At 64.4% G+C, this 115,343-nt stretch carries 102 protein-coding genes and 1 tRNA gene (2 of these 103 running past the window's edge); 68 read left to right on the top strand and 35 right to left on the bottom strand.

The genetic code is table 11. The features are described from left to right. Positions 1–289, top strand: partial view of a flagellin gene (locus V6Z91_RS05560; protein ID WP_338767703.1) — the final stretch only. 521 nt of this gene lie to the left of the window's left edge; only the last 289 of its 810 coding nucleotides appear in the window; its start codon lies off the left edge, out of view; it ends in the stop codon at positions 287–289. Positions 290–299: 10 nt separating this feature from the next. On the opposite strand, the gene V6Z91_RS05555 is transcribed toward V6Z91_RS05560, so the two are convergent. Further along, on the bottom strand, positions 300–1,349 hold the full coding sequence (locus V6Z91_RS05555) for an alpha/beta hydrolase family protein (protein WP_338767701.1): 1,050 nt from the start codon (positions 1,347–1,349) through the stop codon (positions 300–302). A gap of 297 nt (positions 1,350–1,646) precedes the next feature. Between V6Z91_RS05555 and V6Z91_RS05550 the strand changes: the two genes are divergently transcribed. The 22 genes from V6Z91_RS05550 to V6Z91_RS05445 all read left to right on the top strand — a co-directional run bounded on the left by V6Z91_RS05550 (position 1,647) and on the right by V6Z91_RS05445 (position 23,537). Then, on the top strand, positions 1,647–2,654 hold the full coding sequence (locus tag V6Z91_RS05550) for a TraB/GumN family protein (protein WP_338767699.1): 1,008 nt from the start codon (positions 1,647–1,649) through the stop codon (positions 2,652–2,654). Between the two features lie 409 nt (positions 2,655–3,063). Continuing rightward, positions 3,064–5,220 (top strand): type VI secretion system tip protein TssI/VgrG, encoded by a 2,157-nt coding sequence (gene tssI / locus V6Z91_RS05545; RefSeq protein WP_338767696.1) that lies wholly within the window; start codon positions 3,064–3,066, stop codon positions 5,218–5,220. Beyond that, positions 5,195–6,652, top strand: a complete 1,458-nt coding sequence (locus V6Z91_RS05540) for a DUF2169 domain-containing protein (protein WP_338767693.1) — start codon at positions 5,195–5,197, stop codon at positions 6,650–6,652. Before tssI ends, V6Z91_RS05540 begins: the two co-directional genes overlap by 26 nt. Positions 6,653–6,667: 15 nt before the next feature. After that, positions 6,668–11,719, top strand: a complete 5,052-nt coding sequence (locus V6Z91_RS05535; protein ID WP_338767691.1) for a PAAR-like domain-containing protein — start codon at positions 6,668–6,670, stop codon at positions 11,717–11,719. A 33-nt stretch (positions 11,720–11,752) separates the two neighbouring features. Continuing rightward, on the top strand, positions 11,753–12,415 hold the full coding sequence (locus V6Z91_RS05530; protein ID WP_338767689.1) for a hypothetical protein: 663 nt from the start codon (positions 11,753–11,755) through the stop codon (positions 12,413–12,415). Between the two features lie 291 nt (positions 12,416–12,706). Next, positions 12,707–13,015 carry a hypothetical protein gene (locus V6Z91_RS05525; RefSeq protein ID WP_338767687.1) on the top strand — a complete coding sequence of 103 codons (309 nt, stop codon included), beginning with the start codon at positions 12,707–12,709 and terminating at the stop codon, positions 13,013–13,015. 315 nt (positions 13,016–13,330) lie between these two features. Continuing rightward, the gene (locus tag V6Z91_RS05520; RefSeq protein WP_338767685.1) at positions 13,331–13,732 is read left to right on the top strand and encodes a hypothetical protein; all 402 of its coding nucleotides are present in this window, start codon (positions 13,331–13,333) and stop codon (positions 13,730–13,732) included. An 88-nt stretch (positions 13,733–13,820) separates the two neighbouring features. Next, on the top strand, positions 13,821–14,393 hold the full coding sequence (locus V6Z91_RS05515) for a DUF1629 domain-containing protein (RefSeq protein WP_338771745.1): 573 nt from the start codon (positions 13,821–13,823) through the stop codon (positions 14,391–14,393). 75 nt (positions 14,394–14,468) lie between these two features. Next, positions 14,469–15,101 (top strand): hypothetical protein, encoded by a 633-nt coding sequence (locus V6Z91_RS05510; RefSeq protein ID WP_338767683.1) that lies wholly within the window; start codon positions 14,469–14,471, stop codon positions 15,099–15,101. 174 nt (positions 15,102–15,275) lie between these two features. Further along, entirely contained in the window at positions 15,276–15,596 is a 321-nt protein-coding gene (locus V6Z91_RS05505; RefSeq protein WP_338767681.1) for a hypothetical protein, read from the top strand. A gap of 88 nt (positions 15,597–15,684) precedes the next feature. After that, positions 15,685–16,014, top strand: a complete 330-nt coding sequence (locus tag V6Z91_RS05500) for a hypothetical protein (RefSeq protein ID WP_338767678.1) — start codon at positions 15,685–15,687, stop codon at positions 16,012–16,014. A gap of 206 nt (positions 16,015–16,220) precedes the next feature. Beyond that, complete coding sequence (locus V6Z91_RS05495) at positions 16,221–16,556, top strand: hypothetical protein (protein WP_338767675.1); 336 nt, start codon at positions 16,221–16,223, stop codon at positions 16,554–16,556. A 489-nt stretch (positions 16,557–17,045) separates the two neighbouring features. Continuing rightward, a complete protein-coding gene (locus V6Z91_RS05490; RefSeq protein ID WP_338767672.1) occupies positions 17,046–17,459 on the top strand; it encodes a hypothetical protein in 414 nt (137 codons plus the stop codon). A gap of 480 nt (positions 17,460–17,939) precedes the next feature. Then, a complete protein-coding gene (locus V6Z91_RS05485) occupies positions 17,940–18,329 on the top strand; it encodes an Imm10 family immunity protein (RefSeq protein WP_338767669.1) in 390 nt (129 codons plus the stop codon). Between the two features lie 58 nt (positions 18,330–18,387). Then, positions 18,388–18,891: a hypothetical protein gene (locus tag V6Z91_RS05480; RefSeq protein WP_338767666.1), complete on the top strand. Its 504-nt coding sequence runs from the start codon at positions 18,388–18,390 to the stop codon at positions 18,889–18,891. A gap of 79 nt (positions 18,892–18,970) precedes the next feature. After that, entirely contained in the window at positions 18,971–19,267 is a 297-nt protein-coding gene (locus V6Z91_RS05475) for a hypothetical protein (protein ID WP_338767663.1), read from the top strand. A 97-nt stretch (positions 19,268–19,364) separates the two neighbouring features. Continuing rightward, positions 19,365–19,438 (top strand) — tRNA-Gly (locus tag V6Z91_RS05470). Positions 19,439–19,511: 73 nt separating this feature from the next. Beyond that, entirely contained in the window at positions 19,512–19,853 is a 342-nt protein-coding gene (locus tag V6Z91_RS05465; protein ID WP_338767660.1) for a hypothetical protein, read from the top strand. A gap of 88 nt (positions 19,854–19,941) precedes the next feature. Further along, entirely contained in the window at positions 19,942–21,954 is a 2,013-nt protein-coding gene (locus tag V6Z91_RS05460; protein WP_338767657.1) for a TonB-dependent receptor, read from the top strand. Positions 21,955–22,075: 121 nt separating this feature from the next. Then, on the top strand, positions 22,076–22,855 hold the full coding sequence (locus V6Z91_RS05455) for a DUF2971 domain-containing protein (protein ID WP_338767654.1): 780 nt from the start codon (positions 22,076–22,078) through the stop codon (positions 22,853–22,855). A 95-nt stretch (positions 22,856–22,950) separates the two neighbouring features. Beyond that, positions 22,951–23,133, top strand: a complete 183-nt coding sequence (locus V6Z91_RS05450) for a DUF3606 domain-containing protein (RefSeq protein ID WP_338767652.1) — start codon at positions 22,951–22,953, stop codon at positions 23,131–23,133. Between the two features lie 95 nt (positions 23,134–23,228). Then, positions 23,229–23,537, top strand: a complete 309-nt coding sequence (locus V6Z91_RS05445) for a hypothetical protein (protein ID WP_338767650.1) — start codon at positions 23,229–23,231, stop codon at positions 23,535–23,537. On the opposite strand, the gene V6Z91_RS05440 is transcribed toward V6Z91_RS05445, so the two are convergent. Together V6Z91_RS05440 and V6Z91_RS05435 are read right to left on the bottom strand one after the other, a co-directional pair. Beyond that, on the bottom strand, positions 23,501–24,004 hold the full coding sequence (locus V6Z91_RS05440; RefSeq protein ID WP_338767648.1) for a hypothetical protein: 504 nt from the start codon (positions 24,002–24,004) through the stop codon (positions 23,501–23,503). The genes V6Z91_RS05445 and V6Z91_RS05440 overlap by 37 nt on opposite strands. 29 nt (positions 24,005–24,033) lie before the next feature. Further along, complete coding sequence (locus tag V6Z91_RS05435) at positions 24,034–25,215, bottom strand: ATP-binding protein (protein ID WP_338767645.1); 1,182 nt, start codon at positions 25,213–25,215, stop codon at positions 24,034–24,036. Between the two features lie 142 nt (positions 25,216–25,357). Here V6Z91_RS05435 and trmB point away from each other — a divergent pair, with 142 nt between their 5' ends. Next, entirely contained in the window at positions 25,358–26,038 is a 681-nt protein-coding gene (gene trmB, locus V6Z91_RS05430) for a tRNA (guanosine(46)-N7)-methyltransferase TrmB (protein ID WP_338771743.1), read from the top strand. Positions 26,039–26,041: 3 nt separating this feature from the next. Here the strand turns inward: trmB and V6Z91_RS05425 are convergent, their stop codons facing one another. Beyond that, positions 26,042–26,947 (bottom strand): EamA family transporter, encoded by a 906-nt coding sequence (locus V6Z91_RS05425; RefSeq protein ID WP_338767642.1) that lies wholly within the window; start codon positions 26,945–26,947, stop codon positions 26,042–26,044. A gap of 306 nt (positions 26,948–27,253) precedes the next feature. Here V6Z91_RS05425 and V6Z91_RS05420 point away from each other — a divergent pair, with 306 nt between their 5' ends. Then, positions 27,254–28,120, top strand: coding sequence for an AraC family transcriptional regulator (locus V6Z91_RS05420; protein ID WP_338771742.1), 867 nt, complete (start codon positions 27,254–27,256; stop codon positions 28,118–28,120). A gap of 117 nt (positions 28,121–28,237) precedes the next feature. On the opposite strand, the gene recQ is transcribed toward V6Z91_RS05420, so the two are convergent. Both recQ and V6Z91_RS05410 read right to left on the bottom strand, forming a co-directional pair. Beyond that, a complete protein-coding gene (gene recQ, locus V6Z91_RS05415; protein WP_338767640.1) occupies positions 28,238–30,058 on the bottom strand; it encodes a DNA helicase RecQ in 1,821 nt (606 codons plus the stop codon). 44 nt (positions 30,059–30,102) lie between these two features. Further along, a complete protein-coding gene (locus V6Z91_RS05410) occupies positions 30,103–30,936 on the bottom strand; it encodes an undecaprenyl-diphosphate phosphatase (RefSeq protein WP_338767638.1) in 834 nt (277 codons plus the stop codon). Between the two features lie 247 nt (positions 30,937–31,183). Here V6Z91_RS05410 and V6Z91_RS05405 point away from each other — a divergent pair, with 247 nt between their 5' ends. The 5 genes from V6Z91_RS05405 (at position 31,184) to V6Z91_RS05385 (ending at position 38,094) form a co-directional block, all read left to right on the top strand. After that, positions 31,184–31,528 carry a hypothetical protein gene (locus V6Z91_RS05405; protein ID WP_338767636.1) on the top strand — a complete coding sequence of 115 codons (345 nt, stop codon included), beginning with the start codon at positions 31,184–31,186 and terminating at the stop codon, positions 31,526–31,528. A gap of 144 nt (positions 31,529–31,672) precedes the next feature. After that, positions 31,673–33,493 carry a glycoside hydrolase family 2 TIM barrel-domain containing protein gene (locus tag V6Z91_RS05400; protein WP_338767634.1) on the top strand — a complete coding sequence of 607 codons (1,821 nt, stop codon included), beginning with the start codon at positions 31,673–31,675 and terminating at the stop codon, positions 33,491–33,493. 10 nt (positions 33,494–33,503) lie between these two features. Continuing rightward, a complete protein-coding gene (locus tag V6Z91_RS05395; protein WP_338767633.1) occupies positions 33,504–35,720 on the top strand; it encodes a glycoside hydrolase family 3 N-terminal domain-containing protein in 2,217 nt (738 codons plus the stop codon). A gap of 8 nt (positions 35,721–35,728) precedes the next feature. Continuing rightward, the gene (gudD, locus tag V6Z91_RS05390) at positions 35,729–37,057 is read left to right on the top strand and encodes a glucarate dehydratase (protein WP_338767631.1); all 1,329 of its coding nucleotides are present in this window, start codon (positions 35,729–35,731) and stop codon (positions 37,055–37,057) included. Beyond that, positions 37,057–38,094, top strand: a complete 1,038-nt coding sequence (locus V6Z91_RS05385; protein WP_338767629.1) for a LacI family DNA-binding transcriptional regulator — start codon at positions 37,057–37,059, stop codon at positions 38,092–38,094. Before gudD ends, V6Z91_RS05385 begins: the two co-directional genes overlap by 1 nt. On the opposite strand, the gene V6Z91_RS05380 is transcribed toward V6Z91_RS05385, so the two are convergent. Together V6Z91_RS05380 and V6Z91_RS05375 are read right to left on the bottom strand one after the other, a co-directional pair. Then, positions 38,091–38,351, bottom strand: a complete 261-nt coding sequence (locus V6Z91_RS05380) for a YkgJ family cysteine cluster protein (protein WP_338767627.1) — start codon at positions 38,349–38,351, stop codon at positions 38,091–38,093. The genes V6Z91_RS05385 and V6Z91_RS05380 overlap by 4 nt on opposite strands. Positions 38,352–38,395: 44 nt before the next feature. After that, the gene (locus tag V6Z91_RS05375; protein WP_338767625.1) at positions 38,396–39,616 is read right to left on the bottom strand and encodes a DUF445 domain-containing protein; all 1,221 of its coding nucleotides are present in this window, start codon (positions 39,614–39,616) and stop codon (positions 38,396–38,398) included. A gap of 141 nt (positions 39,617–39,757) precedes the next feature. On the opposite strand from V6Z91_RS05375, the gene V6Z91_RS05370 reads away from it, so the two are divergent. From V6Z91_RS05370 to V6Z91_RS05350, 5 genes are all read left to right on the top strand, one after another. Next, the gene (locus V6Z91_RS05370) at positions 39,758–39,979 is read left to right on the top strand and encodes a hypothetical protein (protein ID WP_338767623.1); all 222 of its coding nucleotides are present in this window, start codon (positions 39,758–39,760) and stop codon (positions 39,977–39,979) included. Positions 39,980–40,055: 76 nt separating this feature from the next. Next, positions 40,056–40,685 (top strand): TetR/AcrR family transcriptional regulator, encoded by a 630-nt coding sequence (locus V6Z91_RS05365; RefSeq protein ID WP_338767621.1) that lies wholly within the window; start codon positions 40,056–40,058, stop codon positions 40,683–40,685. Between the two features lie 161 nt (positions 40,686–40,846). Continuing rightward, a complete protein-coding gene (locus V6Z91_RS05360) occupies positions 40,847–41,500 on the top strand; it encodes a protein-L-isoaspartate O-methyltransferase (protein WP_338767618.1) in 654 nt (217 codons plus the stop codon). Between the two features lie 10 nt (positions 41,501–41,510). Then, positions 41,511–41,834: a rhodanese-like domain-containing protein gene (locus V6Z91_RS05355; RefSeq protein WP_338767615.1), complete on the top strand. Its 324-nt coding sequence runs from the start codon at positions 41,511–41,513 to the stop codon at positions 41,832–41,834. A 71-nt stretch (positions 41,835–41,905) separates the two neighbouring features. Next, entirely contained in the window at positions 41,906–43,216 is a 1,311-nt protein-coding gene (locus tag V6Z91_RS05350; protein WP_338767613.1) for a TolC family outer membrane protein, read from the top strand. A 275-nt stretch (positions 43,217–43,491) separates the two neighbouring features. Here the strand turns inward: V6Z91_RS05350 and gloA are convergent, their stop codons facing one another. The 4 genes from gloA to V6Z91_RS05330 all read right to left on the bottom strand — a co-directional run bounded on the left by gloA (position 43,492) and on the right by V6Z91_RS05330 (position 46,652). Further along, positions 43,492–43,902: a lactoylglutathione lyase gene (gene gloA, locus V6Z91_RS05345; protein ID WP_338767611.1), complete on the bottom strand. Its 411-nt coding sequence runs from the start codon at positions 43,900–43,902 to the stop codon at positions 43,492–43,494. A gap of 77 nt (positions 43,903–43,979) precedes the next feature. After that, positions 43,980–44,924 (bottom strand): hypothetical protein, encoded by a 945-nt coding sequence (locus V6Z91_RS05340; RefSeq protein ID WP_338767608.1) that lies wholly within the window; start codon positions 44,922–44,924, stop codon positions 43,980–43,982. A 70-nt stretch (positions 44,925–44,994) separates the two neighbouring features. After that, positions 44,995–46,323 (bottom strand): sorbosone dehydrogenase family protein, encoded by a 1,329-nt coding sequence (locus tag V6Z91_RS05335; protein ID WP_338767606.1) that lies wholly within the window; start codon positions 46,321–46,323, stop codon positions 44,995–44,997. 26 nt (positions 46,324–46,349) lie between these two features. Next, a complete protein-coding gene (locus V6Z91_RS05330; RefSeq protein WP_338767604.1) occupies positions 46,350–46,652 on the bottom strand; it encodes a hypothetical protein in 303 nt (100 codons plus the stop codon). Between the two features lie 163 nt (positions 46,653–46,815). Here V6Z91_RS05330 and V6Z91_RS05325 point away from each other — a divergent pair, with 163 nt between their 5' ends. From V6Z91_RS05325 to recN, 3 genes are all read left to right on the top strand, one after another. After that, a complete protein-coding gene (locus V6Z91_RS05325; RefSeq protein WP_338767601.1) occupies positions 46,816–47,712 on the top strand; it encodes a DUF3667 domain-containing protein in 897 nt (298 codons plus the stop codon). A gap of 204 nt (positions 47,713–47,916) precedes the next feature. Further along, on the top strand, positions 47,917–48,816 hold the full coding sequence (locus V6Z91_RS05320) for an NAD kinase (RefSeq protein WP_338767598.1): 900 nt from the start codon (positions 47,917–47,919) through the stop codon (positions 48,814–48,816). Between the two features lie 24 nt (positions 48,817–48,840). Beyond that, positions 48,841–50,487: a DNA repair protein RecN gene (gene recN, locus V6Z91_RS05315; RefSeq protein ID WP_338767595.1), complete on the top strand. Its 1,647-nt coding sequence runs from the start codon at positions 48,841–48,843 to the stop codon at positions 50,485–50,487. A gap of 47 nt (positions 50,488–50,534) precedes the next feature. Here recN and V6Z91_RS05310 read toward each other — a convergent pair whose 3' ends face one another. From V6Z91_RS05310 to V6Z91_RS05290, 5 genes are read right to left on the bottom strand one after another with little or no spacing between them, the layout of a single operon-like run. Then, complete coding sequence (locus V6Z91_RS05310) at positions 50,535–51,680, bottom strand: cupin domain-containing protein (RefSeq protein WP_338767593.1); 1,146 nt, start codon at positions 51,678–51,680, stop codon at positions 50,535–50,537. A 52-nt stretch (positions 51,681–51,732) separates the two neighbouring features. Further along, positions 51,733–52,305, bottom strand: a complete 573-nt coding sequence (locus V6Z91_RS05305) for a hypothetical protein (protein WP_338767591.1) — start codon at positions 52,303–52,305, stop codon at positions 51,733–51,735. Between the two features lie 50 nt (positions 52,306–52,355). Next, a complete protein-coding gene (locus tag V6Z91_RS05300) occupies positions 52,356–53,150 on the bottom strand; it encodes a hypothetical protein (RefSeq protein WP_338767589.1) in 795 nt (264 codons plus the stop codon). 14 nt (positions 53,151–53,164) lie between these two features. Further along, positions 53,165–54,499, bottom strand: coding sequence for an HlyD family type I secretion periplasmic adaptor subunit (locus V6Z91_RS05295; RefSeq protein WP_338767587.1), 1,335 nt, complete (start codon positions 54,497–54,499; stop codon positions 53,165–53,167). Then, on the bottom strand, positions 54,492–56,645 hold the full coding sequence (locus V6Z91_RS05290; protein WP_338767583.1) for a peptidase domain-containing ABC transporter: 2,154 nt from the start codon (positions 56,643–56,645) through the stop codon (positions 54,492–54,494). The genes V6Z91_RS05295 and V6Z91_RS05290 overlap by 8 nt, the downstream gene beginning before the upstream one ends. A gap of 246 nt (positions 56,646–56,891) precedes the next feature. Between V6Z91_RS05290 and hemH the strand changes: the two genes are divergently transcribed. From hemH to V6Z91_RS05200, 18 genes are all read left to right on the top strand, one after another. Further along, complete coding sequence (gene hemH, locus V6Z91_RS05285; RefSeq protein ID WP_338767580.1) at positions 56,892–58,001, top strand: ferrochelatase; 1,110 nt, start codon at positions 56,892–56,894, stop codon at positions 57,999–58,001. A 236-nt stretch (positions 58,002–58,237) separates the two neighbouring features. Next, positions 58,238–58,792 (top strand): nucleotide exchange factor GrpE, encoded by a 555-nt coding sequence (grpE, locus tag V6Z91_RS05280; protein WP_338767578.1) that lies wholly within the window; start codon positions 58,238–58,240, stop codon positions 58,790–58,792. Positions 58,793–58,888: 96 nt separating this feature from the next. After that, positions 58,889–60,853, top strand: a complete 1,965-nt coding sequence (gene dnaK / locus V6Z91_RS05275) for a molecular chaperone DnaK (protein WP_338767575.1) — start codon at positions 58,889–58,891, stop codon at positions 60,851–60,853. 234 nt (positions 60,854–61,087) lie between these two features. Beyond that, a complete protein-coding gene (dnaJ, locus tag V6Z91_RS05270; RefSeq protein ID WP_338767573.1) occupies positions 61,088–62,206 on the top strand; it encodes a molecular chaperone DnaJ in 1,119 nt (372 codons plus the stop codon). Between the two features lie 249 nt (positions 62,207–62,455). Continuing rightward, positions 62,456–63,121, top strand: a complete 666-nt coding sequence (gene can, locus V6Z91_RS05265) for a carbonate dehydratase (protein WP_338767571.1) — start codon at positions 62,456–62,458, stop codon at positions 63,119–63,121. A 268-nt stretch (positions 63,122–63,389) separates the two neighbouring features. Continuing rightward, the gene (locus V6Z91_RS05260; RefSeq protein WP_338767568.1) at positions 63,390–64,619 is read left to right on the top strand and encodes a putative DNA modification/repair radical SAM protein; all 1,230 of its coding nucleotides are present in this window, start codon (positions 63,390–63,392) and stop codon (positions 64,617–64,619) included. After that, complete coding sequence (locus V6Z91_RS05255; protein ID WP_338767565.1) at positions 64,616–66,112, top strand: UdgX family uracil-DNA binding protein; 1,497 nt, start codon at positions 64,616–64,618, stop codon at positions 66,110–66,112. Before V6Z91_RS05260 ends, V6Z91_RS05255 begins: the two co-directional genes overlap by 4 nt. Positions 66,113–66,252: 140 nt before the next feature. Continuing rightward, positions 66,253–67,167: a TauD/TfdA family dioxygenase gene (locus tag V6Z91_RS05250; RefSeq protein ID WP_338767563.1), complete on the top strand. Its 915-nt coding sequence runs from the start codon at positions 66,253–66,255 to the stop codon at positions 67,165–67,167. Between the two features lie 168 nt (positions 67,168–67,335). Next, complete coding sequence (locus V6Z91_RS05245; RefSeq protein WP_338767560.1) at positions 67,336–68,331, top strand: ABC transporter substrate-binding protein; 996 nt, start codon at positions 67,336–67,338, stop codon at positions 68,329–68,331. A gap of 1 nt (position 68,332) precedes the next feature. Then, entirely contained in the window at positions 68,333–69,169 is an 837-nt protein-coding gene (locus V6Z91_RS05240) for an ABC transporter ATP-binding protein (protein WP_338767557.1), read from the top strand. Beyond that, on the top strand, positions 69,166–70,041 hold the full coding sequence (locus tag V6Z91_RS05235; protein WP_338767554.1) for an ABC transporter permease: 876 nt from the start codon (positions 69,166–69,168) through the stop codon (positions 70,039–70,041). The genes V6Z91_RS05240 and V6Z91_RS05235 overlap by 4 nt, the downstream gene beginning before the upstream one ends. 91 nt (positions 70,042–70,132) lie before the next feature. Beyond that, on the top strand, positions 70,133–70,732 hold the full coding sequence (locus V6Z91_RS05230) for an ANTAR domain-containing protein (protein WP_338767551.1): 600 nt from the start codon (positions 70,133–70,135) through the stop codon (positions 70,730–70,732). Further along, complete coding sequence (locus tag V6Z91_RS05225; RefSeq protein ID WP_338767548.1) at positions 70,732–71,916, top strand: CmpA/NrtA family ABC transporter substrate-binding protein; 1,185 nt, start codon at positions 70,732–70,734, stop codon at positions 71,914–71,916. The genes V6Z91_RS05230 and V6Z91_RS05225 overlap by 1 nt, the downstream gene beginning before the upstream one ends. Positions 71,917–72,290: 374 nt before the next feature. Then, positions 72,291–73,604, top strand: coding sequence for an MFS transporter (locus V6Z91_RS05220; RefSeq protein WP_338767545.1), 1,314 nt, complete (start codon positions 72,291–72,293; stop codon positions 73,602–73,604). Positions 73,605–73,636: 32 nt separating this feature from the next. Further along, positions 73,637–76,162 (top strand): nitrite reductase large subunit NirB, encoded by a 2,526-nt coding sequence (nirB, locus tag V6Z91_RS05215; RefSeq protein WP_338767542.1) that lies wholly within the window; start codon positions 73,637–73,639, stop codon positions 76,160–76,162. A gap of 28 nt (positions 76,163–76,190) precedes the next feature. Further along, the gene (gene nirD, locus V6Z91_RS05210) at positions 76,191–76,541 is read left to right on the top strand and encodes a nitrite reductase small subunit NirD (RefSeq protein WP_338767540.1); all 351 of its coding nucleotides are present in this window, start codon (positions 76,191–76,193) and stop codon (positions 76,539–76,541) included. A 43-nt stretch (positions 76,542–76,584) separates the two neighbouring features. Continuing rightward, positions 76,585–77,769 (top strand): FAD-dependent oxidoreductase, encoded by a 1,185-nt coding sequence (locus V6Z91_RS05205; RefSeq protein ID WP_338771739.1) that lies wholly within the window; start codon positions 76,585–76,587, stop codon positions 77,767–77,769. A 19-nt stretch (positions 77,770–77,788) separates the two neighbouring features. Beyond that, positions 77,789–80,476 (top strand): molybdopterin-dependent oxidoreductase, encoded by a 2,688-nt coding sequence (locus tag V6Z91_RS05200; protein ID WP_338767538.1) that lies wholly within the window; start codon positions 77,789–77,791, stop codon positions 80,474–80,476. 16 nt (positions 80,477–80,492) lie between these two features. Here the strand turns inward: V6Z91_RS05200 and ugpC are convergent, their stop codons facing one another. From ugpC to V6Z91_RS05175, 5 genes are all read right to left on the bottom strand, one after another. Next, positions 80,493–81,650 carry a sn-glycerol-3-phosphate ABC transporter ATP-binding protein UgpC gene (gene ugpC, locus V6Z91_RS05195; protein WP_338767536.1) on the bottom strand — a complete coding sequence of 386 codons (1,158 nt, stop codon included), beginning with the start codon at positions 81,648–81,650 and terminating at the stop codon, positions 80,493–80,495. Between the two features lie 33 nt (positions 81,651–81,683). Continuing rightward, positions 81,684–82,529, bottom strand: coding sequence for a carbohydrate ABC transporter permease (locus V6Z91_RS05190; RefSeq protein ID WP_338771736.1), 846 nt, complete (start codon positions 82,527–82,529; stop codon positions 81,684–81,686). Between the two features lie 22 nt (positions 82,530–82,551). Further along, positions 82,552–83,520, bottom strand: a complete 969-nt coding sequence (locus V6Z91_RS05185) for a sugar ABC transporter permease (RefSeq protein WP_338767534.1) — start codon at positions 83,518–83,520, stop codon at positions 82,552–82,554. A gap of 72 nt (positions 83,521–83,592) precedes the next feature. After that, positions 83,593–84,852 carry an ABC transporter substrate-binding protein gene (locus tag V6Z91_RS05180; RefSeq protein WP_338767532.1) on the bottom strand — a complete coding sequence of 420 codons (1,260 nt, stop codon included), beginning with the start codon at positions 84,850–84,852 and terminating at the stop codon, positions 83,593–83,595. A 58-nt stretch (positions 84,853–84,910) separates the two neighbouring features. Continuing rightward, entirely contained in the window at positions 84,911–86,179 is a 1,269-nt protein-coding gene (locus V6Z91_RS05175; RefSeq protein WP_338767529.1) for a carbohydrate porin, read from the bottom strand. Between the two features lie 351 nt (positions 86,180–86,530). On the opposite strand from V6Z91_RS05175, the gene V6Z91_RS05170 reads away from it, so the two are divergent. From V6Z91_RS05170 to V6Z91_RS05140, 7 genes are all read left to right on the top strand, one after another. Then, positions 86,531–87,799 carry an ABC transporter substrate-binding protein gene (locus V6Z91_RS05170; protein ID WP_338767526.1) on the top strand — a complete coding sequence of 423 codons (1,269 nt, stop codon included), beginning with the start codon at positions 86,531–86,533 and terminating at the stop codon, positions 87,797–87,799. Positions 87,800–87,817: 18 nt separating this feature from the next. After that, entirely contained in the window at positions 87,818–88,525 is a 708-nt protein-coding gene (locus tag V6Z91_RS05165) for a response regulator transcription factor (protein ID WP_338767523.1), read from the top strand. Then, a complete protein-coding gene (locus V6Z91_RS05160; protein ID WP_338767521.1) occupies positions 88,518–89,993 on the top strand; it encodes an ATP-binding protein in 1,476 nt (491 codons plus the stop codon). Before V6Z91_RS05165 ends, V6Z91_RS05160 begins: the two co-directional genes overlap by 8 nt. An 83-nt stretch (positions 89,994–90,076) precedes the next feature. Then, positions 90,077–90,481 (top strand): type II TA system antitoxin MqsA family protein, encoded by a 405-nt coding sequence (locus V6Z91_RS05155; protein ID WP_338767518.1) that lies wholly within the window; start codon positions 90,077–90,079, stop codon positions 90,479–90,481. A gap of 117 nt (positions 90,482–90,598) precedes the next feature. After that, complete coding sequence (locus tag V6Z91_RS05150; protein ID WP_338767515.1) at positions 90,599–91,363, top strand: gamma-glutamyl-gamma-aminobutyrate hydrolase family protein; 765 nt, start codon at positions 90,599–90,601, stop codon at positions 91,361–91,363. Between the two features lie 108 nt (positions 91,364–91,471). Then, the gene (locus V6Z91_RS05145) at positions 91,472–92,842 is read left to right on the top strand and encodes a glutamine synthetase family protein (protein ID WP_338767513.1); all 1,371 of its coding nucleotides are present in this window, start codon (positions 91,472–91,474) and stop codon (positions 92,840–92,842) included. A 127-nt stretch (positions 92,843–92,969) separates the two neighbouring features. After that, positions 92,970–94,379: an aspartate aminotransferase family protein gene (locus tag V6Z91_RS05140; RefSeq protein WP_338767510.1), complete on the top strand. Its 1,410-nt coding sequence runs from the start codon at positions 92,970–92,972 to the stop codon at positions 94,377–94,379. A 31-nt stretch (positions 94,380–94,410) separates the two neighbouring features. On the opposite strand, the gene V6Z91_RS05135 is transcribed toward V6Z91_RS05140, so the two are convergent. Both V6Z91_RS05135 and V6Z91_RS05130 read right to left on the bottom strand, forming a co-directional pair. Then, entirely contained in the window at positions 94,411–95,874 is a 1,464-nt protein-coding gene (locus V6Z91_RS05135) for a sodium:solute symporter family protein (protein ID WP_338767507.1), read from the bottom strand. 191 nt (positions 95,875–96,065) lie between these two features. After that, a complete protein-coding gene (locus V6Z91_RS05130; RefSeq protein ID WP_338771735.1) occupies positions 96,066–97,568 on the bottom strand; it encodes a catalase in 1,503 nt (500 codons plus the stop codon). 186 nt (positions 97,569–97,754) lie between these two features. Between V6Z91_RS05130 and V6Z91_RS05125 the strand changes: the two genes are divergently transcribed. Further along, the gene (locus V6Z91_RS05125) at positions 97,755–99,242 is read left to right on the top strand and encodes an aldehyde dehydrogenase (protein WP_338767504.1); all 1,488 of its coding nucleotides are present in this window, start codon (positions 97,755–97,757) and stop codon (positions 99,240–99,242) included. Between the two features lie 173 nt (positions 99,243–99,415). Here V6Z91_RS05125 and V6Z91_RS05120 read toward each other — a convergent pair whose 3' ends face one another. Further along, a complete protein-coding gene (locus tag V6Z91_RS05120) occupies positions 99,416–99,859 on the bottom strand; it encodes a MarR family transcriptional regulator (protein ID WP_338767502.1) in 444 nt (147 codons plus the stop codon). Positions 99,860–99,942: 83 nt separating this feature from the next. Here V6Z91_RS05120 and V6Z91_RS05115 point away from each other — a divergent pair, with 83 nt between their 5' ends. Beyond that, positions 99,943–100,884, top strand: a complete 942-nt coding sequence (locus tag V6Z91_RS05115) for a zinc-binding alcohol dehydrogenase family protein (RefSeq protein ID WP_338767500.1) — start codon at positions 99,943–99,945, stop codon at positions 100,882–100,884. A gap of 232 nt (positions 100,885–101,116) precedes the next feature. Here the strand turns inward: V6Z91_RS05115 and panB are convergent, their stop codons facing one another. The 6 genes from panB to hda all read right to left on the bottom strand — a co-directional run bounded on the left by panB (position 101,117) and on the right by hda (position 105,740). Further along, positions 101,117–101,992: a 3-methyl-2-oxobutanoate hydroxymethyltransferase gene (gene panB, locus V6Z91_RS05110; RefSeq protein WP_338767497.1), complete on the bottom strand. Its 876-nt coding sequence runs from the start codon at positions 101,990–101,992 to the stop codon at positions 101,117–101,119. Positions 101,993–102,074: 82 nt separating this feature from the next. Continuing rightward, positions 102,075–102,422 carry a DMT family protein gene (locus V6Z91_RS05105; RefSeq protein ID WP_338767494.1) on the bottom strand — a complete coding sequence of 116 codons (348 nt, stop codon included), beginning with the start codon at positions 102,420–102,422 and terminating at the stop codon, positions 102,075–102,077. Beyond that, positions 102,423–102,899, bottom strand: a complete 477-nt coding sequence (folK, locus tag V6Z91_RS05100; RefSeq protein WP_338771733.1) for a 2-amino-4-hydroxy-6-hydroxymethyldihydropteridine diphosphokinase — start codon at positions 102,897–102,899, stop codon at positions 102,423–102,425. Further along, positions 102,896–104,401, bottom strand: a complete 1,506-nt coding sequence (pcnB, locus tag V6Z91_RS05095) for a polynucleotide adenylyltransferase PcnB (protein WP_338767491.1) — start codon at positions 104,399–104,401, stop codon at positions 102,896–102,898. Before pcnB ends, folK begins: the two co-directional genes overlap by 4 nt. Beyond that, positions 104,394–105,062: an HAD family hydrolase gene (locus V6Z91_RS05090; protein WP_338767489.1), complete on the bottom strand. Its 669-nt coding sequence runs from the start codon at positions 105,060–105,062 to the stop codon at positions 104,394–104,396. Before V6Z91_RS05090 ends, pcnB begins: the two co-directional genes overlap by 8 nt. Positions 105,063–105,074: 12 nt before the next feature. After that, positions 105,075–105,740, bottom strand: coding sequence for a DnaA regulatory inactivator Hda (gene hda / locus V6Z91_RS05085; protein WP_338767488.1), 666 nt, complete (start codon positions 105,738–105,740; stop codon positions 105,075–105,077). Between the two features lie 269 nt (positions 105,741–106,009). On the opposite strand from hda, the gene purM reads away from it, so the two are divergent. Then, the gene (gene purM, locus V6Z91_RS05080; protein WP_338767486.1) at positions 106,010–107,053 is read left to right on the top strand and encodes a phosphoribosylformylglycinamidine cyclo-ligase; all 1,044 of its coding nucleotides are present in this window, start codon (positions 106,010–106,012) and stop codon (positions 107,051–107,053) included. A gap of 72 nt (positions 107,054–107,125) precedes the next feature. Here the strand turns inward: purM and V6Z91_RS05075 are convergent, their stop codons facing one another. Next, on the bottom strand, positions 107,126–108,340 hold the full coding sequence (locus V6Z91_RS05075) for a 6-phosphofructokinase (protein WP_338767484.1): 1,215 nt from the start codon (positions 108,338–108,340) through the stop codon (positions 107,126–107,128). 144 nt (positions 108,341–108,484) lie between these two features. Between V6Z91_RS05075 and V6Z91_RS05070 the strand changes: the two genes are divergently transcribed. Both V6Z91_RS05070 and V6Z91_RS05065 read left to right on the top strand, forming a co-directional pair. Next, on the top strand, positions 108,485–110,791 hold the full coding sequence (locus V6Z91_RS05070) for a penicillin acylase family protein (RefSeq protein ID WP_338767481.1): 2,307 nt from the start codon (positions 108,485–108,487) through the stop codon (positions 110,789–110,791). Positions 110,792–110,835: 44 nt separating this feature from the next. After that, complete coding sequence (locus tag V6Z91_RS05065) at positions 110,836–111,594, top strand: PEP-CTERM sorting domain-containing protein (RefSeq protein ID WP_338767479.1); 759 nt, start codon at positions 110,836–110,838, stop codon at positions 111,592–111,594. A 90-nt stretch (positions 111,595–111,684) separates the two neighbouring features. On the opposite strand, the gene V6Z91_RS05060 is transcribed toward V6Z91_RS05065, so the two are convergent. The 3 genes from V6Z91_RS05060 to V6Z91_RS05050 all read right to left on the bottom strand — a co-directional run. Further along, positions 111,685–113,679 carry a prolyl oligopeptidase family serine peptidase gene (locus V6Z91_RS05060; RefSeq protein WP_338767476.1) on the bottom strand — a complete coding sequence of 665 codons (1,995 nt, stop codon included), beginning with the start codon at positions 113,677–113,679 and terminating at the stop codon, positions 111,685–111,687. A 94-nt stretch (positions 113,680–113,773) separates the two neighbouring features. Further along, a complete protein-coding gene (locus tag V6Z91_RS05055; RefSeq protein ID WP_338767474.1) occupies positions 113,774–114,430 on the bottom strand; it encodes a hypothetical protein in 657 nt (218 codons plus the stop codon). A gap of 79 nt (positions 114,431–114,509) precedes the next feature. Beyond that, a protein-coding gene (locus V6Z91_RS05050) for a sodium:solute symporter family protein (protein WP_338767472.1) crosses the window boundary here: on the bottom strand, positions 114,510–115,343 show its end. 1,218 nt of this gene lie beyond the right edge of the window; only the last 834 of its 2,052 coding nucleotides appear in the window; its start codon lies off the right edge, out of view; it ends in the stop codon at positions 114,510–114,512.

Raw genomic sequence — 115,343 nt, 5'->3', positions numbered from 1 at the left:
CAGCCATGCCGGTGCCACGGCCGCGCTGGAGTACATCGACAAGAAGCTCGAATTCCTGAACCAGCAGCGGGCGAAATTGGGGGCGATGCAGAACCGCCTCGGTTACGCCCACGACAATGCCATGATGGCGTCCGAAAACCTGGCCGCGGCCCGCTCGCGCATCATGGATACCGACTACGCCGCCGAAGCATCGAAGCTGACGCGTGCCCAGATTCTTCAGCAGGCCGGCTTCGCCATGCTGGCCCAGGCGAACTCGATGCCGAAGATGATCCTTCAGCTGCTGCGCTGAAAGCTTGCCATCAGCGCCTGAACTGCCGGTCGAGCCAGTCGTAGGCGTAGTCCTGCGCCTCCTTCGGGAACTCGTGCCCGCCCGGCCGCACGATGGCTTCGAACTTGTCCCCCGCGCCGTAGGCCTGCCACACGCGCGCCATCTTCGCGTACGCCGCGCGCACCGAGGCGACCGGGAACAGCTTGTCCGCCTCGCCGGCGAAGAACAGCGTGGGCTTGGGCGCGGCCAGGCTGGCCACGTCCGGGTGATCGAGGTAGCGCAGCAGCCCCGGATGCAGCATCTGGAAGGCCGACGAGCCGCGCAGCTGGTTGCTGCCCGGGACCATCAAGCCTTCCGTCGTCGCCATCCAGTTCGAGGCGATGACGGCCGTGATCGCGTCTGACAGCGCCCCGACCTGCCATGCGCGGAAGGCGCCCATCGAGAAGCCCAGCGCCGCGACACGCTTCGTGTCGACTTCCGGCAACGATGCGAGGAACTCCGCGGCGCGCGCATCCTCGAGCGCCATGTTGCCGGCCATCGAGCTGCCCAGGTTGAAGAAGTTCGACGCCAGCGCCTGCTGCTGCTCCCCCGTCAGCGGGCCGCGGTCGCCCCAGCCCACGGCGTCCGCGCACAGCACCACGTAACCGCGCGCGGCCAGCGCATCGCCAGGCCAGCGGCCGGAGAAGTGCTTGTCGGCCCATGCCTTCGCGGAAGCGTGCTTCGCCGCGTCCGTCGCTCCGAAAGGCTCGATCATCTTTTCCTTGCCGATGTCGAACTTGCCGCCATGGTCGTGCAGCATCAGCGTCGCGGGATGCCTGCCCGCCGCCTTCGGCACCAGCAGCAGCGTGCGCACACGGCTCGTGCCGGTCAGGTTGAACACGACCTGGCGTGCCACATAGCTGCCGCGGTCTTCCTCGGCCATCACCTCCGGCTTGAAGGGTGTCTTGTCGGGCTGCTGCAGCGTCGCTTCCCACACCTTGGCGCGGCCCTTCTCGCGCCAGGCTTTCAGGTCCTTCACCTCGGGCGACCATGCCATCGGGTAGGTCATCTTCGTCTTCAACGCGGGCGCGAAGATGGGCATATTGTGTTCGACGCCGGGAGTTTCGTAATTCTGGGCGTGGGCGCAGACGCTTGCAGCCAGCAACAGTGCTGCGGAAATTCGGTGAAGGATCATCTGATTTGCGAGAAGCGAATGAATTGTCGGGTGCCTGCGCATTTTGCCATGCCGCACCCCCAACGCCTCCTCAAATATGCTTTCAATCACCGCCATGACGCAGCGGCCGGAATCTTTATCTTTTCTTCATTCTTTTGCAATATGATGACCTGCGCCGCCGGTCCGCCAGAGATCGCGCCCATTCCAATAACAGCAGGAGTCCAGATGTTCCGTCGCCTTATCCCCGCGCTGTACTTGTCCCTGATCGCCACCCAGGCGCTTGCCCAGAGCGACATCCCCGTTGAAACCCCTGTCGAAAACCCCGAAGCCGCGCCGGAGCAGATCCTCGTGGTCGGCCAGCGGCCCGGCCCTGGCCTGTGGAAGGTCACGAAGGACGATCACGTGCTGTGGGTCTTCGGCACCTATGCCCCGCTGCCGAAGAATATGGAATGGCGCTCCCAGAAGGTGGAGTCCATCGTCGCGAAATCGCAGGAAGTGATCACCGAGCCCTCCGCCCAGCTGGGCATGGGCTGGTTCCGCAGCCTCACCGTGCTGCCGTTCATGATCGGCGTGGAGAATAACCCGGACGGCAAGGTATTGAGCGACCTGCTGCCACCGGGAACCCATGCCCGCTGGCTGGCGCTGCGCAAGCGATACCTGAAGGACGACGACGATTTCGAACGCAAGCGTCCGCTGTTCGCGGCCGGCACCTTGACGGACAAGGCCATGGCCGCCGCCGGCCTGTCGAAGCGCCTCCATCTGGATGAAAAGATCACCGAGATCGCCAGGCAGAACAAGGTGAAAGTCACGTCCACCAAGGTCGACATGGAACTGGACAGCCCCATCAAGACAGTCAGGGAATTCAAGAAAACGCCGCTGGAAGACGTCGCCTGCTTCACGAAAACGATCGAGCGCCTGGAAACCGACCTGGATGCCTTGCGTGCCCGGGCCAACGCCTGGGCGAAAGGCGACATCGAGGGCATCCGCGCGCTCGATTTCTCCGAGCAGGAATCGGCCTGCCTGAACGCGATACAGAACAGCAAGATCATGCAGGAACGGGGCTTCGGCGGTATCGACACGAAGATGCGCGCGGCCTGGATCGGTGCCGCCGAGAAGGCATTGGCCAGCAACAAGACCACGTTCGCCCTGCTGCACCTGAAGCATATCCTCGCCAAGGATGGCTATCTGGCCGAGCTGCAGGCGAAGGGATACAGCGTCGAACAGCCGGAATGACAGGGCCCCGGCATTTAGAGCGCCTGACAAAACCCCCATGGCTGCGTTGCAGCGTCTCGCCGTACAGGTGTACTGTCTTCGACGTCGCGCCTTGCCCTGCGGGTTTGTTAGGCGCTCTTAATTGTGCCGTCTGTTTCTGGGAGTCATAAATATTTTCCAGATTTTATCTTTATCGATGATTTTAATGGCTTGCATTTTGCTAGCAATATCTCGCGGGTGAATCGAGGCTGATAAGCAATATGCTGCCGATTAAATAGAACTCATCCAGGCGGTATTTTCCGGTGTTATCTTGTTTATAATGTGGCCTGGCTCAAGCGTTGCTTGACTCAGGCCACTTGCATATCGAACGTATTCACGCGGGCGCGCGTCCCGAATGGGCGACTCACGCCGCGCCGCCACACGGACACTCATGACACAGATGGACACGATAGCCACCGCCGGCTTCCAGTTATTGAGCAAGCTGCGCCAGCATAATCGCCTGCTGCGCCTGAATTTCCCCAACGAGGACGGCCCGGAAGCGCTCATGCTGGCCAACCGTCTCGACGCCAGCGAAGGCCTATCGCGCGATTTCCGCTTCGTGGTGGAGGTGGTGTCGAACGATGCCGATATCGCCCTGAAGGATGTGCAGGGCAAGATGGTGACCGTCGAGCTCGTGCGCGAGGACGGCAGCATCCGCTACTTCAACGGCTACGTGTTCGAGTTCCAGCGTGACGGCAGCGATGGCGCCCTGGTGTTCTACCGGATGGTGCTGGCTCCATGGCTGGCCTACCTCCGCCTGCGCCGCGACAACTACCTGTTCCACGACAAGACGGTGCGCGAACAGACGGAGGAAATCTTCGCCGACTACCAGGTGGCCACCGCCGAGCTGCGGATCAATGGCGACGATCCGGCCATCACGTTCGCCTGCCAGTACGACGAATCCGACTACAACTACCTGCACCGCCGCTGGGAGCAGCTGGGCTGGCATTACCGCTATGAGCACAATGCCGACGGCCATACGCTGATCCTCTCGGACGATTCCGTGCAATCGCCGGTCATCGAAGGCGCGCGGCCGGACATTCCGTTCCAGGGCGAAGCGGGCAGCATGGAAGACGACGGCCTGCAGAAATGGATGGCAGTGCGCCGCCTCGTGCCCGCCAGCGTGGCGCTGTCGAGCTACGACTTCAAGAAGCCGCGCCCCGCCGTCGTCGATGTCCCTTCGATCAACGAGCAGGGCGACGTGCTGCGCATTGAGACCTATGCATATGCGGGCGCGTACGGTTTCAAGAACAACGATGACGGCGAGTCCCAGGCGCGCATCCGCTCCGAGGAAATCGAGGCGAGCGGCAAGTACTTCGAAGGCTACGGCAACGACCGCACGGCGCAGCCGGGCCGCCGGTTTACCCTCAGCGGCCACTTCGATGGCGGCGCGGGGGAAGACCTGGATTTCCTCATCGTCGACGCGCACCATACCGCCAGCAACAACCTCCAGGACGGCTCCGATGCGGCGTCCCATTACGCCAATCGCATCACCTGCAGCCGCAACAAGGTGCCATGGCGCCCGGGCCGCGGCTTCAACAGCACGGAAACGAAGGTGTACGGCCTGCAGACGGCCATCGTGGTCGGCCCGAGCGGAGAAGAAATCTTCACCGACGAGTATGGCCGCGTGCGCGTGCAGTTCCACTGGGACCGGGCCGGCCAGTCCGACGACCGCAGCTCGACCTGGATTCGCGTGGCCACCGCGTGGGCCGGTGCCAACTTCGGCATGACGTCGATCCCGCGCATCGGCTCCGAAGTGATCGTTCAATTCCTCGACGGGAATCCGGACCGGCCGATCATCACCGGCATGGTTCCGAATGCGGACACGATGCCGCCCTGGCCGCTGCCGGCCAACAAGACGCAAAGTGGCATCCTCTCGCGCTCGACGCCGGGCGGCGCGTACGAGAACGCCAACGCCATCCGCTTCGAGGACAAGAAGGGCGCGGAGCAGCTCTGGCTGCACGCGGAAAAAGACCAGTTGACCGAAGTGGAGCACGATGAGGACAAGTGGGTGGGCAACGACCGCCGCAAGACCATCGACCGCGACGAGAACAGTCATATCAAGCGCGACCGCACGGAGCAGGTCGGGCAGAACGAGAAGATCACGATCGGCGCCAACCGCACCGAGAACGTGGGCGGCAATGAAACGATCAGCATCGGCAAGAACCGCACCGAAGACGTGGGCGCCGAGGAGAACGTGAGCATCGGCGGCAGCCGGCACGTGGTGATCGGCAAGGTCAAGACGGAAACGGTGGCGCTGGCCAAGATGCTGACGATCGGCGGCGCCTACCAGACGAGCGTGGGCGGCGCCATGAACACCACCGTCGCCCTCATGCAGGCCGAGGAAGTGGGCCTGTCCAAGACCGTCATGGTCGGCCAGAAGATTTCGTTTACGGCGGGGGACGAATTCCGGATCGAGGTCGGCGACAGCACCTTCGTGATGCGCAAGGATGGCCGCATCGAGATATCGGGCAAGGAAATCATCCTGCGCGGCTCGAAGAAGGTCGAGGTGCACGGCGACGATGTCGACATCAACCCGCAAGGCTGACATGGGCGTACTGCCGGAAATCCCGTCCCTGCGGTTCAGGAACGACACGCCGTTCGACGCGTTGCACTTCGATACGCTGGACCAGCACGACGTGCCGTTCCACGTCATCGTCGCCAAGACCGGCTACCGGTTCGGCCCGTGCGACAACGATGGACTGGCCGCGCTCGTGCCGCTCGACCCGCCCGCGCCGCTGTACCAGCAGGACCACCATTACGACGACGACATCGAGCGCAGCGTGCGCGCCGAAAGCGATCTCGCGCCTTACAAGCCGCGCTGCGACGTGATCGTCGTCGGCGACGCGCATGCGCCGGGCGGGCGCGCGGCGGCCGTCTTCCCGGTCGCCCTGCGGGTGCAATATCCTGACCAGCCGGCCCCCGTGCCTGAGCCGCCGCGCCCGCTCAATCCCTTCCTGCCGGTGTCGCAGGAAGCCCAGGAGCGCTGGCGCGTCGAAGTGGAACAGGCTGCGAAGCACATGGTGCCGGGCCGGCGGATCATCGACAAGGTGCTGCATGTGACCGGCAACCGCGAATTGCAGCGACGCGCCGGGATGCTGCGCATGCTGCCGTGGAAGCTGACGGAGCCAGAGCCGATCCTGCGCGTGCCAGTGCGCTACGAATACGCACAGGGCGGGGAGGTGATTGTCGCCCGGGACAGCGCGGTGGCCGAACGGGTGCCGGCGGATGCGCGTCTGGGCGAGGATCAGCTGGCGCAATACGGCGACCTGGCTGCTGCGCCGATCGCGCACGACGCTTGCCAGGCCAACCCTGCCGGCAAAGGTCATGCTCCCGCGTGGTACCTGGACGCCACCCGGCCGGCGAGCCTGCCGGCACCGCAGATCGAGTATCCGCATGCGCCAATCACCGCCGACCTGTTCCGCGCGTGCAGCCGTGGCAAGGCCGAGCTGGTGCCGGCCGGCTTCGGCTACCTGGGGCGGGCATGGCTGCCGCGCAGGGAGTACGTCGGCACGGTGGACGGCAAGGCATCCTATGGCCCCGACGACGTGCCGCGCCTGCCTCCCGATTTCGACTTCGCCTACTGGAATGGCGCACCAAAGGACCAGCAGTGCGACCACCTGGACGGCAAGGAGCGCTTCATCCTGGTCAATCTGATGCCGCACGATGCGCCGGCCGTGCGCACCGATGCCGGCGGCAACAGCGTGCTGGCGTTCGGCTTGCCGCAACAAGCGCTGTTCGTGCTGGCGGCGGGCGACGACGGGACCGTGGCCGCCACGCCGCTAGCCATCGACACGGTGCTGATCGATACCCTGGCGGGAACGGTGGAACTGACCTGGCGCCTCTGCATCGTGGCCGACGGCCAGTTCACCGACGCACGCCTGCTGCATGCCACCACGCCCGAGCAGCTGCGCCGCCTGGAGCTCCTGAACGACCCGGACAACACCGTTGACGACGCGCCGCAAGGCGTCCCCGCCTGATTCCCACTGACCGACATGGCCAACGAAACAGTCACGAAATCGAAGCGCTTCTACTGCGTCAGCATGGTTCCCGACATCTGCAAGACCCCGGTGGGCAGCAGCGTCGTACCGATCCCCTACACGATCACCGGCGAATTCGCCGACGCGCAATCGGTATCCTCGAACGTGAAGACGCACGGCGAGCCGGTGCTCCTGCACGGCCGCAGCTTCATCCCGGCCGTGAAGGGCGACGAGCGCGGCACAGTGGGCGGCATCAAGAGCGGCACCAACCTGAAGAAGGTGGAAACGCAGGGGAACAGCTCCACGAAGGGCGCCAACGGCGCGCAGACGGTGCAGGAATCGCGCCTCGTGTGGATGAACAACCGCAACACCATCGGCCGCATCTACGAGCGCGGCGTGAAGCCGCCGCGCAGCCGCCTGCAAAAGCTCGGCGACATGATCGCCGAGGGCGCGAAGGACGCTGCGCAGTATTACAAGGACAATGTGTCGGCCGACATGCACGAGCTGGGACAGGATGCGATGGATGTCGGCGGCAAGGTGGCCGTAGGCAGCACGGTGGCCATGGCCGCGGGCGGAGTCATGGTCGCTACCGGCGTCGGCGCCGCACCGGGCGCCGTGGTGGTGGCCGGCGGCACCATCGGCCGTACTGCCGGTGGCGTGGCGACAGGGGCCGGCTATGCGACCGATGCCACGGCTACGTTGCTGGACAACGCGGCCGACATGGTCTTGACGGGCAAGATGCCCGACGTGGCAGGCGCGCTGGGCGACATGGCCTGGAGCGCTGCCGAGAACATCGGCCTGAACAAGCTGGGTGGGGCGGGCGGCTGGTTGAAGGGACTGCTCAAAGGCCGCAAGGGCGTGCCGGGCAAGACGCCGAAGCCGCCGGCCAGGCCGCCCGCCAAGGCAGGCAACGACAAGGATGGCCACGACGGCGGCAAGATCAAGCAGGACAAGCCGCCGAAGAACGACAAGCCATCCGATTGCTGCCCGAAGGATGGCGCACCGGGCGGCAAGAGCGTCAAAAGCGCGCACCCGGTGCACTTCGGCACCGGCGAGGAAATCCTGCCGCAGACCGACTTCGTGCTGGACGGCCCCACGCCGCTGGACTGGACCCGCGTCTACCGCTCGGGTTCCGAGACGGAAGACTGGGGCCTGCTGGGCGCCCGCTGGGCCACGCCCTATACGAGTTCGATCTCCGTTTGCGCACAAGGCACGGTCTACCATGAAGCGAGCGGCCGCGCGCTGCGCCTGCCCGCGCTGGCGCCGGGCGAGCAGCACGACCACCGCGGCGAAGGCTTCATCCTGCGCCGCGACAGCGAAGCGCGGTTCACGCTGATCTGGCGCGACGGCAGCACGGACACCTTCGATGCCGGCCCGGACGGCTGGCTGCCGCACGGCTACGATGGCGTGAACGCCATGAAAAAGCCGGGCGACCCGGTGCGCACCCGCCGCTTCTATCTCGCCCGCCGTGCGGAACGCGACGGCACCGGCATCACCATCGAGCGGCACCACGACGCCCGCCCCGGCGAAGTACTGCTGCGCGTGCGCACCGACGACGGCCTGACGATCGAAGCCCTGCGCGACGCCTGGCTGCCCGCCGAACTGGAAGAAGACCGGCCCTCCGCGCCACGCATCGGCCAGGTCGACCAGGTACTGCCGGACGGCACGCGCATCTGCCACGCCCGCTACCGCTACGAGGCGGACGCGCCGGCGCCGGCCGATGCCGTACCCGGCACCTTCGACGCCCTGCCGCGCCGCTGCGACCTCGTCGAACAAACCACCATCGCCGGGCAGTCGCGTACCTACGGCTACGAGCACCACCTGCTGGTGCGCTACACCACATATTCCGGCTTCGCGCACGGCCTGCACTGGGTAAGCCTCGCCTTCCTGCGCGAGCGCTGGGCCGGCATCGCGCTGGACGACGCGGCGCTGATCGCCCGCAACCCGATCGGCATCCACAACAGCTACCAGGCGCGCGCCGTGCGCACCACGACGGCGGACGGCCGCAACGAAGTGGCCATCGCCTACCTCGACGAGGACACCACGCGCGTGACCGAGCCGGACGGCGGCTTGCTCGAATACACATTCGATGCCAACTGGCTGGCGACCAAGGTGCGCCGCATCGGCTCCGACGGCAGCCCGCGCTCGCTGGGCCGCCGCGCATGGGACCGCGACGGCATGCTGCTGGCCGACATCGACGCCGACGGCGCCGAAACCCGCTACGCCTACGATGCCGCCGGCAACCTCGTCACCGTCACCGACGCGCAGGGCCACGTCACGCGGATCGACTACGACAGCGCCAATCTGCCGGTCACGGTGACGGACGCGCTGGGCCACGCCACGCACAGCCGCTACGACGGCGCCGGCCGCCTGGTTGAGCGCACCGACGCGCTGGGCCGCCGCACGGGGTATGCGTACGACGACAAGGGCCGCCTGGTCACGGTGACCGATGCGAAGGGCGGCACGAAACGCCTGGGCTACGATGACGCGGGCCGGCTGGCCTCGTACACCGACTGCTCCGGCTTTACGTCGAGCTACCGCTATGACGCCGCCAACCGCGTGGCCGAGCAGGTGGACGCGATGGGCAACGTCACCGCCTATCGCTACGACATCGTCGGCCGCGTCGTGGAGATCATCCAGCCCGACGGCACGACGGAGCGCTTCGACTACGATGCCGACAGCAACCTGCTGGCGCACACCGACGCCAAGGGCCAGCGCATGCGCTACCGCTACGACGGGCACGGGCTGCTGGTCGAGCGCATCGATGCGAAGGAACAGCGGCTGGGCTACCGGTACGACAAGGCGCTGCGCGTGACGGAGCTCATCAACGGCAACGACGAATCGTACTTCTTCAGCTACGATGCCGAAGGCCGCCTGACCAGCGAGACGGGCTTCGACGGCAAGGTGACGAAGTACGTCTACAGCGCCGCCGGGCACCTGGTCGCCACGGAAAGCGCCGGCGTGCGCGCCGACTTCGCCCGCGATCCGCTGGGCCGCCTGCTGGCGAAGAGCACCACCGACGGCGCCGTGCGCTACGCCTACGATCCGCTGGGCCGCCTGATCGCCACGTCCACGCGCGAAGCCAAGAACCGCTTCCTATATGACGCCGTGGGCCAACTGATCGACGAACGCATGGCGTACTCCCCCGGACCGCCACCGCTGCCCGGCCAGGAGGTCGAGCCCATTGCGGCGTTCGCGATGACGCACGCCTACGATGAACTGGGCAACCGCATCCAGACGATCATGCCGAACGGCCGCCGCATCGACATCCTGCGCTACGGCAGCGGCCACTGGCACGGCACGCTGTGGAATGGCAAAACGATCGTGGACCTGGAGCGCGATCACCTGCACCGCGAAGTCGTGCGCGAGCTGGGTAGCGGCAGCGAACGCCTCACCGAGCGGCGCAGCTACGATCCGCAATCGCGGCTGTCCAGCTTCACACTCGAGCGTGGCCGTGAACGCCTGCGCGAACGGCACTACGAATACGACCTTTTCGGCAATCTGGTGCACATCGATGACAAGGTGCGCGGGAGCATCCGCTACACCTACGATCCGCTGGGGCAACTGCTGTCGGCCGTGCAGCCGGGGTTGACGGAGACGTTCGCATTCGACCCGGCCGGTAACCTGCTCGATCCGGAGACCGCTGCTGCCCCGATCGATACGCGCCAGGTGCTGCGTGAGCTCGATGAGCAGCCAACCGCTGGCACGCGACCCCCGCGCATCGCGAAGGTGACGCATAACCTGCTGCGGCAGTACATGGGCTATGCCTATGAGTACGATGTGCAGGGCAATACGGTGGTCAAGCGGCCGAAGATTGCCACGGTCGCGAACGAGGAAGGGGTGCTCACGTTCTCTTACGATTCTGAGAACCGGATGACGATGGCGGTGCGGACGTTTGCCACTTCACGGATCGTTGCGCGGTACAGCTACGATGCATTCGGGCGGCGGATTGCCAAGCGGGTCGATGAGCAGCGGTGGGCGGAGGGGGAGGAGCCACCGGCGATTGGGCAGGCGCATACGGGCAAGCTAACGCTGTTCGTGTGGGATGGCGATGTGATGGTGCAGGAGATTGTTGAGGACAAGACGGTCACCTATTTGTATGAGCCGGAGAGTTTTGTACCGATGGCAAAGGTTGAGTCGGCAGACAATTGTCACGTTACCCCTAAGCCTCAGTTATATTTCTTATCCAATTTGCAACCGGTGAAACACGCACGAATGTCACTCGGCGAAACATTCGTGGCGGAAAGTGGTAACAACTTCGCAGCTGAGTATCGAGATAAAAGTCAATATCAACGAATAGAGCACAACAAAACCTTCGCTGCCGAAAGAATATTCCATTATCAGTGTGATCATCTGGGTACGCCGCTTGAGTTAATGGATGCACAAGGTTCAGTTATCTGGGCGGCACAATACCGTTCATGGGGAAGTTTGTGCTGGCGTGGTGGTAATATGCCGTCCCATTCTCAGCCGCTCCGATTCCAAGGGCAATACCACGATGACGAGACAAATCTTTTTTATAATCGAAACAGGTTTTATGACCCGGACTGCGGTCGATTCGTAACGCAGGATCCAATTGGCTTGGTCGGAGGAGTGAATTCTTATACTTATAGTCCTAATCCGGTCGTATGGACAGATCCGTTGGGACTGAATGCTGATAGGCTGAGACGTAATCTTAGAAGGGCGGGGAGACCAGTTCCTCCGGAAAAGACGCCACACCATATCGTGCAGGAAAACTGCGAGAAAAATCTTCATGTGCAGGGGGCACGTAGGATCCTGCAACTTGAAGAAATCGATATAGATAGTGCTTCAAATGGGGCACGTCTTTGGGGTACTAACCCGTCACAAGAGGCAAAGGGAAACCATCCAGGTAAGACCGCAGCAATTGCACAAGGGAACCGTCACTCAGGTGCGCACGTTCACAGTGATCTCAATGACAAACTGATATACCAGATACTCAGAAACGCGAGAAATAGAGGCGTTAATGTAGAAAACGTACTAAGAGATATTGGCGCTCGAATGGAAAGTGGTGAGTGGAAGAGGACATTCGACTGCTGTTGCTCGAGATAACGTAGATCCCTCTCATAAAGTTTGGAAAATACTGTGATTAGAATATTCGATAATTCAGACCTAATGGACTCTTTGAAGTTATTGAGGAGCGAATACCAAAAAAATGCAAAAGACATAGATTTGCTGATGGATCATTATCGGTCATTGGAGAGTGTGGAGCTCTGGCAATATTCCACTGGTCCCCTATTCGACGACCCTCCGTACTCTTCTGAAATGGATGGGCTCGATCCTGGAAGACTGTTAAAAAAGAAGTATTCTTCAATATATGACGCGAGACTTAAGAATGTGTATAGCTCTGGTTTCATAAACGACGTCCATGTAGCAACTGTTGTTCCGTCAAGCTCACAAAGTTCACCATTAATGGTGACCTTCTTCGATAGTCGGGATGCCGAAAGACTGATACAGAGCATCGATTTTTACAGCAATAAAGAGCATTCTTCAAAGAAGCCGCCTTCTTTGGTTGGGTTGGGGCGGTTGTACTACCTAAACGATATCCATCGGGTGTATATTAACGTGGGTGCGGGAGCTGCTTATTCGATAACAGTATATTATTACGACGATAAAAATAGGGTCGCGTCGGCTTCAATGGTAACCGCACCGTTTGATTTTCAAACAGAATATGAAATGCACTACGCAGCTGATGGAAAATTAGAATCGGTCACGTCTGAAGGGCTTGTTTGGGAGAGGAAAGGCTAATATTTTACAGCTAAAAACGAGCCTATTGTGGTGATGGCATGGTTATAGCTCAAGTAGGGGTTTTATGCTGGCAGCGACCAGCGGAAGTACCTCAATTCGAACTAATCAGTAGGGATTTTCCAGGCGCCGTCTAGAGGAGCGTAGGTCCAGAGGAATTCCCAAATCTGTTTCGTTACTAACTGGTGAGAACCAGCTGATAGTGGACATAGACGCAAAATCTGCATCCAAAGCGCCGAGGAGGCTTTAAGAGCTGCAAACGGGTGTGTTATTTATGGAGGATTGATAGTAAGTATGCTCGTAAAACTGAAAGATGTCTTAGTTCAAGAAGATCGATATAGTGGCTGGTTCTACCTCCCGGATCAACCGTGGACATTGGAAACGGAAGGTATTTTCGCCAAGAGAGATAAACACTCTAATCCTGGTTCAGATGATCATATTCCAGCCATTGTTGATCAACTAGGCGCGTCGGTGACGATTGACGCAGCCGGAATAGAAGATGTGATATGCAACGCTAAGGCGCAAATCGATGAGCCAACTCCTGAGCAGTTATTAGAGGCATTCACTTTTTATGTTGATAATGACGCGTTCATTGAGTTTTAAGAAAGTCAGCGCAACGTAATATGAATGACCGCTTTGCAGAACAGCGTATATACAACAAGGGTGGTTGCATTTTGTGGCCTGCCAGGCGCATATCTATCCTCCGATTGGCGCGGCGGCTACCCGAATGCAAGCTCTGCGTCTTTACGAACCGCTGAGAACTTTTGAAGCCAGGAGGTTCAGCACACCGGCAGCGTTTTACTTACACGGCCCCTAATTAAAAGGCAGATACAAAGGTTGCACATGATCCCGGCAATAGTGAGAGCGTACCTGGCAACGTACAAAGGCGACATACTCCGGCATGACCGGCAGCAAGCATTGAGCGTGCTGCATACACTTGGGGTCGACCCCGGAACAGAGTTCGGCGAGTTCTACCTCGAGTACCAAGGCACCTTCATCAGTCCTCGCTCTGTCGCAGAGTTACTGGATATCGTGGGTCCGGAAATTCCTGCTGTTCCGGACCAAACTGAGTATGCTCGCGATCGTTATCGGCTCCCGGAGAAATATCTGGCACTTACATCGGACGAAAGCGAGGGCATGTATCTCTACAATATAGAAGATATGGCGGTCTACGATTTCGAGCTTGGGAGCTATCGATTATTCATGAGTGGACAGGCGACGCCAGACTGGTCCTCCTTCAACGACTTCCTTATCTGGTACTTTGATGCATGCTCTGGGAGGCCGACTCGACATGTGATGCCATGCACCGCGACGATGTAGAACAAGGTTTGCTGAAGAGCGATACAGGCTCAGGACGGTTGACATGGTCTCCCTCAGTTCGTGACACCCAATCGGTAAAAGGCCCGTGATGTATTACGTCTTATCCATCAGTGATGATTATCCTGAAAGCTATTGGTTCAACTACGATCACGGCGGTTCGCCGAATTATCTGCTGTTCCACGCAGGGAAGAGGTTTGAAAGCCTGGAGACTCCACCCGTGTTCAGGCTCGATCGGCAGATCGGCGATGAACGATTGTCGCGGCTTGATTTTCTCATGTCCGATGGTGGGGATTTCGTCAGCCTAAAGTTCGCTGAACTGATGCGAACTGTTGCTGCCAAGGACGTTCAGCTTATCGAAGCTGATGTGTATGTGGCCGGCAAGAAGCTTCTGGGATACCATATAGCGAATATCGCTCATCTGGTAGAGTGTATTGACATGAAAAATTCTGCCTACACGCCGCTCTTTAGAAGCGATCCGGGTGGTCCAATAAAGTTTTCGCGAATGGAATTCGTGGATGACGGGTTGAAGTCCCATACAATTGTAAGGTGCAAGGAGGATCCGATGACGATTGTCGTTTCAGAACAATTCGTCCAGGCCTGCAGAAGTGCAGGGATCAAGGGCGTGGAATTCCTGCGCAATGGCGTCCGCGGCTCAGAATAGCAAGGCAATCAAGAAGCCCAGGGAAGGTCGGGTACCCGAGCGCGGATAAAGAGTCTAAGGAAAGGCAGGCAAGAGATGCGCTCGATCGCCTCGACAAGAACACCGGACAACAAGGGCCGCAGACTGGTTTTCATTGTGCCATCCACTAACCCCCGTGACGCCCGAATCGGTGGCGGAGCACTCATCGGCGAGATCTGTGACTGGCCGGTTGCCCCGGACGGTTCCCCGCTCTTGCTGGTCGCTTCCATTCCAGGTGCCTTCATTGGCAAGCATGCCAGTGTTGAGTTGCCCCCAGATATATTCATATCGGTCTTTTCCTACTACTCCCAGGACGATTACTTCCTTGACCAGATTTCATACCATGGTGACCAGCAGGAGCTTGCCTGTATCGAGTCTGGGACGACCAAAGTCATCATGCACGCGCGAGGTCAGGAAATATTCCAGCCCGACAGTATTCCAGCGTATCGAATGGACCTGAGCGAGGACCCTGTGGTCGACAACGACTGCGGATCGTATATTGGCTGCGGGCCTAGCTTTCTCCAGAATGAGCGGCTGGATCTGGCCGGCCTTCAATTCGCGTTGCAGATCAGGAGCTCGGATTTCCCCGAAAAATATTCGGATGTGTTCGGATTGCCGGATGCTACGGGCTACTTATACTTGGGGAAGAGTGAGAGCCGTCCTGGCCTGTTCTTCGCGCAGGTGACCTAGGGAGTGCTAATTCATTCATGTCGGCGGTCCAGGGCCTGGGGAAAATTTCTTAGTCTCGCTACTGCAAGGACCCGGTGTGGATGGACGAGTCGAACATTGTTACCAATGGGGATCTCGAAGATGCAATCGCTAACTTTCCAATTGAAGGCAGCAGTGAACAGGCAGGATACTTGTATGGACGAGAAAGAGAAAACATTTTGGGACATCGATATCCGAAGCGGCACGGTAGAGTTCGACGATATATCGTTACTTCCGGATGATTTCAAAGTGGACGATCATATCGATTTTCTGAAGGAAGACATGTTGCAGATCACGTATCCAGGTGGAGCCATCATCGATGTCGGCTGGCGCCCCTCTTTTGACAGGAATGGCTGCTTTCGTTGCGTACTTATTCGAGATGGCGACTGGGACCATCCCCTTTCGGACATTGAAGCCTGCGACGTCGTGGCCACAAAACAGGCATTGGCCTGGCTTGTCAAAGACGCGTCCAGGTAACTATGCAGCGAAATGCCAAGGCTGCCTAACTGTCCAAGGGACGTTGTCCCCCTTGCAGTCTCCGATGATCAGGTCAGTGGAGGATTTTGTGTCTTTTGAAGACGAAGAGTTGCTGAATCTATTGAATCACTACCCCAGAGATTTTACGTTCAGAGGCAAAGTGTTGGCGATATTCCCACTAGCCATGCATGATTTCAATGCGCTATCAAAAGGAAATTGGCCTTTGGATAACTACAAGATTTCGTTAGCGTCAGCAAAGACGAATCGTATGCGGCAATTTCGTTCGTTCCAGATCCAGCTTGCAGCATTGATGGTATTCCTTTTGAAGTGGCTGATCGTGGAATGTATAAAAACGGGATGGGCGTTGTCTATATCTATCGGTTGGCAGACCTTGCTTTGGTCAAGACCACGTATATGAGATAAACGCCGTACACACGAACTCGTCAATTGCTTCCCTTGCCATGGATTGTGCAGGGAATCGATAGCAGGGAGCAGGTTTGCCAACGATGGCTAGCTTCTGATTATAAAACAGAAAGGCCGCCAGGATGGCATTACAAAAACTTCCGCCCTTGTTTCAGGAAAGTGCGGAGTGCAATTTGATAATGCGCTATTTAGGAGGCCCTTGTGCCAGATGAGAAGGAAAAATGGGATCATTTAGTAACGAAATACCCTTCCGACTTTTCTTTTAGAGGGGAGGTATTGCCAACATTTCCGCTGGCCCTTGAAGAATTCCGCAGGAAATCCAAAGGAGAGTGGTCGTTGAGCAACTATAAGATTGCGATTAGTGTGAATGACGACCAATCCTACGCGGCTGTTTCCTTCCTCCCGGATCCGGCTTATTTTGTAAACGGGATTCCATTCGAGATAGCTGATCGCGGAATGTACAGGAACGGCATGGCTATCGTTTATATTTATCGTCTCGGTGACCTGTCCCTGGTCAATACGTCCTACATGAGATAAGCGTTCGCGGTTTTCATTTGTTCCGGATTCGGCTGTTATAATCGATGACATCCCTTTTGAAGTAGCTGATCGCGGTGTGTATAAAACGGGATGGGAGTCTAGTCTTTCATTTGCGCGCCTTGCTTTCGCCAAAACGACATATACGAGATAAAAGCCTTCTTCACCAAAGCTGATTAATTTTGTGCCTGTGCGAGTACGACGCCGAGGGTCTAAACGGAGCGGGCGATGGGACAGATTTTTTATCGACGAAAACGCTGAATTTCGATGCATTCAAAATGCCTGCAATCGCTCATGGATCGACTCGGCTCGGTGCAGCAGATGCCCCGTCGTTCAAGCGCTTGCAGTTTGATATAGCAGAAGTCAGATTGCAGCGCTACTAAAGCGACGCGATATCGTCGCTCCTCCTTACGCGTGTGCGTGAGCAGTGGTGTTGGCAGTGGCCACTACTGTGATTCGAAATCAAGTACCTTAAGTATGCCTAAGTCCACTATGACAACCGTTAACATCATAATTCCCGTAACTGCCGAGACTTACGAAACGGTCAATTCATACTACAAAGATATCCTCCGGTTCGAGGAGAATGAAGGTCTGTTTTTTTTGCCGATTCCGAACAAGACGGTTGGTTTGCTGCTCATGTATGCGCGTAGCGACAGTGTAATACTTCCGCCTGACAGTCGAAGGTTGCCGATGTTTTCCTTTCATATCGAAAGGGATTTTCCGACTTACTGCACAGAGTTATACAAGCGTGGAGCAGTATTTGACATGGCGTGTAATCACCGGGGCGGTTATTATGCAAGGATTATCGATCCTCTGGGTAATCCCTTTGAAATATGGTGCGACAGCGAAGAAGATGAAGCTGGGACCGATCCATTTGAGCTGCCGTTCTTCTATACTATCGATTGATCTACTTCGGCTAGGCTCTACGAAGGGTGGCCGCTTGGTGACATAATTGTTGGGCTTTCATCGCGCTCGTCATGCCCTCGCATTATGCCACCAGCCCGAGCATGAGTTTGAGCATTCGCCCACAAGCCTGCACCACTCCAAAGGTCCACCAGGAGATCAAGCATTCCGGGTTTCTAAGGCGCGACGCCTGGCTACTTGCGCGAGCACTTGCAGGACGTTGTCGATCTCGCGGTCAGGCAAAAGCCATCCGCTTCTGACAATGAAATTATCCGGTGCTTGAACTACTACGTCGAATTCGACGACTTTCTTGACCTTGAGCCGGAGTTGGCGAGTACTGCCGGGACGGCGTCGGTCTTCGGTCCCGATCACGCATTACGGCTGCGGCGCTGGCTCAGCCGACACGCTCCGTCGAGGCTTCGCTGAAGAGGCGAGCTGTACGTTGACATAGCACGTTCGCAATCATCAACCCAGGATAGATACGTGGAAAGACTGGCCTTTACCGCGCGCTGCGGTTTCGCGAAGGAAGAAGAAGAGGCATTCATAGTTGGGTTCGCCGATAGCGAAAAGGAGCCCGGCAATTACATCATCGTGCAACGCGTGGTGGAGCAGGATGCCGAGGAAGTGAATGGTGAGCTTAACAGCTATTTCCTGGAGCTGAACGACCGGTCGATGTCCGGTTATGGTGGAATCCGGCACGTCTTGCTGAGCAGAGAGCGCCTCGTTCTTGCGCTGGCGCCGGCTAACCAATATTGCGGCGAAATCAAGGAAATCGACGTGGTCTTGGCTGAAGGGTGCATCGACTTCGAGGAGGTGGTGACGTACCTGGGCCGCATATTCGATGACACCGATTGCCACTTCACTGTTGGGTGATCGGGCGACCAGCAAATATGCGTCCTTTAGGGCGCATGGAATATATACCCCAGGAAGAATGAAAAAACATTGGAAAGACGTGATCGTCAGCGCGGCGCCCTTGATCGCGTTCCTGGAGCGCCAATCCTACTTCGACAGGCCGTTTGACGGCGATCCGTCAAACAAGCTTGTTCTGAAGGACGGCGGGTTGGCACTGAGGTACGCAGTAGATGATTCTTTCGAAGAGTTCGATAACTGGGAGACGGTCAGCGATTCAAGTACATTGTTCCCAAACAGCTTCGAATGGAATAGCTGGATCGACCACAACCTCATGAAGAACCGCTGCTTTGGATTGACCGAAAAGAACTTCCATGGCGCGGATGTCAAATTGAGCGGGAATGTGAGCTGCGTCCTGCACGAGTTGATGTGGCGTGACATGAACGTCTTACTGAACTGCTATTCGAACGAATACTTCCCACGCCTCTGGCAGGAGATGCTGAAGGTATATCTGAGCAACGGCTTCCCCTGCGGGTGGCACGGGAGGTACCCCGAGGGCAAGCTCGTGGTATTTTCAAATCATTGACGGATGGGGGCACTGAGCGGAACGGCATCTTGTAGTGGGCATGATGGTACGCCGAGCCCAGATAAGGCATATGGACTGTATGGAAGAGCAGATTGAAACATTTCTTGCGCGGAGTGAGCGGGTTTTCTTACTGGTGCGAGAACGAAAAGTGCCCGAGCCAGCTGAAGTCGATGGTTTTTTGCGCGAGCTGGACAAGCTGGCCAAGTTGTATGAAGGTTCTGCAACGCTCCCCAAAAAATTGGTAGAGGTCATGCTCGATATGTCGACTGCACTCTACTCGAGCGCTGACGCGCACCCGGAGCCGGCAAGAACGCGGCTATACCACATCTCCGACGCCGTAACGGACAAGATGCGCGACATATGTACCCAGCGATGAACGATCACAACAACGAATCGGTATACCTTGTGCTCAAGAGCATTGACCATCCCCCACGTTGTCAACCCGGCACAAAGCCGCGTAAAATGCGCCGTACGCGGGTGTAGCTCAATGGTAGAGCAGGAGCTTCCCAAGCTTAAGACGAGGGTTCGATCCCCTTCACCCGCTCCAGATTCCCCATGTTCGCAGCAGCCAGGTCCGTAACGACAAGCGGGCCAGCCAACCAACACTCCCGAACAGCCGCATGTCCCCGCGCCATCCCGGTCAACTGATCGTCCAACTGCTGCTCTCGCTGCTGCTCCTGGTTTCCCAGCAGCTGGCACTGGCGCACGGCTACACGCACGTCCAGCGCATCGCCACCGAGCAGTTGCAGGGCCAGGACGACGGCGCCCCGCAGACGCCGGCGGCGGACCACCTGTGCGCCCAGTGCCTCTCGGCCGAGCAGCTGGCCTACGCGCATGGCGTCCCGAACCACCACTTCCGGATAGCCGGCAACGGCTTCCACCCTTCCGCAGAACGCATAGCGCAGCCGGCCGCCGCGCAAGCCGTCCGCGCCTTCCAGCCGCGCGCTCCACCTCGGGCCTGACCAGCACAAGTAACAAAAAAGCTTTAGCCGCCGCGCAGCCGCCTGCGCGGCGGCAGCTCGTCATTCCATACACCCGAGGTAGTTTCAAATGAATACGCAACGCACGCTGCTGGCCAGCGCCATCCTGGCCGCCATCTCTTCTTCCGCTTTCGCCAATGCCGACGCCGCCGCGCCGGACCCGCAAGGCGCGGCCCAGCCGATCCAGCAGGTGGTCGTCACCGCCAACCCCTTCCGCACCTCCGAGGGCGACCAGATCCTTACCCCGGCCAAGGTGCTGCAAGGCGACGAGCTGCGCGACAAGGCCGGCAGCTCGCTGGGCGAAACGCTGTCGCAGGAGCTGGGCGTGTCCGCTTCCGCCTTCGGTGCCGGCGCCTCGCGCCCCATCATCCGCGGCATGGAAGGCCCGCGCGTAAAAATGCTGGAGAACGGTATGGCGGTGTCGGATGTGTCCGGGCTGTCGAACGACCACGCGGTGGCGGCCGAAGGCGCCGTGGCGCACCAGATCGAGATCCTGCGTGGGCCGGCCGCGCTGCTGTACGGCTCGGGCGCGATCGGCGGCCTCGTCAACGTCGTCAACGAGCGCATCCCGACCGCGCTGGAGCCGAAGCTCACCGGCCAGGCCGAGGCACGCTACAGCACCGTCGATACCGGCAAGAACGGGTCCGGCACGCTGGACGGATCAATCGGCAAGTTCGCCTTGCATGCCGACGGCAACTGGCGCAATGCGGCTGACTACAAGATTCCCGGCACCCGCGTGATCGGCGATCCCGAGTCGGGCTCCGGCCGCCTCGCCAACTCGTTTACGCGGGAACGCAATGTCGGGCTGGGCAGTTCGTACGTGGATGATTGGGGCTATGTGGGCGCATCCGTGTCGCACCTGACCAATCTGTACGGCATCCCCAGCGCCGAGGGTTCGCGCATCGACCAGAAGCAGACCCGCTACGACATCGAAGGCTTGGTGAAGGCGCCGTTCGCCGGCTTCGAGAACCTGAAATTCAAGGCCGGCCATACGGACTACGAGCACGCCGAGCTGGGCGAGGACGACGCGCCCGAAGTCCAGTTCACCAACCGCTCGACGGAGACGCGTGTGGAACTGTCGCACCTGCCGGTGGCGGGCTGGCGCGGCACGTTCGGCATCCAGACCGAGAACACGCACTTCGCCGCCTTGTCGGCGGAGGGCGGCCCGGATACGGTGCCCGCCACGCGCTCCACGTCGCAGGCCGGCTTCCTCGTCGAGGAAAAGGACCTGGGCCCGGTACGCCTGTCCGCCGGCGCCCGGCTCGAGCACGTAAAGCGCCAGCCGATCACGGGGCTGGAGCGTTCGTTCGACCTGAAGTCCGGCTCGATCGGCGCGCTGTGGCCGTTCGTGCAGGGTTATGGCGCCGGCCTGACGTTCTCCTATGCGCAGCGCGCGCCGGCCACCGAAGAGCTGTATTCGCACGGCCCGCACGATGCCACCGTCACGTTCGACATCGGCAACCCCGACTTCAACAAGGAAGTGTCGCGCAACGTCGAGCTGTCCGTGCAGAAGACCAGCGGCCTGGTGCGGTGGAAGGCGAACCTGTACCGCAACAAGGTCAACGACTATATCTACGGCAATGTCACGGGCGTGCTGCTGGACGAGGAGGGCAACCCGGGCGACGAGCTGCGCGAGCGCATCTTCGAGCAGGGCGATGCCACGATCCGCGGGGCCGAGGCCGAGCTGACCTATAACGAGCATGGCGCCGGCTGGTCGGGGCGCGTGTTCGCCGACAGGTCGCGGGGCAAGCTCGATGCCGGCGGCAGCCTGCCGCTGCAGCCGGCCGACCGTATCGGCGCCTCGATCGGCTACAAGATGGATGCGCTGCGCGCCGGTCTGTCGCTCGTGCATGCGCGCGGGCAGGACCGCCTTGCATCGTTCGAAACGACCCCCACGGACAGCTACAACCAGCTGAACGCCAATCTGTCCTATACGCAGAAGGCAGGAGCCTATGACCTTACGTACTTCGTGCTGGCCAAGAACCTGCTCGATGACGAGATCCGCGTCTCCACCTCGGTGCTGAAGGATATCGCGCCCCTGCCGGGCCGCAGCTTCGTGTTCGGCGTGCGCGCCAAGTTCTGACCGGCATCGCTTTCCGGTTACGCGCGAGCCCTAGGCTTCGTTACAGCACGGCTGCCAGCAGGCCGTGCGCGCCGTCCTGCCCGTTTCGCTAAGATGATTCGATCACAGCGGGAGGATCATCGTGGCACCGGAACATCTCTACAAATACCGGCCTTTCACCAGCGAATGCGACGTCGAGTTCGCGCGGCAGATCGTGTGCGAGAACACGATCTACTTCGCGCCGCCGTGCACCTTCAACGATCCGTTCGATTCGCGCCCTGCGTTCACCTTCGATGCGCCGCTCGAGGAGATGAAGGCGTATTACCACCGCATGTGCACGCAGCGGATGCCGCATCTGACGGAGCGCGAATGCGAGGCCGAACTGGAAAAGGCGCTGGCCGATCCCGATACCGACCTGCGCACGCTGCAGGGGCAGCAGAAGATCCAGCAACTGCACTCGCGCATCCTGGCCGAGGAGGTGGGCGTATTGTGCCTGTCCTCCGAGAACGACCATATCCTGATGTGGTCGCACTATGCCGATTGCCACAAGGGCCTTTGCCTGCGCTTCGATCCGCACGCCGCTTTCCTGCGCGATGCGCGGCCGATCGGCTACGAATCGCGGCGCGAGCTGATCAACCCCTTCCGCGACCGCGACGACGACATGGCCGCCAAGACCTTCCTCATGAAGAGCCGGCACTGGCTGTATGAAGGCGAGTGGCGGGCGATCCGCTATGAAGGGCCGGGCCTGGTGGAATTCGAACCGGAAGCGTTGACGGGCGTCGTGCTCGGCGCCCACGCGTCGCAGGAAGCCGAGGAGCGCTTGCGCGAGTGGGTCGGGCGGCGCAGGGCGCCGCTGGAATTGCTGCGCGCCTATCCGGACCAGCAGGAATTCCGCCTGCATATCCGCGCGCTGGACGGCTGATCTTGCTCCACGGTGCGTCACCTAACCGACCGGCAACGCGCAGCGCGCGATCCTTTCGTGAACGACGCGAGTCGTCCTTACTCAAGGAGAACATCATGGCAGACAATCTGCAAGACCGCGGCCCACAGGACCGCAACCGCATCAATGTGAACGAAGAGTGGGAACTGCGCTACTGGACGAAGGAGCTGAACCTTTCGCCCGATGAATTGCGCGAAGCCGTCAAGCAGGCGGGCCCGAGTGTGAAAGCCGTGCGCGAGCACCTGCGCAAGCTGCACTGATCCATGCCTGTCACTCTGCCGCCATGGCGGCAAGCGTGCGCGCGGCCATGGCCGCGCGTGCTAGCATCCGCGCTTTCACATGTTGCCGAAGTAGCATGACCGAAGATATCTGGGTAAAGGGTTACGTATACAGCGTCGATGTGACGGAAGAAGAGGCCGCAAGGTATCGCGGCCGCATCCACGTCAAGGCGCATCGTTACACGGGCCGTACGTTCGAGCCGCCCATCGTCATTGAAACCCCGGCGCTGTTCAAGCGCGAACACGCGGCGGAGATCGAGGCGCGCGCCCTTGCGCGCGAGCTGATCGACGGGGGCCACCTCGAAGAGCGCATCCTCGTCCCCCGGCAGGATGCCGCGATAACGGCCGCTCAGCCTTTCAGCGATACATCCAGCCACACCGAATAAGCCAGGCGCTTGCCTTCCCACGTGCCGCCGCCGCGCACCGCGGCGTCGGTCGAGGTAAGCTTGCCGTCGATCTCGTGGCGCCTGAGCATTTCCCGGAAGGCCAGCGCATCCTTGGGCGCCAGGTAGCCGACCATGCGGCCGGCGAGGAATACGGCCACGGCCTTGTCCTCGTAGGGATTGGCGTCATCCGGCAGCAGCAGCGCCGGGTGGCGCGCATCGGCCTTCGCTTCGCCGTGTTCGCCGGCCAGCGCGGCGATCGTGTCGCGGTAGCGCGACTCGCCCACCACCTCGAGCTCGAAGCGGCCGCCGTCCGACCAGTGGCGCACCGGTTCGCCTTCCGGCACCGGGGTATAGGAACCGCCGGTCGGGCGGCCCTGCCATGGCGCAGGCTTGGGCCGGGTCTTCAGCAGGTAGTACAGCGCCAGCAGCGCCACGATGATGATTGCGATGTTCAGGGCCTGTTGCACGGTGCATTCGAAAAGTGGTGGGGCCGCTATTATCGCAGCCCGGCGGGAGCCGAATAGGTAAAGACCGTGTGACGGTCATGCGAGTCCACGTCCAAGCGGCCGCCGTGGGCCCGGGCGATCTCGGATGCGATGTACAGGCCCAGGCCGAGGCCGCGGCGGGGCTGGCCGTCGTCGTCGCGCCAGTAGGGCTGGAATAGCTTGCCGAGCTTTTCCGGCGCGATCGTTTCCCCATCGTTGGCGACCGACAGGCGGAAGGTGCCGTCTTCGAGCCGCGCGCTCACCCGGATCGGAACGCCTGGTTCGCCGTAGCGCAGCGCATTGGCCAGCAGGTTCGCCAGCAGCTGGGTCACGCGGTCGCGGTCGCACCACACGGGGCCGGCAATGGCGATATCGCAGGCAACCGTGCAGCCCGGGTGTTCGCCCTGGCATTCCTCGATGGTCTGCTCCAGCGCATCGCCCAGGTCGGCCACGGCTTCGCGGCGCAGCCCGATGCCACCGCCCAGGCGGCCACGCGCGAAATCGAGCACGTCGTCGATCATGCGGCCGATGCGCTGGCCGCTGCGCTGGATCGTGCGGGCGATCGCCAGCGTGGTGTCGTCGCCGGCGCGCTGCTGCAGGATCTCGGCGCCATGCAGGATCGATGACAGCGGTGTGCGGATATCATGGCCCAGCACGGCGATGAAGCCCTCGCGCAGCTGGGCGGTCTCGCGCTCGTCGGTCAGCTCCGAAATGCTGTCGGCATGCCGCTTTTCCGCCTCGAGCTGCTTGGAAATCAGTTGCGCGAACAGTTCCAGCGACTTCACCGTCTTCGGTTCGGACAGTGTCAGCGGCAGCGGGTCCAGGCCGCACAGCGTGCCGAAGAAGGCACCGCCGCTGTCGTGGATGGGAATCGAGATATAGCTCTGGAAGCCGTACTGGCGCGGGCAGGTGTGGTCCCTGAACAGGTCGTCCTCGCTGACGTGGTCGATCACGATCACCGAGTCAGTCTTGCGCACGCTGTCGCACAGCGTGGTGCTCACGTCGAGCGGATCGCCCGGTTGCAGGCCGAAGCCGATCCGGTCGAGCACGGCGCAGGTGGTCCAGCTGTCGGGCGTCACGTGCGCCACGCAGACGAAGCGCAATCCCGTCATTTCGGCCATCACGGAGAGAATGTCCGGCACGCAGGGCAGGGCCTGCACGGCTTGTACGGGAAGCGGCCATGAGTTCGTCATGTTCGTTCCGGTTAGGTGAGTTGAGTCGGCAGTGTAGCAGACTGGAAGCGGCGGCCGTCCCCCCGGCAACTGCTATAATCGCCCTTTTTTTCAGCAAAGTTCCATGTCTTCCGAAACCCCACCCAAGGGCCCCGCGCGGTCCATGCTGTATGACCCGACCGAGCGCCGCATCAAGAGCTTCGTCACCCGCGCCGGCCGCCTGTCCACCGCGCAGGAGCGCGCGCTGAGCGAGCTGGGGCCGCAATACATGATCGAATACACGAAGGCGCCGCTGGACATGCAGGCCGCCTTCGGCCGCAAGGCGCCCGTGGTCCTGGAGATCGGCTTCGGCATGGGGCAGACCACGGCCCACATCGCCAGGCACATGCCCGAGAAGGATTTCATCGGCGTGGAAGTGCACACGCCGGGCGTGGGCAGCCTGCTGAAACTGATCGGCGAGGAAGGCTTGACCAATCTGCGCGTGATCCAGCACGACGCCGTCGAGGTATTGAACAACATGATCGGGCCGGGCACGCTGGCCGGCGTGCACGTATTCTTCCCGGACCCCTGGCACAAGGCGCGCCACAACAAGCGCCGCCTGATCCAGGGCCCGTTCGTGAAGCTGCTGGTCGACCGTCTCGAGCAGGGCGGCTACCTGCACCTGGCCACCGACTGGGAAGACTACGCGGTGCAGATGCTGGAAGTGCTGTCGGCCGAGGAAGGCTTGCAGAACACGGCCGAAGGTTACGCGCCGCAGCCGGCCTACCGCCCGCTGACCAAGTTCGAGAACCGCGGCCTGAAGCTGGGCCACGGCGTGTGGGACCTGGTGTTCACGAAGAAGTGATCCTCACCGCGCCGCTGCCGCCGCGGCACCCGGCGCCTTTGCCCGCGCCGGCAGGAAGGCCAGCAGGTTGCCGGCGATGACGAGCGCCAGGCCGGCGAACGCGGCGGTGCTCCAGCGGTAATCCTCGTACACGGACGATATCGTCAACGCCACCACCGGGAACAGCACCGTGCAATATGCCGCGCGGTCCGGTCCGATCCTCCCCACCAGCAGCAGATAGGCCGTGAAGCCGATCACGGACCCCGGAATCGCCAGGTACAGCAGCGAGCCCACGTACTGCGTGGTCGGCTCGAAGCGGAACGGCATGCCGAGCGCCAGCGCACCGAGCGTGAGGATGCCGGCACCGATGAACATCGCCCAGGTGTTCGTCAGCCATGGCGTCAGCCCCAGCGCCTGCATGCGCGACGAGAGCAGGTTGCCGGCCGAAAAGCACAGGGTGCCCAGCAGCGCGAGGCCCAGTCCGGCCAGCATGCTGCCATCATTCCAGTGCCCCTGCATCTGCGGCAGGAACAGCAGGCCGATGCCGGCCAGCCCCAGCGCGGCGCCGCCCATCACGCTGGCGCGGATCGCGCGGCCCATGAACAGCCGGCCGTTGATCGCATTCCACACCGGCGCGGTCGAAAACACCACGGCCACCAGGCCGCTCGGCACATGGGCGCTGGCATAGTAAAAGCACAGGAAATTGCAGCAGAACAGCGCCGCCCCCTGCGCCACGAGATAGCGCCACGCCCGGCGCGGCGGCCACAGCGGCTGCTTCGTCACCGCCAGGATGGCCAGCAGGACCGCCCCCGCCAGCCAGAACCGCCACGCGATCGACACCGGCGCCGGCACCTCGCCCAACTGCAGCTTGATCGCGATCCACGTGGTGCCCCAGATCAGCACCGTCGTTACATAAAGAAGAGCATTCATTTCCAGAAGCCAAAGTGTTGTAAAAATTTGGGGACAGTCCCCCTGCAAAAGTGTTGTGAAAAAATCGGGGACTGTCCCCGAATTCTTGCAACAGTCGGGAAGGGGGCCGGTGGGGCCATATTGCTTGCCGGCCCGGGACACCGGTTGTCTGGTCTTGCGCTTTTCGCGGCCGGGAAGATCGGCTGGAGGGTTCGAAGTGCTAGACTTTTCGCCATGACTCCTGAATTCACGCTTGCCGATGCCATCCCCGAAGACCGCCTGACCGGGGCGGCGCGGCAGGCGCTCGCGGCGGCGCCGGAGGATGCGATGGGCCATGCGGTGTTCCGCACGATGTGCGGCACGGATGCGAAGCTGGAGCGCTTTGCCTGGTTCGGGGATGGCCTGGCGGCGGCGGTATGGGAGCGCCATACGGACGAGCACCTCACCGCGTACAGCCAGCCCGGCCACCACACGCTGTCGTGCTACCTGGGCGGTGGCTACCGGGTCGAGCGCAACGGGGCGCCGGGGCAGTTCGGCGCCCCGCACCGGCTATGTTCGCTGCCGGACTGGCACGAGTCGCGCTGGATGGTGCGCGACTCGCTGCGGCTGATGCATATCTACTTCATGCCGGAACACTTCACGCGCCGCGCGGTGATCGAGCTCGATCGCGAGCCGCGCGAGCTGATGCTGCAAGACCGCACGTATTTCGACAATCCCGAGCTGGCGCGCCTTTGCGAATCGCTGCTCGACGCGCCCTGGCTCGGCACCGACCAGCTGCTGCGCGCCAACGAGATCACGCACGAGGCGCTGTCACGGCTGCTGCACGACCAGTCAGCCCTGCGCCCGGACCTGCGCCTGAAGGGCGGACTGGCCCCGTACCTGCGCCGCAGGCTGGCGGAGTGGATCGAAGCCCACCTGCACGAGCCCATCACGCTGGGCCGGCTGGCGGAAGAGGCATGCCTGTCCGAATTTCACCTGGCGCGCATGTTCCGCACCTCGTTTGGCCTGCCGCCCTCGGCATGGATCGCGGCGCGGCGCATCGACCGCGCCAAGACGCTGTTGAAAGTGGGGACACTGCCCTTGCAGCAGGTGGCCGAGGCATGCGGCTATGCAGACATGCCGCACTTCAGCCACCGGTTCCGGGCCGCCACGGGCGTGCCGCCGGGGCAGTGGCGCACTGCACTCACCCGGTGAACGGGTAAGGTCGCGGCACTCGACTGATAAACGGGTGCGATCGTGGTAATCGACCGTTAAACCGGGGCGATCGTGGTAATCGACCGGTGAACAGGCGAGATCGTCGCGTACAGTCGTTCAGGTGAGGTCGCCGATCAGGCGAACAATGTCCTCGCCATAGGAAGCGAGCTTCTTCTCGCCCACGCCGGACACGCCGCGCAAATCGTCCAGCGAAGTCGGCCTGGCCTTGGCGATCTCGCGCAGCGTGGCATCCACGAAGATCACGTAGGCCGGCACATTGTGCTCGCGCGCGGCGTTCATGCGCCACGAGCGCAGGCGCTCGAAGATCCGCTGTTCTTCCGAATCGAGATCCATCTCCACGTAGCCCTTCGGCGCGGCGCTGCGCTTCACCTTCACGGGTTTCTGGTACTGCCGCAGCTGCACCTTCTGCCCGCCCTTCAGCACGGGGCGGGCGGCATCGGTCAGCTTCAGGGAGCTGTACTGGTCGTGGTCGACGGTGACGAGGCCCAGCGCGATCACCTGGCGCAGGATCGCGCGCCATTCCTGTTCGCTGCGGTCGGCCCCGACGCCAAACACCGAGAGCTGGTCGTGGCGCCACGTCTTGATCCGCTCCGTTTCCACGCCGCGCAGCACCTCGATCACATGGGTGGCGGCAAAACGCTGGTCCACGCGATAGATGGTCGACAGCAGCTTCTGCACGAGCACCGTGCCGTCGAACGACACCGGCGGGATCAGGCACGTGTCGCAATTGCCGCAGGGCGTGGATGCCTCGCCGAAGTAATCGAGCAGCCGCACGCGCCGGCACGACAGCGTTTCGCACAGGCCCAGCATCGCGTCGAGTTTCGAACCCAGCACGCGCTTGAAATCTTCGTCGGCCTCCGATTCGTCGATCATCCGGCGCTGCAGCACCACGTCCTGCAGGCCGTAGGCCATCCAGGCGCTGGCCGGCATGCCGTCGCGGCCAGCGCGGCCGGTCTCCTGGTAATAGCCCTCGATGCTTTTGGGCAGGTCGAGGTGGGCCACGAAGCGCACGTCCGGCTTGTCGATGCCCATGCCGAAGGCGATCGTGGCCACCATCACCAGGTTTTCCTCGCGCAGGAAGCGGGCCTGATTCGCGGCCCGCCTGGGGTGCTCCATGCCGGCATGATAGGGCAGGGCACGGATGCCGTTCTCGTTCAGGAATTCCGCCGTTTCCTCGACCTTCTTGCGCGACAGGCAATACACGATGCCGGAATCGCCCGCATGCTCGCCGCTGATGAAATCGAGCAGCTGCTTGCGGCCGTTGGTCTTTTCGACGATCGAATAGCGGATGTTCGGGCGGTCGAACGAGGAAACGAATTGCGCCGCATTGGTGAGGTCGAGGCGGTGCGCGATCTCGGCGCGGGTCTGCTGGTCCGCCGTGGCCGTGAGCGCGATGCGCGGCACATTCGGGAAATACTCGTGCAGCACCGAGAGCTTGATGTACTCGGGCCGGAAATCATGGCCCCATTGCGACACGCAGTGCGCCTCGTCGATCGCGAACAGGGCGATCTTCGAATCCTGCAGCAGGTCGAAGCAGCGCTGCGTCATCAGCCGTTCCGGTGCCACGTACACCAGGTCGAGTTCCCCGGTGCGCACCATGCGCTCGATGCGCGCCGTTTCTTCCCACGTTTGCGTGGAGTTCAGGAAGGCGGCGCGCACGCCCACTTCGGCCAGCGCATCCACCTGGTCCTGCATCAGCGCGATCAGCGGCGAGATCACCACGCCCACGCCATCGCGCAGCAGCGCGGGAATCTGGTAGCACAGCGACTTGCCGCCGCCGGTCGGCATCAGCACCAGTGCGTCGCCGCCGCCCGCTACATGCTCGACGATCTGCCCCTGCTGGCCGCGGAAGGCGGAATAGCCGAAGACGGATTCGAGCAGGTGAAGGGCGCGTTGGGGAATGTCCAGTTGATCCATTGATAATAACCCGGGAGGCAATTCGACCCGGGCCGCGCGCTGGATCAGTCGACCCAGGTGACGGTACCGGTATAGGCAGTGGCAAGAACCACGATGCCGAACACTATACGGTACCACGCGAAGACGGTGAAGTCATGTGTACTGATGTAACGCAGCAGCCAGCGCACGCACAGGAAGGCGGAAACGAACGCGGCAACCGAGCCCACGCCGAACAGCGGCAAGTCCGCCGCCGAGAGCAGTGCCCGCTCCTTGTACAGGGAATAGAACGTGGCCGCCAGCAGCGTGGGAATGGCGAGGAAGAACGAGAATTCGGTGGCCGCCTTGCGCGACAGCCCCAGCATCATGCCGCCGATGATCGTGGCGCCCGAGCGGCTCGTACCCGGAATCAGCGCGAAGGCCTGGGCGCAGCCGACCTTGAGCGCGTCCAGCATCGACATGTCGTCGACCGACTGGATGCGCACCGACACCGGATTTTCGCGGGCGCGCCGCTCCACCCACAGGATCACCAGGCCGCCGATGATGAAGGCGGCGGCGACCGGCACCGGCGCGAACAGCTTTTGCTTGATCAAGCCGCTCAGGAACAGGCCGAGCAGGGCGGCCGGGAAGAAGCCGATGACCACGTTCATCAGGAAGCGCCGCGCCTTCGGGTCCGATGTCAATCCCGCCAGCACGGCGCCGATGCGCGCCCGGTACTCCCAGATCACCGACAGCATGGCGCCGCCCTGGATGGCAATCTCGAACACCTTGATCTTCTCGCCGGTGAAGTCCAGCAGGCTTGCTGTCAGGATCAGGTGACCGGTGGAAGAAATGGGCAAAAATTCGGTGAAACCTTCGACCAGGCCCATGGTGAGGGCCTTCAACGCGAGAATGATGTCCATGTGTGGGGTAAGGGAGGTGTCGGGATGCGCAGCGGAAAGTGCGCGCCGAAGCTTACCACGTTGTGACCTCGACAACATATACGGTCCGGCTACCCGCGGCCGGGCAGGAGCGACCATTAAGGTCGTGTTAAGCCGGCATCACCTCTGTCGTTGCGGATTGGAAACGAATCAGGATTTTTAATGTTGCGAATCAAGAAAGAAACTTTCTGGATAAACAAAAATTGACCACCAATCCAGGAGGTCATCTATGCACAACCATATCAAGGCGGCCCGTGCCCATTTCGCCTTTGCCGGCTTCTATATCGCGCTGCTCCTCGCCCTGCTGTACATGGCGCGCGTCATCGATAATGGTATCGACTGGCACGTGCCGTGCGTGGTCGCCGGCCTCGTGCTCGCCCACGCGCTGATCGGATGGGGCGCCTGGTACGCGCATAACTGGGCACGCCTGCTCACGCTGGCCTTCGCGTTTCCCGCACTGCTGGCCGTGCCGCTCGGCACGCTCGTCGCGATCCTGCTGATTTCCTGCTGCTGGACAGCGTGGGAAACGCGGGACACATCGCCGGGCTTGCCCCCCGTTGCCGCTGCCAGGTAGGAACCTTCGACCGGCCGGCAGCCCTGCTGCCGGCCGGCGTTTCATCCCCGCATTTTTTGCTTTGACTTCCCGCCCAGCCCGGCTTACTATTTTCACAAAAATTGGTAGCGGTACCAGCAACACGATAACGATAAAGGGGACACGATGCTGAACCGGTTTTCCGCCATCGCGGCCGCCGCGCTGGCATGGCATTGCGCGGCGTGCGCCGATCCGGCACTGCAGAACATCCACGGCCGCACGCACCAGAACCTGGACGGACGCTGGCACCACATCGTCGACCCCTATGAAACCGGGTACTACGATTACCGCCGCAAACCCTACGACGCATCGGAAAAGGGCACGGGCGGCTACTTCGACGACCGCCAGCCCAAGGACAAGGGCGACGTGGTCGAATACAGCTTCGATGGCTCGCCCACGCTGGCGATCCCCGGCGACTGGAATTCCCAGGATGCCAGGCTGGAATTCTACGAAGGCACCGTGTGGATGCGGCAGAAATTCGCCGCCGCGCCGAAGGCGGACAAGCGCTATTTCCTGTACTTCGGCGCCGTCAACTATGAAGCGCACGTCTACCTGAACGGCAAAAAACTGGGCAGCCACAAGGGCGGCTTCACACCGTTCCAGTTCGAGGTCACGGGCAAGTTGAACGCCGGGCAGAACACCGTGATCGTCAAGGCGGACAACAAGCGCCACCAGGACGAGATCCCCACCGTCTCCACCGACTGGTGGAACTACGGCGGCATCACGCGCGACGTGCTGCTGGCCGAGGTGCCGTCGACCTATATCGCCGACTACAAGGTGCAGCTGGCCAGGGGCGACGCGCGCCGCATCGAGGGGTATGTGCAGCTCGACGGCAGCCAGGTGAACCAGGAAATCACGGTGACGATCCCCGAGGCGAACGTCTCCGCCAGGGTGCGCACCGACGCCGGCGGCCGCGCGGCCATCCGCATCCCCGTCGGCAAGCTGCGCTACTGGTCCCCGGAAGACCCCAAGCTGTATGGCGTGACGATCGCATCGGGCAGCGACAAGGTGGAAGACCGCATCGGCTTTCGCATGATCGCGACGAAGGGCCGCGACATCCTCCTGAACGGCAAGTCCACGTTCTGGCGTGGCATCTCGATCCACGACGAGAACCCGCTGATTCCCGGGCGCCTGCGCGGCACCGGCGACATGCGCATGCTGCTGCAATGGGCGAAGGACATGAACTGCAACTACGTGCGGCTGGCCCACTATCCGCACAGCGAGGAAATGATACGCCTGGCGGACGAGATGGGCCTGATGGTGTGGGCCGAGGTACCGGTCTACTGGACCATCTCGTGGGAAAACCCTGCAACCCTGAAGAACGCGCAGCAGCAGCTGACGGAGCTGGTGGTGCGCGACAAGAACCGCGCCAGCGTCGTGGTCTGGTCGATCGGGAACGAAACGCCCGTGAGCGAACCGCGCAATGCCTTCATGTTCAAGCTGGCCGACACGGTGCGCGCGCTGGACGATACACGCCTCGTCGGCGCCGCGCTGGAAGTGCACCGCAACGGCAATGAAGTGACCGTGGAAGACCCGCTTGCCGACAAGCTCGACCTGGCCAGCTTCAACGAGTACGCCGGCTGGTACTGGGCCAGCAACAAGGACATGCTGGACTTCCACTTCAACATCCCCTACGACAAGCCGGTGATCATCACCGAGTTCGGCGCCGACGCGCTGGGCGGTTTTCATGGCGATGCCGACACCCGCTGGAGCGAGGAATACCAGGACCAGCTCTACAAGAACCAGTTCCGGATGCTCGAGGCCATTCCCGGCCTGCGCGGCATGACGCCCTGGATCCTCGTGGACTTCCGCTCGCCGCGCCGCCCGCACCCTTACTACCAGGACTTCTGGAACCGCAAGGGCTTGATCACGCAGAGCGGCAAACGAAAACTGGCCTTCCACACGCTGAAGGCTTACTACGACAAGAAACAGCAGCAATATAAATAGGAGACCCTTGATGACGTTACGACCCGCCGCGCTGGCCGTGTCGCTGATCGCGATGCCCGCTCTCTCGCTTGCCCAGGATGCAATCGACCGCAAGGTCGATGCGCTGCTCAAGCGCATGACCTTGCAGGAAAAGGTGGGGCAGCTGCACCAGCTGTCCGGCGCCGAAGCCACGGGGCCGGAAGCGGCCAAGCGCGCCAGCCAGAATTCCGAGATCAGGGCCGGCAACGTGGGTTCCGTGCTCAACATCAAGGGGGCGAAGGAAACGCGCGAGGCGCAGGCGCTGGCGCTGCAATCGCGCCTGAAGATCCCGCTGCTGTTCGGGCTGGACGTCATCCACGGCTACCGGACCGTGTTCCCCGTGCCGATCGGCGAGGCGGCATCGTGGGACCTGGAAGCGATCGAGCAATCGGCGCGGGTGGCCGCGCGCGAGGCGGCGGCCGCCGGCATCCACTGGACGTTCGCGCCGATGGTCGACATCGGCCGCGACCCGCGCTGGGGCCGCGTGATGGAAGGCGCCGGCGAGGATACGCATCTCGGCTCGAAGATCGCCGTCGCCCGCGTGCGCGGCTTCCAGGGCGCGGCGCTGGGCGCGACCGACCGTGTGATGGCCACCGCCAAGCACTTTGCGGCCTACGGCGCCGCCATTGCCGGCCGGGACTACAACGCGGTGGACATGAGCCCGCAGCAGCTGCATGAAGTCTACCTGCCGCCGTTCAAGGCGGCCGCCGATGCCGGCGTGGCCACCTTCATGAACTCGTTCAACACCTTGAACGGCGTGCCCGCCACCGGCAGCGCCCTGCTGCAGCGCGATATCCTGAAAGGCGAGTGGAAGTACAGGGGCTTCGTCGTCTCCGACTGGGCATCCGTCAAGGAGATGGTGCTGCACGGTTATGCGAAGGACTTGTCCGACGCGGCCGTGAAAGCCATCAATGCCGGCAGCGACATGGACATGGAAGGGGAGGCGTACATCGCCCACCTGGCGCAGGCGGTCAAGGATGGCAAGGTGCCGCAGAAGAACGTGGACGACGCCGTGCGCCGCATCCTGCGCAAGAAGTTCGAGATGGGCCTGTTCGACGATCCGTACCGCTTCTCGGACCCGCAGCGCGAGCAGGCGGTGCTGGCCGACCCCGCGCACCGCGCCATCGCGCGCGACGTGGCCCGCAAGTCGCTCGTGCTGCTGAAGAACGAGAGGAATGTGCTGCCGCTGGCGAAGAACGCCAGGCATATCGCCGTCATCGGCCCGCTGGCCGATTCGCGGCGCGACCTGGAAGGCGGCTGGGTGGTGTCGGATGTGCGCGGCGAGGTCGTCAGCGTCCTGGATGGCATCCGCAACGGAGCGCCTCGTGCGCAGGTCAGCCATGCGGCCGCGTGCGCGCCCGGCTGCGCCACGGCCGAAGGCTTCGACGCGGCCGTCGCCGCCGCCGCCAAGGCCGACGTGATCGTGCTGGCCGTCGGCGAAACGTGGGACATGAGCGGCGAGGCGAAGTCACGTACCGATATCGGCCTTCCCGGACGGCAGACGGAGTTGTTCCAGCGGCTGAAGGCCACCGGCAAGCCGGTCGTCGCCGTGCTGTTCGCTGGCCGGCCGATGATCTTCAACGAGATCGCCGATCACGCCGACGCGATCCTGTACGCGTGGTTCCCGGGCTCCGAGGGCGGCAATGCCGTGGCGGACGTGCTGTTCGGCGACTACAACCCATCCGGCAAGCTGCCCGCGACATTCCCGCGCAACCTGGGCCAGATCCCGATCTCGTACGCCCAGTACAACACGGGCCGCCCCGTCGTGGACGAGAAGGACATCGTCTACCGCTCCGCCTACATCGATTCGCCGAACACGCCGCGCTATGCCTTCGGCCACGGCAAGAGCTATACGGAATTCGGCTACTCGGGCGTGCAGCTGGACCGCACCGTGCTGCGGGCGGGGCAGACGGCCACGCTGTCGTTCGAACTGGAGAACCGCGGCAAGGTGGCCGGCACCGAGATCGCGCAGCTGTACATCCGCGACATGGTGGCGTCCGTCGTGCGCCCGCTGAAGGAATTGAAGGGCTTCGCCAAGGTGCACCTGCAACCGGGCGAACGGCGCCGCGTCACGTTCACGATCGATCGCGACACGCTGGCCTTCTTCAACAGCCAGTTGAAATGGGGCGCCGAGCCCGGCGAATTCAAGCTGATGGTCGGCAGCGCCTCCGACGACGTCCGACTGGAAACCACCCTGCACCTGCAATGAAAGACACCATGAACGATACCCCGGTCATCACCTCTGCGCGCGTGATTCCCGTCGCGGGGCGGGACAGCATGCTGCTCAACCTCTCGGGCGCCCATGCGCCGTTCTTCACCCGCAATCTGCTGATCCTCACCGACAGTGCGGGGCGGCAGGGTGTCGGGGAGGTGCCGGGCGGCGAGGCGATCCGCAAGACGCTGGAAGAGGCCGAGGCGCTGATCGTCGGCCGCCCGGTCGGCGACTACAACGCCGTGCTGAACTCGGCGCGCACCGCCTTCGCCAGCCGCGATGCGCGCGGGCGCGGCGTGCAGACTTTCGACCTGCGCGTGGCGATCCACGCGGTGACGGCGATCGAATGCGCGATGCTCGACCTGCTCGGCCAGTTCCTCGGCGTCCCGCTGGCGGCGCTGCTGGGCGAAGGGCAGCAGCGCGACCAGGTGCCGATGCTGGGCTACCTGTTCTATATCGGCGACCGCAACAAGACCGACCTGCCGTACGCCAGCGAGGCCGATGCGCCGGACGCCTGGAGCCGGCTGCGCCACGAAGAAGCCCTGACGCCCGAGGCCGTGGTGGCGCTGGCCGAGGCGGCGTACGAGCGCTACGGCTTCCGCGACTTCAAGCTGAAGGGCGGCGTGCTGCGCGGCGAGGAGGAGATCGAGGCGGTCACCGCGCTGGCCGAGCGCTTCCCCGGGGCGCGCATCACGCTCGATCCGAACGGCGGCTGGCTGCTGAAGGATGCGATCCGGCTGTGCCGCGACAAGGGCGACGTGCTGGCCTATGCGGAAGACCCGTGCGGCCCGGAGAACGGCTACTCGGGCCGCGAGGTGATGGCCGAGTTCCGCCGCGCCACGGGCCTGCCGACCGCCACGAACATGATCGCCACCGACTGGCGCGAGATGAGCCATGCCATTGCCCTGCAATCGGTGACGATTCCACTGGCCGACCCGCATTTCTGGACCATGCAGGGTTCCGTGCGCGTGGCCCAGCTGTGCCAGGCCTTCGGCCTCACGTGGGGCTCGCATTCGAACAACCACTTCGACGTGTCGCTGGCCATGTTCACCCACGTGGCCGCGGCGGCGCCGGGCAATATCACGGCGATCGACACGCACTGGATCTGGCAGGATGGCCAGCGCCTGACGAAGGAGCCCTTGAAGATCGCCGGCGGCCTCGTCGACGTGCCGAAGAAGCCGGGCCTCGGCGTCGAGCTCGACATGGCCGAGGTGGAAGCGGCGCACCAGCGTTACCTGGGCATGGGCCTGGGGGCGCGCAACGACGCGATCGCCATGCAATTCCTGGTCCCCGGCTGGCAGTTCGACAGCAAACGGCCCTGCCTGGTGCGCTGATGGGCGACGATTCCAACGGCGACGATACCAGGCGCCGCCGCCGCAAGGGCCTGGGCCTGACCTTGCGCGACGTGGCGCGGCTGGCGAACGTGGCGCCGATCACGGCATCGCGCGCGCTGAACACGCCCGACGCGGTGTCCGACGAGATCCTCCAGCGGGTAAAGGATGCCGTCGAGCGCACCGGCTACGTGCCCAACCTGCTCGCCGGCGGCCTGGCCTCGCGCCGCTCCCGGCTGGTGGCGGCCGTGGTACCGACCATTACCGGTTCCGTGTTCCTGGAAACGGTACAGGCGCTCACCGAAACGCTGGCCGCCAACGGCTACCAGATGATGCTCGGCCAGTCCGGCTACCATGGCTCGCGCGAAGATGCGCTGCTGGAAACGATCATCGGCCGCCGTCCCGATGGCGTAATCCTTACAGGCATCATGCACTCCACGCTGGCGCGGCGCCGGCTCGTCGCCAGCGGCATCCCCGTCGTGGAAACGTGGGACCTGACGCCGACGCCCGTCGACATGCTGGTGGGCTTTTCGCACGAAAAGGTGGGCGCCGCCGTCGCGCAGTTCCTGCACAAGCGGGGCCGGCGGCGCATCGCCTGCATCAGCGCCGACGACGAGCGCGCGCTCCGGCGCAACCTGGCCTTCGCCAACGCCGCCCAGGCGCTGGGCGCGGATGTGGTGCCGACGCACATGGTGCCCGCCCCCAGCTCCGTCGCCAGCGGCCGCGAAGGCTTGCGGGCACTGCTGGCAAAAGACGCTTCGCTGGACGCCATCTTCTGCAGCTCGGACATGGTGGCGCTGGGCGTGCTGACCGAGGCGCACGTGCAGGGCATCCGCGTGCCGGAGCAACTGGCGATCATCGGGCTGGGCGACCTGGCCATGTCGCGCGAGCTGCATCCCGCGCTCACTTCCGTGCGCGTCGACGGCACGCTGATCGGGCATACCGCCGCGCAGTACATCATGCAGCGGGCCGACGGGCTGACCGTGGCCGAGCCGGTGAGGGATGTGGGGTTTACGATCGTGGAGCGGGAGACTACCTAGGCTACCGGTGCGGTGATGCGCTCCAGTTCCCCCAACCAAAGCATCGCCTGCTCGCGATCCGCCCCGCACATCTCGGCCGAAGGCTGCAACCCACCACAGAACGCCGGCCGCTCCGGCTTGCCGAAGATCCGGCAGCGGTTGTCGTCATCGAGCTGCACGCAACGCACGCCGGCCGGCTTGCCGTTCGGCATGCCGGGGATTGGGCTGGTGATCGAAGGGGCGGTGCAGCACGCACCGCAATGGTCGCGGCAGTTCATCGGACGGGGCAAACAACAGTGGGAAGCCGGCTATTCTACCTTGCTCAGAAGCGGCCCAGCCCCAGTGACAGCGCGTACAGCAGCACGCCCACCACACCGCCGACCAGCGTGCCGTTGATGCGGATGAATTGCAGGTCGCTGCCCACGTGCAGCTCCAGCTTCTGAGCAATGGTGTCGGCATCCCACTTGTCGATCACCTTCTGCACCACGGCGACGATGAGGCTGCGGCGCTCCACGATCGCCTCGGTGGCGAAGCTCTTCAGCCAGTCGTTCAGCTTCGTGCGCACGGTGTCGTTCTGTTCCAGCGCGGTGCTGAAGATGCGCAGCGCGGCCTGCGTGCGCAGCAGCAGGCGCGATTCGGGCGATTCGCTGGCGGCGTGCAGGCGTGCGCGGATATCGGCCCACACGCCGGCGACGTATTCGCGGAACAGCGGGTGCGTGATACCACGGGCAAGCAGGCCGCGCAGCTTCGCCTCGTACTGCGGCGATTGTTCCAGCTTCTCGATCAGCTCGGCGATCGCGCTCTGGAAACGCTCGCGCCATTCCCCCTGTTCGTCGGCCATGTCGTCGAGGATGCTCTGGATGCCATCCATCAGCCGCTCGTAGAATTTTTCATCGACCATCTTCGGCATCCACTTCGGGCTGTGGTCGTGCACCTTCTGCCGGATATAGCCGCGGTTTTCCTCCAGCGCGTTGCCCACCAGGCCGAGCACCTTCTGCAGCAGCCGCACATGCTGGCCGTTCGCCACCAGCACCTGCAATACTTGCCCCATCAGCGGAGCCAGCTTCACGTCCTTCAGGCTGGATGCGAGGGTGCCGCCGACGAAGCTGGCGGCGTCGCGGTCCTCGATCATGTTCAGCACGGCGGGGATCGTGCCGACGATGCGCTCGGCCACCGCGCGGTTGTTGGCCTCAAGTGCCAGCCAGCGCGCGCAGACGCCCGCCAGATCCACGTCCTTCAGCTCGTTTCGCACCACTTCCGGCGTGATGAAGTTATGTTCGAGGAATTCGGCGATATTGGCGCCGATCCGGTCCTTGTTGCGCGGGATGATTGCCGTATGGGGGATCGGCAGCCCCAGCGGATGGCGGAACAGGGCGGTGACCGCGAACCAGTCGGCCAGGCCGCCCACCATGGCCGCTTCGGCGAACGCGGCCACGAAGCCGAGCCAGGGGTACTGCGGCTGCAGCAGCCGGGCGGCCAGGAACAGGCCGGCCATGGCGGCCAGCAGGCAGGTGGCGATACGGCGGATGCGCCGCAACCGCATGAGTGGATCCCTGGTCGGCAATGCGGGTCTCCCGGCAAGAAGATGGTGCGATGATACGTCCGCCGGCCTGGGTATTACCGTTCGGTACGTCACGATGGCGCGAGGTGGCATAGCATGGCAGTTCACACGAAAGGACTGACCATGGATCGCGAACGACCGAAAGCAGGGGACGCGGTGCGGCCGATTGGCTGGCACCAGCAGATGATCGTCATCAGCACACGGGGCGACGATATCCGATGCCGCTGGAACGACGACGATGGCGAGCACGAGCAGGTATTCCCGTCCGCGCAACTGGAAACGGTGCGCCGCGGCGCCGAGTTTTCCGCCAATCCCGAGCGCAGCCGCGTCACGCATCGCCCATGAGGGCAGGCGTACGCGCCTTGACGTTGCCATGGTGCAGGTCTATCATTTAATGACCCGAAAGTAAGTTATTGCCACCATGTCCGACACGAAGCCGCGCTGGGCGCGCCGCAAAGAGGCCCGCCCGCAGGAACTCCTGGCCGCCGCGCTGGAATTGTTCGTGGACCGCGGCTATGCCGCCACTCGCCTGGAAGACGTGGCCCGCCGCGCCGGCGTTTCGAAAGGCACGCTGTACCTGTACTTCGACAACAAGGAAGAGCTGTTCAAGGCCGTCGTGCGCGAAAACATCGTGGTGGTGATCGGCCGGGCCGAGAGCGACGTCGCGGCCGCCGACAGCACCGCCAGCAAGGACCTGCTGCTCACGATGCTGCGCCGCTGGTGGTCCGACGTTTCTTCCACACGCGCCTCCGGCCTCGCCAAGCTGATGGTCGCCGAGGCCGGTAATTTTCCTGAAATCGCCCGTTTCTATAATGAGGAAGTGATCGCGCGCGGCACGGCGCTGATCGCGTCCATCGTGCAGCGCGGCGTGGACCGGGGTGAGTTCGTGCCGGTCGACGCGGAATTGATGACGAGGGTGCTCACCGCCCCCGTCACGATGCTGATGCTGTGGGCGCACAGCTTCGACCCCTGCTGCGGGCCGGTCGACGCGGAAGCGTTCATGGATGCCTACCTGGGCCTCGTCGAACGCGGCATGGCCAGGCCGGGCTGAGCCGCCGGCGCCGGCGGCCGGTCATATTCCCGTCGTTCAACCCCGCGAAACTGCAGACTGTCGCAATTTTCCGCCTTATACCGTCGTTATCGTTAATATCCCGTCCAGACCAGTTCAACGATAAAATGACGGATTCTTATTCCTTCACTAAAGTCGAAAAGATGAATATCGAACAAGCCCGCTTCAATATGATCGAACAGCAGATTCGTCCTTGGGACGTGCTGGACACCGATATCCTCGATCTGTTGATGGTCGTCAAACGCGAAAATTTCGTACCGGAAGCCTACAAGAACCTGGCTTTTGCCGACATTTCCATTCCGCTGCCGGGCGGTTCCGCGATGCTCACCCCGAAGATCGAGGCGCGCATCGCGCAGGACGCCCACGTGAAGAAGCATGAGAACGTATTGCTGGTCGGCGCCGGCACCGGTTACCTGGCTGCCCTGCTGGCGCACCGCGGCCGCCACGTGACCGCCGTCGAAATCGATCCGGGCCTGAAGGAACAGGCGCAGAAGAACCTGGCCGCCAATGGCGTGACCAATGTGACGGTAGAACTGGGCAACGGCGCGCAGGGCTGGACCAACGGCGCGCCGTGGGACGTGATCGTGTTCGCCGGCGCGCTGCCCGTGCTGCCGGATACCGTGCTGCAGCAAGTCAAGCCGGAGGGCCGCATCCTGGCGATCATCGGCGAATCGCCGGTGATGTCCGCGCACCTGATCACCCGCACGGGCGAGAGCAGCTACGACACGAAAAAGCTGTTCGAGACCGACGTGAAGCCGCTGCAGGCCGCCGTCACGCCGTCGCACTTCACTTTCTGAGCGATCCATCATGCAGCAGATTACCGCCCCCGAGCTGGCCGCCTGGCTGGCCGACGACAAGCGCGCGCGCCCGTTCCTGCTGGACGTGCGCGAGAACTGGGAATTCGACACCTGCCATATCGCAGGGTCGACCCTGATGCCGATGCAGACCATCCCGGCCCGCATCGACGACCTGGACGAGGACGCGGAAATCGTCTGCATCTGCCACCACGGCGCGCGCAGCCTGCAGGTTGCCGCGTTCCTGGAACGGCATGGCTTCCAGAAGGTGACCAATCTCACGGGCGGTGTGCACGCCTGGGCGCTACAGGTCGACGAATCGATGCCGAAGTACTGAGAAAACCGCAAGCGGCCGGGAAAACAAGAAAACCAACTGACATACCTTTGACAAGTCCAACGGAGAACGCAATGCACAGACCCCTCATCGCCGTGTTGATCGCCAGCGCGGTCACGTTTGCCGCCCCGGCGGCACGAGCGGCCGATCTGATCCAGGTTTACCAGCAGGCGCTGGCAAACGATGCCACGTACGCCAGCGCGCGCAACGCGCTGACGGCGGGGCAGGAGCGGATCACCCAGGGGCGTTCCGAGTTGCTGCCCTCCGTCTTCCTGCAAGGGACCCATGCGCGCAGCTACGGTTCGAACACGCCGCCGGCCGGCTTGAAGAGCGACGCCGACGGCCACCAGAACCGCTACGTGCTGTCCCTGTCGCAACCGCTGTTCAACTACGCGGCGTGGCAGGGCTACGAGCAGAGCAAGCTGGTGCAGGCGCAGGCCGAGGTGCAGTTCGCCCAGGCCCAGCAAGACCTGATCGTGCGCGTGGCGCAGGCTTACTTCGACGTGCTCACTGCGCAGGACAACCTGGCGTCGATCCAGGCGCAGAAATCGGCCACCACCGAACAGCTGGCGTCCGCCAAGCGCAACTTCGAGGTGGGCACGCAGACGATCACCGATACCCACGAGGCGCAGGCCGCCTACGACCTGGTGGTGGCGCAGGAATTCGCCGCCATCAATGCGCTGGAAGTGGCGCGCACGGCCCTGCAGCAGATCATCGGCACTGCGCCCGCGACGCTGGCCACGCTGCGCGCCGGCGTCACCATCGCACCGCCGCAACCGGCCAATATCGAGCCATGGATCTCGGCGGCGGAAGCGGACAACTTCAGCGTGGCGCTGCAGCGCCTCAGCGTGGAAATCGCCAAGCGGGAAATCAGCCGTAGCCGCGCCGGCCACCTGCCGACCGTGGACCTGACGGCCAATTCCGCGCGCGACAGCCGCTCCTTCATGGGCGTCGACCGCAGCAACTCGATCGGCGTGACGTGGACGGTGCCGATCTTCAATGGCTTCGCCGTCACCAGCAAGGTGCGCGAAACCATCGCGCTGGAAGAGAAGGCCCGCAACGACCTGGAAGCGAACCGCCGCGCCGCGGCGCAGGGCGCCCGGCAGGCTTACCTGGGCGTGAATAGCGGGCTGGCGCAGGTGAAGGCGCTGGAAGCGGCCGAGGTGTCCAGCCAGTCCGCGCTGGAATCGAACAAGCTGGGTTACCAGGTGGGCGTGCGGATCAACATCGACGTGCTGAACGCCCAGCGCCAGCTGTACTCCACGCAGCGCGACTTGGCCAAGGCCCGCTACGACACGATCATGAACGGCCTGCGGCTGAAGGCCGCCGCCGGCACGCTGAAGGCGGATGACCTCGCGCCGATCAATGCGCTGCTGACGAACTGACAGCGGAATTCGAAGAAGCCGCCGGCGCTTGCGTTGGGGTGTCGGACACCGGCTTTTCGGTGTCGGACACCGGTTTTCGTTAGATCTTGCCGACTTCGGCGAGGAAAACCGGTGTCCGACACCTGAAGGTGTCCGACACCAGGCACGCGAACGTTAGCAGGAAATCTACTCGAAACTGCTATCTAAGCGACATTAGGGTCAGATCCCGGTTCTTGGAAATAAAAAACGCCGGCCGTGCAGCGCACGAGCCGGCGTTTTGCATGGCGCCCGGCAAATTACCGCAGGCCGCCACCCTGGGCGTCGAACGAGCGCTCGATCAGTTCGATCTTGTAGCCGTCCGGATCGGTCACGAAGGCGATCACCGTGGTGCCGCCCTTGACCGGGCCCGGTTCGCGCGTCACGTTGCCGCCGTTGGCCTTCACGGCCTGGCAGGCTTCCACGATGTTCTCGGTGGAGATCGCGATGTGGCCGTAGGCATTGCCCAGGTCGTAGCTGTCCACGCCGTAGTTGTAGGTCAGCTCCAGTTCCGCGTGGTCGGGGTTGGTGCCATAGCCCACGAAGGCCAGCGTGTACTTGTACTCGGGGTTGTCGCTGGTGCGCAGCAGGTTCATGCCGAGCACCTTGGTGTAGAAGTCGATGGAGCGCTGCAGGTCACCGACCCGCAGCATGGTGTGCAGGATGCGCATGGTTGTCTTTCATATCGGATGCGAAGGGGCGATTGTAGGCGTTTTCCGCCGGGTTTGCTGGACACCCCCTGCCGTGTTCAAAACGTCGGCAGCGTGTTCGTTCCTTCCACCAGCTGGTATTTGCCGTCGCGGTAGGCATAGCGCGCCGTGCCGGCCAGCGAGCGTTTCGCCGCAACCGTCGCGCCGTCGCCCGCCGGCTGCGGCGACTTGCCTGTTTCGGGCGCCGGTGGCGGCGCCTCGTCCGTGTCCGCCTGCGCCCCGTCACCCGGTTGCAGCGTTTCCTCGCCCGTGATCTCCAGCACGAGATCGTCGTACGGCGCGTTCCTGGCGCGCCCCGAACCGGCCTCCAGGCGCCACTTCGCCTCGCCCGACCAGCACTCGTCCTCGCATGCCCCCTCGTTGTCCGACCGGGTCATCAGGCTGTCGCCGAGCAGGTTCGCCATCCGCTCGCCGGCCGGGTCGTACAGCGACAGCCAGGTGGCCGTGTAACCCTGCCCGAGCCAATGGTTTTCGATGGCCAGTCCCGGCTTGCCCGGCCCCAGCGTCACCCAGCGTATATCGGTGCCGTTGCGGCTTTTCTCCGCGATGTTCTCGTGCCGGCGGACGACGTGCCACACGCCATCCCGCTGGCGCAGCAGGAACAGGTGCACCGGCGAACCCTCGACTTCGCCGAGCATTTCCTCGCCGGTGGGGCGCCGGAAACTGCCCTCGACCACGAGTGCCGTGTCGCCGGAGGGCAGCGCGGCGCTCGTGGTGGCGGTCAGGACCAGCGGCATGTCGCCGTCCTGCGCGGGCGACACGTCCGCCGCGGCGCCGCCCTCGATCGCATAGCCCTTGGCCGGCAGGTAGTCGTCGCCGAACACGGCCTGCATCAGCGGAGCGTACGGGTCCTTGCTGGCGACCGGGGCCTTCGCCTGCGGCTGGGCGGCCGGGGCGGCGCGCGGCGGTGCATCGTCCGGCGAGCAGCCGGGCAGGCCGGCGGCGGCAAGCGCCAGCAGCGCCGTGGGCAACAACTTCTTCATGGCTTCCTGCTTTATGAAAAAGCAGGAATATAGCGCGAAGCTTGTTCGGAAAACAATGCGGCCGGTGAGCTTACTTGCCCGCCGGGACCACCCGCCAGATCGTGTTCCCCACGTCGTCCGCGACCAGCAGCGCGCCATCCTTGGCCACCGCCACGCCGACGGGGCGGCCTTTCGCGCGCTCGTCCTTCGACAGGAAGCCGGTCAGGATATCCTGCGGCGGGCCGGCAGGCCTGCCGTCGGCGAACGGCACGAACACCACCTTGTAGCCGCTGTGCGGCTTGCGGTTCCACGAGCCGTGCTGGCCGATGAAGGCGCCGCCGTGGTAGCTGGCCGGGAACAGCTTGCCGGTGTAGAACTCCAGGCCCAGCGCCGCCGTGTGCGCGCCCAGCGCATAGTCGGGCACGATCGCCTTGGCCACCAGGTCCGGGCGCTGTTCCTTCACGCGCGTATCGACGTGCTGGCCGAACCAGCTGTAGGGCCAGCCGTAGAAGCCGCCATCCTTCACCGACGTCAGGTAGTCCGGCACCAGGTCGTTGCCCAGCTCGTCGCGTTCGTTGACGACGGTCCACAGTGTTTTCGTCTTCGGTTCCCAGGCCATGCCGTTCGGGTTGCGCAAACCGGTGGCGAACAGGCGCGACTTGCCGGTGGCGCGCTCCAGTTCCCAGATCGCGGCGCGGCCTTCTTCCTTGTCCATGCCGTTCTCGGCCACGTTCGAGTTCGACCCCACGGTCATGTACAGGAACTTGCCGTCCGGGCTCGCGGTGATGTTCTTCGTCCAGTGGTGGTTCAGCGGGCCGGCCGGCAGGTTCATCACCTTCACGCCGCGGGCGGTGACGGCCGTCTTGCCTTCCTCGTAGGGAAAGCGCATCACCGAATCCGAGTTCGCCACGTAGAAGTCGCGCCCCACCAGCACCATGCCGAACGGCGAAGCGAGGTTCTTCAGGAAGACGTGGCGCTCCTCTGCCGCGCCGTTCGCGTCCACGCCACGCAGCAGCGTGATGCGGTTGGCCGACGGTGTGACGGCCCCGGCCTTCTTCTGCATGTGCTGCATGATCACGCCGCGCACGCCCTTGCTGTCCTCGGGCTTGGGCGGCGCGTTCGTTTCGGCCACCAGCACGTCGCCGTTCGGCAGGACGTAGAGCCAGCGCGGGTGGTCGAGGTTGCGCGCATACGCCGTGACCGTGAAGCCGGCCGCGGGGACCGGTTTCTCATCGCCTTTCCATGCATCGACGGCGGCCACGTTCACGGTGGGAATCAGCGACTTCTCCGGCTCCGGCAACTGGGGATTGGGGCCCCAGCCAACCGGGTACTGGGCCGTGGCGGCGGGGGCGTTCTGGCCGCTCTGGGCCAGCGCGGCGCCGGCGGCCAGCAGGGCGGCAATGACGAGGACAGGTTTCATGGCTCTTGCAGTTCGCGGTGGGGAAATCAGTCGCGCTTGATCACCGGCAGCGGGTCCGCTTCCGGCGTTTCGCCTTCCGGCACCGGCTTCTGGATGCCGGCATCGCGCCCGTAGTTGTCGGTATCGACGAGACCCTGCTCGATGTCGCGGCCGGCCTGCTCGATGCGCGTGCGCTCGGGATGGTGGCGCGTGCCCTCGGGCGACTCGTCGCGCTCGTGCGGCAGGCGCTTGCCGGCCGTATCCTCGATATGCACGTTCGTGTTGACCTGGCGGTCTTTCGTGTTCGGCTCCCGGGTGTTCGAGTCCGGGGTTTCCTTGGAATCGGTCATGATGCATCCTCCAAAACTTGTCTGAATCTCATCTTATCGATTCCCTCCATTCGCGGTCGCCCGTTTGGACCGGCGGAAAGTGTTGCAAAATGACATTTCCGTGGTGTGTTTTTGTCATGGAGCCGTTAGCATGGAGGGCTGGACCCGCCCAGAGAGCCATCGCTTGAAATCCGCCCTGAACGCCGAACCCGATCACCACGCCATGCCGGCGCATTGCCGCAATTGCGGCACCGCCGTGTCCGACAACTATTGCCCTCGCTGCGGCCAGGAGACCCGGCTGAACATGCCGAGCTTCGTGGAGTTCGCGCATGAATTCATCAGCCATTACGTGGCCCTGGAAGGCAAGCTGTGGGGCACCTTCGCGCGCCTGCTGTTCCGGCCGGGCGCGCTGACGAACGAGTACCTGGCCGGGCGGCGCCGGCGCTATGTGGAGCCGCTGCGGCTCTACCTCACGCTGTCGATCCTGTTCTTCGCGCTGGTCAAGTTCTCGGGTGCGGAGATGTTCCGGACGACGGTCGATGCCAGCCCGCCCGTCGTTGCCGGCAGCGCGGGCGGCGACGCCACGCGCGAGGGGGAAGACAATGTGCGGATCGGCGACGCGCTGTCGCCGGAAGTGAAACGGTGGGCACCGGCCGTGCAGCACACGGTCGAACGCTTCGACATCATGAGCAACAAGGAGAAGGGCGAAGCGCTGAAGAGCGGCTTCTTCCGCTATGCGCCGTACGCCATGTTCTGCCTGATGCCCGTGTTCGCGCTCTACCTGAAGGGCCTTTACCTGGGCACCGGCCGGCGCTATGGCGAACACCTGCTGTTCGCGCTGCACACCAACGCCTTCGCCTTCGTGATGTTTACGGCCTTCGCCGCGATGCCGGACGGCTTCATCAAGTTCCTGCTGTTCTGCTGGCTGCTGGGCTACCTGCCGTGGGCCATGCAACGCGTGTATCGCAAGGGCGTGTTCGGCACGGCGTGGCGCTGGGTGGTACTGATGGTGCTGCACCTGCTGTCGCTGGCCGTGGCAATCCTGCTGGCCATCTCGCTCGGCGTGGCGTTGGCGGCCTGATTTGCAGACCCGTTGAAGTCTTGCACAACTGACCAGCGCCGCTTATACTGTTTAAATATACAGTAATCGTGAGCGCACTTTGTGCGTCGGCTGGTTTGCATGGCACGTTGCCGCATGGCGAAGCGACGGCGAAATGGGTTACCCTTCGCCGTGCAAGCGTTTTGCCTGCATCATGCTGATCCATCTGCCGCCAAAGAGCTCCCTATGCCCGCCACCCCTGCCATGTACAACACGATCGCGCTGGTCGTCCGGCCCAATACGGCCGGCATCGAGGATTCCGTGCGCGACGTCCTCGCTTTCCTGGGCGCGGGCGGCTACAGCGTGGTATTCGATACCGACACGGCCGAACACCTGAACATGCCCGAGATTCCCGCGATGAGCGCGCAAGGCATCGGCGAAAAATGCGACTGCGCGATCGTGATGGGCGGCGACGGCACCATGCTGGGCATCGCCCGCCAGCTGGCGCCGTTCGAGGTGCCCCTGATCGGCATCAACCAGGGCCGGCTGGGCTTCATGACCGATATCCCGCGCGATGGCATGCTGCCCGTGCTGGCGCGCATCCTGGCCGGCACGCACAAGGCCGAGCGCCGCACGCTGCTGGAAGGGCGTGTGCTGCGCGAGGGCAAGGCGATCCACGTCGGCCTGGCGGTCAACGACGTGGTCGTTTCGCGCGGGGCCGGCGCCGGCATGGTCGAACTGCGCGTCGATGTCGACGACCACTTCATGTACAACCAGCGCTCCGATGGCCTGATCGTCTCCACGCCCACCGGGTCCACGGCCTATGCGCTGTCGGCCGGCGGGCCGCTGCTGCATCCCACGCTGGGCGGCATCGTGATGGTGCCGATCGCGCCGCACGCGCTGTCGAACCGGCCGATCGTGCTGCCGGATTCGAGCGAGATCGTCATTGAAGTCAACCGCGGGCGCGACATCACGGTGAACTTCGACATGCAGACGTTCGCCAGCCTGATGCCGCAAGACCGCATCCATATCCGCCGTTCGCCGCACGCGATCACCTTCCTGCACCCGGAAGGCTGGAGCTACTACAACACGCTGCGCGAAAAACTGCACTGGAACGAGTACCCGTCCACTGACGGAAAAATCTGAACGAGAAGGCTTTCTTCGAGACCCATGCTGCGTACACTGTCCATCCGCGATTTCGTCATTGTCGATTCCATCGAACTGGAATTTTCCGCCGGCTTTACAGTCTTCACGGGCGAAACGGGCGCCGGCAAATCGATCCTGATCGACGCGCTCACCCTGGCCCTGGGCGGGCGGGGCGACGCGAGCGTGGTGCGCGAAGGCGCGGCCAAGGCCGACATCACGGCCGATTTCGCGATCACCGATGCGGCGCGGCAATGGCTCGAGGCGAACGAGTTCACGTCCGAGGACGGCGGTGCGCTGCTGCGCCGCGTGATCGACAATGCCGGCCGCTCCAAGGCCTATATCAACGGCATCGCGGCTACCGCCGGCCAGTTGCGCGAGCTGGGCGACCTGCTGGTGGACATCCACGGCCAGCACGCCCACCAGTCGCTGCTCAAGACCGATGCGCAGCGCGAGCTGCTGGACAGCCAGGCCGACGCCAACGGCAAGGAAGTGGCCGCCGCCTACAAGGCCTGGCGGGCGCTGGCGAAGCAGCTGGAGGAATTCGAGACCAATGCCGCCAACGTGCTGCTCGAGCGCGAACGGCTGGAGTGGCAGGTCGCCGAGCTGGACAAGCTGGCGCCGAAGCCGGGCGAGTGGACCGAGATCGGCAATGAGCACAGCCGGCTCTCGCATGCCGCCAGCCTGCTCGAAGGCGCGCAGGAGGCCCTGGCCCTGATCTCGGAATCGGACGAGCAGCCGATCGTGTCGCAGCTGGGGTCGCTGAACCAGAAACTGTCCAAGCTCGTGTCGGTGGATGCGGAAATGCAGCCCATCGTCGACCTGATCGAATCGGCCCGCATCCAGCTGCAGGAATCGGCCTATGCGCTGAACACGTACCTGGACAAGGTGGAGCTGGACCCGGACCGCTTGCGCGAAGTGGACGCGCGCATGGAGGCGCTGCATTCGTCGGCCCGCAAGTTCCGCGTCGATCCCGACGAGCTGCCGGCCGAACACGCGCGGCTGGCCGCGCAACTGAACCAGCTGGCCGATGCGACCGACATCGAAGGCTTGCGCAAGCAGGAAGCGAAGCTGAAGGAAGAGTACCTGGCGGTGGCGAAAAAACTGTCCGCCAGCCGCGCGGCCGCCGCGAAGGCGCTGGGTGCCGCCGTCACCAAGGCCATGCAGGACCTGAACATGACGGGCGGCCGCTTCGAAGTGGCGCTGCATCCATGCGAGCCATCGGCGAAGGGGCTGGAGCAGGTGGAATTCATGGTGGCCGGCCACGCCGGCGTGGTGCCGCGGCCGCTGGCCAAGGTGGCTTCCGGCGGCGAACTGGCGCGCATTTCGCTGGCGATTTCCGTGATTACGTCGAACGCGACGACGGTGCCGACCCTGATCTTCGACGAGGTCGACAGCGGCATCGGCGGCGGAGTCGCCGAAGTGGTCGGCCGGCTGCTCAAGCGCCTGGGCCAGGAGCGGCAAGTGCTGTGCGTGACCCACCTGCCGCAGGTGGCCAGCCAGGGCAACAGCCACTTCCAGGTGGCGAAGAGCACGCTGGCCAACGGCAAGACCGCCTCGCGCATCGAGGTGCTGGACGCCAAGGCCCGGGTCGAGGAAGTGGCCCGCATGCTGGGCGGCCTGGAAATCACTGCCACCACGCGCAAGCACGCCCGCGAACTGCTGGCCAGCTGAACACGGGGCGGCCCGTCCCAAGGCATGGCGGTGCGTGCCCGCCGTGCTCAGTCCAACGCCACGACGTCTTTCCTGAGCAGCGCCTTGACGCCCGCCTGCAACGTGTCTGGCGCGTGGCCGGGCAGTGCCGCTTCGATCTGCGCGATGGAGAGTTCCCGCTGGGAAGAAAGCAAGCCGAGGATGGCGAGTTCCTGCGGGCTGCGACGGTCCAGCGAGCCGTTGAGCCGCATGTACTGCCGGCCGAGCTCCGTTCTGATCTCGCCCGTCAGGCGCACTTTCCGGCCTGGCGCCAACCGGTCGCCCTGCTGGGACGTGAACAGTTCGAGGTTGAATGGCGTCGCCACCCGCTCTTCGGTCAGCATCTCGCGCATAAACTCCTCGTAGTAGTGCGGGCTGGCGATGAAGCCGGCGAGGATCTTCGCGAGTTCCTCGATATCGCCATCGGCCGGCTGATCGAAATGGGCCGTCTTGCGGGCGGTAACGAAATCAGGCAGGTACTTGGTGACGCACCATGCCGCGTAATCGATCATCTTCGGCTGGTGCAAGCCCACCGTGATGTGGAAGGAGGGCTCGCCGATGGGCGTGGCCGCATGCCACCAGCCGCGCGGCAGGTATAGCACGTCGCCGGGTTTCAATACCGTGTCCAGCGCCGGCGCTTCGGGGCACTCCTGCTTGCGGTATTTGCTCGTGTGTTCCCGCAGCGGGAATTCGAACGTGGGTTCATGCACGGACCAGTGCTTCGAACCGAACAGCTGGATGACGAAGACGTCGTGCGTGTCCCAGTGTTTGCCGAACGTGCCCGTTCCCGTGTACGACAGATAGGCGTTCACCGCCGTGCTGCCGCCGGCGATGCCGGCCACCGCGCCGGCGAGCTTGCGGATGTAGGGAGAACTCAATTCCAGCCGGTTGAACACGGCGGTAGCGCCGCGTTGCATCAGGTCATAGAAGCTCGCCTTGCGCAGCCGCTTGCGGCTGAGGCCGGCCTCGACGATGTCCTCGGCATAGCTGCTCTCGTCGACAAGGCCGTCGCACATGATCTTGAACCGCGGTTGCGCCGGTTCGATCAGGTAGAGCAGGTCGTTGATGAACGACCAGTCGACCATTCCCGTCTCGGCCGCGGCAGGGCACAAGTAGAACTGTTTTTCCCGGAAGCGGTCGCGGAATTCCTGGTCGGTTATCTTCAAGTTAAGCATGCATGTCCTTACGCAAAAAGCGCCGCCGGGGCGGCGCTTTGTCATCGGGTGATCAGGAGTAACCGTCGCCGTCGTCGGTCGGCGCGGCCGCGAGCGGTTCGACGTTGCGCACCGTTACCTTTCCGGTCTTGTCCGTGATCGCCGGCGACCACCAGTAGAGGTAGGGCGCGTTGGGGTTCGGGTGGCCCGGAGGCGGTTCGCCGCCACTTTCGTTGACGTGCAACTCCGGCTGGAAACACGTACCGCGATAGATGCCCAGTCCCGGCGCGCCGCTGAAATCGGTATAGTTGCGCCCGTCGTGGTGCTTGACGTAGATGTACTCGTCCAGCGGCAGGTTGCCACGCTGGGCCGACGTCAGGGAGTTGTAGCGCCCGGTGTAATAGATGATGTCGTCGTAAAATGCCTCGATCTGGGAGTCGACGCTGGTGATGCTGCCGTTATGGTTTTGCGTTTTCCACGTTACCGGATCGTACTGGTACAACCCCACGTGGGAAGTGCCGGGCCGCGTTGCCATCGCGTTGGGCATACCCATCGACGATTCGATGAAGGCTGCCTTCACCGCGAGGTTGATCTGCTGGGAGTCGAATCCGCGTGCCACGCCATGATCGACGATCTTGGTCATCATATCCTTCTGCGTGGCATTCATGTTCATAGCGTTGGTACATGCCATGTAGCTTATGCTCCTTTACATTGTCGAGTGTCGAAGCGCGGATAGCCTGCGGTCGCCAGTTGCTCCAGCCATCGTTGCAGGTCGGGCAGACCGGACTTGGGCGTCTTCAATTTCTTGAGCTCGCCGCAAATCAGGTCCCGGTCGCCGGTGGCGATCAGCGCAGCGAGCATCTCGGGGAAATATGCTGCTGGGTTTCTCTCTTTTTTCAGTTGGTTGAAATATCCCTGGTAGTGGTATTGCGCTCCTTTCTTGAAATCGACGGCGAAAGCCGTGGTTGCGCCATCGCTGGCGAGGGTGTACACCAAGGGGAAGTAATGCGGGCCGGTCAATTTGTCACCGAAGATGTCGCGCCGCAGGACCAGCGTGCGCACTTTCCCGTCCGCATCGGCGACCAGTTTCGCCGGGCTGTCGAAGTAATCGAGTTGCGCGACAGGAGCGGGCATGGGCGACAGCTTGAAGAGCTTCTTTGTGTAATGGCGGCCGCCGAGGTTGCCGCAAAATGCCGCGTAGTCGTTGCCGATCCATTCGATGGCCGGGATGGCGCCGCAGCCCGGGCGCAACGGCGTCTGTTCCATATAGACGACCGCGTCCTTCGTTCCCCGTGCAATGCTGATCGTGCCGGTCGTCTCGCCCTGCAAATCGCCCGCCGCCGTTTCCACCCGCTCGACATACGAGTAGATGTAATCGCCTCGCGCGCCAGTGTTCGTTTGCGCCGCGGCGGGGAGAGAGGCCATGGCGGCCCATGCGACCATCGCGATGCCGAAGCGGCGGCCATCCTTGTCTGCCTTTTGAATCATCAACACATCCTCCTTGGTTACCGTTGTTGGGCTGCGTCCTTCCAGTAACGCAACATGGGCTGGAAGAACAGCTGGATAAATTTTCGGCGGTCCGTTTTCACGTCGATCACCACCGTCATGCCCGGCTTCAGCGCCAGGGTCGACGCATCGTGCAGCGAGCGCTGCATCAGCGAAGCGCGGATGCGGTAGCCGCCCGACTGCGGCTTGGTCTTGTCGCTGCTGCTCTCCGCATCGGGACTGATCCATTCAAGTTTCCCCTTCAGGCCGCCGTATTGCATGAAAGGGTAGGCGTCCACCTTCACTGTCACCTCCTGGCCTTCCTTGGCAAAGCCGACGTCGGCACTGGAGAGCAATCCCTCGACGACGATCGGCGCTTCGCTCGGTACGATGGAGATCAGGTTCTGCCCCGGCGCGACCACGGCGCCCAGCGTGTTCACCCCCACCTGCTGGACGAAGCCGTCGACCGGTGCGCGCAATTCCTTGATGCGCTGCGCCCGCAACGCCTTCTCCAGCTCGGCCGCGAGCGTGGTGGCCTCGGCGCGCTTCGCGTATAGCTCGGCGAAGAGCTGGGCCCGGTTTTCCTCGATCAACAGGCGTCTTTTCTCTTCCAGGTTGCGGATGTCGTTGCCGGACGCATTGAGTTTTTCGCGGCTGCTGATCAACTCCCTTTCCTTGCTGAGAAGGGTTTCCTTGGTCGACACATACGTGACCATTGGTATGGCTTGGCCAACGTATGGCCGGAACCTGGCTTCCTGTTCGGCGGCGGCGGCTCGCGACTGCTCGAGGAACGTGAGGGCCTGTTCCTGGGCAAGGCGGTTCTGCCGCGCGTTGTCGAGCTCCGTGTCGGCCTGCCGCAGCTTCGCCTGCATGCTGGCCGCGTGCGCGCGCCGCAGCTCTTCCTGCACGGCCGCCGCATTGGTCAAGGCGGCCAGCGGCGGGTACACCGGCACGGTGCCTGCGATCTCCGCTTCGACGCGGGCGATCTCGAACCGGAGCAGTTCATGCCGCGACCGCATCGCGCCCACGTCGGCGTTGCTCACGGACGGGTCGAACGTCACCAGCAGGTCGCCGCGGCGCGTCAGGCTGCCGTCCTTGACGTGGATGGACCGAACGATCGCCGTCTCGGGCGCCTGGATGGTCTTCACGTGCCCATCCGGCACGATACGGCCGGGGGCGCTGGCCACCACGTCGGTCTCCACAACGCATGCCCAGACAAATGCGGCCAGCGTCAAGCCCGCGATCGCGTATTGCAAGCCGCGATAGGAGGCCGGCAGGCGGGCGTCGAGCACGTCGCGGGCGTCGGTGAACTCGCTCAGGTCCAGCGGCGGAGTACGGTGCGGAAATTTACTCATGGCTGGCCAGCTCCACCAGTTGTCGTTCCGCCGTCGTCGATGCATGCAATTGCGCGTAGATCGGGCAGGTGTCGAGCAATTCGCGGTGGGTGCCGCTGCCGACGAGTTCGCCGGCATGCAGAATGTGGATCAGGTCGAAGTTCACGATGGAACTCAGGCGGTGTGTGATCACGATCAGTTTCCGGTCCCGGAACTTGCCGGTCAGGTTTGCGTAGATGCGCTGTTCGCCGTACACATCGATGGCGCTCGTTGCCTCGTCCAGGATCAGGACGTCCGGCTCGTCCAGGATCGCGCGCGCCAGTGCAATGCGTTGGCGCTGGCCGCCCGACAGGTTGATGCCACCCTCGCCCAACAGCGTGCTGTAGCCATGTGGGAGATCCTTGATGAATTCATGGGCTCCCACGCACGTGGCTGCCTCGATGATCTGCTCCGTCGTCGCCCATGGCGCCTTGAACGCGATGTTCTCGGCCACGCTGCCCGTCATCAGATGCGATTCCTGCAGCACGAGGCTGACCCGGCGGCGCAGCAGCGTCGGATTGATCAGCCGGGCATCCGTCGCGCCGTACTCGATCAAGCCGCCGCTTTGCGGGTACAGCCTGAGCAGAAGTTTCAGCAGCGTGCTCTTGCCCGACCCGCTGCGGCCGATCAAGGCCACGGCGGCCGCATCCGGGAAATGCAGGCTGATGTTCTTCAACGTGGGCGCGTGCTGGCCGGGATAAATGAAGGTCACGCTCTGCATACTGATGGAGCCTGGCGGCAGCGCCGTGATCCGGTCGTCCGTATCGATTTTTTCCGGCGGGCTGTCCATAATGTCGGTCAGCCGCTCCACCGCGTGTTGGACGCGCTTCCATTCGTGCCAAAGATGGGTCAGACGTTGCAGCGGATACATCACGCGGAAGGACAGCATCTGGAAGGCGATCAGCTGGCCCGCACTCATGCTTCCGGAGATGACCAGTTCGGCGCCGAACCACAGGATCGCCAGCGTGCAAACCCGTTGCAGGAAGCCGTTGACCGCCATGCTCGTGCCTTGCAGCGAGCCGTTCCGCATCGTGGCGATAACGAGCCGGGTAAAGGATTGTTCCCATTTGCGCGCCGCATAGTTTTCCGCCGCCAGTGTCTTCAGCGTTTCCATATTGGCGATGCACTCGAGCATTTGCGAATGGCAGCGGGTGTTGTAATCGGACGAGGCGCGCATATAACTGCGTTCCAGCCCTTTTATTGCATAGGCGAATAACAGGATGAACGCGGCCGCCACCGCCGTGATCGCGGTCAGTGTCGGACTGTACATCAGCATCAACGGGATAAATACGACAAAAAATGCAAGATCGATGACACTGCTGATCCCCGGACCGGTGATGAAGTGCCGGATCGTATCCAGTTCATTGAATACGCCGGTGACGTGGCCGGCCGAGCGTTTGTTGAAAAATATCAGCGGCAGTTGAAAAAGATGCCGCTGGATTTGCACGCCGATCGCGATATCGAGTTTGCTGGCGATGAAAGCCTGCTGCTTCGTGCGAATGATCGCCAGCACCAGTTCGAAGACGATCGTGATTGCGATACCCGTGCCCAGTAGATACAGCATTGACGGGTTGCTGCGCGACAAGACCTTGTCGATGATCACCTGGCTGAAGAGCGGCAGGGCCGTGGCGAACAGTTGCAGCACGAGCGCCGATACGCCGATCTTCCAGGCCAGTTGTGAATATGGCCGCAACCGTTCCAGCAGCCACCAGACACCGAACGTACGGTTGTCGGGCGGGGTCCATCGAGTTTCCACAACCTCCATCACATGGCCGGGACTGGCCGCGATCAGTTCCTGATGCGACAGCACGGTCCGGCCCTCGGCCTGGCCAGGGTTGACGACAATATAACCGTGCTCGTTCCGTTCCGTGGCCAGCGAAATAACGCCGCGCGTATTCTGGAAAAGAAATGGGGTAGCCGGCCTGCTATTCTCGCGATCACTGAGGCTGATACGCCGCACCGCGAGGCCATATTGCGCAGCGAGCGACTTCAAAATGTCGACAGGGCTTTTGTCTGTATCGACCCGCTTCTCTCGCAGTAATTTATGGCTGTCGGTAGTTATTTTGAACTTCTGGGCGACAAGGCAAAAGCAAAACACTGCGCTGTACTGACGCGAGGTGAGGGCCATCTATATTTTATATTAACTCAAAGAGGCCGGGATAATAGCTGTGGCAAAAGCATCGTGCAAGGGATGTCGTTGGAAATATTTATTTTGTAACTTTCAAATTAAAACTTTATTGCGCAATCTGCCTAGGGGTGTTATTGCAAGGAAACACCTGATGCTGCCCGTCTGTTCTTGCCGTTCCGGACTGCACCGACAGGTTCCGCGTTTGCGCATCTATAATGGGCGCCTTCCTGCCCATCACGAGTCATCATGGCCTTTGCGAAAGAACCTCCCCACCAGCACGGCGCCGTCAGCGGCAGCGCCATCGTGCTGGTCAACCTCGGCACGCCCGATGCGCCCACGCGGGGCGCGGTGCGCCGTTACCTGAAGCAGTTTTTATCCGACCCGCGCGTGGTCGAAATCCCGAAAGCGGTGTGGTGGTTCATCCTGAACGGCGTGATCCTGCCGTTCCGTTCCGGCCAGTCGGCCAAGAAGTACGCGTCGATCTGGACGGAGGATGGCTCGCCGCTGCGCATCCATACGCAAAACCAGGCGATGCTGCTGCACGAGGCGCTGCAGGCGCGCGGTCACCAGGACGTGACGGTGGCGATGGCGATGCGCTATGGCACGCCGTCGTTGCCGGACGTGCTGGCCCGGCTGAAGGCCGATGGCTGCGACCGCATCGTGGTCCTGCCCGCCTATCCGCAGTATTCCGGCACCACCACCGGCTCGATCTGGGATGCCGTGTTCCGGCACTACCGCAAGATCCGCAACATTCCCGAGCTGCGCCTCGTGAAGAACTACCACGACCACGATGCCTACATCGAGGCGTTGCGCCAGAACGTGCTGGCGCACTGGGAGCAGCATGGCCGCGCGAAGAAGCTGGTGATGAGCTTCCACGGCACGCCCAAGCGCACCCTGCTGCTGGGCGATCCCTACCACTGCGAATGCCACAAGACGGCGCGCCTGCTGGCCGCCGCGCTCAAGCTGCGCGACGACGACTATATCGTCACCTTCCAGTCCCGCTTCGGCAAGGCCGAATGGCTGCAGCCGTACACGGCGCCCACCGTGCAGAAGCTGGCGCAGGAAGGCGTACGCAGCATCGACGTGATTTGTCCCGGCTTCACCAGCGACTGCCTGGAAACGCTGGAGGAGATCGCGATGGAAGTGCGGCACGATTTCCTCTCCGCCGGCGGCAAGGACTTCCATTACATTCCCTGCCTGAACGAGAGCCCGGCCTGGATCGCCGCGCTGGCCGAGATCGCCGAACAGCACATGATCGGCTGGCCGGCCATGGTGTCGCCCGCGCAGCGCGCCATGCGCGAACGGGATGCAGCGGTCGGCCGCGACCGCGCCATTGCCCTGGGCGCAGCGGAGTAAGCCATTCTCCGCGCAGCAATCGCGCAACATTGATCTCCCTGCACGTTGTTAGCACTTGCGGGCGACGAGTGCCAGCCTGTTAAAATAACAGGTCGGCCGGTTCGCCCGGCACTGATTTGCCAGCCGCTTGTCAAGCGCTGTCCGCACAATGCCCTTGAAATGAGAAGGGGTATCCCCAGATTCGGCCAGTGCAGCAAGAGCAATGTCAAACAAACACGAATTGTAGGAGTCCAACGATGCAAGACCAGGAAAACCAGGCCAGCCCGATTCCCGAGGAAGCGCAGCAGCAGGCCCAGCCGCAGCAAGCGGCTCCCGCCGAGGCCGCAGCCACCCCGAGCCTGGAAGAGCAGCTTGCCGCCGCCGAAGCGAAGCTGGCCGAGATGCAAGACGCCTTCATGCGTGCCAAGGCAGAAGGCGACAATATCCGCCGCCGTGCCCAGGAAGACGTGGCCAAGGCCCACAAGTTCGCCGTCGAGGGCTTTGCCGAGGCACTGCTGCCGGTGAAGGACAGCCTGGAGATGGCGCTGAAGGTCGAAACGCCGTCGATCGAATCGCTCAAGGAAGGCGTGGAGATGACGCTCAAGCAGCTGAACTCCGCGTTCGAGCGCAACAAGCTGCTCGAAGTGGTGCCGGCGCCCGGCGACAAGCTGGACCCGAACCGCCACCAGGCCGTGGCCATGGTGCCCGCCGAGCAGGAAGCCAATACCGTCGTCGCCGTCCTGCAAAAGGGCTACACGATCGCCGATCGTCTGCTGCGCCCCGCCATCGTGACGGCTGCCCAGCCGAAGTGATTCGGGCGAATCGCTTCCAAGCTCTTGAAAAGTAAGAAGCTTTTCCGCATATAAGACTTATTCAGAAACTAATCCGTTTACGAGGAAGAACAAACCATGGGCAAAATGATCGGTATCGACCTGGGCACGACCAACTCCTGCGTCGCCATCATGGAAAATGGCCAGCCGAAGGTCATCGAGAACGCTGAAGGCGCGCGTACCACGCCTTCCATCATCGCTTACCAGGAAGACGGCGAGATCCTCGTCGGCGCGCCGGCCAAGCGCCAGGCCGTCACGAACCCGAAGAACACCCTGTTCGCCGTGAAGCGCCTGATCGGCCGCAAGTACGAAGAGAAGGAAGTGCAGAAGGACATCGCGCTGATGCCTTACCAGATCTCGAAAGCCGACAATGGCGACGCGTGGATCAGCGTGCGCGACAAGAAACTGGCACCGCCGCAGATTTCCGCCGAAGTGCTCCGCAAGATGAAGAAGACCGCCGAGGATTACCTGGGCGAGGAAGTGACCGAAGCCGTGATCACGGTGCCGGCCTACTTCAACGACTCGCAGCGCCAGGCAACCAAGGACGCCGGCCGCATCGCCGGCCTGGACGTGAAGCGCATCATCAACGAGCCGACCGCGGCCGCGCTGGCGTTCGGCCTGGACAAGACCGACAAGGGCGACCGCAAGATCGCCGTGTATGACCTGGGTGGCGGCACGTTCGACATCTCGATCATCGAAATCGCCGACGTGGATGGCGAGAAGCAGTTCGAAGTGCTGTCGACCAACGGCGACACGTTCCTGGGCGGCGAAGACTTCGACCAGCGCGTGATCGACTACATCATCGAAGAGTTCAAGAAGATCAACGGCCTGGACCTGAAGAAGGACCCGATCGCCCTGCAGCGCATCAAGGCTTCGGCCGAGCGCGCGAAGATCGAACTGTCGTCGTCGCAGCAGACCGAGATCAACGAGCCGTACATCGCCATGGCGAACGGCGCGCCGGTCCACCTGAACCTGAAGATCACTCGCGCCAAGCTGGAGTCGCTGGTCGAAGAACTGATTTCGGCGACGATCGAGCCGTGCCGCACCGCCATCAAGGATGCCGGCGTGAAGGTCTCGGACATCGACGACATCATCCTGGTCGGCGGCATGACCCGCATGCCGAAGGTGCAGGAAAAAGTGAAGGAATTCTTCGGCAAGGATCCGCGCAAGGACGTGAACCCGGATGAAGCCGTGGCCGTGGGCGCCGCGATCCAGGGCGCCGTGCTGTCGGGCGACCGCAAGGACCTGCTGCTGCTGGACGTGACCCCGCTGTCGCTGGGTATCGAAACGCTGGGCGGCGTGATGACGAAGATGATCCAGAAGAACACCACGATCCCGACCAAGTTCTCGCAAGTGTTCTCGACGGCCGACGACAACCAGCCCGCGGTGACCATCAAGGTCTACCAGGGCGAGCGTGAAATCGCCGCCGGCAACAAGGCGCTGGGCGAGTTCAACCTGGAAGGCATCCCGCCGGCGGCCCGCGGCACGCCGCAGATCGAAGTGACCTTCGACATCGACGCCAACGGCATCCTGCACGTGAGCGCGAAGGACAAGGCCACCGGCAAGGAAAACAAGATCACCATCAAGGCGAACTCCGGCCTGTCCGAAGAGGAAATCCAGAAGATGGTGAAGGACGCCGAACTGAACGCGGCCGAAGACAAGAAGGTGAAGGAACTGGCCGAATCGCGCAACCAGGCCGACGCGCTGGTGCACTCGACCAAGAAATCGCTGACCGAGTACGGCGACAAGCTGGAAGCGGCCGAGAAGGAAAAGATCGAGTCCGCCATCTCCGCGCTGGAAGGCGAGATCAAGTCCGGCGACAAGGCATCGATCGACGCAAAGATCGCCGCGCTGACCGAAGCCGCGCAGAAGCTGGGCGAGAAGATGTATGCCGACATGCAGGCGCAGCAGGCAGCCGGCGGCGGTGCCGACGCGGGTGCCGCGGGTGCCGGTGCTGGCCAGCAGGCCGGCGGTTCGGACAACCGCGCGCAGCAGGACGACGTTGTCGACGCCGACTTCAAGGAAGTGAAGGACAACAAGTAAGTCTGGCATAGCCGTGGAAACCGGCCAGGAGAAGTCGGCATGATTCTCCTGACACCGCCGAGCGGAGCGGCCGTTGTACGGTGCCCGCTCGGCGTTTTTGCATAACCGGTATGGGTTTGAGGCTGTTTCACAACGCCAACGTCGTGCCGATCGATGGGCGGCGGCGGCAGGTGGCGATAACATCCGCGCCCTGTTACAGTCTCCCTTCTATTCAGTTCAGTTAGGTGCCTGCATATGGCAAAGCGTGATTTTTACGAGATTCTCGGCCTGGCAAAAAATGCCTCCGAAGAAGAGATCAAGAAGGCTTATCGCAAGCTTGCGATGAAGTACCACCCGGACCGCAACCCGGACAACAAAGAGGCGGAAGAGAAGTTCAAGGAAGTCAAGGAAGCCTACGAGATGCTGACCAATCCGGAAAAGCGCGAGGCGTATGACCGCTATGGTCACGCCGGCGTGGACCCGAACATGGGCGGCGGCGGCTTCGGTGCCGGCGGCTTCGGCGATGCCTTCGGCGACATCTTCGGCGACATCTTCGGCGGCGGCGGCCGGCGCGGCGGCGGGCCTCAGGTCTACCGCGGCGCGGACCTGCGCTACAACCTCGAGATCACGCTGGAGCAGGCCGCCCACGGCTACGACACGACGATCCGCGTGCCCGCCTGGGACAAGTGCGACACCTGCCACGGCTCGGGCGCCAAGCCCGGCACGTCGCCGGTCACCTGCTCCACTTGCGGCGGCCATGGTCAGGTGCGCATGCAGCAGGGCTTCTTCAGCATCCAGCAGACCTGCCCGAAGTGCCACGGCACCGGCAAGATCATTCCGGAACCGTGCCCGGCCTGCTCGGGCGCCGGCCGCATCAAGCGCAACAAGACGCTGGAAGTGAAGATCCCCGCGGGCATCGACAACGGCATGCGCATCCGCTCGTCCGGCAACGGCGAACCGGGTACCAATGGCGGGCCGCCGGGCGACCTGTACGTGGAAATCCACATCAAGCCGCACCCGGTGTTCCAGCGCGAAGGCGACGACCTGCACTGCGAGATGCCGATCTCCTTCGCCAAGGCGGCGCTGGGCGGCGAGATCGAAGTGCCGACCCTGTCCGGCAAGGTGTCGTTCACCGTGCCTGAAGGTACGCAGTCCGGCAAGACGTTCCGCCTGAAGGGCAAGGGCGTGAAGGGCGTGCGTTCCGGCTACCCGGGCGACCTGTTCTGCCACGTGGCCGTCGAGACGCCGGTGAAGCTGACCGAGAAGCAGAAGGAATTGCTGCGCGAGTTCGAGCGCGCGACGGCGGAGGGTGGGTCGAAGCATTCGCCGCAGTCGAAGACGTGGATGGACAAGGTCAAGGACTTCTTCGAATAAGTGGTGGGGCCTCGATAACCTGTTGCGCAACGCCAGCCGCTGGCTTACGGTGCTCATTACGGTTTCTCGAGGTCCCGCGGCGCGCGTAGGAAGCGGAGATGCGCGTACTGAAGTCTCTCGACTCGGGATCGCTACCAAAATAGTACGTTCGGCCGACCGGCCTTTATTCGGGTAAACTGCCGGTTGCACAAGCGGCCGCCGCGTTGCAAGTGAGCAACCGGCGGCTTTGTTACGTCTGAAAGGAATATCATGAGCGACACCAAGCCATCCGACCTGCGGGAACTCCTGAACAACAACCGCCGCTGGGCCGAGTCCATGGTCCAGCGCGACCCGGAATTCTTCCAGCGCCTGGCCAACCAGGCCTCGCCCGAATACCTGTGGATCGGCTGCTCCGACAGCCGCGTCCCCGCGAATGAACTGCTCGGCCTGCTGCCGGGCGACGTGTTCGTGCACCGTAACATCGCCAACGTCGTCGTCCACTCCGACCTGAACTGCCTCTCCGTGCTGCAGTTCGCGATCGAGGTGCTGAAGGTGAAGCACGTGATCATCGTGGGCCACTATGGCTGCAAGGGCGTGCATGCCGCGCTGACCGGCGCCCGCGTGGGCCTCGTCGACAACTGGCTGCGCCACGTGCAGGACGTAAGCCAGAAGCACGAGCGCTACCTGGGTACCGTGCTGGACGAGCGCGTGCGCAGCGAAAAGCTGGTGGAACTGAACGTGGTCGAGCAAGTGGTCAACGTGTGCTCGACCACCATCGTGCAGGACGCCTGGGACCGCGGCCAGCAAGTGTCGGTACACGGCTGGGTGTACGGCATCAACGACGGCCATCTGCACGACCTGGGCATGACGATCAGCGAACTGCCGGAGCTGCAAGTAAAGCTGAAGGACCGGCTGAGCAATAACTACAGCGCCTGATGCGCAAGCCCGTGCCGACACCTTGGCAACGCAGGCTTGGTGTCGGACATCTTTTCCTGGGCGCCTCATCCAGGAAAAGGTGTACGACACCGGTTCTCCCCGGTGCTCGCCGATACCTCACGAGAAAACCAGTGTCAGCCACGTTCTCCGTTGGAAAAGGTGGCTGACACCAACGCTGAACCGCTGCTGACCCGCTATTCGTGACGCCCCTGCGGTGCCCTGAACAGGACTCCGCTATACTGTATATCTGTACAGTTGGGTGCCGAATATGGAGCTGATCGACAAACTGGAAGTCCTGGCCGACGCGGCCAAGTACGATGCGTCGTGCGCCAGCAGCGGGGCGCCGAAGCGCTCGTCCGAAGGCAAGGATGGCCTGGGCGCCACCAACGGCATGGGCATCTGCCACAGCTACACGCCCGACGGCCGCTGCGTGTCGCTGCTGAAGATCCTGCTCACCAATTTCTGCATCTACGATTGCCAGTACTGCGTGAATCGCCGCACGTCGAACGTACCGCGCGCCCGCTTCACCGTGCAGGAAGTCGTCAAGCTCACCGTCGACTTCTACCTGCGTAACTATATCGACGGCCTGTTCCTCAGCTCCGGCATCATCCAGTCCGCCGACTACACGATGGAGCAGCTCGTTTCCGTCGCCCGCGAGCTGCGCGAAGTGCACCAGTTCCGCGGCTATATCCACCTGAAGACGATTCCCGACGCCGACCCGGCCCTGATCGAGGCGGCCGGCCGCTATGCGGACCGCCTGTCCGTCAACATCGAACTGCCCACGCAGGACAGCGTGCAAAAGCTCGCCCCCGAAAAGAGCGTGCATACGATCAAGCTGGCGATGGGCAGCATCCGCCTGAAGCTGGACGAGAAGGAAGCCGAGCCGAAGGCGCCGAAGTTCGCGCCGGCCGGGCAGAGCACGCAGATGATCGTGGGGGCCGATGCGAGCGACGACGCGCGCATCCTCACCACCGCCGAAACGCTGTACGGCAGCTACAAACTGAAGCGCGTGTACTACAGCGCTTTCAGCCCCATTCCCGAAAGCCCGAAGAGCGTGCCGTCCGCGCCGCCACCGCTGCTGCGCGAACACCGCCTGTACCAGGCTGACTTCCTGCTGCGCAGCTACGGCTTCCAGGCGAAGGAACTGTTGCCGTCGACGGGCAACCTGCCGCTCGACATCGACCCCAAGCTGGCCTGGGCGCTCGCGCATCGCGAGCACTTCCCGATGGATCTGAACCGCGCGGAACCGCAGATGATCGCCCGCATTCCAGGCATCGGCCTGCGCAACGCGCAGCGCATCGTCGAGCTGCGCCGCATGCGGCAGGTGCGCTGGGCCGACCTGGCGCGGCTCAAGTGCAGCATGAAGAAGGTGGCGCCCTTCATCGTCACCGCCGACTACCGGCCGGCACGGGACACCACGCCCTCCGACACGCTGCGCCGAGCCATGGCCGACGTGCCCCAGCAAATGGCCCTGTTCCCGGAGTTGCAGGCGGCATGACGGACGTGGTTGCGCTGGCGCGGTCCGGCCAGCCCGTCGTCGCGACGTCGTTCGACGAATGGCGGGCCGCGGCGCGCGACTTGATCGTGCGCCGCCTGCCACCCGAATCCGTACAATGGTCTACGCAGGATGGCGGTGGTGACCTGCTGAGCGGCATGCCTCCGGTAGTGGTAGCAGGAAGCAAGGTAGTTGATGAGGTGGTTGCTCAAACCCCCGATATGTCTTCGGACCCACCGCCCCGTATTTCACGGCAGCTGATGGAGCTGCTGCAGAGCGCCGCCTGCTACCGCGCGCCCGACCGCTGGGCCTTCCTGTACCGCGTGCTGTGGCGCTGGCACCATGGAGAACACGAGGTCATATCGATGGCGGATGAGGATGGGGCGCGCCTGCACCACATGGCGAAGGCCGTGCGGCACGAAGAACACGACATGCATGCGTACCTGCGCTTCCGCGAGCGCCCTGAAGAAGCAGGCGAGCCGCGTTTCGTCGCCTGGTTCGAACCGGCGCACGACGTGCTGCCGCAAGTGGCCAGGCACTTCGCCAGGCGCATGGGCAAGACCAGCTGGATGATCGCCACGCCCGACGCCACCGTGCTGTGGGACGGCGCCACGCTGCACACGGGCGAAGCGCTGGCGCGCAGCGCCGCCGACTTCGACGATGCCGGCGAAGCCCTCTGGCTCACCTACTACCGCAGCATCTTCAATCCGGCCCGCCTGAATGCGGACATCATGCACGGCCATATCCGCCAGCGGTTCTGGAAGAACCTCCCCGAAGCGGCCGTGGTGCCGCACATGGTGACGCAGGCTGCCGCTGGCGCCCGCAAGGTGGGCCAGCTCGACACGGTGGGCAAGCGCGGCGGCACGACAATTCCGATCTCGTCCGAGAAGGCGGCGCCCGAGCGCCAGCAACCGAGCTCGCTGGACGAATGCCGGCGCTGCGACCTGTGGCAGAACGCCACGCAGGCGGTGGGAGGGCAGGGCGCGCGCCGCGCGAAGATCATGCTGGTGGGCGAGCAGCCGGGCGACCAGGAAGACCTGGCCGGCAAGCCCTTCGTCGGCCCGGCCGGTGAATTGCTGGACAAGGCGATGGACGAAGCGGGCATGGACCGCCGCACCGTCTACGTGACGAACGCCGTGAAGCACTTCAAGTGGGAACCGCGCGGCAAGCGCCGCCTGCACAAGACGCCCGCGCAAAAGGAAGTGATGGCCTGCCACTACTGGCTCGAGGCGGAGCTGGAATCGATCGGTCCGGACGTGCTGGTGGCGCTGGGCAGCACGGCGCTGAAGTCGATCCTGCAGACGGGCAGCGTGACGATGAAGGACTACATGGGCGCGCCGTTCGAGCATGACGGACGCATGGTGGTCGTCACGTACCACCCCTCTTACGCGCTGCGCGTGCCGGACCGCGAGTCGCGCCATGCGGCATTCGCCGCGATTGTCGAAGCCCTGAAAACGGCGCAGCGGCTGGCCGACGGCGAGTCGCCGGGAGCTTGAAAATCTCATATCGATATCAAAAAGCATTCGTTTTCATCATGATGCGCGCGGCATAGACTGGCCTCACTCGACTGGTGCCGTGGCCGTGGAAAGCGCGGTGCCGGGCGAGCTTCCGAACCCCGTCAGCTGGAGCGCATCACATGTCCGCAGTATTGAGTGCCGCAGTACCAAGTGCTGTCCCGAGTGTCGCCGTTTCTCCGGAAAACACGCCGCTCATTCGCCCGTTCGATGGTCCCCTTGGCGCTGAAGTGATTGGCCTCGACCTGGCACGGCCACTCTCCCGCAAGGTTCTGTTGCAGCTGCATGCCGCCCACCTGGAGCACCATGTGCTGGTGTTCCGGGACCAGCGCATCACGCCGCAGCAGCAGGTGGACTTCTCCCGCCTGTTCGGCCCCTTGCAGATTCATGTGCTGAGGAATTTCCAGCTGGCGGGGCATCCGGAAGTCCTCGTCGTCTCGAACATCGTCGAGAACGGCAAACCGATCGGCCTGGGCGATGCCGGCCACTTCTGGCATTCCGACCTGTCGTACAAGGAAAAGCCCAGCCTGGGCTCCATGCTGCATGCGCAGGAACTGCCGGCCGAAGGAGGCGACACGCTGTTCGCCAACATGCACCTCGCCTGGGACACGCTGCCCGAAGCGGTGAAGAGCCAGGTCCGCTACGCAAAGGCCGAGCACAGCTACCTGAAGCAGTACGGCGAACTGCAGCGCCGCAGCCCGTGGCGCCCGAACCTCACGCAGGCGCAGATCGACGAAGTAAAGCCCGTGGTGCACCCGGTGGTGCGCACGCATCCGGAAACGGGGCGGCAGGCGCTGTTCGTCAGCGAGCACTTCACCACCCGCATCGTCGGCATCCCCGAGGATGAAAGCGAGGCGCTGCTCAAGGAACTGTTCGCGCACAGCGTGAAGCCGCAGCACGTGTACCGCCACCAATGGCAACCGCACGACATGGTGTTCTGGGACAACCGCTCGCTGATGCACCTGGCCGCCGGCTGCCCCGCCGACCAGCGCCGCAAGCTGTACCGCACCACGATCGAGGGCGACGTGCCTTACTAACCCAACCGACAACCGGTGACAGGCACCGGGTTTTTGGAAATGTTTCTCCAAGACCGGTGGCTTTATGGGGGTTTCGCGGAGCATGCTCCGCGCCCATAAAGCGGTGATGGCGTGCACGCCATCACTCCTCCCAGGCACCGGTTGAAAAATTTCGAAAAGAAGAAGACCATGAAACGATTGAAGATCGCCGCGGGTGCGCTTGCGCTCGTGCTGGCCGCCGGCGCGCAAGCTGAAGGCACCATCCGCATCGCCGAGCAGTTCGGCGTGACTTACCTGCTGCTCAACATTGCGCAGGAGCAGAAACTCATCGAGAAACACGGCAAGCAGAATGGCGTCGACGTGACGGTCGAATGGAAGAAGCTTTCCGGCGGCGCCGCGATCAACGATGCGCTGCTGTCGGGCAGCATCGATATCGCCGGTGCCGGGGTGGGCCCGCTCGTCACGGTGTGGGACCGCACCAAAGGGCGCCAGAACGTGAGGGGCGTGGCGGCGCTGGGCAGTTTCCCGTACTACCTCGTCAGCAATAATCCGAAGATCAAGTCGATCGCCGATTTCACGGACAAGGATCGCATCGCGCTGCCGGCGGTCACCGTATCGGTGCAGTCGCGCATCCTGCAGATGGCCGTCGCGAAACAGTGGGGCGACAAGGAGTATGCCCGCCTCGACAAGATCACCCAGACCCTGCCACATCCGGACGCGGCCAGCGCCATCATCGCGGGCGGCACCGAGATCACCGGCCACTTCGGCGCGCCGCCGTTCCAGGAGCAGGAGCTGGCGCAGAACCCGAACGCACGGGTGGTGCTCAATTCTTACGAGGTGCAGGGCGGGCCGTCGTCGTCGACGGTGTTGTACGCCACCGAGAAATACCGCAAGGAGAATCCGAAGACGTACCGCGCCTTCGTGCAGGCCCTGGCCGAGGCGGCCGATTACGCGGCGAAGAACCCGGAAGGCGCGGCCGACATCTACCTGAAGGTCAACAAGAGCAAGGTCGACCGCAACCTGCTGCTGAAGATCTTCAAGTCGCCGGAAGTGCACTTCAAGATCGCGCCGCAGAACACGCTCGCGCTGGCGCAGTTCATGCATCGCGTGGGCGCCGTGAAGAACAAGCCGGCCAGCTGGCGCGACTACTTCTTCGACGACCCGCTGGTGGGGCAGGGGAGCTGACATGGCGCCGCTCCAGGTCGTCCGCCCACAGGTGAACAGCGAGGCATTGCTGCGCGCCCGCGGTGTCACGCTCGAATATCGCAGCGGCGGCAACGCCGTGCGCGCCACGCAGGATGTCGACTTCGACGTGTTCAGTGGCGACCGCTTCGTGCTGCTGGGCCCATCGGGGTGCGGCAAGTCGTCGCTGCTGAAAGCCGTCGGCGGCTTCATCACGCCGGCGGCCGGCACGATCACGCTTGCCGGACAGGCCATCACGAAGCCTGGGCCGGACCGCATCTGCGTATTCCAGGAATTCGACCAGCTGCCGCCATGGAAGACCGTGCTGCAGAACGTGATGTTCCCGCTGCTGGCCTCCAGGAGCTGCGGCCGCGCCGAGGCGCAGGAACGCGCACGGCACTGGATCGCCCGCGTAGGGCTGGAGCGTTTCGAGCATGCGTATCCGCACACGCTGTCCGGCGGCATGAAGCAGCGCGTGGCGATCGCCCGCGCGCTCGCGATGCAGCCGGCCGTGCTGCTGATGGATGAACCCTTCGCCGCGCTGGACGCCCTCACGCGCCGCACCATGCAGGAAGAGCTGACCAAGCTTTGGGAGGAGTCGCCGTTCACGCTGCTCTTCGTCACGCACTCGATCGAGGAAGCGCTGGTGGTGGGCAACCGCATCCTGCTGCTGTCGCCGCATCCGGGCCGCGTACGCGCGGAGCTCAACAGCCACCAGTTCGGCTTGCACAGCGCCGGCAGTGCCGAGTTCCAGCAAGCCGCCCAGCGCATCCACCACCTGCTGTTCGGCGAGGCGCCGGCCGTGCCGCGGCCCGATGAAGAAGAAAGGATCGCCCTGTGAGTACATTGGCCCCGCCCATCCGCCAGGAATTCCAGTACGACCTGGCGCCCGCCGCGCCGGCGTCGCTGCAACGCCGCCTGCCGGCCGCCCAGCGGCTGTGGCAGCAGGGCTGGCTGCGCAAGACCGTGCTGCTGGCCGGCCTGGCGCTGCTGTGGGAACTGGCCGCGCGCTGGCAGGACAACGACCTGCTGCTGCCCACCTTCCTGCAGACGGCGCGCGCCTTTTTTGAAGGCATCGCCACCGGTGAACTGGTCGAAAAGGTCGAGGTGTCGCTGGCCGTGCTGGTGCAGGGCTACGCGGCCGGCATCGCGCTGGCCTTCGTGCTGACGGCGCTGGCCGTGTCGACCCGGCTGGGACGCGACCTGCTGGAGACGCTGGTCGCCATGTTCAACCCGCTGCCGGCCATCGCGCTGCTGCCGCTGGCCATGCTGTGGCTGGGGCTCGGCAATGCCAGCCTCGTGTTCGTGATCGTGCACGCCGTGCTGTGGCCGCTGGCGCTGGGCACCTACGCCGGCTTCCAGTCCGTGCCGGCAACCTTGCGGATGGCCGGCCGCAACTACGGGCTGGCGGGGCTGCCGTTCGTCGTGCAGATCCTGGTGCCGGCCGCGCTGCCGGCCATCGTCTCCGGCCTGAAGATCGGCTGGGCCTTCGCCTGGCGCACGCTGATCGCCGCGGAACTCGTGTTCGGCGCCTCGTCCGGCAAGGGCGGCCTGGGCTGGTACATCTTCCAGAACCGCAACGAGCTGTACACCGACAAGGTCTTCGCCGGCCTCGCCGCCGTGATCCTGATCGGCCTCGCCGTCGAACACCTGCTGTTCGCCACTTTGGAGCGCACCACCGTACAAAGATGGGGCATGCGGTCGAATGGCTGAGTTCGTGTCATCGTGCCTGACTCCCTGACACGAGCTCGACCGTAAGATGTTTATTCGCTGAGTTGGCACAATTATTGCTCTGCAATACGGCATGAGCCGCCATCTCCGCATCGTTCTCGTCCACCCTCCCCATGAAAGCGACGCCTCGCAGCGGGCCGCCGCGCTGCATGCCGGGCTCAATGAGGCCGGCTACGTGCTGGTGGCGTCGCTGCCCGCCGATTTCCACCTGCCCGAGGAGATCGCCCGCCTGCAGCCTGACATGATCATCGTCGACGCCGAATCCGATGCGCGCGACGTGCTGGAGCACATCGTCGTGGCCACGCGCGACGAGCGCCGCCCCATCGTCATGTTCACCGAGGACGACAACCAGTCGTCGATGGATGCGGCCATCGAGGCGGGCGTATCGGCCTATATCGTGGCCGGCCTGAAGCCCGAGCGCATCAAGCCGGTGCTTTCCGTGGCGCTGGCGCGCTTTCGCAAGGAGCAGAAGCTACTGCACGAGCTGCAGGACACGAAGCTCAAGCTGGCCGAGCGCAAGGTCGTCGACCGCGCCAAGGGCCTCCTGATGAGCCGGCACGGCATGACGGAAGACCAGGCCTACCAGCGCCTGCGGACGATGGCCATGAACAAGAACCTGAAGCTGGCCGAGATCGCCCAGCGGATACTGGATGTGGAGGATTTGCTGGGTTGATGCATGCGCAATGCAACCCGGCCGGAGCAGTCATGCAGATCGAAAAAACCACCGTCAACATAGGATTCAACCCGCTCACCGACTGCGCCTCGGTCGTGATGGCGGCCATGCTGGGCTTCGACGAGAAGCACGGCATTCGCATCGTGCTGTCGCGCGAAACCTCGTGGGCCAGCGTGCGCGACAAGCTCATGACGGGCGAGCTCGACGCCGCCCATGTGTTATATGGGCTCGTGTACGGCACCCAGCTGGGCATCGGCGCCCAGCCGCGCGACATGGCCGTGCTGATGAACCTGAACCGCAACGGGCAGGCCATCACGCTGTCGCGCCGCCTGGCCGAGCAGGGCGCCAACGACGGCGCCTCGCTGGCCGCGCTGATGGCCCGCGAGCCACGGCAGTATGTTTTTGCGCAGACCTTCCCGACCGGCACCCACGCCATGTGGCTGCATTACTGGCTGGCCGCGCACGGCATCCATCCGCTTCGGGACGTGCGGGCCATCACCGTGCCGCCGTCGCAGATGGTCTACAACCTCGTGGAAGGGCACATGGACGGCTTCTGCGCCGGCGAGCCGTGGCACCACCAGGCGCTGCTCGAAGGGATCGGCGTCACCGCCGCCACCAGCCAGCAGATCTGGCCCGATCACCCGGAAAAGGTGCTGGGTACCTCGCTGGACTTCGTGCGGGCACACCCGAACACCTGCCGCGCGCTGGTCGCCGCCGTGCTGGAGGCCAGCCGCTGGATCGATGCCAGCGATGAAAACCGCCGCGCCACCGCCGAGATCATCGCCGCCGTGCCGTACGTGAACACGGACAAGGCTGCGATCCTTCCCCGCATCCTCGGCCGCTACGAGAATGGCATGAAAGGCGCGTGGCAGGACGAGCACCCGATGCGCTTCCACCAGGACGGCCAGGCGAACTACCCGTGGCTGTCGGACGGCATGTGGTTCATGACCCAGTTCCGCCGCTGGGGCCTGCTGAAGGCCGACCCCGATTACCTCCAGGTGGCGCAATCCGTCACCCAGCTGCGCCTGTACCGCGAAGCGGCCGAAATGGCCGGCGTGGCCGTGCCCACGGACGTGCTGCGCACCTCCACGCTGGTCGACGGCCGCACGTGGGACGGAACGGACCCGGCCCGCTACGCCGCATCGTTCCCGATCCACCAGCGTAGCGGGTCGGCCGGCAACTGATCGTGGCATAAAAAGCGCGAATACCCATCGCCTTTATTGCCACGCCGTTGCCGAGCGATGCAGGACGCTGCATTGCACCATTAGCGGGCGGCGCTGCACCGCAAACTTGCACGCCGCTCCCCGATTCCCTCCCCATCCCATCGCATCCCCCCGGTTAACCGGGGCAAAACGGTTGGCACACCTTTTGCAAAGTAGAAGGCAAGAGGTCAAAGGCGATCTCCTGAACATTGCACAGCCTCCCCAATGGCGGGGTGGCTTCAGGACAACGGCGTCCGAGCACACTTTCGAAACATGTTTCACGAAACATGGTTTTCGCAGGTCTGCCCGGTCGCCTTTTTTTTTGCTTGTAGCTTCCGATAACAGGGATGAACAACATGACCAGCACCGCAACCCGCAAAGCTGACAGCATCAAGCTCTTCTCGCTCGCCACGCCACAGATGCGCGCCTTTCACCTGGCCTGGCTGGCATTCTTCGCCTGCTTCTTCGCCTGGTTCGCCTGCGCGCCGCTGATGCCCGTCATTAAGGGCGAATTCGGCCTCACCGCCGGCCAGATCGCCAATATCAATATTGCCGCCGTGGCGATCACGATCCTGGTACGCATGGTCGTCGGCCCCATGTGCGACCGCTACGGCCCGCGCAAGGCGCATACCGCACTGCTGGTGTTCGGCTCCATCCCCGTGTTCGGCGTGGCCGCTTCGCAAAGCTACGAAAGCTTCCTGTTCTTTCGCATGCTGATCGGTGCGATCGGCGCCAGCTTCGTCGTCACGCAGTACCACACCTCCGTGATGTTCGGCCCGCGCGTGGTCGGCACCGCCAACGCGGCCACGGCCGGCTGGGGCAATGCGGGCGGCGGCGTCACCCAAGCCACCATGCCTCTGATCATGGCCGCCATCCTGATGCTGGGCGTGTCGGAAACGATGGGCTGGCGCCTCGCGCTGATCGTGCCGGGCGTGATGATGCTGGTCGTCGGCGCCCTGTACTGGAAATTCACGCAGGACTGCCCGCAGGGTAACTACGACGAATTGCGCAAGGCCGGCATCGAGATCGAAGGCGGCAAGAAAGGTGGCTGGGACAGCTTCAAGCTGGCCGCCTCGAACTACCGCGTGTGGCTGCTGTTCATCACCTACGCGGCGTGCTTCGGCGTGGAACTGTTCATCCACAACGTGGCCGCCACCTACTACGTCGACAAGTTCGGCCTGAGCCTGAAGCAGGCCGGCCTGGCGGCCGGCAGCTTTGGCCTCCTGGCCCTGTTCGCCCGCGCCCTGGGCGGCTTCGTGTCCGACAAGATGGCCCTGCGTAACAGCCTGAATGGCCGCGTCACCTTGCTGTTCGTGCTGATGCTGGGCGAAGGCGCGGGCCTGATCTGGTTCGCCAACGCCGATACCGTCACGCTGGCCATCTTCGCCATGCTGTCCTTCGGCATGTGCGTGCACATGGCCTGCGGCGCGACCTATGCGCTGGTGCCCTTCGTCGACAAGCGCGCCCTGGGCGGTGTCACGGGCATCATCGGCGCCGGCGGCAACGTCGGTGCCGTCGCCGCGGGCTTCCTGATGAAGGGTGTGGGCAGCACGCAGCAAACGCTGTCGATCCTCGGCTTCCTGGTGCTGATCTCGGCAGTCTGCGCGATCGCGCTGCGCTTCTCGGCCGCCACCAACGAGGAACACTCGCTGGCTCGCGCCGCCGCCTGAAATTCACTGATTACTGAAACACGGAGTTGAACATGAAAATCGTCGTCATCGGTCATGGCATGGTCGGCCACAAGTTCCTCGAAAGGCTGGCGGAGCAGCCCGTCGCGAACATGCAGGTCACCGTGCTGTGCGAGGAACCGCGCCCGGCCTATGACCGCGTGCACCTGTCGGAATTCTTCAGCGGCAAGAGTGCGGACGACCTGTCGCTGGTGAAGCCCGGTTTCTTCGACCGCTCCGACATGGTGCTGCGCCTGAATGCCCGCGCCGACGCCATCGACCTGAAGGCTAAAACGGTCACGGCCAGCACCGGCGAAGTCCTGCCCTACGACAAGCTGGTGATGGCCACCGGTTCCTATCCGTTCGTGCCGCCGATCGAAGGGCGCGAGCGCAAGGATTGCTTCGTCTACCGCACCATCGAAGACCTGGAAGGCATGGCCGAAGCCGGCAAGCGCCTGAAGACCGGCGTGGTGATCGGCGGCGGCCTGCTGGGCCTGGAATGCGCCAAGGCGCTGCGCGACATGGGCCTGATCACCCACGTCGTCGAATTCGCCCCGCGCCTGATGGCCGTGCAGGTCGACGACGGCGGCGGCCGCATCCTGCGCAACAAGATCGCCGAACTGGGCGTGACGGTCCACACGGGCAAGAACACCACGGCGATCGTCGACGGCGAGGAGGGCGCGCACCGCATGCAGTTCGCCGACGGCACGCACCTCGACGTGGACATGATCGTGTTCTCCGCCGGCATCCGCCCGCGCGACCAGCTGGCGAAGGAAGCCGGCCTGGCCGTCGGCCCGCGCGGCGGCATCACCATCGACAATCACTGCCTCACCTCGGACCCGGACGTGTACGCGATCGGCGAATGCGCGCTGTGGAACGGCATGATCTACGGCCTGGTGGCGCCGGGCTACGACATGGCGCGCGTGGTGGCGAAACAGCTGGCCGGCCAGGCGGCCGAGTTCAGCGGCGCCGACATGAGCACGAAGCTGAAACTGATGGGCGTGGACGTGGCCTCCATCGGCGACCCGCACGGCAAGATGGAAGGCTCGCGCAGCTACCAGTTCACGGACGAGCGCAAGCAGGTCTACAAGAAGATCGTCGTGTCCGATTGCGGCAAGTACCTGCTGGGCGGCGTGATGGTCGGCGACGCGGGCGAATACGGCACGCTGCTGCAGATGATGCTCAACAAGATCGAGTTGCCGGAAGCGCCGGAATTTTTGATCCTGCCGCAGTCCGACGGCAAGGCCAGGCCGGGCCTGGGCGTGGACGCGCTGCCGGACGCCGCGCAGATCTGCTCGTGCAACAACGTCACCAAGGGCGCCATCTGCGCCGCGGTGGCCGACGGCGCCACCTCGATCGGCGCCTTGAAGAGCTGCACCAATGCCGGCACCTCGTGCGGCGGCTGCGTGCCGCTCGTCACGCAGGTGATGAAGGCCGAAATGAAGAAGCAGGGCATGGACGTGAACAACCACGTCTGCGAACACTTCCCGCACTCGCGGCAGGAACTGTTCCACATTGTCCGTGCCGGCAATATCAAGACCTTCGACGAGCTGCTGCACAAGCACGGCAAGGGCCTGGGCTGCGACGTTTGCAAGCCGCTGGCGGCATCGATCTTCGCCACCTGCTGGAACGACTTCGTGCTGAAGAAGGAACACGCCAGCCTGCAGGACACGAACGACTACTACCTGGGCAATATCCAGAAGGATGGCACATACTCGGTCGTGCCGCGCATGCCGGGCGGTGAAGTGACGCCGGACGGCCTGATCGCCGTGGGCCAGGTCGCCAAGAAGTACGGCCTGTACACCAAGATCACGGGCGGCCAGCGCGTCGACCTGTTCGGCGCCCGCGTCGACGAGCTGCCGGCCATCTGGGAAGAGCTGATCGCCGCCGGCTTCGAAACGGGCCACGCGTACGGCAAGTCGCTGCGCACCGTGAAGTCGTGCGTGGGTTCCACCTGGTGCCGCTACGGCGTGGACGACAGCGTGGGCCTGGCCATCGAGCTGGAGAACCGCTACAAGGGCTTGCGCACGCCGCACAAGATCAAGTTCGGCGTATCCGGCTGCACCCGCGAATGCGCCGAGGCGCAGGGCAAGGACGTGGGCATCATCGCCACCGAGAAGGGCTGGAACCTGTACGTGTGCGGCAACGGCGGCATGAAGCCCCGCCACGCCGAGCTGTTCGCCTCGGACCTCGACAAGGAAACCCTGATCAAGTACGTCGATCGCTTCCTGATGTTCTACAGCCGCACGGCCGACCGCCTGCAGCGCACCAGCACGTGGCGCGAGAACCTGGAAGGCGGCCTGGAATACCTGCAGGACGTGGTAATCAACGACAAGCTGAACCTGGCCGCCGAACTGGAAGCGGACATGCAGCGCGTGGTGGACACCTACGCCTGCGAGTGGAAGGAAGCCGTCACCAATCCGGAAACGCGCGCCCGCTTCCGCCACTTCGTCAACAGCGAGAAGAAGGACGAGAACGTGGTCTTCATCGAAGAGCGCGGCCAGATCCGCCCGGCCACGCCGCAGGAAAAGAAACGCGTCATCCCCATCAAAGCAGCCTGAGTCCCAACGCATAAACTGGAGAACCGCCATGAAACGTGAAAACGAAGCCGCCAGCTGGACCGCGATCTGCGGCGTGGATGACATCGTGCCGAACACCGGCGTGTGCGCCCTGCTGAACGGCGAGCAGGTCGCCGTGTTCCGCCTGAACCAGGGCCAGGACACCCGCGTGTTCGCGATCGGGAACTACGACCCGAATTCGGAAGCTTCCGTGCTGTCGCGCGGGCTGGTGGGCAACCTGGGCGAGCGCATCGTCGTGGCCTCGCCGATCTACAAGCACCACTTCGACTTGCAGACGGGCGAATGCCTGGAAGCGCCGGAAAACTCGGTGCCCACCTGGCCGGCCCGCATCGAGGCCGGCAAGGTGTGGGTCGGGGCGTAAGGAGCCGATCGTGAAACCCGCCCTGGTGGTCGTCGGCAACGGCATGGCCGGCATGCGCACGGTCGAGGAGCTGCTCGCTTTGGCGCCGGACCTGTACGACATCACCGTGTTCGGCGCCGAACCGCACGGCAACTACAACCGCATCCTGCTGTCGCCCGTGCTGGCCGGCGAGAAGTCGGTCGACGACATCATGCTCAACACCCGCGAGTGGTACGACGCCAACGGCATCACGCTGCACGCCGGCGATCCGGTGGTGGACATCGACCGCCGGCGCCGCATCGTGCGCGCGCGGTCGGGCCTTGAAGTGCGCTACGACCGCCTGCTGATCGCCACAGGCTCGAAGCCCTTCATCATCCCTGTGCCAGGCCACGAGCTGCCCGGCGTGCTTGCATTCCGCGACATCGCCGACGTGGAAGGCATGCTGGAAGCGGCAAGGAACCACCAGCGCGCCGTCGTCATCGGCGGCGGCTTGCTGGGGCTGGAGGCTGCGAACGGCCTGGCGAAGCAGGGCATGGAGGTGACGGTCGTGCACGTGACCGATGCGCTGATGAACCAGCAGCTCGACAAGCCGGCCGCACAATTGCTGCAACGGGCGCTGGAGGCGCGCGGCCTGAAGTTCATGCTGGAAGCGCAGACGACCGAAATCGTCGGCCCGGACCGCGTGAGCGCGGTGCGCTTCAAGGACGGCACTGACGCATTTACCGAGATTTCGGCGGACCTGGTCGTGATGACGGCCGGCGTGCGCCCCAATATCGAGCTCGCCAGATCCGCTGGCCTGCATTGCGAACGCGCCATCGTGGTCGACGACACGCTGCAATCCTACGACCCCCGGGTGTACGCCGTCGGCGAGTGCGTGCAGCACCGCCGCGCCACCTTCGGCCTCGTCGCGCCGATCTGGGAACAGGCCAAGGTGTGCGCGGCCCACCTGGCCGGCGCGGGCCACCGCCGCTACGTACAACAGGCTTCGCCCACGCGGCTGAAGGTGACCGGCATCGAGCTGTACTCGGTCGGCGACTTCATGGGCGGGGAAGGTTCGGAAGACCTCGTGCTGCGCGATGCGCGCCGGGGTGTCTATAAACGGCTCGTGCTGGACGGGCCGCGCCTCACGGGCGCCGTGCTGTATGGCGACGTGCAGGATGGTCCCTGGTATTTCGACCTGATCCAGCGTGGCGCCGACATCAGCGCGATGCGCCACACCCTGCTGTTCGGTCCCGCGCTTGCCGCGTAATACGCACATTGGAACCATCGTGAATCTGTCCCAGGAACATCTCTCCATCGCCACCACCTGTCCCTACTGCGGCGTCGGCTGCGGCGTCAAGGCCGTGCCGCAGGGGCCGCAGTCCGCCACCGTTTCGGGCGACGCGGACCATCCATCGAATTTCGGCCGGCTGTGCGTGAAGGGCTCGGCCCTCGGCGAAACGCTGGGGCTGGAAGGCCGCCTGCTGCACCCGCAGGTGCGGGAAGAAGGCAAGCTGCGGCAGGTATCCTGGGACGAGGCGCTGGACAAGGCGGCCGCCCGATGGCGCGCGATCGTCGACGAGCACGGGCCGGACGCCGTGGCCCTGTACGTTTCCGGCCAATTGCTGACGGAAGACTACTACGTCGCCAACAAGCTGATGAAGGGCTATGTCGGCAGCGCCAACATCGACACCAATTCGCGGCTATGCATGTCGTCCGCCGTGGCCGGCCACAAGCGTGCGTTCGGCGAAGACCTGGTGCCCGTAAACTACGAAGACCTGGAACTGGCCGACATGATCGTGCTGGTCGGCTCCAACCTGGCATGGTGCCACCCGATCCTGTTCCAGCGCATCGCCAAGGCCAAGGAAGCCCGGCCCGGCCTGAAGGTGGTCGTCATCGACCCCCGGCGCACGGCCACCTGCGAGCTGGCCGACCTGCACCTGCCCGTCAAGCCGGGCACCGACGTGTGGCTGTTCAACGGCCTGCTGGCCTACCTGTCGCGCATCGGCGCCGTCGATCCGGCCTTCATCGCCAACCACACGCGCGGCCTGAGCGAGGCGCTCGAAGTGGCCGAAATCACGCCCGAGGAGGTTGCCAGGGCATGCCGGCTGAACCTGGACGACGTGCTGGCCTTCTACGAAGCGTTCGCGGCAACCGAAAAGGCGATCACCGGCTTTTCGATGGGCGTGAACCAGTCGTCCGCCGGCACCGACAAGGTCAACGCGATCATCAACTGCCACCTGATCACGGGCCGGATCGGCCGGCCGGGCATGGGCCCGTTCTCGATCACGGGCCAGCCCAATGCGATGGGCGGCCGCGAAGTGGGCGGCCTGGCCAATATGCTGGCCGCGCACCTGGACCTGGACAAGCCGGAGCACCGCGCCGCCGTGCGCGAGTTCTGGGATTCCCCCCGCATCGCCGAGAAACCGGGCTTGAAGGCGGTGGACCTGTTCCAGGCCATCGAAGCGGGCAAGGTGAAGGCGGTCTGGGTGATCGCCACCAACCCGATGGTCAGCCTGCCCGACGCCGAACAGGTGCGCCGCGCGCTGTCGAAGGCCGAACTCGTGATCGCGTCGGACGTCGTGACGGACACCGACACCAATGCCTTGGCCCATGTGCTGCTGCCGGCGCTGGCCTGGGCCGAGAAGGATGGCACGGTGACCAATTCCGAGCGGCGCATCTCGCGCCAGCGCGGCTTCCTGCCGGCGCCCGGCGAGGCCAGGGCGGACTGGAAAATCCTCTGCGAGTTCGCCCAGCGGCTCGGCTACGCGGGCTTCGACTACACGCACCAGTCGGAGATCTTCGCCGAGCACGCGCGGCTCTCGGCATGGCGCAATACGCCGGATGAATTGCCGCGCGCCTTCGACATCGGCGCGCTGGCCGAACTCGGCCATGAAGGCTACGACGCCCTGCAACCGGTGCAGTGGCCGCTCGGCCGCCGCGTGTTCGCCGACCGGCGCTTCTCGTTTCCGGACGGGCGCGCGCGTTTCGTGGCGACCGTGCCGCGCCTTCCCGTCAACACGGCCGGCGGCGAATTCCCGCTGGTGCTGAACACGGGCCGCGTGCGCGACCAGTGGCACACGATGACGCGCACCGGCCGGGCACCCAGGCTGGCCGAGCACACGCCGGAATCGTTCGTCGACCTGCACCCGCAGGATGCGCTGCTGTGCGGCGTGCGCGATGGCGAGCTGGCGCGCATCTCGTCGCAGTGGGGCAGCATGGTGGCGCGCGTGCGCCACGGCGGCGGCATCGCCCGCGGCAGCGTGTTCGTGCCCATCCATTGGAATGGCCAGACGGCGTCGGACGCGCGCGTGGGCGCCTGCGTGAACCCGGTAGTCGATCCCGTGTCCGGCGAGCCGGAATTCAAGCACACGCCGGTGATGGTGGACCGCTTCCCCGTGCAATGGCATGGCTTCGTGCTGTCGCGTACGGCGCTCGAACTGGACAAGGTGGCGTACTGGACCCGCGCCCAGGGGGCCGGCTTCAACCGCTATGAAATGGCGGGCCGCAACCGCATCACGGACTTCGGCGCCTGGGCGCGCGAGCTCTTGGGCGTGCACGACGAGGACGCCGACTGGCTCGAATACGCCGACCGCAGCGCCGGCGTGTACCGCGCCGTGCACGTGGTGGACGACCGGATCGCCCAATGCATCTTCGTGTCGCCGCGGCCGGACCTGCCCGAGCGGGCCTGGCTGGCCGGGCTGTTCTCGAACGCGGCGCTGGCCGATGCCGAGCGGGCCGGCGTGCTGGCCGGCCGGCCCCTGAAGCAGGGCGCGGACACGGGGCCGACCGTGTGCTCGTGCTTCGGCGTGGGGCGCAACACCATCTGCAATGCAATCCGCGAGAAAGGCTTGAAGACCACGGCCGAAGTCACGGCCTGCGTGAAGGCCGGCGGCAACTGCGGCTCCTGCGTGCCGGAGATCCGGCAACTGATCGCCGTGGTGAAGGCGGAGGCGGCCGAAGCCACCCCCGGCTGAGCCATCGATCGGGCGGTCAGGCGGCGGCGCCGATGCGCAGTTCCGTGGCCGGATCGAAGAACACGGCTTTCGACAGGTCGAACGCGAGCCGCACGGTGGCGCCCGGCCGGGCGTCGGCGCGCGGATGCGTGCGGCACGTGATGCGCGCACCATTGCACCAGCTGAACACCAGCGTATCCGGGCCGGTCGGTTCGGTGAGCACGACCAGGCAATCGACCTCGGTCGGATGGTAGTCATCCTGCGCGGTGGCGCGCCGGGCGCTGGCCGCGTCGGTCACGTGTTCCGGGCGGATGCCGAGGATGACCTCGCTGCCCAGCCGCTGGCGCAGCGCGTCCGACGGCGCCGGGACCGGCAGCAGCGTCGTGCGGTCCTGGTGCTCCAGCGCGAACGACACGCCGCCCGCGGCGCCGTCCGCCACCACGCCGTTCGCAACCAATTTCCCGCGCAGGAAATTCATCGACGGCGAGCCGATGAAGCCGGCCACGTACAGGTTGGACGGCTGGTCGTAGATCTCCTGCGGGCTGCCGAACTGCTGCACCACGCCGTCGCGCATGACGGCGATGCGGTCGCCCAGCGTCATCGCCTCGATCTGGTCGTGCGTCACGTAGACGATCGTGGCGCCCAGGCGCTGGTGCAGCAGCTTGATCTCGGCGCGCATCTCGACGCGCAGCTTGGCGTCCAGGTTCGACAGCGGCTCGTCGAACAGGAACAGCGACGGGTCGCGGGCGATGGCGCGCCCCATGGCCACGCGCTGGCGCTGCCCGCCCGACAGCATGGCCGGCTTGCGGTCCAGCAGGTGAGTCATCTGCAGCGTCTCGGCCACCCGCGCCACGATCGCGTCCTGCTCGGCCTTCGGGACCTTGCGGATGCCCAGGCCAAAGGAGATGTTCTCGCGCACCGTCATCGTCGGGTACAGCGCATAGGATTGGAACACCATCGCGATGTCGCGTTCCTTCGGCGGCACATTGTTGACGACGCGCCCGCCGATGGCGATCTCGCCGGCGGAGACGCTCTCCAGCCCGGCGATCATGTTGAGCAGCGTGGACTTGCCGCAGCCGGAACCGCCCACGAGGATCAGGAACTGGCCGTCCTCGATCTCGAGGTCGATGCCCTTCAGGATGTCGGCGCCGTTCGGATACACCTTGCGCACGTTGCGAATCGATAAGCTTGCCATATTGTCTCCAGTCGGCCTGTGATCGGCCTTGTTTTAACCCTTGACCGCGCCGGCCGTGAGCCCGCGCACGAAGTATTTGCCGGCCACGAGGTAGATCGCCAGCGTCGGCAGGGCCGCGATGATGGCCGCCGCCATGTTCACGTTGTATTCGGTCACGCCGGTCGATGTGTTGACCAGGTTGTTCAGCGCCACCGTGACCGGCTGCGCGTCGGCGCCGCCGAACACCACGCCGAACAGGAAATCGTTCCAGATCTGCGTGAACTGCCAGATGAACGACACCATGAAGATCGGCAGCGACAGCGGGAAGATGATGCGGCGGTAGATCAGGAAGAAGCCGGCGCCGTCGATGCGCGCCGCGTTCACCAGCTCGTCCGGCACGGTCACGTAGTAATTGCGGAAGAACAGCGTGGTGAAGGCGATGCCGTAGATGATATGGACCAGCACCAGGCCCGTCGTGGTGTTCGCCAGCCCGGCCATGCCCAGGAGGCGCGCCATCGGCAGGATCACGACCTGGAAGGGGATGAAGCAGCCCACCATCAGCGCCGTGAACACCACGTTATGGCCGGGGAAGCGCCAGTGTGCCAGCACGTAGCCGTTGACCGATCCGATCAGGCTGGAAATCAGCACGGCCGGAATCGCCATGCGCATCGAGTTCCAGAAATACGGCGCCAGCCCTTCGCAGCGCACGCCCGTGCAGGCGGCGGACCAGGCCTTGGACCAGGCCGCGCCCGTCGGCGCGAGCGGGAAGTCGAGCAGGTTGCCCTGCCGGATCTCGTCGAGCGACTTCACCGACGTGGTCAGCATCACGTACAGCGGCGCCAGGTAGTACAGCGCCACCAGCACGAGCAGTGCGTACAGCATGAGGCGGCCCGGCGCGATGCGGCCGCCCTCGTTGTGCAGGTCAGCGGCCATGGCGCGCTCCTTTCGTTTCCAGGTACATCAGCGGCACCAGCACGGCCAGCACGGTGGCCAGCATCATCATGGCCGAGGCGGCGCCCAGGCCGAGCTGGCCGCGGGTGAACGAGAACTGGTACATGAAGATGGCCGGCACGTCCGACGACGTTCCGGGGCCGCCGGCGGTCAGCGCCATCACCAGGTCGAAGCTCTTGATGGCGATATGCGCCAGCACCAGCAGCACGCTGAAGAAGACGGGCCGCAGCGAAGGAATGACGATGCGCCGGTAGATCGTCGGCAGGCTGGCGCCATCGACCATCGCTGCCTTGATGATGCTGTCGTCAACGCTGCGCAGGCCGGCCAGGAACAGCGCCATCACGAAGCCGGAAGATTGCCACACGCCGGCGATCACCACGGTGTAGATGGCCATGTCGGGATCGACCAGCCAGTCGAACGTGAAGTTCGCGAAGCCCCAGTCGTGCATCATCTTTTCCAGGCCCAGGCCCGGATTCAGGATCCACTTCCAGGCCGCGCCCGTGACGATGAACGACAGCGCCATCGGATACAGGTAGATCGCCCGCAATGCGCCTTCATGGCGGATGCGCTGGTCCAGCAGGATGGCCAGGCCCAGGCCGATGGCCAGGCAGAACAGGATGAACAGGGCACCGAAGATGCCGAGGTTGGCGGCGGCGGTCCACCAGCGGTCGAGCTCGAACAGCCGTTCGTACTGGCCGAAGCCGGCCAGCTCGAATTTGGGCATCATGCGCGACTCGGTCAGCGACAGCCAGGCCGTGAGCGCGATGAAACCGTAGACGAAGACCAGCGACGCGATGATGGTCGGGGACAGCACGAGGCGCGGCAGCCACGCATCGGCCAGCGCGCCGAAGCGGCTGCCGGACTGCACGGGCGGGCGCACGGACGGGCGCGCGCCGCCGGCCGTGCGCGGCCCGGCCGCGTTAAGCGGTGTAGCGGACATGAGGAATCTCCAGGAGAGGACTCTGGGCGGACGGGCGCCCCGCTCCGGGGCGAGGGCAGGGCGCCGGCCGGCTTACTGCGTCTTCGCGGCCTTGGCCAGCGCCTGCGCCGCTGCCTGCGGCGTCATGTTGCTGTTCATGAAGCGCGCGATCACGTCCTGGATCGCGCCGGCCTTGGCGGTGTCGACCGCCATGCCGTGGGCCAGCGACGGCACCAGGGCGCCGGCCCCGTTCGCGGCGGCCATGTCGTCCATCGACCGCGTGGCGCAGCTGTCGAACTTGTCGCGCGGTACGCCGGCGCGCACCGGGATCGAACCCTTGTTCAGGTTGAAGGTTTGCTGGAAGGCGGGGCTCATCACGGCGTTGGCGAGCGCCAGCTGGGCCTTCTGCTGCCCGGCACCGCTCACGTTGAACATGGCCAGCGAATCGATGTTGAAGGTGAATGCCTTGTCCGTGCCCGGCGCGGGCAGGCACAGGAAGTCCTTGCCTGGTACCTTGCCGGCGGCGGTGAATTCACCCTTGGCCCAGTCGCCCATGAATTGCATGCCGGCCTTGCCGTTGATGACCATGGCCGTCGCCAGGTTCCAGTCGCGGCCCGCGGCATCCTTGTCGATGTAGGCCTTCATGCGCGAGAGCGTTTCGAAGCTCTTGACCATCGTCGGGCTGGTCAGGCTGGCCTGGTCCAGCTGCACCAGGGCCTTGCGGTAGAAGTCCGCGCCGCCGGTGCCCAGCACCACGGATTCGAACAGCGTCGCGTCCTGCCATGGCTGGCCGCCGTGCGCCAGCGCCACCATGCCGGCCTTCTTGATCTTGTCGGCGGCGTCGAAGAACTCGGCAAAATTGGTCGGCGCCTTGGCGCCGGCTTTCGCTAGCACCGCCGGGTTCACCCACAGCCAGTTCACGCGGTGCACGTTGACCGGCACCGCCACGTAATGGCCCTGGTACTTCATCAGCTTGGCAACCACCGCCGGCAGGCTGGCATCCCACTTGCCCGCGATCGCGGCCTGGTCGATATTGGCCAGCACGCCTTCCTGGCCCCATTCCTGGATGGCCGGGCCCTTGATCTGGGCGGCCGTCGGCGGGCTGCCCGCCATCACGCGCGCCTTCAGGGCTGTGGCGGCATTCTCACCGGCGCCACCGGCCACGGCGAAGTCCTTCCACGCCACGCCCTGGGCTTGCATGATCTTTTTCAGCTCGGCGGCCGAGCGGGCTTCGCCGCCGGAGGTCCAATAGTGCAGCACTTCGACTTGCGGCGCCTGCGCGGCGGCGCCTGCGAGGACGCCGCCAGAGGCGGTGATGGCCAGGGCGGCCTGTACGGCAGCTTTCAGTTTCATGTCTTGTCTCCTTTGTGTTGTTTTGCGGGTCGACTTGCAGGTGGGCTTGCGGACAGGCTTACCACCAGGCCTCGAGGTGGACGCCGTACGAGAAGCCGCTCGTATCGGTGCCATACACGGGGCCCGAGTTGTTGAAGGCGTTCACCAGCGGCGTCGCGGCGTCGTTCCATTTGCCGTAGGTGGCGAACAGCCGCAGTTCCGGGCGCGACCAGTAGTCGCGCGCCAGGCTGATGGTCGGCGCGATCGTCAGCTTCGTCAGGCGTGCCGTGCCGGGCATGGTGGAGGACTTCAGCGTCGTCACGCCCAGTTCGGCCTGCAGCTTGAAGTTGTCCGCCAGCGCATACGATGGGCGACCGCCGATCGTGTTCCAGGTGGTGGTGCCGTTCGGGCCGTTCTTGTCGCGCTGGTGCAGCGCCACGAGGGAGATGCCGAAGTCCCTGGTGGGCTGGATGAAGAGTTCATCGAATACGCGCAAGCGCGTGTAATCCGATCCCAGCAGCGTGCTGCCGGCCGGGCCGATGCGGGCGCAGCATGGACCGTCCATGCCGGTGCCCGGTCCCACGCCGTATTGCACGCCCAAATTGTTGGCGCCACCCAGCACGCCCCGCTGGCGGTGGAATACCGACAGCTGCCAGCCGTCATGCGTGCGTTCGTCCGTTCCCTCGGCGGTGATGACCGAGGCGGCGATGTCCAGCGCGCCGTCGCGGTTGGTCGGCAGGCCTTCGTAGAGGAATACCTGGCGCGTGGCGGACGGCGAGTCGACCACGAGGCCCGTGGCCGGGTCCCTGGTGTTGAAGTCGTTGTCCTTGAAGATCGCGTAGCTGGCCTTGCCCGGGCCGAGCGGATAGCGGTCGATACCGGCGCCGGTGCCGTTCATATTGATGTATTGCAAGTCGAGGATGTGGATGTCGGGGCGCATGTAGTAGCGCTTGCCCGCCCACGCGGTGCCGCCCTTGAGGAAGGGGAGGTTGCGTGCCTCGATGTACAGCTTGGCCACTTCCAGGTCGGCATCACCGAAGTCCGAGCTGTTCTTGTACGCGGTGGCCCACACGGTTCCCACGAAGCTGGCGCCGTTGGCGGCTTTCGCCACTTCCTGCGTATAGCCGAGTTCAGTGAAACTGTCGCATTCGTTGCCAAGGCGGTAAGTCATGGTGATGCCGCCGAGGCCATAGCAGCTTTGCGTGCCGCCGTGGTTGCTGTTGCCGATGCCGGCGCGCAGGTAGCCGTGGAACCCTTCCGTATCGTGGTCGCCCGCGATGGCCGTGCCACAGGCGAATGCCAGCGCCAGCGCGGCGCCAAGAGGTTTGACGGCGAACTTTCCGATCATGCTGTCTCCGGTTTTTATGAGTGCTTGGTTGTTGACAATCTGGTACGGAACGCACGGTAGCATCGGCCAAAATGTGACTCCAGCGGCCGGCCGGAGGGTGGGGCCGATGAGGCAAGCCGTTGATTCTTCGACGGTTTTTATTGGCTAAGTGAAAGCCGTGCTTACATAAACTTACACGGCAGGGTAGACTGGCTGATTGGTCGGAAATATTTCGCAATAAATCCACATATTCCCTTGCAAAATGTGTCCGGCAGTTACCATGATTTAACGAAAAGATTGAGTTATATTGCAACACCCGGCCCCAGGCCGACCATCGGATCACCGGCGCCGCTCGGGCAGCCGCGAAGAAAAATGAAGCACATCGACCACCACATATTGCGCAAGGCCCTGGCGGCCGTGTGCCTGGCTGCCTGCGCGGGCGGAGTGGCGGCACGCGAGCAGTCGCTTCAGGTGCTGCACTGGTGGAAGTCGGCCAGCGAACGCCAGGCGGTGGGCATGATCGCCAGGCGCCTGGGGGAACACGACGTGCGCTGGCGCGATGCGCTGGTGCCCAGCGGTTCCGGGGTCGGCGCGGGCATCGTGCTGCGCAGCCGCATGCTGGCCAAGGACGCGCCGGAGGTGGCGCAGCTGAACGGCATCGTGGTGCGCGACTGGGCGCGCCTGGGCCTACTGCTGGAACTGGATGCGGTGGCCGCCGCCGGCAAGTGGGACAAGCTGCTGTTGCCGACCGTTGCCGCCACGATCAAGCACGATGGCCACGTGTATGCCGCGCCGCTCGGCATCCACCGCATCAACAGCATGTTCTACAACCGCCAGTTGATGCTCCGCCTGGGGCTGGCGGTGCCGGCCACCTGGGCCGAGTTCGAACGCATCGCTCCCCGCCTGCAGCGGGCCGGCATCGTGCCGCTGGCCCAGAGCAGCGAACCATGGCAGGTGGCCACGCTGTTCGAGACGATGGTGCTGGCCGAGGGGGCGGACCTGTATCGCAGCCTGTTCCATCGGCGCGATGCGGCGGCCTACGCCGATCCGCGCCTGGGCGCCGCGTTGCTGCGGCTGCGCTCGGCGAAGCGCTGGATGGGCAGCCCGATCCGGGAAAGCAACTGGGTCGACAGCGTGCGCGAGCTCGCCGAAGGACGCGCCGCCATGATGGTGATGGGCGACTGGGTGAAGGGCGAGCTGCTGGCCCGCGGACTGGCCGTGGACGAGGACTTCGGCTGCGCGGCGGCGCCCGGGACCGGGCGCTACCACCTGTACAATGTCGACACGCTGAGCATGCTGGGTGCGCACGCCGAGGCGCGCGCCGCCCAGGAAAAGCTGGCCGCGCTGGCACTGTCGCCATCGTTGCAGGCCGATTACAACATGATCAAGGGATCTGTCCCGGTGCTGGCGAATCCCGCGCGGGCGAAAATGGATGCCTGCGCGCGCGCCTCCTGGCAACTGTTCAGCAGCGGTACCGCGGCGCAGGTGCCGAGCCTGGTCCACCGCATGGCCACCGACGAGATCGTGCGCGACGCGATCGTGGCCGAGGTCCACCGTTTTTTCCTGAATGACAGCGTGCCGGTGGAAGATGCGCAGCGCCGGCTCGGCACCATCGCCCGTACCTACATCAAGACCCAATAGAATGAGTTCAGTTATCCCATGCGCAGGATCCTGATAGTCGACGACGACCAGAAAACCCGTATTCTCCTGAAGACCTACCTGGAAAAGAACCAGTATGCGGTCGACCTGGCGCATGACGGCGCCACGTTCCTGGCCGAGTTCAACCGCCAGGCCGATTCACTGTCGATGGTGATCCTCGACGTGATGCTGCCCGATACCGACGGCTTCGCCCTGTGCCGCGTCGTGCGGCAGCGCTCGAACGTGCCCATCATCATGCTTACCGCCAGTTCCGACGAGACCGACCGCGTGGTGGGCCTGGAGCTCGGTGCGGACGACTACATCTCCAAGCCGTACAGCCCGCGCGAGCTGCTGGCACGCATCAAGGCCATCCACCGCCGCACCGGCATGGACAACGCCGCCGCGCCGCGCTACTACCGCTTCGACGGCTTCACGCTCGATACGGTGGAGCGCACCGTCACGGGGCCGGCGGGGCCGGTGCCGTTGACGGGGCTGGACTTCCAGCTGCTCAAGTTCTTCGTCGAACATGCCGGCGATATCCTCGACCGCAGCGTTTTGTGCGAAGGAACGCGCGGCCGCGATGCGGGGCCGATGGACCGCTTCCTCGACGTGCAGATCAGCCGCCTGCGCCTGCGCCTGAACGAGGGCGGCGGCAACCCGCGCCTGATCAAGAGCGTGCGCGGCGTGGGCTACGTGTTCTCGGCCGACGTGACGGCATCCCATGCCTGACGCGCTGCGCCGGCTGCGCCTGCCGGGCCGCATCCTGCCCGACTCATTGCAGGGCCGCCTGATCCTCGTGATGGTGATCGGCGTGCTGTTGACGCAGCTGGTCGGCAACGTCATCTGGGCCGCGCAGCGCCGCGCCGAGGCGCGCGACGAAGCGAGGACGGCCGCGCAGCACCTCGCGCACGGCGCCGCCAGCGCGGTGCGCTTCTTCCTCAGCCTGCCGCCGAACTACCGGCCGTTGATCATCCAGCAGTTTCGCGAGATGGGCGGCACGCGCTTTTTCGCCAACATCAATCGCGGCCCGGTTCCGTTGCGGCCGCTGGGCCCGCAGGAGCTGGCCGACGCCGCGCTGGAGCAGGTGGGCGCCACGCTGAAGGAAGACCTTCCCGGCAAGCCCGCCGTGCGCATCGCTTTCGCCTGGCCGGAGCGGCTGCCGGTGGACGACGACGGCGCCACCCTGGCCGGCCTGCCGGAAGCGTGGACCCAGCCTGTCCTGCTGGCCAGGAGCGCCCCGGTGCTGGTGATCCAGGTTGAACTGGAACCCGGCCACTGGCTGTACCTCGCCACGCTGATGCCGAACCCCTATTTCCTCGAAACGGGCAACCCGCTCACGCGCGACAGGCTGCTGCTGCAGGCGCTATCGCTGGCGGCGGTGCTGCTGGTGTCGATCCTCGTGGTGCGCTGGATCACCCGCCCGCTGGCCGCGCTGGCCGATGCGGCAACCGCTTTCGGCAAGGGAGAGAACCCGCCGGCGCTGCCGCATGCGGGCAGCCGCGAGTTCGTCGCGACCGCGCGGGCGTTCGAGGAGATGCGCCGGCGCATCGTGCGCTACATGGAAGACCGCGAGCGGCTGTTCGTGTCGATCTCGCACGACCTGCGCACGCCGATCATGCGGCTCAAGCTGCGCACCGAGCTGCTCGACGAAGACGCCCTGCGCGACGAATTCCACGACGATCTCGACGAGCTGGAAATGATGGTCAAGGGCGCGTTGCAGACCGTGAAGGACAGCGACATCCACGAGAACGCCACCGAGGTGCGGCTCGACGCGCTGCTGGGGCGCATGGTGCGCGATGCGCGGCTGGCCGGCCACGAGGTGTCCTTCACGCCTTCCGGCCTGGCGGTCACGGCCAGGCCGCTGGCGCTCAAGCGGGCCATCGGCAACCTGCTCGACAATGCCCTGTACTACGGCGAGCGGGTGGAGCTCACGGCCGGCGAGCGCGCCGGCGATATCGAGATCGTGGTGCGCGACCACGGGCCGGGCGTGCCCGAGGCGGCGCTGGCGGCGCTGGGCCAGCCTTACACGCGGCTCGAACACGGCCGCAGCCGCAACAGCGGCGGCATGGGCCTGGGCATCAGCATCGCCCGCGGCATCGTGCAGGCGCACGGGGGCACGCTGGCGCTGGCCAATGCGCCGGGCGGGGGATTGCGCGCCACCATCGTGCTGCCGGGCGGGCTGTTCGCGCCGGCATAGACACCAGCTGCCGCGCCGGTGCGCCGCCCGCCCGCGATGCAGGGTTAGAATCGGCCCGACCCAATCGCTATCCGAGGAACCCCATGTTGGAGAACTGCCCCGGGTGTGGCGCCGACTCCCTCGTGTATGACAAGCACGGCGTGTCGTACACCTACAAGGACCGCCATACCACACTGCCCGGCGTAACCGCCTACCACTGCCCGCAATGCGGCGACGTGACGCTCGACCCCGCCGCCGTGCACCACTTCGACGAGCTCGTTGCCCGCTTCCACCGCCGGGTCGACGCCGAGCTGGCCGAACCGGCGGCCATCGCGGCCGTGCGCCGCAAGCTGCGGCTGGACCCGCGCGAGGCCGACGACCTGTTCGGCACCGAAAGCGGCGCTTTCGCCCGCTATGAGGCGGGCGAGGCCGTTCCGCATCCCTCGACCGTGAAGCTGCTCAAGCTGCTCGAACGGCACCCCGAACTGCTCGACGAATTGCACGGGTGAGTGCCGCAGTGCAGCCTTCATTGCGGTACGCGTTCCGCTGAGTACGCCAGCGAACAATCAATCGAGGCACTTTGTGTTACATTAAAAACATCGGTCACCAACGTTTGCGGAGTGCTTATGCGCCGTCCTATCGTCCTCGTGCCTGCGTGTACCCGGCAGATCGGGCATTTCCCGAATCATGCCGCACAGAACAAGTATGTGAACGCCGTCGTCCTTGGCGCGCGCTGCATGCCGCTGGTCTTGCCCGCGCTGGCCGAGTTGACGGACATGGAAGCGGTGCTGCACGTCGCGGACGGCATCATGTTGACCGGTTCGGCTTCCAACGTGCATTCCGACCTGTATGGCCAGCCGATCCGCAACCCGGCGCTGCCGCTGGACGCGGCGCGCGACGCCACCACGCTGCCCCTGATCCGGGCGGCCATGAAGCGCGGCATTCCCATCCTGGGCATCTGCCGCGGCTTCCAGGAAATCAACGTGGCGCTCGGCGGAACCCTGCACCAGGCCGTGCAGGATTTGCCGGGCATGATGGACCACCGCGACCGCGAAGACGATTCGCTGGAAGTGCAATACGGTCCCGCGCACCCGATCCGGCTCACGCCCGGCGGCAAGTTTGCGGAGATGCTGGGCAATCCGGAGGAAATCATCGTCAATTCCCTGCATGGCCAGGGGATCGACAAGCTGGCGCCGGGCCTCACCGTGGAAGCGGTGGCGCACGACGGCCTGGTGGAAGCCTATACCGTGAGCACCGCGCATGGTTTCACCCTGGCGGTGCAATGGCACCCCGAGTGGCGCATCACGGAAAACCCCGATTCGATGAAGATGTTCCTGGCATTCGGTAACGCGTGCCGCGAATACCAGGCGAGCCGACAGGAGCGGGGTTGATGGATACATACGAAGCCTGGGCCGGCGGACTCCCATAGCTGTTCTTCCAAGGAAGTTCAGGGACGCGGCCCGCAACCGGCCGCGCACATTGACTTACTGGAGCGAAGAATGGCGATCCGCGAAAATTTCACCTATACGGACATGGAAGAGTGGCTCAACGATAAGCGAGTCACCGAAATCGAATGCCTGGTGCCGGACTTGACCGGCGTTGCCCGCGGGAAGATCCTGCCGCGCGTGAAGTTCACGCAGGAGCGCGGCATGCGCATTCCCGAGGCCATCCTGGGCATGACCGTCACCGGCAATTCCCCCACCGACGATCCGGCCTACGAAAGGGCGATCTCGAACGTGGACCGCGACATGATCCTGAAGGCCGACCCCACCACGATCACGATGGTGCCGTGGGCCACCGACCCCACCGCGCAAGTCATCCACGACTGCTATTTCGGCGACGGCCGGCTGGTCGACTTCGCACCGCGTTCCGTACTCCGCCGCGTGCTGCGGCTGTACGAGGACAAGGGCTGGAAGCCCGTGGTGGCGCCGGAACTGGAGTTTTATCTCACCGACAAGATCTCGGATCCCGACCTGCCGCTGAAGGCGCCGGTGGGCCGCAGCGGCCGCGCCGAGACCTCGCGCCAGGTGTACAGCATCGACGCCGTCAACGAATTCGACCCGCTGTTCGAGGATATCTACGATTACTGCGACCTGATGGGGCTGGACGTGGACACGCTGATCCACGAGATCGGTGCCGGGCAGATGGAAATCAACTTCCTGCACGGCGAACCGCTGGGCCTGGCGGACAAGGTGTTCTTCTTCAAGCGCACCCTGCGCGAGGCGGCCCTGAAGCACCACATGTACGCCACCTTCATGGCCAAGCCGATGGCCGGCGAGCCGGGGTCGGCGATGCACATCCACCAGAGCGTCGTTGACGCCAAGACGGGCTGGAACATCTTCTCGAACGAGGACGGCTCGCCGTCGCAGCTGTTCAAGCACTATATCGGCGGCTTGCAGCGCTACATGCCTTCGGCGCTGGCGATCGTGGCGCCGTACGTGAACTCCTACCGCCGCCTGGTGCGCCACACCGCAGCGCCGATCAATATCCAGTGGGGCATCGACAACCGCACCGTCGGCTTCCGCGTGCCCGAATCCGGCATCCACGACCGGCGCGTGGAAAACCGCATCATCGGCTCGGATGCCAACCCTTACCTGGCCCTGGCCGTCACCCTGGCATGCGGCTACCTCGGCATGACCGAGCAGATCGATCCCACCGCGATCACCACCGGCAGCGCCTACGAGAAGGAATATGAGCTGCCGCAAGGGCTGCCGGAGGCGCTGCACCTGTTGCGCAAGGAAGAAAAGCTGCGCTGGGTGCTGGGCGAGCGCTTCATCGACGTGTATGCTGCCATCAAGGAGCTCGAACACCAGGAATTCATGACTGTCATCAGTCCCTGGGAACGGGAGCACCTGCTGCTGCACGTATAAGCGGACGCCGCCCGAACCGCACGGGAAAACCGGTGTCGGACGCCCGGCGTGAAACGCCGGATGTCCGGCACCACGGCTTCGGGCGACGCCGCCATCTCCGCTGTACCGTCTCTACCTGGAGGCAATCATGACCACCACCCCGATCGTGCCGGAACTGCCGGACACCAAGGGCTTGCAGCGGCTCGACGCCGCGCATTATCTCCACCCGTTCACGGATCACGCGGCGCTGGCGCGGAACGGCGCGCGCGTGATGGTCCGTGGCGACGGCATCTACCTGTGGGACTCGGATGGGCGCAAGGTGCTCGATGCGATGTCCGGCCTGTGGTGCGTCAACGTGGGGTATGGTCGCCGAAGTATCACCGAGGCGGTGGCGCGGCAGATGGATACGCTGCCGTTCTACAACAGCTTCTTCAACACCACCACCATCCCCGCCGTGCAGCTGGCCGCGAAGCTGGCGAAGATCGCGCCCGAGGGCTTCAATCACGTGTTCTTCACGGGCTCCGGCTCCGAGGCGAACGATACGAACGTGCGCATGGTGCGCCGCTACTGGGACCTGGCGGGCCAGCCCGACCGCACGGTGATCATCAGCCGCCACAACGCCTACCACGGCAGCACCATGGCCGGGGCATCGCTGGGCGGCATGAGCGGCATGCACGTGCAGGGCGGGCTGCCGATTCCCGGCATCGTGCACATCGAACAGCCGCATTACGCCGACCATGGCGCGGGCATGACGCCGGAGGAATTCGGCATCCACGCGGCCGGCTGGCTGGAAGAACGGATCAAGGAACTGGGGCCCGGCAAGGTGGCGGCCTTCATCGGCGAGCCGATCCAGGGTGCCGGCGGCGTCATCATCCCGCCGCCGACCTACTGGCCGGAGATCCGCCGCATCTGCGACAAGTACGACGTGCTGCTGATCGCGGACGAAGTGATCACCGGCTTCGGCCGGCTAGGCACGTGGTTCGCGTCCGAGCGCTTCGGCATGCGGCCCGACCTCATCACGTTCGCCAAGGGCGTCACGTCGGGCTATGTGCCGCTGGGCGGCGTGCTGGTGAGCGACCGCGTTGCCGATGTGCTGATCGCCGGCGGCGACTTCAACCACGGCTTCACGTATTCCGGCCATCCGGTGGCCTGCGCCGCGGCGCTGGAGAATATCCGCATCATCGAGGAAGAAGGCATCATGGAGCGGGTGGCCCACGATACCGGGCCTTACCTGAAGCAGCGCTTCGGCAGCCTGGCCGCCCACCCGCTGGTGGGCACGGCCGAAAGCTGCGGCTTCGTGGCGGGGCTGGCGCTGGTGCGGCGCAAGGCCGCGAACGTGCATTACCAGGTGCGTTTCGACCCGGCGCTGGGCGTGGGCATGCTGTGCCGCGCCCACATGTTCGAGCACGGCATCATCATGCGCGCGGTGGGGGACAGGATGATCATCGCGCCGCCGCTGGTGATGACGCGCGACCAGGTCGACGAGATGATCCAGAAGATCCGCTTCTGCCTCGACCTGACGCTGGCCGAGGTGATGGAGCGGGGCTGGCTGAGCTGATCCGGGCTGGGCCGGGCCAGCCCGGATTGCATCACGCCTTCGCGCCGGCGATGTGCTTCGGTTCTTCCTGGCGATTCTTCAACACCTGTGGCGCCAGCGAACCGACGATCATGCCGGCCAGCGCGGCCAGCAGGCCGGCCAGCTGGCCCGGGAACGCTTCGCCCAGGTCGCTGATCTGCGGGAAGAACAGCACCCACACGATGATGCCGGCGCCGATCGACAGGATCGCACCCTGCGTGGTGGCGCGCTTCCAGTACAGGCCCATCACCAGCGGGATGAAGGCGCCCACGAGCGTCACCTGGTAGGCCGAGGACACCAGTTCATAGATCGACGTGCCCTGCATCGCGATGGCATAGGCCAGCACCAGCGCCGCGAAGATGACGATCGTCACGCGCATGGCCAGCAGCTGCTGCTTGTCCGTCATGCCAGGGCGCAGGTTCTTCAGGATGTTTTCCACGAAGCTCGTCGACGGCGCCAGCAGCGTGGCCGACGACGTGCTCTTGATGGCCGACAGCAGCGCGCCGAAGAACAGGATCTGCATCATCAGCGGCATCTTCGTCATCACGAAGGTGGGCAGCAGGCGCTGGTAGTCGTTTTTCGCCAGCTCCATCGCGCTGTCGCCCATCACCACCACGGCGGCGGCCACGATGAACATGGGCACGAAGCCGAAGATGATGTAGCTGGCGCCGCCGATCACGGCACCGGCGCGGGCGGTGGGCGCATCCTTGGCCGACATCACGCGCTGGAACACGTCCTGCTGCGGAATGCTGCCGAACATCATCGTGATCGCGGCAGCGAAGAAGAACACGATATCGGTGAACGTGGGTTCCGGCCACAGGCGCCACAGGTCGGCCCGCTGCGCCATGTCCAGCACATTGCCGGCGCCGCCGGCCAGGTCGGCCGCGAAGACGGCGATGATGGCCATGCCCACCACCAGCACGATCATCTGGATGAAGTCGGTGACGGCGACGGCGAGGAAGCCGCCCACCACCACGTAGATCAGCACGGCCAGGGTGCCGATCACCATGCCGGCCGCGGGCGCCAGTGCACCATTGGTGAGCACCGCGAACACCAGGCCCAGCGCCGTGATCTGCGCGGCGACCCAGCCCAGGTAGCTGAGGATGATCGCCACCGAGCAGAACACCTCGATGCCCTTGCCGTAGCGCTGGCGATAGTAGTCGCCGATCGTCAGCAGGTTCAATTTATACAGTTTCGACGCGAAGAACAGGCCCACCAGGATCAGGCAGGTACCGGCGCCGAACGGGTCCTCGATCACGGCGTTCAGGCCGCCCTGCACGAACTTGGCCGGCACGCCCATCACGGTCTCGGCGCCGAACCAGGTGGCAAAAGTGGTCGTGATGACCATGATCAGCGGCAGGCTGCGGCCGGCGACGGCGAAGTCGCTCGTATTCTTGATCCGCGTGCCCGCCCACATGCCGAGGGCCAGCGTCCCCAGGAGATAGAGCACGACGAAAATGATCAGGGTGTTGTTCATGCGGTGGGAACTTTCGTGGGCGAAAAGAGCGGCGGAAAATTCCGGATTATAAAGGCAGCATCCGGCGGCTGGATCAACTTTAACGGCAATTTATCGCCGGATGTTGTGCCGAAGCGCAAATAAAAAACGGGCCGCGGCACAGAGCAAGCTCTGCACGGCGGCCCGTTTCCGAACGGGACTGATCCCGGCGCTTATTCCTTCAGCGCGGCAGCCAGCTCGGCCACCTTGGCGCCGTCGGCGCCCACGGCCTTCACCAGGCGCTTGCCGTAGTCGGCGTCGGCCTTGTAGAAGTGCGACAGCATCGTGTACAGGTTGACCTGGTTCTTTACGCGCTTCAGGTCGCCGGACAGGTTGGCGATCAGGTCATCCTTGTCCTGGGCCGACAGGGCACGGTAGTAGTCGCCGGCCTGCTTGAAGTTCAGCGTCTTGGCAATGCGCTGCTGCTGCGTGGTGCCGGTGAGCGGCAGGCTGCTGCTGCGGGCGTTCGGGTCTTCCGCCAGGTTGGCGATGCGGCTCGGCTGGTAATTCACGCTGCCCTTGCGGCCATCGATGTTCATCGCGCCATCCTGCTGGTGGTTGCGCACCGGGACCAGCGGGCGGTTGATCGGCAGCGACTGGAAGTTGGCGCCCAGGCGGTGGTACTGCGTGTCGATGTACGAGAACAGGCGGCCTTGCAGCATGCGGTCTTCCGAGGCTTCGATACCCGGCACCAGGTTGCCCGGCGCCAGCGCGACCTGCTCGGTGGCTTCGAAGAAGTTGTCCGGCACCTTGTTCAGTACCATGGTGCCCACCTTGCGCTCGGGGACGTTCGGCCAGATCTTCGTGGCGTCCAGCGGATCGAAGTCGAACTTCTCCAGGTCGGAAGGCTTCAGGATCTGCACCGTCAGGTCCCACATCGGATACTTGCCGGCGTTGATCGATTCATACAGGTCCACGGTGGCGTGGCTGGTGCTCTTGCCCTGCACGACCGGGATTTCCTGCGGGCGCAGGTTGCGCTCGCCCTGGCGCGATTTCCATGCGAACTTGGCGTACACATACTCGCCCCTGGCGTTGACCAGCTTCAGCGCGTGCACGCTGCTGCCGTTCATTTCGCGGTAGGACGCCGGCGTACCCCAGTTCGAGTACACGCGGGTCAGCATGGCCGTCGCTTCCGGCACGTGCGAGAAGAAGTCGAACACGCGCTCCGGTTCCTGCACGTTGGTCACCGGGTCCGGCTTCAGCGAGTGAATCATGTCCGGGAACTTGATGGCGTCGCGGATGAAGAAGATCGGCAGGTTGTTGCCCACCAGGTCCCAGTTGCCTTCCTGGGTGTAGAACTTGGTGGCGAAGCCGCGCGGGTCGCGCGTGGTCTCGGCACCGGAACGGCCCGGGATCACGGTGGAGAAGCGCACGAACACGGGGGTGACGGTGCCCTTCACGAACAGCTTGGCCTTGGTCAGGTCGGACAGGTCGTCCGTCGTGGTGAAGGTGCCATGGGCGCCGGTGCCGGTGGCGTGCACCACGCGCTCGGGAATGCGCTCGCGGTCGAAGCGCTGCAGCTTCTGCACCAGGTGCACGTCCTGCAGCAGGGTGGGGCCGCCGGGGCCGGCGGTCTGGCTGTTCTGGTTGTCGCCGACGGGGGCGCCGTTATCCTTGGTCAGCGTTTGGGCGTACGCGCCGGTCGACATCGACGTCAGCGCGGAGACGATGGCCATGGCGCACAACAGTGCGCGGCCTGGCTTCGAAAACTCCATATACTCTACCTATCAAGTTAAATGTTTAAGGAAGGCTTATCCTATCGGCTACCGTAACATTGTTGAAATTTATTGTTACTATCGATTCGATAGTCGCAATCTAAATAAGGGCGGCGGTAGAATTATTGGAACCATAAGGAGACTGCCATGACCGACACCGCCAGCTGGCACGAGCGCGCCCGCGCCCTTACGATCGACGGCCGCGCCTTCATCGACGGCCAACGCACCTGGTCCCGCACCGAGCGGCAATTCGACAACCGTTCGCCCATCGATGGGCGCGAACTGGGCCCCGTGGCGCGCTGCGGGCCGGAAGATGTCGACGCCGCAGTGGCCAGCGCCCGCGCCGCCTTCGAGGACGGCCGCTGGGCCAGCCTCGCCCCGGCGCAGCGCAAGCGCATCCTCGTGAAGTTCGCCGACCTGATGCAGCGGCACCGCGACGAACTGGCGCTCCTCGAAACGCTCGACATGGGCAAGCCGATCAAGTACAGCCTCTCCGTCGACCTGGCGGGGGCGGCGAACTGCATCCGCTGGTATGGCGAGGCGATCGACAAGGTGTATGGCGAGATCGCCCCGTCGCCCGGCGACAGCCTGGCGCTGATCGCGCGCGAGCCGGTCGGCGTGGTCGGTGCGATCGTTCCGTGGAATTACCCGATGCTGATGGCGTCATGGAAGATCGCGCCCGCGCTGGCCGCCGGTAACAGCGTGGTGCTGAAGCCTTCCGAGAAATCGCCTTTGACCGCGCTGCGGCTCGCCGAACTGGCGCTCGAGGCGGGCATTCCGCCCGGCGTCTTCAATGTGCTGCCCGGCTACGGCAACGAGGCTGGCAGCGCGCTGGCGCTGCACATGGATGTCGACTGCATCGCGTTTACCGGTTCCACCCGCGTGGGCAAGCAGATCATGCAGATGGCCGGGCAGTCGAACCTGAAGCGGGCCTGGACGGAGCTGGGCGGCAAGTCCGCCAACATCGTGTGCGCCGACTGCCCGGACCTCGACGCGGCCGTGGCGGCCTCGATCGGCTCGATCTTCTTCAACCAGGGCGAGAGCTGCAATGCGCCATCGCGGCTGTTCGTGGAAGAGCCGATCCGCGAAGCCTTCATCGACAAGGCACTGGCCATGGTGCCCGGCTTCACGCCCGGCGATCCGCTGGACGCGAATACGGTGATGGGCGCGATCGTCGACGATATCCAGCTGAACACGATCATGAAGTACATCGGCGAAGGCAAGAGCGCCGGCGCGCGGCTGCTGGCCGGCGGCGAGCGCGTGCGCCTCGATACGGGCGGCTATTACGTGGCGCCGACGATCTTCGACAGGGTCGACGCCGGCATGTCGATCGCCCGCGAGGAAATCTTCGGACCGGTCCTCTCCGTGCTCGGCTTCACGTCGCTGGACGAAGCCGTGAAGCAGGCGAACGCCACTCCGTATGGCCTGCACGCGGCCGTGTGGACGTCCGACCTGTCGAAGGCCATCAAGACCTCGCGCGCCCTGCGCGCCGGCACCGTGCACGTGAACCAGTACGACAACGACGACATCACCGTGCCGTTCGGCGGCTACAAGCAATCCGGCAACGGCCGCGACAAGTCGCTGCACGCGTTCGACAAGTACACGGAGCTGAAGACGACCTGGATACAGCTGTAAAGGAAATCTTGCGTGAAGCCCCGTTAAAAACCGGTGGCGAAGCAGGGCGCACCGATTCCAACGAAATGTTGCGGCAAAACCGGTGACAGGCACCGGTCTTTTTGCAACCGGTGACAGGCACCGTTTTTTTGCAACTTTTTTGGCACCGGTGCCAGTCCCCGATGCCAGCCTTCCTACCCCGGCGGCAGCATCCGCTCGAGCAGTTGCCGCAACTGCTGCTGCTCCGCCGCGTCGAGCCGTTCCGTGAGCGGCGCCAGCGCCTCCTGCATCTGCCCATGCAGGCGCAGGAACAGTGCTTCTCCCTCGCTCGTCAGGAACACGTCCGTCGCCCTGCCATCGTGCACGTTCGGCGCGCGCGCCACCAGGCCGCGTTTTTCCGCCCGGGCGATCAAGCCCGACATCGTCTGCTTTTCCAGCCCCAGGTAGTCGGCCAGCTCCGCCATGCGCGGGCGCCGGTCCCACAGGATGCCCATCACGCGCATCAGCGTCAGCGACAGGTCGTTCTCGGCGCCGATCCTGTTCAGCACGGCCATCGTGGCAAAGGCAACGGGCACGAACGCGTCCAGCACACCTTCGCCGGGCTTGTCGGCGGTCTTCTTCGATCGTTGGTTCTTCATGGACGCCATCTTGACATAGTTCGTAATGCGTATCAATAATAGCTCGTAATACGAACCTTTTTCGCTCGTCCAAGGAGAGTTCCATGAAAGCCGCCGTCATCACGTCGTTCGACCACCCGCCGCGTTACACCGACATCGGCGACCCGGTACCCGAAGCGCCAGGCGAGATGCTGGTCGAGGTACTGGCCGCCGGCCTGCATCACGTCACCCGCGGGCGTGCATCGGGCGCGCATTACTCGAGCACGGGATCGCCGCCCCTGGTGGCGGGTGTCGACGGAGTCGGGCGCGGCACGGACGGCAAGCTGCGCTACTTCGTGCAGGCCCCCGACCGGCTGGGCACGATGGCCGACAAGACCGTGATCGAGCAGGACCACAGCATCGAACTGCCGGCCGACAGCGATCCCGTCACCATCGCCGCCGCGATGAATCCGGCAATGGCCGCGTGGCTCGCGCTGCGCTGCCGCGTGCCATTCCGGGGCGGGCAGAAAGTGCTCATCCTCGGCGCCACGGGCAGCTCGGGAAGCATGGCCGTGCAGGTCGCCCGGCACCTGGGCGCGGCACAGGTGATTGCCGCGGGCCGCGACGAAGCCAGGCTTGCCGGCCTGCCGGCGCTGGGCGCCACGGAAACCGTGCAACTGGAAGATACCCGGCTGGGGAAGGCGGCATGCGACGTCGACGTGGTGCTCGATTTCGTGTGGGGCGAACCCGCCGCCCGCACCATGGAAGCGCTACTGCAGCAGCGCACCGGGCGCCGCGCCCCGCTCACGTGGATACACATCGGCTCGATGGCGGGCGAGGTGGCGCCGGTTCCGGGCGCCATGCTGCGCGCCGCGAACCTGCACATCGTGGGCAGTGGGCTGGGCTCCGTGGCGCTACGCCAGATCCTCGAGGAATTGCCGGCCCTGGCCCTGGAGATCGCGCGCGGCACGTTCCGTATCGAAGCGAAGGCCGTGCCGCTCAGCAAGGTGGAGGAAGCCTGGCGCGCAGCCGATCACGGCGGCGCGCGCATCGTCTTCACGCCCTGAGGAAATGTCGCAAAAAAAACCGGTGACAGGAAGGAGAGGTGGCTTGCAAGCCATCTCCGCTGCGCAGGCAAGGAGCGAGGCTCCTTGAAGATACTGCCCTGCAGGGCAGTATCGTTCCGCAGGCGCGGAGCATGCTCCGCGAAACCCCTGCTCCACCCCCTGCTACGCCTCCGATTCCGAGGAAATATTGCCGCGAAAATGGGGTACGTCCCCATTTTTGCGGCAACTTTGCTTAGAAGCAGTGCTCGAGGGCGGGGAAGCTGCCGTCCTTGACGGCGGCGACATAGGCGGCGAAGGCGGCTTCGATGGTGGGTTGGCCGTCCATGAAGTTCTTCACGAAGCGTGCCTTGCGGCCGGGGAAGACGCCCAGCAGGTCGTGCATCACCAGCACCTGGCCCGAGCAGTCGGGGCCGGCGCCGATGCCGATGGTGGGCACCGACAGCGCTTCGGTGACGGCCTTGCCGACGGTGGAGGGCACCGCTTCGAGCAGCACGATCGAGGCGCCGGCCGCTTGCAGCTTCAATGCGTCCGCCTTCAGGGCTTCGGCGCTTTCCACCGTCTTGCCCTGCACCTTGTAGCCGCCCAGCTGGTGCACGAATTGCGGCGTCAGGCCGATGTGCGCGCAGACCGGCACGCCGCGCTCGACGAGGAAGCGCACCGTGTCGGCCAGCCAGCCGGCGCCTTCGATCTTGACGATGTGCGCGCCGGCCTGCATCAGCTGCACGCAGCTCGCCAGCGCCTGCTCGGGGGTGCCGTAGCTGCCGAACGGCAGGTCGGCCATGATCATCGCGGTCTTGGCGCCGCGCGCCACGGCGGCCGTGTGGTAAGCCACTTGCTGCACGGTGACGGGCAGGGTGGACGTGTGGCCGTTGCACACCATGCCCAGCGAATCGCCGATCAGCAGGATCTCGACCCCGGCGCGCTCCATCAGCGCGGCGAAGCTGGCGTCGTAGCACGTCAGCATCGAGATCTTTTCGCCCGCGGCGCGCAGCGCGGCCAGTGACGGAATCGTGACGGCCTTGTTCGCCACCGCTTTTGCCGGTGCCGGCGTGCCGCTCGTGGCGGCTGCCGTGCCGGACATTTCTTTACCCTGCAGATAACCAGACATGGAAGTCCTCAAATAAAATCGTTACGGCGCGTATTCTAAACCCCGGCGAACGACCGTGCCGAAGTGACTTCCAGCACCGCGGTCAGGACCGGAAGATGAAGTACACGGCCCCGACGAGGCACAAGCCCGCCCAGATGAAATCGGTCTTGAACGGCTGGTTCATGTAGATCATGGCGAACGGCACGAACACGGAAAGCGTGATCACTTCCTGCATGATCTTCAGCTGCGCCAGGCTGAACTGCGTATAGCCGATGCGGTTGGCCGGCACCTGCAGCAGGTATTCGAACAGCGCGATGCCCCAGCTGACGAAGGCCGCCACGTACCAGGCCTTGGTGGAGAGGCTCTTCAGGTGGCCGTACCACGCCACCGTCATGAAGATGTTCGACAGGGTCAGGAGACCCACGGTTTGTACGATGACGGGAATCTGCATTCAGTTCACTTTGTCGATGCGCTGCCCGGCCACGCCCGCCGCGAAGGAAGACGCGGCGCCCAGGCCGGGCACCACGACATCCGGCGCGATCTCCAGCAGCGGCACGAGCACGAAGGCGCGCTGCGTCAGGCGCGGATGTGGCACGGTCAGCGCGGGGTTATCGATCGTCTGGTCGCCGTACAGCAGCAGGTCGAGGTCCAGCGTGCGCGGCGCGTTGCGGTAGGGACGCTCGCGGCCGTGCTGCTGCTCGATGGCGAACAGCGCTTCGAGCAGTGCCGGCGCGGCGAGCGTGGTGTCGATGCGGGCGACGGCGTTGATGTAGTCGTCGCCCGAGGAGTCGATCGGCGCCGTGCGGTACAGGCTCGAGACGGCGGTCACCGACAGGCCGGGAACGCGCCGCAGGCGCTCCACGGCGTCCAGCGCGTTGGCGCGCGCGTCGCCGAGATTGGCGCCGATGCCGATGAACGCTTCCATCAGTCGGCGGAAGGCGTCACGGGTGCCGGATCGGGCGCGTCTTCGCCGCCGCTACGCTTGCGGCGTGGGCCGCGGCGGCGCCGCTTCGGTGTCGGCATGCTCTCGCCCTCGGCATGCACCTCGTCGCCTTCGAAGTCTTCGTCGCCTGCCTGCTCGGCAAGCTCGGTACCCGCGGCGCCTTCCTCATGGCGCAAGCCGCGGCGCGCCGGGCGCTTGCGCTTGCTGGCCGGACCGCCACTGGAAATGGCCGACACCATCTCGGCGCGCACCGTCTCGTCGGCTTCGTAGAACGCGCTCCACCAGTCGCCCAGTTCCTGGTCGATCTCGCCGGAAGCGCAGCGCAGCAGCAGGAAGTCGTAGCCGGCGCGGAAGCGCACGTGTTCCAGCAGCTTGTACGGGTTCTTGCCGTTGCGGCGCTCGAAGCGCGGCTGCATGGCCCAGATGTCGCGCATGTCGGAGCCGATCTTGCGCTGCAGCGCCAGCTTTTCCGTCTGCGATTCCAGCACCTCGTCCGCCGCCAGGTGCAGCGCGGGGATCGGGAATTCTCCCGAAGCCTGGTAGGCATTCCATTTTTCCAGCACCTGGTGCCACAGCAGCGAGGCGAACAGGAAGCCCGGCGACACGGTCTTGCCGGCGGCGATGCGGCGGTCCGTCGCTTCCAGCGCCAGCGTCACGAACTTGAAGCCCAGCGGCTGCTCGAGCACCACGTCCAGCAGCGGCAGCAGGCCATGGTGCAGGCCGGCCTTGCGCAGCTGCAGCAGGCAGGCGAGGGCGCTGCCGCTCATCAGGAGCTTCAACATCTCGTCGAACACGCGCGCGGCCGGCACGTTGTTGATCAGCGGCGCCATCACGGAGATCGGCGCGGCCGTCGTCGGCTCGATGTCGAACTTGAGCTTGGCGGCGAAGCGCACCACGCGCAGCATGCGCACCGGGTCTTCGCGGTAGCGGGTTTCCGGCTGGCCGATGATGCGCAGCAGCTTGGCGCGAATGTCGCGGATGCCGCCGTGGTAATCGAGCACCTGCTGGGTCGCCGGGTTGTAGTACATGGCGTTGATGGTGAAATCGCGGCGTTCCGCGTCCTCGGCCTGGCTGCCGAAGGTGTTATCGCGCAGCACGCGGCCGTGTTCGTCCTTCGGCGCGTTGTCGGTGGCGGTGCCGCGGAAGGTCGTCACTTCCAGCAGGTCCTGGCCGAACATCACGTGCACGATCTGGAAGCGGCGGCCGATGATGAAGGCGCGGCGGAACAGCCGTTTCACCTGCTCGGGCGTGGCATTGGTGGCGATGTCGAAATCCTTCGGCTTCACGCCCAGCAGCAGATCGCGCACCGCGCCGCCCACCACGAACGCCTCGAAGCCCGCTTCCTGCAGCGTTGACGTGACGCGGATCGCGTTGGCCGACACCATTTTCGGGTCGATGCCGTGCTGCTCCGGGCCGAGGATTTCGGGTTCGTCGTTGTTGCGCGGCGGCTTGACGCCCAGGATCTTGCGGATGAATTTCTTAATCATTGAATAGTTGGAGTAAGGTCCAGCCCTGCTCGTTGGCGTGGCGGGTCAGGACGGCATTCGGGTTGGTGGCGACCGGGTGCGACACGATCGACAGCAGCGGCAGGTCGTTGTGCGAGTCGCTGTAGAAGTACACGTTGTCGAAGTGGTCGAGCGTCTTCCCCATCTGTTCCAGCCATGCCTTGGTATGCAGGATCTTGCCCTGGCCCTGCGTGGGCGTGCCCTTCAGGCGGCCGGTGATGCGGCCATCCACGATTTCGGGCATCGCCGCGATCAGGTGATCCACGCCGAAGGCCTTGGCGATCGGCGCCGTCACGAAGTGGTTGGTCGCCGTGACGATGGCCACCATGTCGCCGGCGTCCAGGTGCTTTTGCAGCAGCGCGCGCGCCTGCGGCTTGATGTTCGGCTCGATCACTTCGAGCATGAACTGCTGCTGCAGTGCGGCCAGCCGCTCCGGCTCGAAGGTGGCCAGCGTGCCGAGCGCAAATTCCAGGTACTCCACCGGGTCCAGCGTGCCGGCCTGGTACTGGGCGAAGAATTCGTCGTTGCGGCGGGCAAAAGCGGCGGCATCGACGGCACCCTGGCGGCACAGGAATTGACCCCACTCGTAGTCGGAATCGATGGGCAGCAGGGTGTGGTCGAGGTCGAACAGGGCCAGGTTCATGGAGTTATCGCTTTAGTCTTTTTCCGCCTGCAGCCACTCGCGCAGCAATGGCAGGGTGATGGGGCGCTGGGTTTCCAGCGAATATTGGTCGAGCGAGTCCAGCATCGAGGACAGCGAGCGCATGTCGCGCCTGAAATGGGACAACAAATAGGGTAACACGCCCGGCGACAGCGTCAAGCCGCGGCTGGCCGCGGCCTGGGAGAGCGCGGCCACCTTTTCATCGTCCGAGAGGCCATGCAGCTGGTAGATCAGGCCCCAGCCCATCCGCGTGCGCAAATCCTCGCGCACGGGCAGCACGGCCGGCGGCACGGCGCCGCTGCACACCATGAACGCGTTGTTGGCGCGGATCTCGTTGAACAGCGCGAAGGCGTCGATCTGCGCCACGGGAGACAGCTTTTCGCAATCGTCGAGCAGGTACAGGTCGACTTCCGGCGAGTAGACGAATTCCGATTCGATCGAGAACGGCGATATATAACGCGCGCCCTCGGTCGCGGCCAGGGCCTTGAGCAGGTGGGTCTTGCCGGCGCCCACCTCGCCCCACAGGTAGGCAAAATGCTCGCGCGAGCTGCGGCCGGCGAACTGGCGCATCAGCGCCGCCACCTCGGCATTGCGGCCCACCTCGAACGTTTCGAGCGTGTGGACCGGCTCGGCCCCCAGGTCGAGCACCAGCTGTTTCATGGTTGCCGCCCCGGTTTCCTGGTCATTTTTGTAGTTTTTTCGCTCTTCACAGCCCGCATTATATAAAAGTGCGGTGCCGTGGACGGTTCGGGCCATGCCGCCGACCGGGAAGCCGTTCTTGCTCGTTGTACGGTCTGGGCGGGGGGCATGGAGGCGAAGGGGAGGCGAAAGTTGGGGAATTGGCGGGGGTGTTTTGCTAAAATAGCGGACTTGCTGGCATAAATGCAGCAATCCTCTTCTATTTTACCGCCTCCGCCGCGAAATACACCATGAGCCAACCTTCCAACGTATCCCTGTCCTACCGTGACGCCGGCGTCGATATCGACGCGGGTGATGCCTTAGTCGAAGCGATCAAGCCATTTGCCAAGCGTACGCTGCGCGAAGGCGTGATGGGCGGCATCGGCGGCTTCGGCGCGCTGTTCGAGATCAGCAAGAAGTACAAGGAACCGGTTCTCGTTTCCGGCACGGACGGCGTGGGCACGAAACTGAAGCTGGCGTTCGAGCTGAACCGCCATGACACCGTGGGCATCGACCTGGTGGCCATGAGCGTCAACGATATCCTGGTGCAGGGCGCCGAGCCGCTGTTCTTCCTCGACTATTTCGCTTGCGGCAAGCTGGACGTGCCGATCGCGACGGATGTCATCAAGGGCATCGCCGCCGGCTGCGAACAGGCCGGCTGCGCGCTGATCGGCGGTGAAACGGCCGAGATGCCGAGCATGTACCCGGCCGGCGAATACGACCTGGCCGGCTTCGCCGTCGGCGCCGTGGAAAAATCGAAGCTGATCGACGGTTCCAAGATCGCCCCGGGCGATGTGGTGCTGGGCCTGGCCTCCTCGGGTGCCCACTCGAACGGTTACTCGCTGGTGCGCAAGATCATCGAAGTGGCCAAGCCGGACCTGGAAGCGGACTTCCACGGCCGCAAGCTGGCCGACGTGCTGATGACGCCGACCCGCATCTACGTCAAGCCGTTGCTGGCGCTGATGGAGTCGATGGAAGTGAAAGGCCTGGTGCACATCACCGGCGGCGGCCTGGTGGAAAACATCCCGCGCGTGCTGGCCGACAACCTGACCGCGGAACTGGACGGCAAGTCGTGGACGATGCCGCCGCTGTTCCAGTGGCTGCAGCAGCACGGCGGCGTGGCCGACGCGGAAATGCACCGCGTGTTCAACTGCGGCATCGGCATGACCGTGATCGTGTCGGCCGAGAACGCCGACGCGGCGATTGCCCAGCTGACGGCTGCCGGCGAGACCGTCTCGCGCATCGGCACGATCCGCGCCCGCAAGGAAGGCGAGCACCAGACGATCGTCGTTTGAGACGGCGCGGCCTCGCGCGCGGGCCGCGGGAAATGTTGCAAGAAAACCGGTGCCTGTCACCGGTTTTTTCGTTCAAGCCCTGAGGATCTTCGCCACCGGCGCGCAGCGCAGCCGGAATGCATCGGGCATCCCCGACCCCAATAAGGGCCGCAGGTACAGCCGGAACGCGTCCGTCACATCGGTGCCGGAAGGGGCGATGAATTCGTCTTCCATCGTGCGCGTCTTGCCGGCCACTTCCTCGAGCGGCAGCAGCGCGTAGTCGGCCGAATAGAAGCCCGTGCGGCGGATCGCCACCGAGCCGTCGCGGTCGCCCCAGAACGCGTACTGCACCGCCTTTTCTCCCACTTCGCGCGCCTCGCGCTGGTCCACGTCCGACACGCAGCCGATGAACGAGCGTTGCAGGTAGCCGAACGTGTCGCCGCGCACGCGCTTGATGCCCAGCTTCGCCTTGATCTCGTCGCACAGCAGGTCGGCCAGCGCGCCGGTGCCGGACAGTTGCACATTGCCGTGCGCATCCTTCTCGATCTCCTTGGCCAGCAGGGTGGCCACCGGTTCGCCGCTGGCATCGTGGATGCCTTCGGAGACGGCGATCACGCAGCGGCCGTGCCGCTCGTAGGTCGCCTTCACGTCCGCAAGGAAGGCTTCGAGCGAGAACGTGCGCTCGGGCAGGTAGATCAGGTGCGGCCCGTCGTCCGGGAACTTCTTGCCCAGCGCCGAGGCGGCGGTGAGGAAGCCCGCGTGGCGGCCCATGACGACGCCCACGTACACGCCGGGCAGCGCGGCGTTGTCGAGGTTGGCGCCGGCAAACGCCTGCGCCACGAAGCGCGCGGCAGATGGAAAGCCCGGCGTGTGGTCGTTGCCCACCAGGTCGTTGTCGATCGTCTTTGGAATATGGATGGCGCGCAGCGGATAGCCGGCGGCACGGGCCTGTTCGCTGACGATGCGCACCGTGTCGGATGAATCGTTGCCGCCGATATAGAAGAAATGCTCGATCTCGTGCGCCCGCAGCACGTTGAAGATCTCGGCGCAGTACTTCACGTCCGGCTTGTCGCGCGTGGAGCCGAGCGCGGAAGAGGGCGTGGCGGCCACCAGTTCCAGGTTGTGGCTCGTTTCCTGCGTGAGGTCGACGAATTGTTCGTCGACGATGCCGCGCACGCCGTGCATGGCGCCGTACACCCGCGTCACGTCGCGAAAGCGGCGCGCCTCGAGCGCCACGCCCACCAGCGACTGGTTGATGACGGCGGTCGGCCCGCCTCCCTGTGCCACCAGAATCCTGCCGGAGCCCATACGCACCTCCTCGCTGTGTCCCGATAACGGTTGTGGTGCCAGCTTACTCCGATTTCGGTCCTTCATCGACTCTTCATGGAACGCTCATGGAGTCTTCATGCCGCCACAGCAGCATGACCGGCATCGCAACCCGAAGGAGATTCCATGACTTGCAGACTGAATACCACCGTGCTGGCGGCCTTGCTGGGCCTGGCCGGCTGCGGCGGCGACGATCCGGCCAAGCCCCAGGCGCGCTACCAGGCGACCATCCAGCGTACGGCCTATGGCATCCCGCATATCGAGGCGAAGGACGAAGCGGGGCTGGGCTTCGGCATCGGCTATGCGTACGCGGAAGACAATATCTGCCTGCTGGCCGGTGAAGTCGCCACCGTGAACGGCGACCGCTCGCGCCACTTCGGCCCGGACCTGGAATCGTCGGACAACCCGGCGCTGGCCCACAACAACCTCGACTCCGACTTCTTCTTCCGCCAGTGGAACAACGACGAGATCGTGCAGGAGGCATGGGAGGCGCAGAGCGCGGAGGTGAAGGCGCTGATGCGTGGTTACGCGGCCGGCTACAACCGCTATCTGGCGGAGCGGGGGCTGGCCGGCTTGCCGGCGCAGTGCCGCAACGGCAGTTGGGTGCGCCCGATCACGGAGCTGGACACGATCCGCCTGATGCGCCGCATCGCCATGACGTCGCTGGACTGGATCGACGATATCGCCGCGGCCCAGCCGCCCGGCACGCAGGCCCGCGCCGCCAGGAAGCGTGCTGCCGGCGGCGCCAAGCCACGCCTCGGTGCCAGCAACGCCATCGCGATCGGCGGCGACGCCAGCGCCGACGGCCGCGGCATGCTGCTGGGCCAGCCCCACCTGCCGTGGGGCGACGCGCAGCGGTTCTACCAGGTGCACCTGACGATTCCGGGCAAGATGGACGTGATGGGCGCATCGCTGCCCGGCCTGCCAATCGTCGGCATCGGCTTCACGAAGGAGTTCGCCTGGACCCATACCACCGACACCTCGGCGCACTTCACCGTGCAAGCCCTGCGGCTCGATCCCCAGGACCCTACCCGCTACCTCGTCGACGGCCAGTCGCGGCCGATGCTGCGCCGCGCGATCACGGTGCCGGTCAAGAACGCCGACGGCAGCATGGGCACGCGCAGCCGCACGCTGTACGGCACGGAGGATGGACCGGTGATGACCTATCCCGAGTGGATGGAATGGACCGATACCACCGCCTACGTGCTGCGCGACGCGAATGAGCGCAACCATCGCGTGGTCGAGCAGTGGTACCGCATGAATAAGGCCGGCTCGCTGAAAGAGTTGAAGGACGTGAATCTGCGGCTGGCCGGCAATCCGTGGAACAACACGATCGCCGCCGACCGGGCCGGCAATACCCTGCTGATGAACGTGTCGCCGGTCGCCAACCTGCCGGACGAGGCGCTGGCCGGCTGCCTCGTTCCCGAGCATGCGGACCTGGTGCGTGCCCACGTCCATGTGCTCGACGGCAGCCGCTCCGCCTGCGCCTGGCGCAACGAGGCGGGTGCGCCCCAGCCGGGCACCGTGCCGGTCAGCCGGCTGCCGGTGCTAGAGCGGCGTGACTACGTGCAGAACGCCAACGACTCCGCCTGGCTCAGCAACCTGCACGCGCCGCTGACGGGCTATCCGGCGCTGGTCTCGCGGCAGGACGAGCCGCAGGGCGCGCGTACCCGGCAGGCGCTCGCGGAACTGACGGCGCGGCTACGCAAGGGCAAGCTGGCGCTGGACGACCTGCGCGACCTGGCGCTGAACAACGAGGTGTACCTCGCCCCGGTGCTGTTGCCCGACGTGCTGGACTGGTGCCGCACCCTGGCGCCGTCGGGTGACCTGGTCACCGGCTGCGCCGGCCTTGGCGCATGGGACGGCAATGCCGGCCTGGATGCCGGCGCGGGCCTGGCCTATTTCTCGGCGATGCTGCGCGACGTGGTGGGCGCCGAGGCGGCATGGCGGGTGCCCTTCGACCCGGCCGATCCGGTGCACACGCCGTACGGGCTGGATTACCGTAATCCGGTCGTTGCGCGGGTGCTGGCCGAGCGCCTCGCGGACACGGTGCAACTGTTTGCCGAGGCGGGAATTGCGCCGGATGCGAAGCTGGCCGACTTCCAGGTCAGCCGGCGCGGCGGCCCGGCGCTGCCGATCCACGGCGGCAACGGCGAGCTGGGCATCTTCAATACGATCGACGTGGCGGAGAAACCGACCGGGGGCAAGTTCGAGGTGATCGCCGGCACCAGCTACCTGCAAGTGGTGGGGTTCGATGCCGCGGGCCCCCGTGCCCAGGCCTTGCTGGCCTATTCGCAATCGGCCGACCCCGCGTCGCCGCACCATGCCGACCAGACGGCGCGCTTTTCCCGGCGCGAATGGATCGCGCTGCCGTTCACGGCGGCGGAGATCGCCGCCGACCCGGCGCTGCGCAGCTACGTGATTTCGAAATGATTCTGGGCTATAGTTCAATGCCCGGTTCAACTCAACGCGAAAGGATGATCATGCTGATGCCATCACAGCTGTGCCATGCGGTCCTTGCAGTTGCCCTTGCTGTTCCCTGCCTTGCCTTTGCCCAGAGCGGCGCAGTAACCACCCGTCTCTCGCAGTTCAGCTACGAATTGGTCGATCTTGATCTGGACGACGGCATCAGTCCGGCTGTTCAGTTCGTCTTGAAAAGCCACTCATTGCGCAGCGCGTATGCTTCCAATACCCACCTGGTTGACGAAGATGTAGGCACGGAGATGGGCACCACCGCGATTGCGGGGCCGAGCGGTAGCGCTGGGAGCAGCCTCAGCACTGACACATGGTTCAGCCATGCCACGACACGGTTCGGACCGAGCGATTATGAGTTTTACAGTGCGTATGCGTTCACAACCTGGTCATATACTCTTACCCCCGGGACAGCGCTGAGTCTTCGGGTGTTGGCGGAACATACCCGCAATCCGGCACCGGAGGTGGACCTGTATGTGGACGCACGGTTGACAGGCCGTCTTTACGGCAGCGATGGCGGATGGCTGGGCTCCATTGATCACTATTACTGGGGCGAAGATGAGAGCGGGTTTTCCTGGCTGGAGGGAACCGTCGCTTCCGGGACAGGCACCGCGACCGGTGAACTCGTGCTTGGTGTTGCAAGTTACGCATACACATCGCCTGCGGCGGTACCCGAGCCGGCCACCGGCCTCATGTCGCTGGCCGGGCTCGGCGTTGTCTTCGCGGTGGCGCGACGCAGGAAAGCTTGCCAAGCTGACCGATAAAAAGCGCGGCAGCGAAAGCAATCGTCCCGTGCTTCACGGAAGCCGGAGGTCCGGAGCAGCGGGGCGCATGGCCTTCAGCCGCACCCTTGATCAATTGGCGTGGTGCGGCAAGGCCGCGCCGCTGCCGATATTCCGGTCCAGGAATTTCTCCACGCGCGTCCAGAAATCGATGCGGTTCTTCGGCAGCTTCCAGCCGTGGCCTTCTTCGGGATACTCGACCCATTCGACATCCTTGTTGGTGGCCTTCACGGCATCGCGGAAACGGGTGCCGTGCGCACGCGGCACGCGGCGGTCGGCGCCGCCATAGGCCATCAGCAGCGGCTGGCGCAGGCGGCTGGCCTGTTCGACGGGCGACACCGCCATCAGCTGGTCGGCTTCCGTTTCCATGTCGCCGATCAGGCGCGGCATGCCGTAGCGCATGTACTGCTCGGGCAGGTCGGACGAGTGGAACCAGCTGCCGCCATACATCAGCTTGATGTCGGTGACCCCCACCCAGTTGACGCCGCAGCGGTACAGGTCCGGGTCCTTGATCAGTCCCATCAACGTCGCATAGCCGCCATAGCTGGCGCCGGCGATGCAGATGCGCCGCGGGTCGGCCACGCCCTGCTCGATAGCCCAGCGGGTGCCGTCGGCCACGTCGTCCTGCATGGCCCGGCCCCATTGCTTGAAGCCGGCCGTCAGGTGCTTCGCGCCGTAGCCGGTGCTGCCGCGGAAGTCCGGCTCCAGCACCGCGTAGCCGCGCGAAGCGAGGAATTGCACGTCGGCCGACCAGCCCCACGTCGCGCCGCGTACCCAGGGACCGCCGTGCACCAGCACCACCATCGGCAGCTTGTCCGTCAATTTCGCGCCACCCGGCAGCGTCAGCAGGGCCGGGATCGGCAGGCCGTCGCGCGCCTTGTAGGTCAACACGTGTTGCCGGCCCATCTTCGTGGCGTCGAGCTTCGGCTGCGACTGGCCCAGCAAGTTCAGCTGCCCCGTTTCCCGGTTGTAGATGAAATAGGTGTGCGGCTGCATGTCGGAAAACGTCGTGACGAGTACGAACGGCGCCTCGGGCCGGCGCGGCAGCGAGATCAGGTTGACGAGGTTGGGCAGCTTTTCGTCCACCGCCGCCTGCAGCGCCTTCAGCTCCGGATCGAACCACTCGGTAGCCCAGGTGTCGCCCAGGTAGCGCACGCCGACCAGCTTGTTGCCGCTGCGGATCAGCCGCCCGGTGAAATCGTATTGCTGGACCGCGAAGCGCGGCACGGGGTCGACCTTGCCGGCGGCCAGGTCGAACGTGTGGATCGCCGTCTTGTCGCTGTCGTGCCGCGCCGCGACGTATAAGCGCCCTTCGGAATCGAAGTCGAGTGGCGTGAAGCCGCCGGCGGCGGAGACCCAGGCATCGAAGGTGGTGATCGCGCGCCACTTTTCATTCTCGCGGAACCAGATCGTGCTTTTGCCATCCTCGAGCGTGATGGCCATGCGCGGCTCGCCGCGCGCGTCCAGCACCCAGCGCTGCACCTTGCCGGGCATGGGCACGCCCGTGCTGCGGCCCGTGCGGGTGTCCAGCCGCAGCAGGTGCTCGGAGCGCACGGCGCCGCCGGGCTCGAACGAGACGCTGCGCACGTACACGCTGTCCGAATCCTGCGGGCCGCGCTGCCCCAGCATGTAGGTATGCCAGGGCAGCAGCTGCGCGGCGGTCGGCGTGGTAATGAAACTGGCGCGGCGCTGCGCCAGCTGGCGGAAGTTCTTGCCGTCGCGGTCGACGGCGAAGAGGCCGGGCGCCGCATTGATGTCGCCTTGCCCCAGGTCGTTGTCAGTGCTGTTGAACAGCAGGCGGCCGTCGTTCACCCACTGGAATTCGCCCACGTCGGCGTCCGAGAACGCGGCCACCGCCTGCGGCTTCGACGTGGCCAGCTCCACGACCACCAGCATGTCGCGGCCGTTCTTGGCCGGCACCTTGGCGGCCACGTACTGTCCGTTGGGCGAGAGCTGCGCGCCGCCGAACGAGGAAGGGCCGAAGAAGTCTTCGGCGGGAGGGGGCGCGGCGTGGGCGGCGTTCAGCAGGCTGGCCGCGAACACGAGCAGGGCAAGGCGAAATTTCATGGTGAAATAACAGTTTTGGCAAAGGTGGCAAATTAGCATGCGCACCTCCTTTGCTTTCTCTCGGAATGTCACCAGCAGGGGTATTTCTGCTCGTTCAGTTGTGCCAGTTGGGCATTTCGGGATCGGCCATCGTGAAGACGAGCCGCACTTGCGCATCGGGGAAGCCGGCCGGGATGGCGGCCGGTTTCGGATAACGCTGCACGGCGCGGTCCGCGACCGTTCGCACCGCTTGCTTGAATGCCGAACCCATGGGCCTGTCGTCCCGCTCCCATAAGCGGTCACCATTGCCCAGGCCAGTGCGCAGGCGCTGCTCGACACCGTTCAGCGTTACCGCGATTTCCGCCGCCGCGGGATTGAAGGCGATCACGACCTCGCCATCGACGTTCCATTGAAGGGCCTGGGTGGGATAGCGCACTTCGGCAATGATGGCGGACATGACGCCGGCGGCGTAGTTGCAGGTCGCCAGCCGGCTCTCCGGCCAGGTAGTCAATTCGGCGACGAACAAATCGGCGTCGTCGCGCGCCACCTTTGCCTCCATCGTGGCCAGGTCCACCACGGCCAGCCGATCGCGCCCGCCGCCTGCCGCCGCGACCTTGGCGGCCAGGTGGCGCCCGTTCGGCGAGAGCTGCGCGCCGCCGAATTCGGGGGTGTCGAAGAAGTCTTGCACCGGGGGCGGCGCGGCCGGGGCGCGGCTGGGCACCAGCAGGGCGGCGGCCAGCAGCGCGGCGGTGAGGAAGGCGGAGATCTGCATGGGAGAACGGGAAAAAGGACCGTCGAGCTTATCACGCAGTTGTTGCCGACATTGTCTCAAAATGTCACAAAACAAATGTTTATTTTGTTTCGTTAACTTCCGGCGAGCGGATGTAGCGCACCAGCGCCGCCTGCCGTGGCGCCGGCGGGGGCGTGAGCAGGCTGACGACGGCCAGCGCCGCCAGCCCGGCCGGCAGGCCGAACACGGCGGCCGAGATGGGCGCGATGTCGAACCACTGCGCGGCCGCGCTGCCGCCCAGCGTGGGGTTGGTTCGCAACATGTAGCCCTGGCAGACGAGAAAGCCGGTGGCCATGCCCGCCAGCGCGCCCCAGTGGTTGGCGCGGCGCCAGAACACGCCCATCACCAGGGCCGGGAACAGCGTGGAGGCGGCCAGCGAGAACGCGGCGCCCACCAGCGAGAGGATGTCGCCCGGCTTGGTGGAAGCCGAATAGGCGGCCACGAAGGCCACGCCGAGAAGGATCAGTTTGGAGATCGTCACGCGCTTTTGCGTGGATGCCTTGGGGTCGACCACCTTGTAGTACACATCGTGCGACAGCGCGTTCGAGATCGCCAGCAGCAGGCCGTCCGCCGTGGAGAGGGCGGCGGCCAGGCCACCCGCCGCGACGAGGCCCGAGATCACGTAGGGCAGGCCGGCGATTTCCGGCGTGGCCAGCACCAGCACGTCGCCGTCGATCGCGATTTCGGCCAGCTGCACGAAGCCGTCTCCATTGATGTCGGTAATGCTGATCAATGGATTGGCGCGGTCCACGCTGGCCCAGTACGACACCCAGGTGGGCAGCTCCGTGAAGCGGCTGCCGACCAGCGCGCTGTACACGTCGTATTTCACCAGCACGGCGAGCGCGGGAATCGTCAGGTAGATCAGGAGGATGAAGAACAGCGTCCAGAACACGGA

The organism is Massilia sp. METH4 (assembly GCF_037094685.1).
In the GTDB taxonomy this organism is placed as follows: Bacteria; Pseudomonadota; Gammaproteobacteria; order Burkholderiales; family Burkholderiaceae_D; genus Rugamonas.
The sequence above is the reverse complement of the archived record's forward strand: the minus strand, read 5'-3'. Positions and strand labels throughout refer to the sequence as shown.

What these genes read in the sequence shown, in the direction of transcription:
- V6Z91_RS05555 (WP_338767701.1), bottom strand. Translation starts at nt 1,349, where the DNA reads ATGCCCATCTTCGCGCCCGCGTTGAAGACGAAGATGACCTACCCGATG.
- V6Z91_RS05550 (WP_338767699.1), top strand. Translation starts at nt 1,647, where the DNA reads ATGTTCCGTCGCCTTATCCCCGCGCTGTACTTGTCCCTGATCGCCACC.
- tssI (WP_338767696.1), top strand. Translation starts at nt 3,064, where the DNA reads ATGACACAGATGGACACGATAGCCACCGCCGGCTTCCAGTTATTGAGC.
- V6Z91_RS05540 (WP_338767693.1), top strand. Translation starts at nt 5,195, where the DNA reads ATGTCGACATCAACCCGCAAGGCTGACATGGGCGTACTGCCGGAAATC.
- V6Z91_RS05535 (WP_338767691.1), top strand. Translation starts at nt 6,668, where the DNA reads ATGGCCAACGAAACAGTCACGAAATCGAAGCGCTTCTACTGCGTCAGC.
- V6Z91_RS05525 (WP_338767687.1), top strand. Translation starts at nt 12,707, where the DNA reads ATGCTCGTAAAACTGAAAGATGTCTTAGTTCAAGAAGATCGATATAGT.
- V6Z91_RS05515 (WP_338771745.1), top strand. Translation starts at nt 13,821, where the DNA reads ATGTATTACGTCTTATCCATCAGTGATGATTATCCTGAAAGCTATTGG.
- V6Z91_RS05510 (WP_338767683.1), top strand. Translation starts at nt 14,469, where the DNA reads ATGCGCTCGATCGCCTCGACAAGAACACCGGACAACAAGGGCCGCAGA.
- V6Z91_RS05505 (WP_338767681.1), top strand. Translation starts at nt 15,276, where the DNA reads ATGGACGAGAAAGAGAAAACATTTTGGGACATCGATATCCGAAGCGGC.
- V6Z91_RS05490 (WP_338767672.1), top strand. Translation starts at nt 17,046, where the DNA reads ATGACAACCGTTAACATCATAATTCCCGTAACTGCCGAGACTTACGAA.
- V6Z91_RS05480 (WP_338767666.1), top strand. Translation starts at nt 18,388, where the DNA reads ATGAAAAAACATTGGAAAGACGTGATCGTCAGCGCGGCGCCCTTGATC.
- V6Z91_RS05475 (WP_338767663.1), top strand. Translation starts at nt 18,971, where the DNA reads ATGGAAGAGCAGATTGAAACATTTCTTGCGCGGAGTGAGCGGGTTTTC.
- V6Z91_RS05465 (WP_338767660.1), top strand. Translation starts at nt 19,512, where the DNA reads ATGTCCCCGCGCCATCCCGGTCAACTGATCGTCCAACTGCTGCTCTCG.
- V6Z91_RS05460 (WP_338767657.1), top strand. Translation starts at nt 19,942, where the DNA reads ATGAATACGCAACGCACGCTGCTGGCCAGCGCCATCCTGGCCGCCATC.
- V6Z91_RS05450 (WP_338767652.1), top strand. Translation starts at nt 22,951, where the DNA reads ATGGCAGACAATCTGCAAGACCGCGGCCCACAGGACCGCAACCGCATC.
- V6Z91_RS05445 (WP_338767650.1), top strand. Translation starts at nt 23,229, where the DNA reads ATGACCGAAGATATCTGGGTAAAGGGTTACGTATACAGCGTCGATGTG.
- V6Z91_RS05435 (WP_338767645.1), bottom strand. Translation starts at nt 25,215, where the DNA reads ATGACGAACTCATGGCCGCTTCCCGTACAAGCCGTGCAGGCCCTGCCC.
- trmB (WP_338771743.1), top strand. Translation starts at nt 25,358, where the DNA reads ATGCTGTATGACCCGACCGAGCGCCGCATCAAGAGCTTCGTCACCCGC.
- V6Z91_RS05425 (WP_338767642.1), bottom strand. Translation starts at nt 26,947, where the DNA reads ATGAATGCTCTTCTTTATGTAACGACGGTGCTGATCTGGGGCACCACG.
- V6Z91_RS05420 (WP_338771742.1), top strand. Translation starts at nt 27,254, where the DNA reads ATGGGCCATGCGGTGTTCCGCACGATGTGCGGCACGGATGCGAAGCTG.
- recQ (WP_338767640.1), bottom strand. Translation starts at nt 30,058, where the DNA reads ATGGATCAACTGGACATTCCCCAACGCGCCCTTCACCTGCTCGAATCC.
- V6Z91_RS05410 (WP_338767638.1), bottom strand. Translation starts at nt 30,936, where the DNA reads ATGGACATCATTCTCGCGTTGAAGGCCCTCACCATGGGCCTGGTCGAA.
- V6Z91_RS05405 (WP_338767636.1), top strand. Translation starts at nt 31,184, where the DNA reads ATGCACAACCATATCAAGGCGGCCCGTGCCCATTTCGCCTTTGCCGGC.
- V6Z91_RS05400 (WP_338767634.1), top strand. Translation starts at nt 31,673, where the DNA reads ATGCTGAACCGGTTTTCCGCCATCGCGGCCGCCGCGCTGGCATGGCAT.
- V6Z91_RS05395 (WP_338767633.1), top strand. Translation starts at nt 33,504, where the DNA reads ATGACGTTACGACCCGCCGCGCTGGCCGTGTCGCTGATCGCGATGCCC.
- gudD (WP_338767631.1), top strand. Translation starts at nt 35,729, where the DNA reads ATGAACGATACCCCGGTCATCACCTCTGCGCGCGTGATTCCCGTCGCG.
- V6Z91_RS05385 (WP_338767629.1), top strand. Translation starts at nt 37,057, where the DNA reads ATGGGCGACGATTCCAACGGCGACGATACCAGGCGCCGCCGCCGCAAG.
- V6Z91_RS05380 (WP_338767627.1), bottom strand. Translation starts at nt 38,351, where the DNA reads ATGAACTGCCGCGACCATTGCGGTGCGTGCTGCACCGCCCCTTCGATC.
- V6Z91_RS05375 (WP_338767625.1), bottom strand. Translation starts at nt 39,616, where the DNA reads ATGCGGTTGCGGCGCATCCGCCGTATCGCCACCTGCCTGCTGGCCGCC.
- V6Z91_RS05370 (WP_338767623.1), top strand. Translation starts at nt 39,758, where the DNA reads ATGGATCGCGAACGACCGAAAGCAGGGGACGCGGTGCGGCCGATTGGC.
- V6Z91_RS05365 (WP_338767621.1), top strand. Translation starts at nt 40,056, where the DNA reads ATGTCCGACACGAAGCCGCGCTGGGCGCGCCGCAAAGAGGCCCGCCCG.
- V6Z91_RS05360 (WP_338767618.1), top strand. Translation starts at nt 40,847, where the DNA reads ATGAATATCGAACAAGCCCGCTTCAATATGATCGAACAGCAGATTCGT.
- V6Z91_RS05355 (WP_338767615.1), top strand. Translation starts at nt 41,511, where the DNA reads ATGCAGCAGATTACCGCCCCCGAGCTGGCCGCCTGGCTGGCCGACGAC.
- V6Z91_RS05350 (WP_338767613.1), top strand. Translation starts at nt 41,906, where the DNA reads ATGCACAGACCCCTCATCGCCGTGTTGATCGCCAGCGCGGTCACGTTT.
- gloA (WP_338767611.1), bottom strand. Translation starts at nt 43,902, where the DNA reads ATGCGCATCCTGCACACCATGCTGCGGGTCGGTGACCTGCAGCGCTCC.
- V6Z91_RS05340 (WP_338767608.1), bottom strand. Translation starts at nt 44,924, where the DNA reads ATGAAGAAGTTGTTGCCCACGGCGCTGCTGGCGCTTGCCGCCGCCGGC.
- V6Z91_RS05335 (WP_338767606.1), bottom strand. Translation starts at nt 46,323, where the DNA reads ATGAAACCTGTCCTCGTCATTGCCGCCCTGCTGGCCGCCGGCGCCGCG.
- V6Z91_RS05330 (WP_338767604.1), bottom strand. Translation starts at nt 46,652, where the DNA reads ATGACCGATTCCAAGGAAACCCCGGACTCGAACACCCGGGAGCCGAAC.
- V6Z91_RS05320 (WP_338767598.1), top strand. Translation starts at nt 47,917, where the DNA reads ATGCCCGCCACCCCTGCCATGTACAACACGATCGCGCTGGTCGTCCGG.
- recN (WP_338767595.1), top strand. Translation starts at nt 48,841, where the DNA reads ATGCTGCGTACACTGTCCATCCGCGATTTCGTCATTGTCGATTCCATC.
- V6Z91_RS05310 (WP_338767593.1), bottom strand. Translation starts at nt 51,680, where the DNA reads ATGCTTAACTTGAAGATAACCGACCAGGAATTCCGCGACCGCTTCCGG.
- V6Z91_RS05305 (WP_338767591.1), bottom strand. Translation starts at nt 52,305, where the DNA reads ATGATGACCAAGATCGTCGATCATGGCGTGGCACGCGGATTCGACTCC.
- V6Z91_RS05295 (WP_338767587.1), bottom strand. Translation starts at nt 54,499, where the DNA reads ATGAGTAAATTTCCGCACCGTACTCCGCCGCTGGACCTGAGCGAGTTC.
- V6Z91_RS05290 (WP_338767583.1), bottom strand. Translation starts at nt 56,645, where the DNA reads ATGGCCCTCACCTCGCGTCAGTACAGCGCAGTGTTTTGCTTTTGCCTT.
- hemH (WP_338767580.1), top strand. Translation starts at nt 56,892, where the DNA reads ATGGCCTTTGCGAAAGAACCTCCCCACCAGCACGGCGCCGTCAGCGGC.
- grpE (WP_338767578.1), top strand. Translation starts at nt 58,238, where the DNA reads ATGCAAGACCAGGAAAACCAGGCCAGCCCGATTCCCGAGGAAGCGCAG.
- dnaK (WP_338767575.1), top strand. Translation starts at nt 58,889, where the DNA reads ATGGGCAAAATGATCGGTATCGACCTGGGCACGACCAACTCCTGCGTC.
- dnaJ (WP_338767573.1), top strand. Translation starts at nt 61,088, where the DNA reads ATGGCAAAGCGTGATTTTTACGAGATTCTCGGCCTGGCAAAAAATGCC.
- can (WP_338767571.1), top strand. Translation starts at nt 62,456, where the DNA reads ATGAGCGACACCAAGCCATCCGACCTGCGGGAACTCCTGAACAACAAC.
- V6Z91_RS05260 (WP_338767568.1), top strand. Translation starts at nt 63,390, where the DNA reads ATGGAGCTGATCGACAAACTGGAAGTCCTGGCCGACGCGGCCAAGTAC.
- V6Z91_RS05255 (WP_338767565.1), top strand. Translation starts at nt 64,616, where the DNA reads ATGACGGACGTGGTTGCGCTGGCGCGGTCCGGCCAGCCCGTCGTCGCG.
- V6Z91_RS05250 (WP_338767563.1), top strand. Translation starts at nt 66,253, where the DNA reads ATGTCCGCAGTATTGAGTGCCGCAGTACCAAGTGCTGTCCCGAGTGTC.
- V6Z91_RS05245 (WP_338767560.1), top strand. Translation starts at nt 67,336, where the DNA reads ATGAAACGATTGAAGATCGCCGCGGGTGCGCTTGCGCTCGTGCTGGCC.
- V6Z91_RS05240 (WP_338767557.1), top strand. Translation starts at nt 68,333, where the DNA reads ATGGCGCCGCTCCAGGTCGTCCGCCCACAGGTGAACAGCGAGGCATTG.
- V6Z91_RS05230 (WP_338767551.1), top strand. Translation starts at nt 70,133, where the DNA reads ATGAGCCGCCATCTCCGCATCGTTCTCGTCCACCCTCCCCATGAAAGC.
- V6Z91_RS05225 (WP_338767548.1), top strand. Translation starts at nt 70,732, where the DNA reads ATGCATGCGCAATGCAACCCGGCCGGAGCAGTCATGCAGATCGAAAAA.
- V6Z91_RS05220 (WP_338767545.1), top strand. Translation starts at nt 72,291, where the DNA reads ATGACCAGCACCGCAACCCGCAAAGCTGACAGCATCAAGCTCTTCTCG.
- nirB (WP_338767542.1), top strand. Translation starts at nt 73,637, where the DNA reads ATGAAAATCGTCGTCATCGGTCATGGCATGGTCGGCCACAAGTTCCTC.
- nirD (WP_338767540.1), top strand. Translation starts at nt 76,191, where the DNA reads ATGAAACGTGAAAACGAAGCCGCCAGCTGGACCGCGATCTGCGGCGTG.
- V6Z91_RS05205 (WP_338771739.1), top strand. Translation starts at nt 76,585, where the DNA reads ATGGCCGGCATGCGCACGGTCGAGGAGCTGCTCGCTTTGGCGCCGGAC.
- ugpC (WP_338767536.1), bottom strand. Translation starts at nt 81,650, where the DNA reads ATGGCAAGCTTATCGATTCGCAACGTGCGCAAGGTGTATCCGAACGGC.
- V6Z91_RS05185 (WP_338767534.1), bottom strand. Translation starts at nt 83,520, where the DNA reads ATGTCCGCTACACCGCTTAACGCGGCCGGGCCGCGCACGGCCGGCGGC.
- V6Z91_RS05180 (WP_338767532.1), bottom strand. Translation starts at nt 84,852, where the DNA reads ATGAAACTGAAAGCTGCCGTACAGGCCGCCCTGGCCATCACCGCCTCT.
- V6Z91_RS05175 (WP_338767529.1), bottom strand. Translation starts at nt 86,179, where the DNA reads ATGATCGGAAAGTTCGCCGTCAAACCTCTTGGCGCCGCGCTGGCGCTG.
- V6Z91_RS05170 (WP_338767526.1), top strand. Translation starts at nt 86,531, where the DNA reads ATGAAGCACATCGACCACCACATATTGCGCAAGGCCCTGGCGGCCGTG.
- V6Z91_RS05165 (WP_338767523.1), top strand. Translation starts at nt 87,818, where the DNA reads ATGCGCAGGATCCTGATAGTCGACGACGACCAGAAAACCCGTATTCTC.
- V6Z91_RS05160 (WP_338767521.1), top strand. Translation starts at nt 88,518, where the DNA reads ATGCCTGACGCGCTGCGCCGGCTGCGCCTGCCGGGCCGCATCCTGCCC.
- V6Z91_RS05155 (WP_338767518.1), top strand. Translation starts at nt 90,077, where the DNA reads ATGTTGGAGAACTGCCCCGGGTGTGGCGCCGACTCCCTCGTGTATGAC.
- V6Z91_RS05150 (WP_338767515.1), top strand. Translation starts at nt 90,599, where the DNA reads ATGCGCCGTCCTATCGTCCTCGTGCCTGCGTGTACCCGGCAGATCGGG.
- V6Z91_RS05145 (WP_338767513.1), top strand. Translation starts at nt 91,472, where the DNA reads ATGGCGATCCGCGAAAATTTCACCTATACGGACATGGAAGAGTGGCTC.
- V6Z91_RS05140 (WP_338767510.1), top strand. Translation starts at nt 92,970, where the DNA reads ATGACCACCACCCCGATCGTGCCGGAACTGCCGGACACCAAGGGCTTG.
- V6Z91_RS05135 (WP_338767507.1), bottom strand. Translation starts at nt 95,874, where the DNA reads ATGAACAACACCCTGATCATTTTCGTCGTGCTCTATCTCCTGGGGACG.
- V6Z91_RS05130 (WP_338771735.1), bottom strand. Translation starts at nt 97,568, where the DNA reads ATGGCCATCGTCTCCGCGCTGACGTCGATGTCGACCGGCGCGTACGCC.
- V6Z91_RS05125 (WP_338767504.1), top strand. Translation starts at nt 97,755, where the DNA reads ATGACCGACACCGCCAGCTGGCACGAGCGCGCCCGCGCCCTTACGATC.
- V6Z91_RS05120 (WP_338767502.1), bottom strand. Translation starts at nt 99,859, where the DNA reads ATGAAGAACCAACGATCGAAGAAGACCGCCGACAAGCCCGGCGAAGGT.
- V6Z91_RS05115 (WP_338767500.1), top strand. Translation starts at nt 99,943, where the DNA reads ATGAAAGCCGCCGTCATCACGTCGTTCGACCACCCGCCGCGTTACACC.
- panB (WP_338767497.1), bottom strand. Translation starts at nt 101,992, where the DNA reads ATGTCTGGTTATCTGCAGGGTAAAGAAATGTCCGGCACGGCAGCCGCC.
- V6Z91_RS05105 (WP_338767494.1), bottom strand. Translation starts at nt 102,422, where the DNA reads ATGCAGATTCCCGTCATCGTACAAACCGTGGGTCTCCTGACCCTGTCG.
- pcnB (WP_338767491.1), bottom strand. Translation starts at nt 104,401, where the DNA reads ATGATTAAGAAATTCATCCGCAAGATCCTGGGCGTCAAGCCGCCGCGC.
- V6Z91_RS05090 (WP_338767489.1), bottom strand. Translation starts at nt 105,062, where the DNA reads ATGAACCTGGCCCTGTTCGACCTCGACCACACCCTGCTGCCCATCGAT.
- hda (WP_338767488.1), bottom strand. Translation starts at nt 105,740, where the DNA reads ATGAAACAGCTGGTGCTCGACCTGGGGGCCGAGCCGGTCCACACGCTC.
- purM (WP_338767486.1), top strand. Translation starts at nt 106,010, where the DNA reads ATGAGCCAACCTTCCAACGTATCCCTGTCCTACCGTGACGCCGGCGTC.
- V6Z91_RS05075 (WP_338767484.1), bottom strand. Translation starts at nt 108,340, where the DNA reads ATGGGCTCCGGCAGGATTCTGGTGGCACAGGGAGGCGGGCCGACCGCC.
- V6Z91_RS05070 (WP_338767481.1), top strand. Translation starts at nt 108,485, where the DNA reads ATGACTTGCAGACTGAATACCACCGTGCTGGCGGCCTTGCTGGGCCTG.
- V6Z91_RS05065 (WP_338767479.1), top strand. Translation starts at nt 110,836, where the DNA reads ATGATCATGCTGATGCCATCACAGCTGTGCCATGCGGTCCTTGCAGTT.
- V6Z91_RS05060 (WP_338767476.1), bottom strand. Translation starts at nt 113,679, where the DNA reads ATGAAATTTCGCCTTGCCCTGCTCGTGTTCGCGGCCAGCCTGCTGAAC.
- V6Z91_RS05055 (WP_338767474.1), bottom strand. Translation starts at nt 114,430, where the DNA reads ATGCAGATCTCCGCCTTCCTCACCGCCGCGCTGCTGGCCGCCGCCCTG.